At 72.9% G+C, this 115,343-nt stretch carries 87 protein-coding genes and 1 pseudogene (2 of these 88 running past the window's edge); 43 read left to right on the plus strand and 45 right to left on the minus strand.

Features of this window, described 5'->3' with window-relative positions; all coding sequences use genetic code 11:
* The 4 genes from DEJ51_RS04180 to DEJ51_RS04190 form a co-directional block, all read left to right on the plus strand.
* Positions 1-80, plus strand: partial view of a 6-phosphofructokinase gene (locus tag DEJ51_RS04180; RefSeq protein ID WP_150256334.1) — the 3' end only. The gene continues 946 nt to the left of window position 1, outside the view; 80 of the gene's 1,026 nt are visible here — the last part of the coding sequence; the start codon falls outside the window, past its left edge; its stop codon occupies positions 78-80.
* Between the two features lie 103 nt (positions 81-183).
* Entirely contained in the window at positions 184-1,146 is a 963-nt protein-coding gene (locus tag DEJ51_RS04185; RefSeq protein ID WP_150256335.1) for a cytochrome c oxidase assembly protein, read from the plus strand.
* 32 nt (positions 1,147-1,178) lie between these two features.
* Positions 1,179-1,337, plus strand: a complete 159-nt coding sequence (locus DEJ51_RS34370; protein ID WP_030010293.1) for a hypothetical protein — start codon at positions 1,179-1,181, stop codon at positions 1,335-1,337.
* An 84-nt stretch (positions 1,338-1,421) separates the two neighbouring features.
* Entirely contained in the window at positions 1,422-2,132 is a 711-nt protein-coding gene (locus tag DEJ51_RS04190; protein WP_150256336.1) for a lysophospholipid acyltransferase family protein, read from the plus strand.
* Positions 2,133-2,168: 36 nt separating this feature from the next.
* On the opposite strand, the gene DEJ51_RS04195 is transcribed toward DEJ51_RS04190, so the two are convergent.
* The 7 genes from DEJ51_RS04195 to DEJ51_RS04225 form a co-directional block, all read right to left on the minus strand.
* Positions 2,169-3,842, minus strand: coding sequence for an alpha/beta hydrolase (locus tag DEJ51_RS04195; protein WP_150256337.1), 1,674 nt, complete (start codon positions 3,840-3,842; stop codon positions 2,169-2,171).
* A 182-nt stretch (positions 3,843-4,024) separates the two neighbouring features.
* Entirely contained in the window at positions 4,025-4,810 is a 786-nt protein-coding gene (locus DEJ51_RS04200; RefSeq protein WP_223835658.1) for an urease accessory protein UreD, read from the minus strand.
* Entirely contained in the window at positions 4,807-5,502 is a 696-nt protein-coding gene (gene ureG / locus DEJ51_RS04205; protein WP_150256339.1) for an urease accessory protein UreG, read from the minus strand. Before ureG ends, DEJ51_RS04200 begins: the two co-directional genes overlap by 4 nt.
* A 17-nt stretch (positions 5,503-5,519) precedes the next feature.
* Positions 5,520-6,194: an urease accessory protein UreF gene (locus DEJ51_RS04210; protein WP_150256340.1), complete on the minus strand. Its 675-nt coding sequence runs from the start codon at positions 6,192-6,194 to the stop codon at positions 5,520-5,522.
* A 16-nt stretch (positions 6,195-6,210) separates the two neighbouring features.
* Positions 6,211-7,932 (minus strand): urease subunit alpha, encoded by a 1,722-nt coding sequence (locus DEJ51_RS04215; RefSeq protein WP_150256341.1) that lies wholly within the window; start codon positions 7,930-7,932, stop codon positions 6,211-6,213.
* The gene (locus DEJ51_RS04220) at positions 7,925-8,236 is read right to left on the minus strand and encodes an urease subunit beta (RefSeq protein WP_150256342.1); all 312 of its coding nucleotides are present in this window, start codon (positions 8,234-8,236) and stop codon (positions 7,925-7,927) included. The genes DEJ51_RS04215 and DEJ51_RS04220 overlap by 8 nt, the downstream gene beginning before the upstream one ends.
* Before the next feature lie 15 nt (positions 8,237-8,251).
* The gene (locus DEJ51_RS04225; protein ID WP_030011137.1) at positions 8,252-8,554 is read right to left on the minus strand and encodes an urease subunit gamma; all 303 of its coding nucleotides are present in this window, start codon (positions 8,552-8,554) and stop codon (positions 8,252-8,254) included.
* A gap of 315 nt (positions 8,555-8,869) precedes the next feature.
* Here DEJ51_RS04225 and DEJ51_RS04230 point away from each other — a divergent pair, with 315 nt between their 5' ends.
* A complete protein-coding gene (locus DEJ51_RS04230; RefSeq protein ID WP_150256343.1) occupies positions 8,870-9,262 on the plus strand; it encodes a VOC family protein in 393 nt (130 codons plus the stop codon).
* 14 nt (positions 9,263-9,276) lie between these two features.
* Here the strand turns inward: DEJ51_RS04230 and DEJ51_RS04235 are convergent, their stop codons facing one another.
* Positions 9,277-9,726: an ATP-binding protein gene (locus DEJ51_RS04235; RefSeq protein ID WP_150256344.1), complete on the minus strand. Its 450-nt coding sequence runs from the start codon at positions 9,724-9,726 to the stop codon at positions 9,277-9,279.
* Positions 9,727-9,922: 196 nt separating this feature from the next.
* Here DEJ51_RS04235 and DEJ51_RS04240 point away from each other — a divergent pair, with 196 nt between their 5' ends.
* Both DEJ51_RS04240 and DEJ51_RS04245 read left to right on the plus strand, forming a co-directional pair.
* Positions 9,923-10,807: a helix-turn-helix domain-containing protein gene (locus DEJ51_RS04240; RefSeq protein ID WP_150256345.1), complete on the plus strand. Its 885-nt coding sequence runs from the start codon at positions 9,923-9,925 to the stop codon at positions 10,805-10,807.
* A 12-nt stretch (positions 10,808-10,819) separates the two neighbouring features.
* Positions 10,820-11,041, plus strand: coding sequence for a DUF397 domain-containing protein (locus DEJ51_RS04245; protein ID WP_150256346.1), 222 nt, complete (start codon positions 10,820-10,822; stop codon positions 11,039-11,041).
* A 65-nt stretch (positions 11,042-11,106) separates the two neighbouring features.
* Here the strand turns inward: DEJ51_RS04245 and DEJ51_RS04250 are convergent, their stop codons facing one another.
* A complete protein-coding gene (locus DEJ51_RS04250) occupies positions 11,107-12,288 on the minus strand; it encodes an 8-amino-7-oxononanoate synthase (protein WP_150256347.1) in 1,182 nt (393 codons plus the stop codon).
* Positions 12,289-12,445: 157 nt separating this feature from the next.
* On the opposite strand from DEJ51_RS04250, the gene bioB reads away from it, so the two are divergent.
* The 3 genes from bioB to bioD are packed head-to-tail and all read left to right on the plus strand — an operon-like array spanning position 12,446 to position 15,765.
* Positions 12,446-13,696, plus strand: a complete 1,251-nt coding sequence (gene bioB, locus DEJ51_RS04255) for a biotin synthase BioB (RefSeq protein ID WP_150256348.1) — start codon at positions 12,446-12,448, stop codon at positions 13,694-13,696.
* Positions 13,689-15,011 (plus strand): adenosylmethionine--8-amino-7-oxononanoate transaminase, encoded by a 1,323-nt coding sequence (locus DEJ51_RS04260; RefSeq protein WP_150256349.1) that lies wholly within the window; start codon positions 13,689-13,691, stop codon positions 15,009-15,011. Before bioB ends, DEJ51_RS04260 begins: the two co-directional genes overlap by 8 nt.
* Position 15,012: 1 nt before the next feature.
* Positions 15,013-15,765 carry a dethiobiotin synthase gene (gene bioD / locus DEJ51_RS04265; protein WP_150256350.1) on the plus strand — a complete coding sequence of 251 codons (753 nt, stop codon included), beginning with the start codon at positions 15,013-15,015 and terminating at the stop codon, positions 15,763-15,765.
* A 289-nt stretch (positions 15,766-16,054) separates the two neighbouring features.
* Here the strand turns inward: bioD and DEJ51_RS04270 are convergent, their stop codons facing one another.
* Entirely contained in the window at positions 16,055-16,477 is a 423-nt protein-coding gene (locus DEJ51_RS04270) for a GNAT family N-acetyltransferase (RefSeq protein WP_150256351.1), read from the minus strand.
* 206 nt (positions 16,478-16,683) lie between these two features.
* On the opposite strand from DEJ51_RS04270, the gene DEJ51_RS04275 reads away from it, so the two are divergent.
* From DEJ51_RS04275 to mug, 5 genes are all read left to right on the plus strand, one after another.
* Complete coding sequence (locus tag DEJ51_RS04275) at positions 16,684-18,018, plus strand: hemolysin family protein (protein ID WP_150256352.1); 1,335 nt, start codon at positions 16,684-16,686, stop codon at positions 18,016-18,018.
* Positions 18,015-19,040 carry a hemolysin family protein gene (locus DEJ51_RS04280; protein WP_150256353.1) on the plus strand — a complete coding sequence of 342 codons (1,026 nt, stop codon included), beginning with the start codon at positions 18,015-18,017 and terminating at the stop codon, positions 19,038-19,040. Before DEJ51_RS04275 ends, DEJ51_RS04280 begins: the two co-directional genes overlap by 4 nt.
* Before the next feature lie 65 nt (positions 19,041-19,105).
* Positions 19,106-19,888, plus strand: coding sequence for an SGNH/GDSL hydrolase family protein (locus DEJ51_RS04285; protein WP_150256354.1), 783 nt, complete (start codon positions 19,106-19,108; stop codon positions 19,886-19,888).
* A gap of 71 nt (positions 19,889-19,959) precedes the next feature.
* Positions 19,960-21,393: an adenylosuccinate lyase gene (gene purB / locus DEJ51_RS04290; protein ID WP_030008636.1), complete on the plus strand. Its 1,434-nt coding sequence runs from the start codon at positions 19,960-19,962 to the stop codon at positions 21,391-21,393.
* Complete coding sequence (mug, locus tag DEJ51_RS04295) at positions 21,390-21,965, plus strand: G/U mismatch-specific DNA glycosylase (RefSeq protein ID WP_150256355.1); 576 nt, start codon at positions 21,390-21,392, stop codon at positions 21,963-21,965. Before purB ends, mug begins: the two co-directional genes overlap by 4 nt.
* A gap of 119 nt (positions 21,966-22,084) precedes the next feature.
* Here mug and DEJ51_RS04300 read toward each other — a convergent pair whose 3' ends face one another.
* From DEJ51_RS04300 to DEJ51_RS04310, 3 genes are read right to left on the minus strand one after another with little or no spacing between them, the layout of a single operon-like run.
* Entirely contained in the window at positions 22,085-22,522 is a 438-nt protein-coding gene (locus DEJ51_RS04300) for a hypothetical protein (protein ID WP_150256356.1), read from the minus strand.
* A gap of 40 nt (positions 22,523-22,562) precedes the next feature.
* Positions 22,563-23,312: an ABC transporter permease gene (locus DEJ51_RS04305; RefSeq protein ID WP_150256357.1), complete on the minus strand. Its 750-nt coding sequence runs from the start codon at positions 23,310-23,312 to the stop codon at positions 22,563-22,565.
* A 37-nt stretch (positions 23,313-23,349) separates the two neighbouring features.
* Positions 23,350-24,261 carry an ABC transporter ATP-binding protein gene (locus DEJ51_RS04310; RefSeq protein WP_150256358.1) on the minus strand — a complete coding sequence of 304 codons (912 nt, stop codon included), beginning with the start codon at positions 24,259-24,261 and terminating at the stop codon, positions 23,350-23,352.
* Positions 24,262-24,369: 108 nt separating this feature from the next.
* On the opposite strand from DEJ51_RS04310, the gene DEJ51_RS04315 reads away from it, so the two are divergent.
* The 3 genes from DEJ51_RS04315 to DEJ51_RS04325 all read left to right on the plus strand — a co-directional run bounded on the left by DEJ51_RS04315 (position 24,370) and on the right by DEJ51_RS04325 (position 27,454).
* Positions 24,370-25,545 carry a sensor histidine kinase gene (locus DEJ51_RS04315; protein ID WP_150256359.1) on the plus strand — a complete coding sequence of 392 codons (1,176 nt, stop codon included), beginning with the start codon at positions 24,370-24,372 and terminating at the stop codon, positions 25,543-25,545.
* Between the two features lie 4 nt (positions 25,546-25,549).
* Entirely contained in the window at positions 25,550-26,200 is a 651-nt protein-coding gene (locus tag DEJ51_RS04320; RefSeq protein WP_150256360.1) for a response regulator transcription factor, read from the plus strand.
* A 99-nt stretch (positions 26,201-26,299) separates the two neighbouring features.
* On the plus strand, positions 26,300-27,454 hold the full coding sequence (locus DEJ51_RS04325; protein ID WP_150256361.1) for an ROK family transcriptional regulator: 1,155 nt from the start codon (positions 26,300-26,302) through the stop codon (positions 27,452-27,454).
* A gap of 130 nt (positions 27,455-27,584) precedes the next feature.
* On the opposite strand, the gene DEJ51_RS04330 is transcribed toward DEJ51_RS04325, so the two are convergent.
* Complete coding sequence (locus DEJ51_RS04330) at positions 27,585-28,355, minus strand: GntR family transcriptional regulator (protein ID WP_150256362.1); 771 nt, start codon at positions 28,353-28,355, stop codon at positions 27,585-27,587.
* 288 nt (positions 28,356-28,643) lie between these two features.
* Here DEJ51_RS04330 and DEJ51_RS04335 point away from each other — a divergent pair, with 288 nt between their 5' ends.
* The 4 genes from DEJ51_RS04335 (at position 28,644) to DEJ51_RS04350 (ending at position 34,885) form a co-directional block, all read left to right on the plus strand.
* A complete protein-coding gene (locus tag DEJ51_RS04335; protein ID WP_150256363.1) occupies positions 28,644-29,495 on the plus strand; it encodes an alpha/beta fold hydrolase in 852 nt (283 codons plus the stop codon).
* 289 nt (positions 29,496-29,784) lie between these two features.
* Positions 29,785-31,353 carry an alkaline phosphatase D family protein gene (locus DEJ51_RS04340; protein WP_190620200.1) on the plus strand — a complete coding sequence of 523 codons (1,569 nt, stop codon included), beginning with the start codon at positions 29,785-29,787 and terminating at the stop codon, positions 31,351-31,353.
* A gap of 126 nt (positions 31,354-31,479) precedes the next feature.
* Entirely contained in the window at positions 31,480-32,955 is a 1,476-nt protein-coding gene (locus tag DEJ51_RS04345; RefSeq protein ID WP_150256364.1) for a GNAT family N-acetyltransferase, read from the plus strand.
* A gap of 226 nt (positions 32,956-33,181) precedes the next feature.
* Entirely contained in the window at positions 33,182-34,885 is a 1,704-nt protein-coding gene (locus tag DEJ51_RS04350) for a DUF885 domain-containing protein (protein ID WP_150256365.1), read from the plus strand.
* A gap of 192 nt (positions 34,886-35,077) precedes the next feature.
* Here DEJ51_RS04350 and DEJ51_RS04355 read toward each other — a convergent pair whose 3' ends face one another.
* Positions 35,078-35,635: a rhodanese-like domain-containing protein gene (locus DEJ51_RS04355; protein ID WP_150256366.1), complete on the minus strand. Its 558-nt coding sequence runs from the start codon at positions 35,633-35,635 to the stop codon at positions 35,078-35,080.
* Between the two features lie 94 nt (positions 35,636-35,729).
* Here DEJ51_RS04355 and DEJ51_RS04360 point away from each other — a divergent pair, with 94 nt between their 5' ends.
* On the plus strand, positions 35,730-36,176 hold the full coding sequence (locus DEJ51_RS04360) for an Lrp/AsnC family transcriptional regulator (protein WP_150256367.1): 447 nt from the start codon (positions 35,730-35,732) through the stop codon (positions 36,174-36,176).
* On the opposite strand, the gene DEJ51_RS04365 is transcribed toward DEJ51_RS04360, so the two are convergent.
* From DEJ51_RS04365 to DEJ51_RS04375, 3 genes are all read right to left on the minus strand, one after another.
* Entirely contained in the window at positions 36,166-39,177 is a 3,012-nt protein-coding gene (locus DEJ51_RS04365; protein ID WP_150256368.1) for an AAA family ATPase, read from the minus strand. The two genes, DEJ51_RS04360 and DEJ51_RS04365, sit on opposite strands and share 11 nt — an antisense overlap.
* Positions 39,174-40,343, minus strand: a complete 1,170-nt coding sequence (locus DEJ51_RS04370; protein WP_150256369.1) for an exonuclease SbcCD subunit D — start codon at positions 40,341-40,343, stop codon at positions 39,174-39,176. Before DEJ51_RS04370 ends, DEJ51_RS04365 begins: the two co-directional genes overlap by 4 nt.
* Positions 40,344-40,427: 84 nt before the next feature.
* The gene (locus DEJ51_RS04375; RefSeq protein WP_150256370.1) at positions 40,428-41,054 is read right to left on the minus strand and encodes a YigZ family protein; all 627 of its coding nucleotides are present in this window, start codon (positions 41,052-41,054) and stop codon (positions 40,428-40,430) included.
* 70 nt (positions 41,055-41,124) lie between these two features.
* On the opposite strand from DEJ51_RS04375, the gene DEJ51_RS04380 reads away from it, so the two are divergent.
* Positions 41,125-41,652, plus strand: a complete 528-nt coding sequence (locus tag DEJ51_RS04380) for a hypothetical protein (RefSeq protein WP_150256371.1) — start codon at positions 41,125-41,127, stop codon at positions 41,650-41,652.
* Here the strand turns inward: DEJ51_RS04380 and DEJ51_RS04385 are convergent.
* The gene (locus DEJ51_RS04385) at positions 41,641-42,195 is read right to left on the minus strand and encodes a hypothetical protein (protein ID WP_150256372.1); all 555 of its coding nucleotides are present in this window, start codon (positions 42,193-42,195) and stop codon (positions 41,641-41,643) included. The two genes, DEJ51_RS04380 and DEJ51_RS04385, sit on opposite strands and share 12 nt — an antisense overlap.
* A 172-nt stretch (positions 42,196-42,367) precedes the next feature.
* Between DEJ51_RS04385 and DEJ51_RS04390 the strand changes: the two genes are divergently transcribed.
* Positions 42,368-42,772 carry a CoA-binding protein gene (locus DEJ51_RS04390; protein WP_150256373.1) on the plus strand — a complete coding sequence of 135 codons (405 nt, stop codon included), beginning with the start codon at positions 42,368-42,370 and terminating at the stop codon, positions 42,770-42,772.
* Between the two features lie 95 nt (positions 42,773-42,867).
* Here the strand turns inward: DEJ51_RS04390 and DEJ51_RS04395 are convergent.
* Positions 42,868-43,434 (minus strand): annotated as a pseudogene (locus DEJ51_RS04395) (helix-turn-helix domain-containing protein); the annotation flags it as partial.
* Positions 43,435-43,539: 105 nt separating this feature from the next.
* Here DEJ51_RS04395 and DEJ51_RS04400 point away from each other — a divergent pair.
* Positions 43,540-44,406: a DMT family transporter gene (locus DEJ51_RS04400; RefSeq protein ID WP_150256374.1), complete on the plus strand. Its 867-nt coding sequence runs from the start codon at positions 43,540-43,542 to the stop codon at positions 44,404-44,406.
* Between the two features lie 51 nt (positions 44,407-44,457).
* On the opposite strand, the gene DEJ51_RS04405 is transcribed toward DEJ51_RS04400, so the two are convergent.
* On the minus strand, positions 44,458-45,264 hold the full coding sequence (locus tag DEJ51_RS04405) for an acyltransferase (RefSeq protein WP_150256375.1): 807 nt from the start codon (positions 45,262-45,264) through the stop codon (positions 44,458-44,460).
* 138 nt (positions 45,265-45,402) lie between these two features.
* Here DEJ51_RS04405 and DEJ51_RS04410 point away from each other — a divergent pair, with 138 nt between their 5' ends.
* Complete coding sequence (locus DEJ51_RS04410) at positions 45,403-45,948, plus strand: gamma carbonic anhydrase family protein (RefSeq protein WP_150256376.1); 546 nt, start codon at positions 45,403-45,405, stop codon at positions 45,946-45,948.
* Here the strand turns inward: DEJ51_RS04410 and DEJ51_RS04415 are convergent.
* The 5 genes from DEJ51_RS04415 to DEJ51_RS04430 all read right to left on the minus strand — a co-directional run bounded on the left by DEJ51_RS04415 (position 45,945) and on the right by DEJ51_RS04430 (position 50,698).
* A complete protein-coding gene (locus DEJ51_RS04415; protein ID WP_150256377.1) occupies positions 45,945-46,634 on the minus strand; it encodes an ankyrin repeat domain-containing protein in 690 nt (229 codons plus the stop codon). The two genes, DEJ51_RS04410 and DEJ51_RS04415, sit on opposite strands and share 4 nt — an antisense overlap.
* On the minus strand, positions 46,631-47,305 hold the full coding sequence (locus DEJ51_RS04420) for a DedA family protein (RefSeq protein ID WP_150256378.1): 675 nt from the start codon (positions 47,303-47,305) through the stop codon (positions 46,631-46,633). Before DEJ51_RS04420 ends, DEJ51_RS04415 begins: the two co-directional genes overlap by 4 nt.
* Before the next feature lie 58 nt (positions 47,306-47,363).
* Positions 47,364-49,874: a glycoside hydrolase family 3 protein gene (locus tag DEJ51_RS04425; RefSeq protein WP_150256379.1), complete on the minus strand. Its 2,511-nt coding sequence runs from the start codon at positions 49,872-49,874 to the stop codon at positions 47,364-47,366.
* A 115-nt stretch (positions 49,875-49,989) separates the two neighbouring features.
* Complete coding sequence (locus tag DEJ51_RS34375) at positions 49,990-50,148, minus strand: hypothetical protein (protein WP_190620202.1); 159 nt, start codon at positions 50,146-50,148, stop codon at positions 49,990-49,992.
* A 97-nt stretch (positions 50,149-50,245) separates the two neighbouring features.
* Complete coding sequence (locus DEJ51_RS04430; RefSeq protein WP_189973593.1) at positions 50,246-50,698, minus strand: DUF4442 domain-containing protein; 453 nt, start codon at positions 50,696-50,698, stop codon at positions 50,246-50,248.
* Positions 50,699-50,794: 96 nt separating this feature from the next.
* On the opposite strand from DEJ51_RS04430, the gene DEJ51_RS04435 reads away from it, so the two are divergent.
* Together DEJ51_RS04435 and DEJ51_RS04440 are read left to right on the plus strand one after the other, a co-directional pair.
* Positions 50,795-51,826 carry a hypothetical protein gene (locus DEJ51_RS04435; RefSeq protein WP_150256380.1) on the plus strand — a complete coding sequence of 344 codons (1,032 nt, stop codon included), beginning with the start codon at positions 50,795-50,797 and terminating at the stop codon, positions 51,824-51,826.
* Between the two features lie 66 nt (positions 51,827-51,892).
* Positions 51,893-53,209, plus strand: coding sequence for an MFS transporter (locus DEJ51_RS04440; protein ID WP_411757282.1), 1,317 nt, complete (start codon positions 51,893-51,895; stop codon positions 53,207-53,209).
* Positions 53,210-53,320: 111 nt separating this feature from the next.
* On the opposite strand, the gene DEJ51_RS04445 is transcribed toward DEJ51_RS04440, so the two are convergent.
* The 4 genes from DEJ51_RS04445 to DEJ51_RS04460 form a co-directional block, all read right to left on the minus strand.
* Positions 53,321-54,112 (minus strand): spermidine synthase, encoded by a 792-nt coding sequence (locus DEJ51_RS04445; RefSeq protein ID WP_150261688.1) that lies wholly within the window; start codon positions 54,110-54,112, stop codon positions 53,321-53,323.
* Positions 54,113-54,212: 100 nt separating this feature from the next.
* Positions 54,213-55,067: a patatin-like phospholipase family protein gene (locus DEJ51_RS04450; RefSeq protein WP_150256381.1), complete on the minus strand. Its 855-nt coding sequence runs from the start codon at positions 55,065-55,067 to the stop codon at positions 54,213-54,215.
* Between the two features lie 93 nt (positions 55,068-55,160).
* Entirely contained in the window at positions 55,161-56,342 is a 1,182-nt protein-coding gene (gene tuf, locus DEJ51_RS04455; RefSeq protein ID WP_150256382.1) for an elongation factor Tu, read from the minus strand.
* A 276-nt stretch (positions 56,343-56,618) separates the two neighbouring features.
* A complete protein-coding gene (locus DEJ51_RS04460) occupies positions 56,619-57,335 on the minus strand; it encodes a DNA alkylation repair protein (protein ID WP_150256383.1) in 717 nt (238 codons plus the stop codon).
* 49 nt (positions 57,336-57,384) lie between these two features.
* Between DEJ51_RS04460 and DEJ51_RS04465 the strand changes: the two genes are divergently transcribed.
* The 5 genes from DEJ51_RS04465 to lnt all read left to right on the plus strand — a co-directional run bounded on the left by DEJ51_RS04465 (position 57,385) and on the right by lnt (position 61,523).
* Positions 57,385-58,113 carry a TVP38/TMEM64 family protein gene (locus tag DEJ51_RS04465; RefSeq protein ID WP_150256384.1) on the plus strand — a complete coding sequence of 243 codons (729 nt, stop codon included), beginning with the start codon at positions 57,385-57,387 and terminating at the stop codon, positions 58,111-58,113.
* Between the two features lie 48 nt (positions 58,114-58,161).
* Complete coding sequence (locus tag DEJ51_RS04470) at positions 58,162-59,040, plus strand: undecaprenyl-diphosphate phosphatase (RefSeq protein WP_150256385.1); 879 nt, start codon at positions 58,162-58,164, stop codon at positions 59,038-59,040.
* Between the two features lie 113 nt (positions 59,041-59,153).
* Positions 59,154-59,330 carry a hypothetical protein gene (locus DEJ51_RS34380; RefSeq protein ID WP_167745548.1) on the plus strand — a complete coding sequence of 59 codons (177 nt, stop codon included), beginning with the start codon at positions 59,154-59,156 and terminating at the stop codon, positions 59,328-59,330.
* Between the two features lie 69 nt (positions 59,331-59,399).
* Positions 59,400-59,867 carry a nuclear transport factor 2 family protein gene (locus DEJ51_RS04475; RefSeq protein ID WP_150256387.1) on the plus strand — a complete coding sequence of 156 codons (468 nt, stop codon included), beginning with the start codon at positions 59,400-59,402 and terminating at the stop codon, positions 59,865-59,867.
* Between the two features lie 66 nt (positions 59,868-59,933).
* On the plus strand, positions 59,934-61,523 hold the full coding sequence (gene lnt / locus DEJ51_RS04480; protein WP_223835659.1) for an apolipoprotein N-acyltransferase: 1,590 nt from the start codon (positions 59,934-59,936) through the stop codon (positions 61,521-61,523).
* Here the strand turns inward: lnt and DEJ51_RS04485 are convergent.
* A complete protein-coding gene (locus DEJ51_RS04485; protein ID WP_150256388.1) occupies positions 61,447-62,352 on the minus strand; it encodes a Gfo/Idh/MocA family protein in 906 nt (301 codons plus the stop codon). The two genes, lnt and DEJ51_RS04485, sit on opposite strands and share 77 nt — an antisense overlap.
* Before the next feature lie 83 nt (positions 62,353-62,435).
* Here DEJ51_RS04485 and DEJ51_RS04490 point away from each other — a divergent pair, with 83 nt between their 5' ends.
* Together DEJ51_RS04490 and DEJ51_RS04495 are read left to right on the plus strand one after the other, a co-directional pair.
* Positions 62,436-62,960, plus strand: a complete 525-nt coding sequence (locus DEJ51_RS04490; RefSeq protein ID WP_150256390.1) for a DinB family protein — start codon at positions 62,436-62,438, stop codon at positions 62,958-62,960.
* A 159-nt stretch (positions 62,961-63,119) separates the two neighbouring features.
* Positions 63,120-63,659, plus strand: coding sequence for a hypothetical protein (locus DEJ51_RS04495; protein ID WP_150256392.1), 540 nt, complete (start codon positions 63,120-63,122; stop codon positions 63,657-63,659).
* Positions 63,660-63,722: 63 nt separating this feature from the next.
* On the opposite strand, the gene DEJ51_RS04500 is transcribed toward DEJ51_RS04495, so the two are convergent.
* From DEJ51_RS04500 to DEJ51_RS04545, 9 genes are all read right to left on the minus strand, one after another.
* Positions 63,723-64,301, minus strand: coding sequence for a hypothetical protein (locus DEJ51_RS04500; RefSeq protein ID WP_150261690.1), 579 nt, complete (start codon positions 64,299-64,301; stop codon positions 63,723-63,725).
* 95 nt (positions 64,302-64,396) lie between these two features.
* Positions 64,397-65,065 (minus strand): uracil-DNA glycosylase, encoded by a 669-nt coding sequence (locus DEJ51_RS04505; protein WP_150261691.1) that lies wholly within the window; start codon positions 65,063-65,065, stop codon positions 64,397-64,399.
* A 123-nt stretch (positions 65,066-65,188) separates the two neighbouring features.
* Positions 65,189-66,772, minus strand: coding sequence for an ABC transporter substrate-binding protein (locus DEJ51_RS04510; protein WP_150256394.1), 1,584 nt, complete (start codon positions 66,770-66,772; stop codon positions 65,189-65,191).
* A gap of 152 nt (positions 66,773-66,924) precedes the next feature.
* Positions 66,925-67,686: an SDR family oxidoreductase gene (locus DEJ51_RS04515; RefSeq protein WP_030770413.1), complete on the minus strand. Its 762-nt coding sequence runs from the start codon at positions 67,684-67,686 to the stop codon at positions 66,925-66,927.
* A 40-nt stretch (positions 67,687-67,726) separates the two neighbouring features.
* On the minus strand, positions 67,727-68,488 hold the full coding sequence (fabG, locus tag DEJ51_RS04520; RefSeq protein ID WP_150256395.1) for a 3-oxoacyl-ACP reductase FabG: 762 nt from the start codon (positions 68,486-68,488) through the stop codon (positions 67,727-67,729).
* Between the two features lie 198 nt (positions 68,489-68,686).
* Positions 68,687-69,070, minus strand: a complete 384-nt coding sequence (locus tag DEJ51_RS04525; protein WP_150256397.1) for a DUF3037 domain-containing protein — start codon at positions 69,068-69,070, stop codon at positions 68,687-68,689.
* A complete protein-coding gene (locus tag DEJ51_RS04530) occupies positions 69,067-69,915 on the minus strand; it encodes a HipA family kinase (protein WP_190620205.1) in 849 nt (282 codons plus the stop codon). Before DEJ51_RS04530 ends, DEJ51_RS04525 begins: the two co-directional genes overlap by 4 nt.
* Before the next feature lie 300 nt (positions 69,916-70,215).
* Complete coding sequence (gene speB, locus DEJ51_RS04540) at positions 70,216-71,202, minus strand: agmatinase (RefSeq protein WP_223835660.1); 987 nt, start codon at positions 71,200-71,202, stop codon at positions 70,216-70,218.
* 31 nt (positions 71,203-71,233) lie between these two features.
* Positions 71,234-72,790, minus strand: a complete 1,557-nt coding sequence (locus DEJ51_RS04545) for an acyl-CoA carboxylase subunit beta (protein ID WP_150256401.1) — start codon at positions 72,788-72,790, stop codon at positions 71,234-71,236.
* A 398-nt stretch (positions 72,791-73,188) separates the two neighbouring features.
* Here DEJ51_RS04545 and DEJ51_RS04550 point away from each other — a divergent pair, with 398 nt between their 5' ends.
* The 4 genes from DEJ51_RS04550 to DEJ51_RS04565 all read left to right on the plus strand — a co-directional run bounded on the left by DEJ51_RS04550 (position 73,189) and on the right by DEJ51_RS04565 (position 79,503).
* Positions 73,189-76,065, plus strand: a complete 2,877-nt coding sequence (locus DEJ51_RS04550; RefSeq protein ID WP_223835661.1) for a LuxR family transcriptional regulator — start codon at positions 73,189-73,191, stop codon at positions 76,063-76,065.
* On the plus strand, positions 76,046-76,942 hold the full coding sequence (locus DEJ51_RS04555) for a metallophosphoesterase family protein (protein ID WP_150256404.1): 897 nt from the start codon (positions 76,046-76,048) through the stop codon (positions 76,940-76,942). The genes DEJ51_RS04550 and DEJ51_RS04555 overlap by 20 nt, the downstream gene beginning before the upstream one ends.
* Entirely contained in the window at positions 76,939-77,637 is a 699-nt protein-coding gene (locus DEJ51_RS04560) for a 4'-phosphopantetheinyl transferase (protein ID WP_150256406.1), read from the plus strand. Before DEJ51_RS04555 ends, DEJ51_RS04560 begins: the two co-directional genes overlap by 4 nt.
* Before the next feature lie 192 nt (positions 77,638-77,829).
* Positions 77,830-79,503 (plus strand): flavin monoamine oxidase family protein, encoded by a 1,674-nt coding sequence (locus DEJ51_RS04565; RefSeq protein ID WP_150256408.1) that lies wholly within the window; start codon positions 77,830-77,832, stop codon positions 79,501-79,503.
* A gap of 109 nt (positions 79,504-79,612) precedes the next feature.
* Here the strand turns inward: DEJ51_RS04565 and DEJ51_RS04570 are convergent, their stop codons facing one another.
* The 3 genes from DEJ51_RS04570 to DEJ51_RS04580 form a co-directional block, all read right to left on the minus strand.
* A complete protein-coding gene (locus tag DEJ51_RS04570; RefSeq protein ID WP_150256409.1) occupies positions 79,613-81,025 on the minus strand; it encodes a class I adenylate-forming enzyme family protein in 1,413 nt (470 codons plus the stop codon).
* Positions 81,026-81,331: 306 nt separating this feature from the next.
* Entirely contained in the window at positions 81,332-81,976 is a 645-nt protein-coding gene (locus DEJ51_RS04575; RefSeq protein WP_223835662.1) for a thioesterase II family protein, read from the minus strand.
* A gap of 80 nt (positions 81,977-82,056) precedes the next feature.
* Complete coding sequence (locus tag DEJ51_RS04580) at positions 82,057-82,575, minus strand: hypothetical protein (protein WP_150256412.1); 519 nt, start codon at positions 82,573-82,575, stop codon at positions 82,057-82,059.
* Positions 82,576-82,825: 250 nt separating this feature from the next.
* Here DEJ51_RS04580 and DEJ51_RS04585 point away from each other — a divergent pair, with 250 nt between their 5' ends.
* The 3 genes from DEJ51_RS04585 to DEJ51_RS04595 all read left to right on the plus strand — a co-directional run bounded on the left by DEJ51_RS04585 (position 82,826) and on the right by DEJ51_RS04595 (position 85,773).
* A complete protein-coding gene (locus tag DEJ51_RS04585; RefSeq protein ID WP_150256414.1) occupies positions 82,826-83,806 on the plus strand; it encodes an ABC transporter ATP-binding protein in 981 nt (326 codons plus the stop codon).
* Positions 83,803-84,657: an ABC transporter permease gene (locus DEJ51_RS04590; protein WP_223835663.1), complete on the plus strand. Its 855-nt coding sequence runs from the start codon at positions 83,803-83,805 to the stop codon at positions 84,655-84,657. Before DEJ51_RS04585 ends, DEJ51_RS04590 begins: the two co-directional genes overlap by 4 nt.
* 120 nt (positions 84,658-84,777) lie before the next feature.
* Positions 84,778-85,773 carry an ACP S-malonyltransferase gene (locus DEJ51_RS04595; protein ID WP_150256416.1) on the plus strand — a complete coding sequence of 332 codons (996 nt, stop codon included), beginning with the start codon at positions 84,778-84,780 and terminating at the stop codon, positions 85,771-85,773.
* Between the two features lie 81 nt (positions 85,774-85,854).
* On the opposite strand, the gene DEJ51_RS04600 is transcribed toward DEJ51_RS04595, so the two are convergent.
* Together DEJ51_RS04600 and DEJ51_RS04605 are read right to left on the minus strand one after the other, a co-directional pair.
* Positions 85,855-102,702 carry a type I polyketide synthase gene (locus DEJ51_RS04600; protein ID WP_150256418.1) on the minus strand — a complete coding sequence of 5,616 codons (16,848 nt, stop codon included), beginning with the start codon at positions 102,700-102,702 and terminating at the stop codon, positions 85,855-85,857.
* A gap of 67 nt (positions 102,703-102,769) precedes the next feature.
* A protein-coding gene (locus DEJ51_RS04605; RefSeq protein WP_411757283.1) for an SDR family NAD(P)-dependent oxidoreductase crosses the window boundary here: on the minus strand, positions 102,770-115,343 show its 3' portion. Its footprint extends 10,088 nt past the window's final position; the window shows 12,574 of its 22,662 coding nt (coding positions 10,089-22,662); the start codon falls outside the window, past its right edge; the stop codon is at positions 102,770-102,772.

Below are 115,343 nucleotides of genomic sequence, written 5' to 3' on the forward strand. Positions count from 1 at the left end.
TGGTGCCGCTCTCCGAGGCGACCTCGACCCTCAAGACGGTCCCGGCCGACCGGTACGACGAGGCGCAGACGGTCCTGTAACGTCCCTTTTGTACGTCCCTTTTGCCCTGGGCCGCCCCCGCGCGCACGAGCGCTCGGGGGCGGCACTACTGTGGTGGGGCAGCACGGTCGAGGGAGTGAACAGATGGATCACAGCGGGCACGGCATGGACATGCACATGGACATGGACCTGCCGCCGTTCACTCTCGGGCGCGGGCTGGAGTTCTCGTTCGACGCCTTCTTCCTGATCGGCTCACTGGCGGCGCTCGCCCTGTACGGGTGGGGCGTGCTGCGCCTGCGCCGGCGCGGGGACGACTGGCCGCTGGGCCGCACCATCGCCTTCACCGTGGGCGTGCTGACCGTGGTCCTCGTGATGTGCACCAAGCTGAACGACTACGGCATGGTCATGTTCAGCGTGCACATGGTCCAGCACATGGTGATCAGCATGGTCACCCCGATCCTGGTGCTGCTGGGCGCCCCGGTGACGCTGGCGCTGCGCGCGCTGCCGCCGGCCGCCCGCGGTCGCAAGGGGCCGCGCGAGCTGCTGCTGATGCTGCTGCACAGCCGGTACATGAAGGTGATCACCCACCCGGCCTTCACGATCCCGATGTTCATCGCGAGCCTCTACGCCCTGTACTTCACCCCGCTCTTCGACTTCCTGATGGAGAGCCGGACCGGGCACATCGCGATGATGGTCCACTTCCTCGCGGTCGGCCTGATCTTCTTCTGGCCGATCATGGGCATCGACCCGGGCCCGCACCGGCCGGGCTACGTGATGCGGATGCTGGAGCTCTTCGCGGGCATGCCCTTCCACGCCTTCTTCGGCATCGCCCTGATGATGGCGAGCCAGCCGATGATCAAGACGTACGCGAACCCGCCGGCGTCGCTGGGCATCGACCCCCTGCTCGACCAGCAGTGGGGCGGCGGCATCGCCTGGGCCTTCAGCGAGATCCCCTCGGTGCTGGTCCTGATCGCCCTCGTCTACCAGTGGTACCACTCCGAGCAGCGGGCCGCGCGGCGGTCCGACCGGGCCGAGGACCGCAGCGGTGACAAGGAGCTGGCGGCCTACAACGCGTATCTCGCCTCGCTCCAAGCGCGTGGCCAGTAGCGCGACACCCGCTTCGCGCGCCACCATGGGGCATGACCGGATCCGTTAAGGCGATGGCTGTGATGACCTTCGCCGCCCTGGTGGCCGTCGCCACGTATTCCGTGGCCCTCGGCAGCAACGGCTGGCTGTGGTTCGGCTGGGTGGTGCTGGGGCTGCTGACCGCCGGGATGGCCGCGACGCGCAATGTCTGAGTAAGGTCCTCCCCCGCCCCTGCAACCCGCGGCTCACCGTTCGTAAAATGGCGGTGACAACGGGATATCGACGGGAGCGGCCTGGTGTTCTACCACTTGCTCAAGCACGTGTTGCTCGGCCCTCTGCTGCGGCTGCTGTTCAGACCTCGGATCGAGGGTCTGGAGAACATCCCCGAGGAAGGGGCCGCCATCGTCGCGGGCAATCACCTGTCCTTCTCCGACCATTTCCTGATGCCCGCCATCCTGAAGCGGCGGATCACGTTCCTGGCGAAGGCCGAGTACTTCACGGGCCCCGGGGTCAAGGGCCGGCTCACCGCGTTCTTCTTCCGCAGCGCCGGGCAGATCCCCGTGGACCGCTCCGGCAAGAACGCCGGACAGGCGGCCCTGCGCGAAGGTCTGGGCGTGCTGGCCAAGGACGAGCTGCTCGGGATCTACCCGGAGGGGACGCGCTCGCACGACGGCCGGCTCTACAAGGGCAAGGTGGGGGTCGCGGCGATGGCACTGGGCGCCGGGGTGCCGGTGATCCCCTGCGCGATGGTCGGCACCTTCGAGATCCAGCCGCCCGGGAAGAAGCTCCCGAAGATCCGGCGGGTGACGATCCGCTTCGGTGAGCCGATGGAGTTCTCCCGGTACGCCGGGATGGAGGGCGAGCGCGCCGTCCTGCGGGCGGTCACCGACGAGATCATGTACGCGATCCTCGGGCTCTCCGGCCAGGAGTACGTCGACCGGTACGCGGCCGAGGTCAAGGCCGAGGAGGAGGAAGAACGGAAGAAGGCCCGGCGCACCGCGCGCTGAGCCTCCTCCCGCTCGTCCGTCCGCTACCGCCGGTCCTTACCGGACGGCGGGGAGCTCCTCCGGCGCCGGGAGGACCGGGGACTCGGCCGGGGCGTCGGACGACAGGGACTTCGCCGCGGCCGGGGCCGGGGCCACGGGGGTGGCGTGCGGGTCGCACGTCACGTCCTTGGCGTCGACCTTGCCGGTGAGCAGGTAGCTGTCCACCCGCGTGTTGATGCAGGGGTTCAGCAGGCTGGTCACACCGTGCGAGCCCGCGCCCTTCTCGGTGATCAGCCGCGAGCCGGCGAGGCGGCGGTGCAGCTCGACCGCGCCCTTGTACGGGGTGGCCGCGTCCCGCTCGGACTGGACGATCAGTACGGGCGGCAGCCCGTGCTTGGCGCCGACCGCGATCGGGGTGCTCTGCTTGGCCTTCCAGGTCGCGCAGGGGAGGTTCATCCACGCGTTGGACCAGGTCAGGAACGGGTACTTCTGGTGCAGCTTGGTGTTGTCCCGGTCCCACTTGGACCAGCTGGTGGGCCACTTGGCGTCGGCGCACTCGACGGCGGTGTACACGGCGTTGCTGTTCTCGGAGGCCGCGTTGCCCTTGACGTCCGTCATGTCCGGGGCGATGGCGTCGACGAGCGCCTGCTCGTCACCGGCCTCGTACGCCGCCCAGGTCTGGGCGACGGGCACCCAGGAGGAGTCGTAGTACGGGGCGCCCTGGAAGAAGCCGATGAGCTCGGCCGGGCCGACGATCCCGCCGAGCGGGGCGGCCTTGGCCTTGGCGCGCAGCTTCTGGTAGCGGGCCTCGACCTTGGCGCGGGTGTCGCCGAGGTGGAAGACGGCGTCGTTCTTGGCGACCCAGTCCTGCCAGTCGTTCCAGCGCATCTGGAAGGCGACGTCCTGGCCGAGGTTGGCCTCGTACCAGATGTTGTCCTGCGACGGGTCCACCACGCTGTCGACGATCATGCGGCGCACGTGGGTCGGGAAGAGGGTCGCGTAGACCCCGCCCAGGTAGGTGCCGTAGGAGACGCCGAGGTAGTTCAGCTTCTTCTCGCCGAGGCCGGCCCGGATCACGTCGAGGTCGCGCGCGGTGTTCGGCGTGGTCATGTGCGGCAGCATCTCGCCGCTGCGCTCCTTGCAGCCGTCCGCGTACTCGGCGGCGAGCTTGCGCTGGGCGCGCTTGTCGGCCTCGGAGTCCGGGACCGGGTCCGCCTTGGGGGCCTTGACGAACTCCTGCGGGTCGATGCAGGAGATCGGCGCCGAGTGGCCGACGCCGCGGGGGTCGAAGCCGACGAAGTCGTAGGCCTTGGAGGTGTTGACCCACAGCGGGCTCTTGGTGGTGACGCGGCGCGGGAAGCGCATGCCGGAACCGCCGGGGCCGCCGGGGTTGTAGACGAGCGCGCCCTGGCGCTCCTCCTTGGTACCGGTGCTGCCGATCCGGTCGACGGCGATGTCGATGGTCTTGCCGAACGGCTTGGCGTAGTCGAGCGGGACCTTCACCCAGCCGCACTGGATGGGCTTCTCGAAGCCCCAGTCGGCCGGGCAGTCCTTCCAGTCGATCCCGGCGCGGGCGGCGCGGGCGGCGGCGATCTGGACGCCCAGCGCCTCCGGCAGCCTGCCGTCACTGCCGGCGGAGGCCGCAGCGGCCGGCGGAGCCAGCAGCAGGCTCGCCGCGAGTGTGCCGGTGATCAGTGTGGCGGCGCTCCCCAGCGCCGCGTTGCGTATCACGTGGTTGTTCCCCCTGCATCAGGTGCCGCCGTGGGCGGCCGGGTTGGTCGGGTTCGGTCGTCGGCGTGCAGGGGGATCCTGTCGTCTGACCGGGACCCGGCGACAGGGCCGGATCGACTTCTTTGCCAACCCGATAACCGGCGAGGCGTGTACCGCTCAGCGGTGCCTGTTGCGTCCCGCTTTCACCACCCGTAGGTCCGGCAGGCGGCGTCGAGCAACTCGCGCACCAGCAGGGCGTTCTCGGCCAGGGCCGTGACCAGGACGGCCGGGCCGGCCAGCGGCGTCACCGCGGCGGACTCCCCCAGGACCGCCGCGGCGGGCGGATCCGCGCTGAAGGCCGGGTCGACGACGAGGAGTTGGCCGAGCGCCCGGTACCCCGCCAGGCCCGCGGGCCCGTCCCAGCCTCCGGGGGCGCCGGGACCACAGGCGAGCTCCTGGTCCAGCAGCGGGCGGCCCCCGCTCTCGACGGTGAGGCGGCTGCGCAGCAGGCCCGGAACCTCCCCGGTGCGGCCCAGCACCTGCTCCTCGCGCAGCACCAGCCGTGCCGTGGGGGCGAGCCGGATCCGGGTGCGCACCCGCAGGTCGCTGCCGCGCACCGAGACCAGTGGCTCGGGCAGCCACCGCAGGGAGGCCCCGTCCTCCAGGGTGAGGTGTACGTCGTAGCGCGCGGGCTCGCCGGACCGGCCGGGCAGGGCCAGGGTGGCCGCCGCCGAGCCGAGGGCGAGGTGCGCGCCGGGCCCGGCGGTGGCCTCGACGGTGAGGTGGTCCCCGCCGAGCGGGGCGCTCATCGCGCCGACCAGCATGACCCCGGCCTCGCCCGCCGTCGAACGGGTGCGGCGCAGCGCGAGCGGCCCTTCCCCGGCGAGCAGCGGCAGGGCGGTGCCGCCCCGCCCGTCGGCCACGGCGTGGACACGGGCGGTGGCCCGCACCCCCGCCGGGGCGGGGGTGACGGGGGGTGCGCTGGTCACCGTACGGCCCAGGCGGCGATCCGCTCGCGCACCCAGGCGGCCACCGGGCCGACTCCCTCGGCGCCGCGCAGCGACTGGAAGGCGACGGGGAGTTCGCCGCGCTGGGCGGCGGCGTCACGTGCCATCCGGTCGAGGTCGGAACCGACGTAAGGGGCGAGGTCGGTCTTGTTGACGACGAGGAGGTCCGCGGTGGTGACGCCGGGGCCGCCCTTGCGGGGGATGTCGTCCCCGCCGGCCACGTCGATGACGAAGATCTGGGCGTCGACGAGGCCGCGGGAGAAGGTGGCGGTGAGGTTGTCCCCGCCGGATTCGACGAGGATCAGGTCCAGCCTTCCGTGCTCCTGGAAGGCGTCCTCCAGTTCCTCCACGGCCTCCAGGTTGGCGGAGATGTCGTCGCGGATGGCGGTGTGCGGGCAGGCCCCGGTCTCGACGGCGGTGATCCGCTCGGGTGGCAGGACGGCCTCACGGAGCAGGAACTCGGCGTCCTCGCGGGTGTAGATGTCGTTGGTGACGACGGCCATGGACAGTTCGGTGCGCAGGGCGCGGCACAGGGCGGCGACGGTCGCGGTCTTGCCGGAACCGACGGGGCCGCCGAGTCCGATGCGCAGGGCGCGCCGGGTGCCGTCGGGCCGCAGGGGATCGGCGCTGTGGGTGTGCCGGTGGGGATAGGTCACGGCGTGGTCGAGGTGCATGGAGGTGTCCTTCGGGGTCAGGAGGCGAAGAGGCGTACCGGCCAGCCGGCATGGACCTCCGCCGAGATGTCCAGCAGCGGCGAGGAGGCCGCGGGCAGTGCGTCCGGGCCCTGCGAGCGGGACCGCAGCGCGGCCCGCTCCGCCCGGGCCGCGACCGCGTCGAGTTCGGGGGCGAGGCGGGCCAGTACCCCGCTCGCCTCGAAGGGGTCCAGGCCCAGCAGCCGTACGGTCGCGGTGGCGGGCCCGCCGACGCTCTCGTACGCCGCCACGTGCGCGGCGTCCCCGGGCCCGAGTCCGGCGGCCCGGGCGGTGACGCCCAGCACCACGGGCTGGTGGGCCCCGCGCGGGAACGCCGCGGCCAGGGCCTCCAGTTCCGGGGCGGGCCAGGTGGCCCGGGCGGCGCGCATCAGCTGCCGCCCGAGCCGCCGGGCCGCGGTGCGCAGGGCCGGCGAGGGGGTCCGGGCGTCGGCGGCGGCGTCGAGGACGGCCGGGTCGAGCCCGAGGGCGGCGGCAGCGGCGAGCGCGGCGGCGGTGAGGCCGGTGGTGTGCAGCCGGCCCCGGCAGAAGTCCTCCAGGGTGGCGGCGTCGTGGATCCGGCCCGCCTTGCAGGCGGCCTCGGCCCCGCCGGAGTGGGCGTGTCCCCCGGCGGGGAAGCGGCCGTCGGCGAGGACGAGCAGCGCGGCGCGGCTCATCGGCAAGGACCTCTTCTCAGAACAGGAAGTAGCGCTGGGCCATGGGCAGTTCCGCCGCGGGTGCCGGTTCGACCGCCTCCCCGTCGATGGAGACGGTGAAGGTGTCGGCGTCGACCTCGACCCTCGGCATGGCGTCGTTGTTACGCATGTCCGCCTTGGTCACCTTGCGGGTGCTCTCGATGGCGACGAACCGCTTGCCCAGCGCGAGGCGTTCGGGCAGTGCGTCGTCGAGCGCGGCCTGGGCGGTGAAGTTCAGGGAGTTGAGGCCGGGTGCGCGGCCGTGGCTGCCGAACATGGGCCGGGGCAGGACGGGCTGCGGCGTGGGGATGGAGGCGTTGGCGTCGCCCATCTGCGCGTAGGCGATCTGGCCGCCCTTGATGACGAGTTCGGGCTTGACCCCGAAGAAGGCCGGGTTCCACAGCACCAGGTCCGCGAGTTTCCCGGTCTCGACCGAGCCGATCTCGCGGGCGAGCCCCTGGGCCACCGCGGGGTTGATCGTGTACTTGGCGACGTAGCGGCGGGCCCGGTGGTTGTCGGCAGGTCCGTCGCCGGGGAGGAAGCCGCGCCGCTTCTTCATCACGTGGGCGGTCTGCCACGTGCGCAGCACGACCTCGCCGACCCGGCCCATGGCCTGGGAGTCGGAGGAGATGATGGAGATGGCTCCGAGGTCGTGGAGGACGTCCTCGGCGGCGATGGTCGACGGCCGGATCCTCGACTCGGCGAAGGCGAGGTCCTCGGGGACGGCCGGGTTGAGGTGGTGGCAGACCATCAGCATGTCGAGGTGTTCCTCGACGGTGTTGACGGTGTGCGGCCGGGTGGGGTTGGTGGAGCTGGGCAGTATGTTCGGCTCGGAAACCACCGTGATGATGTCGGGTGCGTGCCCGCCGCCGGCGCCCTCGGTGTGGTACGAGTGGATGGTCCGTCCGGCGATGGCGGCGAGGGTGTCGGCGACGAATCCGGCCTCGTTGAGCGTGTCGGTGTGGATGGCGACCTGGGCGCCGGTCTCCTCGCACACCGAGAGGCAGGCGTCGATGACGGCGGGGGTGGCCCCCCAGTCCTCGTGGATCTTGAAGCCGAGGGCGCCGCCGCGCAGCTGGGAGTGCATCCCCTCGCGGGACATGGTGTTGCCCTTGCCGAGCAGGCCGATGTTGACCGGGTAGGCCTCCAGCGCCGCGAACATCCGGGCCAGGTGCCAGGGGCCGGGGGTGACGGTGGTGGCCTTGCTGCCTTCGGCCGGTCCGGTCCCGCCGCCGACGAGGGTGGTGATCCCGGAGGCGAGCGCCTCCTCGATGACCGTCGGGGAGATGAAGTGCACGTGGGCGTCGATGGCACCGGCGGTGACGATCTTCCCGTTGCCGGCGATGATCTCGGTCTCGGGACCGATGACCAGGGCGGGGTCGACACCGTCCATGGTGTCGGGGTTGCCGGCCTTGCCGATGCCGCAGATCCGGCCGTCGCGGATGCCGAGGTCGGCCTTGACGATGCCCCAGTGGTCGAGGACGACGACCCCGGTGATCACCGTGTCGGGGGCGCCCTCGGCCCGGGTGGTGCGGGCCTGGCCCATGGATTCGCGGATCACCTTGCCGCCGCCGAAGACGGCCTCGTCGCCGGCCCGGCCGGGGCCGCCGCTGAGGTCCTGCTCGATCTCCACGAAGAGGTCGGTGTCGGCGAGCCGGATCCGGTCACCGGCGGTCGGCCCGAAGAGGTCGGCGTACACCTGGCGGGAGAGCTCAGCCATCGAGCGGTCCTCCGGTCTCGCCGCGCAGCCCGGGTACGGTGCGCGAGCCCGCCAGCGGTACGAGTTCCACCGCGACCGGGATGCCCGGCTCGAAGCGGACGGCCGTGCCGGCGGCGACGTTGAGCCGGAGCCCGCGGGCGGCCGAGCGGTCGAAATCGAGGCCGGGATTGGCCTCGGCGAAGTGGTAGTGGGAGCCGACCTGGACCGGCCGGTCGGCGGCGTTGAGCACGGTGAGACGGGTGACGGGACGGCCCTCGTTGAGGGGTACCGGGCCGTCCCCGAAGGCGATTTCGCCGGGGATCATGCGGGGCACTCCGTTTCAGACGATCGGGTCGTGGACCGTGACGAGTTTGGTGCCGTCCGGGAAGGTCGCCTCGACCTGGACGTCGTGGATCATCTCGGGGATGCCCTCCATGACCTCTTCGCGGGTCAGGACGGTGCGGCCGGAGGCCATCAGCTCGGCCACGGTCCGGCCGTCGCGGGCGCCTTCCAGGAGGTGCGACGTGATCAGCGCGATCGCCTCCGGATGGTTGAGGCGGACCCCGCGCGCCCTTCGCTTCTCGGCCACGTCGGCGGCCACGTGGATGAGCAGTCTCTCCTGCTCGTGCGGTGTCAGTTGCACTCGTATCACCAAGCTTCCGGGACAAGATCGACAAGGGGCGGGGCGACCCTACCGGCCTTCAACACTCTGTTGACCTGCGCGTATCCGAACCAAGCGTCTCTTGCCCAACGCGGGGAAAGGCTTTCCGCCCCGACCACCACCGCTTTACCGGATCATGGGTGATCATTGGCGGTCGGACGTGGCCGCCACGCTAAACGCTGCGCTTTTCGTCTGAGTTAACCCACGTTTCGGGCAGGTACCCGGTTCGATGCCGGTGCCCCACGCGCCCGACTTCCGTATACGGCTCCGCAACCGGATCCGACATCGAGGAGAGAGATGTTCGTCAACCCCGTCCGGCACATCACCTTCGACGCCCTGGACCCCTACCGGGTCGCCGAGTTCTGGTCCGCCGTGACCGGCTTCACCATGCATCCCGACGACGTCGAGGGGGACGACGAGGTCCTGCTGGAGCCCGGCCGGCCCGGCGTACCGGGCCTGCTGTTCATCCGGGTCCCGGACGCCAAGTCCGTGAAGAACCGGGTCCACTTGGACATCCAGCCGCCCACCGGCACCCGGGACGAGACGGTCGAGCGCCTGATCGGGCTCGGCGCGAAGCTCGTGGACGACCGCCGCGACGCGGACGGCGTCATGGGCTGGGTCGTCCTCGCCGACCCCGAGGGCAACGAGCTGTGCATCGAGCGGAGCTCGGGCGAACGCGGCCTCGCCTGAGCCGGATGAGGCAGTCAGTAACCGGTGCAGCTGCGCGCCGGGGCCCCGACGCTCCAGGGCAGCGCGATCCACACCGTCTTGCCGCCGTCCTCGGTCGGAGTGACCGAGAGCCGGCCGCCCGCCTCCGCGGTCAGCCAGCGGATGATGACCATGCCCCGGCCGTTGTCCTGCTGGACGGCGGCCGGCAGCCGCCTGGGCCAGCGCGGGTGGCTGTCGGTCACCCCGACGCGCAGCCACTCCTGGCGCTCCAGCCGGACGTCGACGGTGAAGGTGGGCGACTGACCGAACGTGTGCTGCACGGCGTTGGTGGCGAGCTCCGAGACGATCAGCCGGACGCTGTCGGCGGTCTCGGCGTCATCGGGGAGACCCCACTCGCTCAGCACCTCCGCGACGTAGCGGCGGGCGGTGGCGACCGAGGCGGGATCGCTCGGCAGAGTGACGGATGCTTCCTGGTGATCTGCCATGGCGACGGTCCCTTTCCCACCCGGGGCAAATGCCCCGGATCTGTGCTGGACGCCAGAGTGCCACTGATAGTGCCGTCACATCTGCCTTTCCCCCAAGATATGCATATATCTGTCGCTCGATGCGGTGAACTCTGCTACGGAAGAGCGTATTTGGACGGCAGACTGGTGCGAGCTGTGCCGGTGGAAGGAGGCGGGTGTGCAGCACGGTCCCGCGGTGCGCCGACGCAAGCTCGGCGAGGAACTGCGTGCCCTGCGCGACCGGTCCGGACTCACCAGTGGTGAGGCGGCCCGGATCATGGGATGGCACCAGTCGAAGATCAGCCGTATCGAGACGGGCCGCAGCGGCGTGAAACCGGAGGACATCCGGCTGCTCCTCGACGCCTACGGGGAGATCGTCAGCCCCGAGCAGCGCGCGTTGCTGGAGGCGCTGTCGGCCTCGGCCGCCGGCCCCGGTCCGGCGGGCGACACCGGGCGCGGCCGCCAGTGGTGGCACGACTACCGGGGTCTGCTGCCGCAGGAGTACCGGGACTTCATCAGCCTGGAGGCGGGTGCCAGGTCGGCCCGCACCGTGGAACTGTCCGTCGTGCCCGGGCTGCTGCAGACCCCGGGATACGCGCGGGCCGTGACCCGGGCGGCGCTGGGCGGGCTGCCGGAGCCGAAGGTGGACGCGCTGGTCGAGGTACGGCTGGCCCGGCAGTCGGTGCTGCGGGCCGATCCCCCGCTGGAGCTGAGCGCCGTACTGGACGAGGCGGTGCTGCGCCGGCAGATCGGCGGGCCCGGGGTGATGGCCGAGCAGTTGCGGCACCTGGCGGAGGTGTCGAAGCTGCCCCAAGTACGCCTGCAAGTACTCCCGTTCAGCGTCGGAGGGCATCTCGGCCTGACCGGACCCTTCGTTATTTTTTCATTTCCGGACATCGCTGATCTGGATGTGGTGGTACTCGACCATTTGACGAGTAGCCTCTATCTGGAGCGGAAGGAAGACCTTGAGGCGTACGGCGCCGCGTTCCGCACCATCCAGGCGCACGCCCTCCCGCCCCAGGACTCGTCGGAACTCATCAGCTCACTCGCTGACGACGCGTAAGGAGGCACCCCCGTGTCCGCAACCCCCTTATCCAGCAGCGGACTTCTGATCAGCGCGCGGTGGCGGCGGAGCAGCCGTAGCACCGGAATGAACAACTGCGTGGAAGCGGCCGCCCTGAACGGCGGTCTGCTGGCCGTCCGTGACTCCAAGCGGACGGACGGCCCGGCCGTGCTCTTCACCGGGCCCGCCTGGACCGGCTTCCTCGCCTCGGTACGGGCCGACGTGCACGCGTAGCCCCGTCCGGGACCACCCGGGAACGCCCTGTACCCGGGAGCGCCCAGGACCCGGGCCGATACGGCCTACCGGCCCTGGCCGTCCGCGGCTCCCGCGGGCGCGGTCGCCAGGATCGTGGCGACCGCCCGATCGATCTCGTCCCCCGTGAGATCGGCCCGGGCGGTCAGCCGCAGCCGGGAGATGCCGTCCGGCACCGACGGCGGACGGAAACACCCCACGAACAGACCCGCCTCGCGGCAGTCGGCGGCCCAGCGCAGTGCCGCCGACGCCGACGGGGCCCGTACCGACACCACGGCCGCGTCCGGCCGGGCCGCGGTCAGGCCGGCCGCGGTGAGTCGCCCGTACAGCTGGGCGGCCACCTCGCGGGCCCGGTCCGCCCGCTCCGGCTCGCGCTGGAGCAGGCGCAGGCTCGCCAGCGCCGCCCCGACGGCGGCCGGGGCCAGTCCGGTGTCGAAGATGAAGGTGCGTGCGGTGTTGACCAGGTGCCTGATCACCCTGGCCGGGCCGAGCACGGCTCCGCCCTGGCTGCCCAGGGACTTGGAGAGGGTCAGGGTGGCGACCACGTACGGTGCGCCCGCGAGCCCGGCGGCGTGCAGCGCGCCGCGGCCGCCCTCGCCCAGCACCCCCAGACCGTGTGCGTCGTCGACGACGAGGGCGGCGCCCTCGTCCCGGCAGGCCGCCGCGTACCCGGCCAGCGGGGCGGCGTCCCCGTCCACGGAGAACACCGAGTCGCTGACCAGCAGCGCCCGGCCCTCGTGCGCCGCGAGCGTCTTGCGCGCGGTGTCCGGGTCGGCGTGCGGGACCACGGCGGTCTCGGCGCGCGAGAGCCGGCAGCCGTCGACGATCGAGGCGTGGTTCCCGGCGTCGGACACGACCAGCGTGCCCCGGCCGCTGAGCGCGGTGACGGCGGCGAGATTGGCCGCGTAACCGGAGGACAGCACGAGGGCCGCCTCGAAACCGCAGTAGGCGGCGAGTTCCCGCTCCAGCTCGGTGTGCAGCTCGGTCGTACCCGTCACCAGCCGCGAACCGGTGGCTCCGGCTCCCCAGCGCTCGGCCGCCTCCTGCGCTCCCCGGACGGTCCCGGGGTGCCGGGACAGGCCGAGGTAGTCATTGCTCGCGAGGTCCAGCAGCGGCGACACCGGCGGCCGGGGGCGCAGTGTCCGGACGAGGCCGGCCTCCTCCCGCGCGCGCTCCGCGTCGTCGATCCACGCGAAGACGTCCACCGGATCGGGAGTGAGCTCGGGCATCGGCACGTCCTCGTGTTTTGTCGGCAGTCCACAGACCTTCCCCGACCCTAGCTCGCGCGGCCGCCGCGCCAGGTGTGGTGATACACACACACCCATCCGGCCATGTTGTGCGATCTCTCCTTGGCCGGGAGCGGGGGTGTGGTCCAGGATCGGGTTCATGGACCTGCTGAACACCCTGGTGGACAAGGGGCTGCGGCGAGAGCTGCCGACCCGCGAAGAAGCACTCGCCGTACTGGCGACTTCTGACGACGAACTGCTCGACGTGGTGGCCGCGGCCGGCAAGGTGCGCCGCCAGTGGTTCGGGCGTCGGGTCAAGCTGAACTACCTGGTCAACCTGAAGTCGGGCCTGTGCCCGGAGGACTGCTCCTACTGTTCCCAGCGCCTGGGGTCGACGGCCGGAATCCTCAAGTACACGTGGCTGAAGCCCGAGGAGGCCTCCCAGGCCGCCGCCGCCGGTGTCGCGGGCGGCGCGAAGCGGGTCTGCCTCGTCGCGAGCGGCCGCGGGCCGACGGACCGGGACGTGGACCGCGTCGGCAAGACGATCGCGGCGATCAAGGAGCAGAACGAGGGCGTCGAAGTCTGCGCATGCCTCGGCCTGCTGTCGGACGGCCAGGCGGAGCGGCTGCGGGACGCGGGCGCGGACGCCTACAACCACAACCTCAACACCTCCGAGGCGACGTACGGGCAGATCACCAAGACCCACACCTACGCGGACCGCGTCGACACCGTGCAGAAGGCGCACGGCGCCGGCCTGTCCGCGTGCTCCGGTCTGATCGCGGGCATGGGTGAGAGCGACGAGGACCTGGTCGACGTCGTCTTCTCGCTGCGCGAGCTGGACGCGGACTCGGTGCCCGTCAACTTCCTGATCCCGTTCGAGGGCACGCCCCTGGCCAAGGAATGGAACCTCACCCCGCAGCGCTGCCTGCGCATCCTGGCGATGGCGCGGTTCGTCTGCCCCGACGTCGAGGTCCGCCTCGCCGGCGGCCGCGAGGTGCACCTGCGCTCGATGCAGCCGCTGGCCCTGCACATCGTGAACTCGATCTTCCTCGGTGACTACCTGACCAGTGAGGGCCAGGCCGGTCAGGCCGACCTCGACATGATCGCGGACGCCGGGTTCGAGGTGGAGGGCGCCGGTACGTCGACCCTTCCCGCGCACCGCTCCGACGCCCTGGCCGCCGCCACCGGCGGGGGCTGCGGTTCGAACGGCGGCGCCTCGCTGTGCGGTTCGGGCGCGCCCGCCGAGGGCGACGAGGCCGCGGGCTGCGGCTCGGCGTGCGGCGGCTGCTCCGGCCACGCGCCGGCGGCCCGGACGCCCGCACCGGTCCAGGCCGAGGCCGGCGAGGTCCGCCCCGAGCTGGTGGCGGTCCGCCGGCGCGGCGCGGGGACGGACGTCGCGCCCAATGCCTGACCAGGATGCGCCGCTGTCGGCCGGCGCGGAACTGCTCGCGCTGGACCGGCAGCACGTCTGGCACCCGTACGGCCCGATGCCCGGGCGGCAGGAGCCGCTGATCATCGCCTCCGCCTCGGGTGTGCGGCTGCGGCTCGCCGACCCGTCCCAGGGACAGGGTCACGAGGAGCTGGTCGACGGCATGTCCTCCTGGTGGTCGGCCATCCACGGCTACAACCACCCGGTGCTCAACGAGGCCGCCACCGCGCAGCTCGGCCTGATGTCGCACGTGATGTTCGGCGGGCTCACCCATGAGCCCGCCGTCCGGCTGGCCGCGAAGCTCGTCGAGATCACCCCGGCGGGGCTGGAGCACGTCTTCCTCTCCGACTCCGGCTCGGTGTCCGTCGAGGTCGCGGTCAAGATGTGCCTGCAGTACTGGCGTTCGCTGGGGCACACGGGCAAGACCCGGCTGCTGACCTGGCGCGGCGGCTACCACGGGGACACCTGGCAGCCGATGGCGGTCTGCGACCCCGACGGCGGGATGCACGAGCTGTGGCAGGGTCACCTGCCGCGGCAGGTCTTCGCGGACGCGCCGCCCGCCGGTTTCGACACGCCGGTGGATCCGGCGTACGCCGACCACCTGCGCGCCACGGTCTCCGCGCACGCCGACGAACTGGCCGCGGTCATCGTGGAGCCGGTGGTGCAGGGCGCGGGCGGCATGCGCTTCCACCACCCCGGCTACCTCCGGGTGCTGCGCGAGCTGTGCGACGAGTACGGGGTCCTCCTGATCCTGGACGAGATCGCCACGGGCTTCGGCCGTACGGGTGCGCTCTTCGCGGCCGACCATGCGGGGATCACCCCGGATGTGATGTGCCTGGGCAAGTCCCTGACCGGTGGTTACCTCACGCTCGCGGCGACCCTGTGCACGGAGCGGGTGGCGAGCGGCATCTCCCAGGGCGAGGTCCCGGTGCTGGCGCACGGGCCGACCTTCATGGGCAACCCGCTGGCCACGGCCGTGGCGCTGGCCTCCGTCGACCTGCTGCTCGGCCAGGACTGGGCGACGGACGTCAAGCGGATCGAGGCGGGGCTGCGCGAGGGCCTGGCGGCGGCGTCGGACATCCCCGGGGTGAAGGACGTACGTGTCCTGGGCGCCATCGGCGTGGTCCAGCTCGACCACGAGATCGACGTGGTGGCGGCCACCCGGGCGGCGGTGCGGGAGGGCGTGTGGGTGCGCCCGTTCCGGGACCTGATCTACGTCATGCCGCCGTTCGTCACCGGTGACGAGGACGTGGCCCGTATCTGCCGTGCGGTGTGCGCGGCCGCGCAGGAAGGCTGAGATGTCCGTACTGATGGTGTCCGGAACGGGTACCGAGATCGGCAAGACGGTGGTCACGTCGGCGATCGCGGCCGCCGCGGTGGCCGCCGGCCGTTCGGTGGCGGTGCTCAAGCCCGCGCAGACGGGTGTCGGCCCGCAGGAGCCGGGGGACGCCGCGGAGGCGGTCCGGCTGGCCGGCCCCTCCGTCACGGCGGTGGAACTGGCCCGCTACCCGGAGCCCTTGGCCCCGGACACGGCGGCCCGCCGCTCGGGATTGCCGACGCTGTCCCCGGCGCAGATCGCGGACGCGGCGGAACGGCTTTCGCTGGACCACGACCTGGTCCTGGTGGAGGGGGCCGGCGGGCTGCTCGTCCGCTTCGACGAGGCGGGGAACACGCTGGCCGACGCGGCCCGCCTGCTCGGCGCGCCGACGCTGCTCGTCGCCCAGCCGGGTCTCGGCACGCTCAGCTCCACCACCCTCGCGGCGGAGGCCCTGCGGGTCCGGGAGCTCACCGGGCTGGGTGTGGTGGTGGGCAGCTGGCCGCAGAGCCCGGACCTCGCCGAGCGCTGCAACCTGGCGGACCTCACGAGGTCCTCGGGCCTGCCGCTGCTGGGCGCGGTCCCGGAGGGCTCCGGGGGCCTCGCGCCGGATCGTTTCCGCGCGGCGGCCCCGACCTGGCTGGCCCCGTCCCTGTCGGGCACCTGGTCGGCGGAGTCCTTCCTCACCGCCTGGCCGCCACCCCCTTTCACCACCCGCAGCCCCGCCGACGTCTGAGGCGCGGGGCCCGGGGCCCGGGGCCGAGCCCCGCCACCCCGAGCCCCGCCCGGCCAACCAGAGCCCCGCCCGGCCAACCCCAGCCCCGCCGGCATTTGAGGCGCGGGGTCTGGGGGCGGAGCCCCAGATCCGTAAGCCGCACCACCCGGCACCCGCCCGGCAATCCCAACCCCGCCCGGCCAACCCCAGCCCCGCCGGCGTTTGAGGCGCGGGGTCCGGGGCGGAGCCCCAGATCCGTAAGCCGCACCACCCGGCACCGCACCCGCACCCACACCCGCAGGGCCGGCGGCTAGCCGAACGGCTTCACCCACCGCGTCCACTGCTCCTCCGGCCGGTACCCGACCGCCCCCCACACCCGGTGCGCCCGCTCGTTGCGATCGAGCACCATCGCGTCCCCCCGCCGCCCGCCGAGCGCCACGAACCGTTCCTCGGCGGCGGCCAGCAGCGCGCCCCCGATGCCCCGCCTCCGGTACCCGGGGTGCACGGCGAGCCGGTAGAGGTGACACCGCCACCCGTCGAACCCGGCGATCACCGTGCCGACGAGTTCCCCGTCGAGCCGGGCGAGCAGCAGCGCCTCGGGGTCGCGCTCGTGCAACCGCTCGACCCCGGCGAGGTCGTCGCTGATGCTCGTTCCCTCCGCGGCGGTCTTCCAGAAGGCCAGGACCGCGCCCAGGTCTGCGGCCGACGCGGAGCCGATATGAAGATCAGTCATGGCCGAATCCCATCATCCGGCCGCACTGCGCCAAAAGAATGATCCGTTCGCTTTGCCCGTCCTTTACCATGTGGTGAAAGGTCCCTCCTGAGTGAAAGGTGTGAGCGTCCGCCCATGGGCGAGCCTCCCAGTCCACGACACACGCGTTCCCGACATCGCGCGGTACCCCTCCTCCTGGCCGACCATGGGACGGAGGTGATCGACCGATGACCGAGGTGCTCCTGCTCGTCGTGGCACTGCTGCTCTGCCTTGCCTGCGGAGTCTTCGTCGCGGCCGAGTTCTCGCTCACGACCGTCGAGCGCAGCGAACTCGAACGGGCCGTCGAACGCGGCGAGCGCGGGGCCGACAGCGCCCTGTCCGCCGTCCGTACCCTGACGTTCCAGCTCTCCGGCGCCCAGCTCGGCATCACCGTGACCGGCCTGGTCATCGGCATGATCTCCAAGCCTTCGATCTCGGCCCTGCTGCAGGGCCCCTTCGAGGCCATGGGCCTGTCGGCCGGCACGGCCGCCTCCGCCGCCCTGATCCTCGGCACGGCGGTCTCGACCGTCGTCCTGATGGTCGTCGGCGAGCTGGTGCCCAAGAACTGGGCGATCTCCTCCCCGCTGGCGATCGCCAAGCGCGTGGCGACCACGCAGCGGGTCTTCAGCCGGGCATTCAAGCCCCTGATCAGCCACCTCAACACCACCGCGAACCATCTGGTGCGCCGTTTCGGCATGGAGCCGGCCGAGGAGCTGGCTTCCGCACGCACCCCGCAGGAGCTGGTCGCCCTCGCACGCCATTCCGCGAAGGCGGGCGCGCTGGAGAAGGACACGGCCGAGCTCTTCGTCCGGACCCTGAACCTCGCCGACCTGACCGCGGAGAACGTGATGACCCCGCGCGTGCAGGTGACCGCCCTCGACGTGCAGACCACCGCCGAGGACGTGGCGAACGCGACGCTGGCCACCGGCCTGTCCCGCTTCCCGGTGTACCGGGGCAGCCTCGACACGGTCGTCGGGATCGTCCACATCAAGGACGTCCTGGCCCTGCCGGCCGCGGAACGGCGCCGGCGTCCCGTTTCGCAGCTGCTGCGCGAGCCGCTCCTCGTACCGGAGTCGCTGACCGTGGACCGGCTGCTCGACCGGCTGTCCGGCAAGCAGACGATGGCCGTGGTCATCGACGAGTACGGCGGCACGGCCGGTGTGGCCACGCTGGAGGACATCGTCGAGGAGGTCGTGGGCGAGGTCCGCGACGAGCACGACCCGCACGAGACCCCGGACCTGGCCCCGGCCGGTACGGACGACTCCGGGCGCCTGCTCTACTCCGCAGACGGTGCCGCGCGCACCGACCAGCTCCAGCGGATCGGGCTGCGCGTGCCGGACGGCCCCTACGAGACCCTGGCCGGCCTGATAGCGACCGAGCTCGGCCGGATCCCGGAGGTCGGCGACCGCATGGAACTGAACGGCTGGCAGCTGGACGTGGTGGACGCCGGCGGGCGACGGGCCGCGCGCGTGCTGCTGCACGCCCCGGCCGAGCCCACCGCGGGAACGGAGGAGGCCCGATGACCGTCATCCAGCTGTTGATCGGCCTGGCGACCCTGGTCGTCAACGCCTTCTTCGTCGGCGCGGAGTTCGCGCTGATCTCGGTCCGGCGCAGCCAGATCGAACCGTACGCCGAGCAGGGCGACCGGCGGGCCCGGGCCGTCCTGTGGGGCCTGGAGCACGTGTCGGCGCTGATGGCGGCGGCCCAGCTGGGCATCACGCTGTGCACCCTGGTGCTGGGCGTGGTGGCCGAGCCGACCATCGCGCACCTGCTGACCCCGCTGTTCGACCTGGTCGGGGTACCGGCGGGGCTGACCCACGCGATCTCCTTCGTGGTGGCGCTGACGCTGGCGACGTACCTGCACATGCTCTTCGGCGAGATGCTGCCGAAGAACGTGGCGCTGTCCGAGCCCGTGCGCACCGCGCTGCTGCTGGGGCCGCCACTGGTGACCCTCACCCAGGTGCTGCGGCCGGTGATCTTCGCGATCAACGCCTTCGCCAACGCCCTGCTGCGGCTGCTGCGGGTGGAGGTGAAGGACGAGGTGGCGGCGACCTTCTCGGACGACGAGCTGGCGCGGATGGTCAAGGACTCCAGTGACGCGGGACTCCTCGACGACCGGGCGAGCGAGCGCCTGCACGACGCCCTGGAACTGGGCCGGCGGCCCGTGACCGATGTGGTGCTGCCCGCGGACCAGGTGGTGCCGGCCCGCGAGGGCATCAGTCCGGCCGGGCTGGAGCTGCTGTCGGCCGAGTCCGGGTACTCCCGGTTCCCGGTGATCGACGCGCAGCACAAGATCCTGGGCTACCTGCACGTGAAGGACGCCCTGGACGCGGACGACGAGGAACGGGACGAACCCTTCCCGGTGGCGTCGCTGCGGCCGATCGCCCAGGTACGGGCGGAGACCCCGCTGGACGACGTGCTGACCGCCATGCGGCGCAGCCGTACGCACCTGGCGGCGGTCCTCGGGGCGGACGGCGCCATGACGGGCCTGGTGACGATGGAGGACGTACTGCGGGAGCTGTTCGGCAGGCCCGCGTCCGCGTGATCCTCCGAGGCGTGCGGTCCCCGGCCCTGCGGGGTCGGGGTACCGCGCGGTAACATCACTCCGCCATGGAGATGAATGCCTCTTACACCAGTTTTGTCGCGATCGGTGACTCCTTCACCGAGGGCATGTCCGACCTGCTTCCGGACGGCTCCTACCGCGGCTGGGCCGATCTGCTGGCCGCCCGCCTCGCCGCCCGGGAGCCCGGCTTCCGCTACGCGAACCTCGCGGTCCGCGGCAAGCTGATCGGCCAGATCGCCGGGGACCAGGTCCCGGCGGCGGCGGCGATGGGCGCCGACGTGGTGACCCTGGTGGGCGGGCTCAACGACGCCCTGCGCCCCAAGGTGGACATGGGCCTGGTCCGCGGCCACCTGGAGTCGGCAGTGGAGCTCCTCGCCCCCTCCTGCAAGCGCCTCGTCCTGATGCGCTCCCCGGGGCGCAACGGGCCGGTGATGGAACGCTTCCGGCCGCGCATGGAGGAGCTCTTCGCCGTCATCGAGGAGCTCGCCGCCCGGCACGGCGCCGTGGTGGTGGACCTGTACGGGGCGCCCGCGCTCGCGGACCCCCGGATGTGGGACGTCGACCGGCTGCACCTGACCGCCGAGGGCCACCGCCGGGTGGCCGAGGCCGTCTGGCAGGCCCTGGGCCTGCCCGCCGAACTGGACTGGCGCACCGAACTGCCGGCCACCGCCCCCCCGGGCTGGGCCGTACGCCGGGCCCAGGACCTGAGCTTCGCCCGGCAGCACCTGCTCCCCTGGATCGGCCGCCGCCTGACCGGACGCTCCTCCGGGGACGGCCGCCCGGCCAAGCGCCCCGAGCTGCTGCCGTACGGGGACGCACCGCTCTCGTAGCAAGGCACAATCCCAAGCGGTGGCCCTACCTGCGTAAACACACAGCCGTGACCCAAGTAGAATCCCTCCACGTGACTGCCAAGCCCCGCATCCCCAATGTCCTGGCCGGCCGCTACGCCTCCGCGGAGCTCGCCGTCCTGTGGTCCCCCGAGTACAAGGTGACGCTGGAGCGGCGGCTGTGGCTCGCCGTGCTGCGCGCCCAGAAGGACCTCGGTATCGAGGTCCCGGACGAGGCCCTCGCCGACTACGAGCGTGTCCTGGAGACCGTCGACCTCGCCTCGATCGCCGAGCGCGAGAAGGTCACCCGGCACGACGTGAAGGCCCGCATCGAGGAGTTCAACGCCCTCGCCGGTCACGAGCACGTCCACAAGGGCATGACCTCCCGCGACCTGACCGAGAACGTCGAGCAGCTGCAGATCCGGCTCTCGCTGGAGCTCGCCCGGGACCGCACGGTCGCCGTCCTCGCCCGCCTCGGCAAGCTGGCCGGCGAACACGCCGAGCTGGTCATGGCCGGTCGCTCCCACAACGTGGCCGCGCAGGCCACCACCCTCGGCAAGCGCTTCGCGACCGCGGCCGACGAGCTGCTGGTGGCCTACGACCGCCTCGAGGACCTGCTGGGCCGCTACCCGCTGCGCGGGATCAAGGGCCCGGTCGGCACCGCTCAGGACATGCTCGACCTGCTGGGCGGCGACGCCGCGAAGCTGGCCGACCTGGAGCAGCGGATCGCCGCCCACCTCGGCTTCGCCCAGGCCTTCACCTCGGTCGGCCAGGTCTACCCGCGCTCGCTCGACTACGACGTGGTCACCGCGCTGGTGCAGCTGGCCGCGGCCCCGTCGTCGATCGCCAAGACGATCCGCCTGATGGCCGGCCACGAGCTGGTGACCGAGGGCTTCAAGCCCGGCCAGGTCGGCTCCTCCGCGATGCCGCACAAGATGAACACCCGCTCCTGCGAGCGCGTGAACGGCCTGATGGTCATCCTGCGCGGCTACGCCTCGATGACCGGTGAGCTGGCCGGCGACCAGTGGAACGAGGGCGACGTGTCCTGCTCCGTGGTCCGCCGCGTGGCCCTGCCGGACGCCTTCTTCGCCTTCGACGGCCTGCTGGAGACCTTCCTGACGGTCCTCGACGAGTTCGGCGCCTTCCCGGCGGTCGTCGCCCGCGAGCTCGACCGCTACCTGCCCTTCCTCGCGACCACCAAGGTCCTGATGGGCGCGGTGCGGGCCGGCGTGGGCCGCGAGGCCGCCCACGAGGTCATCAAGGAGCACGCGGTGGCCTCCGCGCTCGCCATGCGCGAGCAGGGCGCCGAGCGCAACGAGCTGCTGGACAAGCTGGCCGCCGACGAGCGGATGCCGCTGGACCGGGCACAGCTCGACGCCCTGATGGCTGACAAGCTGTCCTTCACCGGCGCCGCGGGCGACCAGGTCGCGGTGGTGGTCTCCCGGATCGAGGCGATCGCCAAGCAGCACCCGGAGGCCGCCGGATACGCGCCGGGGTCGATCCTCTGACCCCCGACGAGCTGAACGCCGCCCGCGACCGCGTCCTCCCGGACGTGGTCGCGGGCGGTCTGCGTGTGCTGTTCTGCGGGATCAACCCCGGACTCCTCTCCGCCGCGACGGGCCACCACTTCGCCCGTCCCGGCAACCGTTTCTGGCCCGTCCTGCACCTGTCGGGCTTCACCCCGCGCCGCCTCGCCCCCGCGGAGCAGGAAGAACTCCTGACCTACCGCCTCGGCATCACCAACGTCGTGGCCCGGGCCACGGCCCGCGCCGACGAGCTGAGCGCCGAGGAGTTCCGTGAGGGGGGCCGCATCCTGACGGCCAAGGTGGAACTGCTGCGCCCCCAGTGGCTGGCGGTCGTCGGTGTCACGGCCTACCGCACCGCCTTCGGCGAGAAGAAGGCTCAGATCGGGCCCCAGGAGCGGACGATCGGCTCCACCCGCGTGTGGGCCCTCCCCAATCCCAGCGGACTGAACGCCCACTGGACCGCCGAGTCCATGGCCCAGGAGTACGCCCGCCTCCGCACCGCCGCCGAGGCGGACGAGGACCAGGACGGGTCCGGCGGCCACCCCGCCACCTGACCGGGCCGCTCCCGGGGCCGGCGGACACCGGATCCGCTCGACGGCTGGACCGCGGCGTCCTGCGCGCCGCCCCTCCGGGGCCCCGACCACGCCGGTCGGGCAGAACCCGCGGAGACGGTCTACGGCGGGTCGGTGACCGTGACCCCTGCCATCAGCTGGTAGGGGTCCTCCTCGGCCCACTGGGCCACGTAGACCACCAGCCAGTGGGTGCCTACTCGCCACAGGTGCACGTGGTCGGTGCTGCCGGCCGGCTCGTCCCACGGCTGCGGTATGTCCTCCCCGGCGAAGCCTCGGTCCCTCAGCGTTGACAGGCCGAACACCTGCGGTTCCCCCCACCGGTCGGTCGCGGCCTGGACCAACGCCCCGTACTCGGCAGCGATCTGGTCGGCTGCCTCGATCCGGCCCGAACCGTCGTCGTCCCAGAAGCCCGGAGTCCGAACGAGCTGCACCAGGTGGAATCCCGGGCCGCTGCTGTTTCCTCCGGTCCGGACCGGCTCGGGCGGGAACTTCCCCGCCATGAGCCGGTCGATCGTGTCGAGGTGCTCTGCCGTGGTCATGCCGTCAGTATCCCGAGGGCCACTGACAACTGGCCCGGCGTCACGCGTCCCGGCGGCGTACGGCGAGCCAGCCGGCCAGCACCGCGGCCAGCGCCCACAGCGCCAGCACTCCCAGCCCGGCCCACGGACCGAGGTCGCCGTACTGCTGGCTGCGCATCATCGCCTGCCCTGCCCGGTCCGGCATGAACTGCCCCACCCCGGTGGCCGCCGCGCCCACGACGAAGGACACCATGACGACGAAGGGTATGAGGATGCTCAGGACGGCCACCCCGCTGCGCAGCACCGCGGTCAGCCCGGCCGCGAACAGCGTCATCAGCGTCAGGTAGAGGCCGCAGCCGACTACGGCCCGCACCGTGCCGGGGTCGCCCAGCTCCAGCGCGTCGTGCCCCCTGAACGATTGTCCGGCCAGGAAGGTGAGCAGTCCCGTGAGCTGACCTGCCGCGAGCATGAGCACGCCCAGCATCGCGATCTTCGAGAAGTAGAACCGAGTGCGGTCGGGCACCGCGGTGAGGCTGGTGCGCAGGGCTCCGTTGTGGAACTCGGTGGAGAAGGCGGTGACTCCGAATGCGATGGCCGCTATCTGGCCGAAGTTCAGTCCGTAGAAGCCCCCGAGGAGCGGGTCGTCCCCCAGACCGCCCTCCTCGGCCGGCTCCAGGGCCGCAGCCGCCAACGCCTGGATGCCCGCGGTGAGGACGAGGACTGATATCAGCGACCAGAAGCTGCCCCGAAGAGATCTGATCTTGATCCATTCCGAGTGCAGTACGGGGGTTGCGGGCAGTGCGGCGCTCATGGCGAAGCCTCCTGAGGGTGAGGGAACGGGTGGACGGTCAGTGGGCCGCGCTGAACTGCGCGTGATCGGCGGTGAGGTCGAGATAGGCCTGCTCCAGCGAGGCGCGCTCGTCGGACAGTTCCAGCAGGGGAACCCCCTCACGGGCGGCCAGGCAGCCGAGCTGCTCGGCACGTATGCCCTCGACGGTCCAGCGCCCGCCGTCCGCGGCGGCCAGCTCGAAACCGTCCCGGGCCAGTGCGACCCGCAAGCGGACCGGGTCGGAGGTCCGCAGGCGCGCTCTCGGGGCGCTGCGCGCGTCGATGAACGCCTCCATGGAGGTGTCGGCCAGCAGCTTGCCCTTGCCGAGCACGATCAGGTGGTCGGCCAGCGCCGAGGTCTCCGACATCAGATGGCTGGAGACCAGGACGGCTCGTCCTTCGGCGGCGAGGGAGCGCATCAGCCCGCGGATCCAGATGATGCCCTCGGGGTCGAGGCCGTTGGTGGGCTCGTCGAGCAGGAGCACTCCGGGGTCGCCGAGGAGAGCGGCGGCGATACCGAGGCGTTGGCGCATCCCGAGCGAGAAGGACTTGATCCGCCGCTTCGCGACGGAGGCCATGCCGGTCCGCTCCAGGACCTCGGCGACCCGGCGCATCGGGAGGCGGCCCGCCGCGGCGAGCAGGCGCAGGTGGTCGTGGGCGGTGCGTCCGCCGTGGGCTGCCTGGGCGTCGAGGAGGGCCCCGACCCGGTGCAGCGGGTCCGTCAGCTCCCGGTAGTGCAGGCCGCCGATCGTGGCCGTGCCGGACGTGGGCCGGTCCAGGCCCAGCAGCAGGCGCATCGTGGTGGACTTCCCGGCGCCGTTGGGGCCCAGGAAACCGGTCACGCGACCGGGCAGGACATCGAAGGTGAGGCCGTCCACCGCACGGTGGGTGCCGTATCGCTTGGTGAGTTCTCGGATCTCGATGCTGTTCATGGCTCAAGGCTCGCCCCCGGCTCCACCCCCTTCCCTCCCCCATGCGAGGGTGGCGTCTCCCCCACGTGGGGGAGACGCCCGCGACCAGGGCGCTGCCACCATGGAGTCATGAACCGACTGCTGCGCGCCCCGTTCCAACCAGTGACCTACTCACGCTGGTTGCACCTCTGCGTGCCGCTGTTGCTGCTGGCGGTATGGATGTTCATCATGCCCCGGTGGCCCTGGGTGCCGCTGCTGCTCGTCCTGCCGTTCGGGCTGGTGCCCTGGGTGCGCCTGGCGGAAGGTCTGCAGGCGCAGTTCCTGCTCACCCCGTCCGACCGCGACTCCTCCGACAGCGCGATAAGCCTCGCACCGTCCGCCCACTGGGGGGACCGCTGGCGCACCGTGCTGTGGCTGGAGACGCGGATGGTCGTCGCGGTGGGTGCGTTCGGCGCCACGGTCTGGCTGTCGGCCATGGCCGTGGAGCTCATCGCCATAGCGATCGGGCATCCTCTGGGGCCGGACCACTTCCTGCCGTTCGTGCCCGGACGTTGGGCCGCCGCAGTGCTCGTGCCCGTGCCGCTGGTCGTGCTGATCGCCATCGTGGCCCTGCTCGGCGAGTTGATCACCGCGGCCGCCACCCGCCTGCTCAGCCCCTCCGCCGCCGAACGGCTGACCGCGCTCGAGGCCCGAACGGAGCAGCTGCTGGAGCGCACCCGCATCGCGCGGGAACTGCACGACTCCATCGGGCACGCGCTGACCGTGGCCGTCGTGCAGGCGGGGGCGGCGCGTGCCGCGGGCGATCCCGCTTTCACCGATCGGGCACTGTGCGCGATCGAGGAGACGGGGCGGGCCGCGCTGGAGGACCTGGAGCGGGTGCTGGGGGTGCTGCGGGAGCCGGGACAGCCGCCGTCGCAGTGGCCGACGCTGGCGGAGGCGGACCGGCTCCTGGACTCGGCCCGGGCCTCCGGTTCCGTGGTGGACGCGCAACTGACGGGTCCACTGGAGACGTTGCCGGATCCGGTCACGCGGGAGGGTTACCGGATCCTGCAGGAGGCGCTGACCAACGTACTGCGCCATTGCGGCCCGGTGCCGGTGCGCATTCGGGTGGAGATGACGACGAGCCGGCTGGACCTGGAGGTGACGAATCCGCTGCCGGAACGGCCGAGTGTCACGGTCGGCGGCGGCAGCGGCCTGCGCGGGATCCGGGAGCGGGCCGCCCTGCTCGGCGGGCAGGCCGAAACCGGGCTGTACGAGGGCGGTTGGAGAGTGCGCGCCCGACTGCCTCTGGAGCGAATACGCTGACCGGATGCCGGTTACCGTACTGCTCGTCGACGACGAACCCCTGGTGCGTGCGGGTCTGCGCGCCGTCCTGGACGCCCAGCCCGACATCGAGGTGGTGGGTGAGGCGGCCGACGGGGCCTCCGTGATCCCTCTGGTGCGGCAGTTGCGGCCGGACGTGGTGGCGATGGACGTGCGGATGCCGCTCCTGGACGGGATCGAGGCGACGCGTGCGGTGCTCCGGACGGTGGACTCGCCGCCGAAGATCCTCGTGGTGACCACGTTCGAGAACGACGAGTACGTCTACCAGGCGCTGCGGGCGGGGGCCGACGGGTTCCTGCTGAAGCGGGCCAGGCCTTCGGAGATCGTGCACGCGGTACGGCTGGTCGCGGAGGGCGAGACGCTGCTCTTCCCGGCGGCGGTGCGGGCGCTGGCCGCCGAGTACGGGAACCGGCAGGCCCGGGCGGCGCTGGAGCGGGCCGCGCTGACCGAGCGGGAGGAGGCGGTGCTGCGGCTGATGGCGCGGGGGCTCACCAACGTGGAGATCGCCGCCGAGCTGATCATCGGCACGGAGACGGTCAAGTCCCACGTCAGCGCGATCCTGGCGAAGTTGGGGGCGCGGGACCGGACACAAGCGGTGATCACGGCGTACGAGTCGGGGTTCGTCTCTCCCGCATGAGGGAAGGTCTGCTTCCGGCTGATGGGGGGCTGCTTCTCGCCGACGCGCCGAGCGGGCAGTACGATCCGGCTACAAGCTCGCTACCTGGGAGGACACACGTTGGGGCAGCTGACCGGCGGGGACCCCTCTCTGCTCCGGCGCATCAATTCCGCCGTGGTGCTGCGCGCACTGCGGACGGCCGGTTCGCCGACCCTCACCGACCTCACGCGGCTGACGGGGCTCTCCCGGCCGACCGTCGAGGGTGTCGTGGAGGGGCTGATCACGGCCGGGCTCGTCGTCGAGGCGGACGCGGAGGAGGGCGCGCGGCGGCAGGGCCGCCCGGCCAGGCGGTTCCGCTTCCGGACCGAGGCGGGGCACCTGCTGGGCATCGAGATCGGCTCGCACCGGATCGCGGTGCTGCTGTCCGGGCTGGACGGCCGCGTCATCGGGGCCGGTACCAAGGACGTCGCGGAGTCGGCCTCCGCCGATGAGCGGCTGGAGCGGGTGCGGGCGGCTGTCGCGGATCTGCTGCGCCGCGCCGGGGTGCCCCGGGACTCGCTGCGGGCGGTAGGCGTCGGCAGCCCCGGGATCGTGGAGGCGGACGGCACGGTCCGCCTCGGCACCGCGCTGCCCGGCTGGACCGGGCTGCCGCTCGGGGAGCGGCTGCGGCGCTCGTTCCGCTGCCCTGTCCAGGTGGAGAACGACGCCAACGCGGCAGCGGTCGCCGAGCACTGGAAGGGCGCCGCCCGGGACACCGGCGACATGGTGTTCGTGATGGCCGGGCTCAGCCCGGGCGCCGGCTCGCTGATCGGCGGCAGGCTGCACCGGGGCTTCGGCGGGGCGGCCGGCGAGATCGGCGCACTGCACCTGCTGGGGCGGGAGGTCACGCCCGAGCGGCTGCTTTCGACCACCGGCGAGCCGCTGCACCCGCTCGACGAGGCTGCCGTCGCCGAGGTCTTCGCGATGGCCAGGCGGGGTGACGAGCGGGCGGTGGCCGCGGTGGAGCGCTTCCTGCAGCGGCTGGTGCACGACGTGGCGGCGCTGGTCCTGGCGATGGATCCGGAGCTGGTGGTCGTCGGCGGCTGGGCGGCCGGCCTGGACGGGGTCCTGGAGCCCCTACGCCAGGAGCTGGAGCGCTACTGCCTGCGCCCGCCGAGGGTGGCCCAGTCCATGCTGGGCGAGGCCGCGGTGGCGACGGGTGCGCTGCGGCTCGCGCTGGACCATGTCGAGGAGGAGCTCTTCGCGGTGGAGAAGACGGTCACGGCCCGCCGCTGACCGGCCCCCGGCCGCGTGCCGTCCCGTACGAACGCGGCTACGGTCCGGCCCCAGCCGTGGCTGGGGCCGGACCGTAGCCGCGTGAGCGCGCTCAGGAGGACCGGGAAACCGGAGCCGGCCCCCGTCAGCGTCAGGAGGCGACGCGCGGCTCGTGGGTGATCTCGACGTTGCCCGAGTCGCCGAAGGTGAGACGGCAGGTGTCCGCACGGTAGGTGGCCACGGAGACCGCCGCCGTGCCCGCTGCGGTGAAGTAACGCGTGGTGACCAGGAGCACCGGGGCGCCGGGCAGGCGGTCCAGTTCCTTGGCGTCGTCGGCGCGGGCGGATCCGAGCTCCACCGAGCGGTCCTGGCCGTCGAGCACCAGCCGCTGCAGCTCACGCAGGACGGCGCGGGCGCGGGCCGGTCCGGCCGGAGCCTCGATGGCGGGCAGTCCGGGTACCGACGCGGCGGGGACGTAGAGCAGTTCGGCGGCGACGGCCTGGCCGTGGGTGACGCGGGTCCGGCGCACCGTGTGCACCGGCTGGTCGGCGGCGAAGGCGCCCCCGGTGCCGAGGAGTTTCAGCACCGCGGCCGTCGGCAGGGTCTCGGCCGCGTCGACCGGCTCCCAGCCGTCGACGCCCTCGCCGGGCCAGCTGTGCTGCGCGCTGCCCACGGCGACACCGACGCGCGGCGGGGCGACGGTCGTACCCACGCCACGGCGGCGCTGCAACCGGCCTTCGAGCTCCAGCTGCTCCAGCGCCTGACGGAGCGTCGCGCGGGCGACACCGAAACGGGCCGCGAGCTCACGCTCGTTGGGCAGCACCTCACCGACGGCGAAGTCCTGGTCGAGCGCCTCGCTGAGGACGGTCTTGAGGTGCCAGTACTTCGGCTCCGGTGCCGTTTCGAGCTGCGTGGTCCCCACCCTGACTCCTCCTGCCATCGCTGCACTCGCCGTGTGTTCCAGCGGCAGTTCCGCGCCCTTGTTTATTAAAGGTTCCTGCACTATCCCTGCGACGATAGGACGGCGCACCCCCTTGGTCAAGACCAATGCTCATACCTTTGCCGGGCAGAACGGGCATACGTATCAAGCCGTTCATAGGATGTTCTCGTGGGGCCGGAAGGCTTGTAGTCAAGGGCTACCGGACGGTAATCATGGCGGTAGGCACTACTGACATCCTGTCTCGCACGCGTCCTACCGACGAGGAGCAGCATGACCGCCACGGTCTCCTTCACGATCGATTCGCCGCTCGGCCCCAGCCCCACCACCGTCGCCTACGAGCGCAAAGGTGCCGGCGAACCGCTTCTCCTGCTGCACGGCATAGGCCATCACCTCCAGGCCTGGCACCCGGTGATCGACATCCTGGCCGCCGAGCACGACGTGATCGCCGTCGACCTGCCCGGCTTCGGCGCCTCGGAGCCCCTGCCCCAGGGCGTTCCGTACTCCCTGGGAACCGTGGCTCCGGCCCTCGGGGCGCTCTGCGCGGCCCTCGGCGTGGAGCGCCCGCACGTGGCCGGCAATTCGCTCGGCGGTCTGCTCGCCCTCGAAATGGGCCGGAGCAACCTCGTCCGCTCCGTCACCGCCCTCTCCCCCGCCGGGTTCTGGACCGAGGCCGAGCGCCGCTACGCCTTCGCCACCCTCCTCGCGATGCGCGCCGGCGCCAAGGCACTGCCCCTGCCCGCCGTGCGACGCCTCGCGCGCACCGCCGCCGGCCGCGCCGCGCTCACCGGCACCATCTACGCCCGCCCCTCCCGCCGCCCGGCCGAGGCGGTCGTCGCCGAGACCCTCGCCCTGCGCGACGCCACCGGATTCGAGGACACGCTGGCCGCGGGCGGCTCCGTACGGTTCACCGACGACGTGCCCGGCCTGCCGGTCACCATCGCCTGGGGCACGCGCGACCGGCTGCTGCTGCGCCGCCAGGGCGTCCGCGCCAAGCACACCGTCCCCGGCGCCCGCCTGGTCAGGCTCCCCGGCTGCGGACACGTCCCCATGAACGACGATCCGGCCCTCGTGTCCCGGGTGGTGCTGGACACGGCCCGCAGTGTGCGGCTCCTGGCCGCCTGAAGGACCTGCCGCCTGATCGGCCCCGGGCGCGGCAGCCGGGCCGGGCGCGGCAGCCGGGCCGGGCGCGGCAGCCGGGCCGGGCGCGGCGAGCGGGCTGGGCCCGGCGGCCGGGCGGCCAGGCGGGTCTGTCCGGTCCGGCGCCGCGGCCGAATCGGCCGCACACCCGGGCAGAGGGACGAACGAGCTGCTGACGGCTGTTCATCCGCGGTTCGCGTGGGCGACGCGGCCGGGCCGGTGTGCGACGGCACGCTGGTCCGACCCGTCCTCGCCGGCCCCAGGAGACGTACCGATGGCATCGATCCCGCACACCCGACGGTCCCTCATCGGCGGTTCCCTCGCCCTGTCCTCCGCGCTGATCGCCTCCCCGGCGCTCGCCGTCCCCGCCTTCGCCCGCTCCGGCCGGCCGGGTGCGCTCTGGGGCGTACAGTCCGGCGAGATCACCGCCCACTCGGCCACCGTGTGGACCCGTTCCGACCGTCTGGCGCGGATGTACGTCGAGACCTCCCCGAGCGAGGCGTTCCGCTACGCCGTACGGCGCCACCGCGGCCCACTGCTCGGCCCGGCGAGCGATTTCACCGGCACCACCGTGCTGCGCGACCTGCCGCCCGGCCGGCAGGTCCACTACCGGGTCGTCCTGACCGATCCGGACGACCCCCGCCGCAGCTCCGCGCCGGTCCACGGCACCTTCCGCACGACCCCCGTCTCCCGCCGCCACGACGTGCGCTTCCTGTGGTCCGGCGACCTGGCGGGCCAGGGCTGGGGCATCAACCCCGACATCGGCGGCTACCGCGTCTTCGAGGAGATGCGGCTGCGCAACCCCGACTTCTTCCTCTTCAGCGGGGACACGATCTACGCCGACGGGCCGATCAACGCCACCGCCCCGCTGCGCGACGGCAGCCTCTGGCGCAACGTCACCACCGAGGAGAAGGCGAAGGTCGCCGAGACGCTCGCCGAGTTCCGCGGGAACTTCCGCTACAACCTGCTCGACCGCAACCTGCTCGGCTTCAACGCCCAGGTCCCCGTCCTCGCCCAGTGGGACGACCACGAGGTGCGCAACAACTGGTACCCCGGCCAGCTCATCGACGACCCCCGGTACACGGTCAAGGAGGCCGACACCCTCGCCGCCCGCGCCCGCCAGGCCTTCGGGGAGTACTTCCCCGTCACCGACCTGCGCGGAGGGCGCGCCGAGGGCCGGATGTACCGGGTGATGCGCTACGGTCCGCTGCTCGACGTCTTCGTGCTCGACATGCGCACCTACCGGAACGCCAACTCCCCCGGCACCCAGGCCGAGGACCCCATCGGCATCCTCGGCCCCGAGCAGCTGGCCTGGATCAAGCGCGAGCTGTCCCGCTCCCGCGCCACCTGGAAGGTCATCGCCGCCGACATGCCGCTGGGCATCGTCGTCCCGGACGGGGCCGCGAACTTCGAAGCCGTCGCCCAGGGCGACCCGGGTGCACCCCTGGGCCGCGAGCTGCAGATCGCCGAACTCCTGCGGCACATCAAGCACCAGCGCATCACGGGCACCCTGTGGGTCACGGCCGACGTCCACTACACCGCCGCGAACCACTACGCGCCCGAGCGCGCGGCCTTCACCGACTTCGCACCGTTCTGGGAGTTCGTGTCCGGGCCGATCGGCGCCGGCGGCTTCCCTGCAGGGCGGCTCGACGCCACCTTCGGCCCGGAGACGGCCTTCGTGCAGTCGGCCCCCTTCGCCAACATGTCACCGTCCGAGAACCCTCCCTACTACGGCGAGGTCGACATCGACGGCGACAGCGGGGAACTCACCGTCCGGCTGCGCCGTCAGGGAGGTGACGTGCTCTTCACCCGGACGCTCCAGCCCGGGCGCGTCGGCCAGTGACACGAACCGCGACCTGCGATCCGGAAATGGCCCCGAAAACTGGGTGAAATCGGCCAGATGGACACTTAACCCGCCGGTCACAGATCGTTCGTGATCACGCAACACCCCTGCGCCACAGTGGTGTGCATGACTGACCGTAACCCCACCCCCGCCCACCGTGCCCACCGTCACCACTGGCGCCGCGACGTCGTCGAACTCGCCGCGATGTTCTGCGCCGTCGCGGTCGCCGACGCCATCGCCAATCTCGTCGTGCACGGCCCGAGGGGCCCGGTGCTGCTCGTGGCCTCGGCCGTCGCACTCCTGGTGACGGCCGCCTTCCACACCTGGTGGGCACGCCGCCACAGCCATGCGCCCCCGCCGGGGAGCACAGCCCCGACCGGTCCGGAGCCGTCCCCGCCGAAGGGCTCCGGCGCCACGGCGGCCACGACCGCGGCGGCCACGACAGCTCCCGTCAGCAGCACCACCCTCTGGCGGATGCGCACGACCGTGCGGGACGAGCCGGGCTCCCTCGCCGTCCTCTGCACCGCCCTCGCCCGCAACGGCGCCGACATCCTCACCCTCCAGACGCACCCGCTCCCCGAGGGCGGCACGGTCGACGAGTTCCTGCTGCGCGCCCCGCAGGAACTGCCCTCCGCCGAGCTCACCCGCGCGATCTCCCGGGCCGGCGGCCACAGCACCTGGATCGAGCGCGCCGACGCCCACGACCTGGTGGACACCCCGACGCGGGTCCTCGGCCTCGCCACCCGCACCGCCCTGGACGCCGCCGAGCTGCCGCTCGCCCTGCGCCAGCTGCTCGGCCGCTGCACGATCCACTCGATCCCGGCGACCACCCTCTCCGGCCGCCCCAACGCCGGCGCGGACGCGCCGGTCGAGGGCGTCCTGGAGGCCACGGTCATGCGGCTGCGCGACCCCTCGGGCGGTGCGATCACCGTGGAGCGGCCCTACCTTCCCTTCACTCCGACCGAGTTCGCCCGGGCCCGCGCCCTCGTCGAGCTCGACGCCCGGCTCGGCCCGCGCGTCCCGCGCAGTCAGGACGTACTGACCCTGCCCGAGGGCAACGAGATCACCGTGCGCCGCGCCGACGGCTCCGACCAGGCCGCGGCCCTCGCCATGCACGACCGCTGCTCCGAGCGCACCCTGTCGCTGCGCTACCACGGCCCGGTCCACGACGCCGACCGCTACCTCGGCCACCTGCTGAGCCCGCGCTTCGGCCGCACGCTCGCCGCGACCACCGCCTCCGGGAAGCTCGTCGCCCTCGGCCACCTGCTGTGGGACGGCGACGAGACCGAGGTCGCCCTGCTCATCGAGGACGACTGGCAGCGCCGCGGCATCGGTTCCGAGCTGCTGCGCCGGCTCCTCGCGATGGCCGTCGAGGCCGGCTGCGACAGCGTGTACGCCGTCACCCAGGCCTCCAACACCGGCATGGTCGCCGCCATGCGCGGCCTCGGCCTCCCCCTCGACTACCAGATCGAGGAGGGCACCCTGGTGATCACGGCCAGGCTGGACGCGGCCCCGGCCGGCTCCCGGCTGCCCTACGAACTTCCCCGCGTGCTCCCGCAGGAGTTCCCGCACGAGCAGCCGGCCCCGCGGCACCGCCGTTGACGAACCGTCCGGACCGGGCCCTCACCGGGCCCCGGCTCCGGCGGGATTCGGCCAAGCTAGGAGCGCCGGGCCCTCGGTGACTCAGGCCCGGCCGAAGTGAACTCGCTTGTAAATCAAGGTTGTTGAAGATTCCTCGCACGTATTACCGGCCCTGACCCGGCCCGCGTCAGCAGTGCGGCGGCATTCGGTGATGACGGGAACCCGTCCCGCGTACGAAGATGTCCGCATGTCAGAGACCCTCCACAACGGCAGTGCAACCCGGCTGCCCCGCCAGGTGGCCGACGCGTACGTCGACGGCCTCATCGCCCTCGACCCGATCACGGGCACCTACCTCGGTGTCGCCGCGAGTTCGAGCAAGCTCCCGGACTTCTCCCCGGCGGGCCGTGCAGCCCTGGCCGAGCTGATCCGCGAGACCCTCACGCACCTCGACTCCGCAGAGTCGGCGCCCGGCGCCGACAGCGACGCCGAACGCCGCTGCGCCCGGCTGCTGCGCGAGCGCCTCACGGCCGAGCTCGCCGTGATCGAGGCCGACGAGGACCTCTGCGCGGTCAGCAACATCCACAGCCCCGCGCACTCCGTCCGTGAGATCTTCTCCCTGACCCCGGCCGACACCGACGAGGACTGGACGGCGATCGCGGAGCGCCTGCGCGCCGTGCCCGCCGCCTTCGACGGCTACCGCGAGAGCCTCGGACTCGGCCTGGAGCGCGGCCTGTACGGTGGCCCCCGCGCCACCACCACCATGATCGGCCAGCTCACCACCTGGGCCGGCCAGGACGGATCCGAGGCGCCCTTCTTCGAGGGCTTCGTCGCCGCCGGTCCGGACGCCCTGCGCACCGAACTGGACGCCGCGGCCGCCGCCGCGACCGCCGCCGTCGTCGCACTGCGCGACTGGATGGCCGCGGTGTACGCCCCGGCCGTCGAGGGCAAGCCCGACACCGTGGGCCGTGAGCGCTACGCCCGCTGGGCGCGTTTCTTCAACGGCACCGACCTGGACCTGGAAGAGGCGTACGCCTACGGCTGGTCGGAGTACCACCGCCTGCTCGCCGAGATGAAGTCCGAGGCGGCCAGGATCCTGCCGGGCGCCGGCCCCTGGGAGGTGCTCAAGCACCTGGACGAGCACGGCACCCACATCGAGGGCGTGGACGAGGTCCAGGCCTGGCTGCAGGGCCTGATGGACGAGGCCATCGAGAACCTCGACGGCACGCACTTCGAACTGGCCGAGCGCGTCCGCGAGGTGGAGTCCCGCATCGCCCCGCCGGGCGGCCCCGCGGCCCCATACTACACCTCCCCCTCCGAGGACTTCTCCCGCCCGGGCCGGACCTGGCTGCCCACGATGGGCCTGACCCGCTTCCCCGTGTACGACCTGGTGTCCACCTGGTACCACGAGGGTGTGCCCGGCCACCACCTGCAGCTGGCCCAGTGGACGCATGTGGCGGACCAGCTCTCCCGCTACCAGGCCACCGTCGGCATGGTCAGTGCCAATGCCGAGGGCTGGGCGCTGTACGCGGAGCGGCTGATGGACGAGCTGGGCTACCTCAAGGACGCCGAGCAGCGCCTGGGATACCTGGACTGCCAGATGATGCGTGCGGCGCGGGTCATCGTGGACATCGGCATGCACGTGGGCCTGGAGATCCCGGCGGACTCGCCGTTCCACCCGGGCGAGAAGTGGACGGTCGACCTGGCGCAGGAGTTCTTCGGCCTGCACAGTGGCCGGCCGGCCGACTTCGTCGAGAGCGAGCTGACCCGCTACCTGTCGATGCCGGGACAGGCGATCGGCTACAAGCTGGGTGAGCGGGCCTGGCTCCTGGGCCGGGACAACGCGCGTGCCGCGCACGGCGACTCCTTCGACCTGAAGGCCTGGCACATGGCGGCGCTGTCGCAGGGTTCCCTGGGACTGGACGATCTGGTGGACGAGCTGTCGAAGCTCTGACGGCCAGGCCCGGGCCGGCCGCGAACGACGGACGGGCCACGAACGACGGACGGGCCGCTCGTCCCCCGGGGGATGGGCGGCCCGTCCGCGTGGTCCGCGCACGGCCTGGGTCCCGTACCGGCACCCGGCCCCGCAAGGCCCGTAAGACCCGCAAGGCCCCGCAAGGCACGTGAGACCCGTAAAGCACCCACCTCAGCAGCCGCAGTCGTCCGAGTCCGTCGGCGCGGTCAGCGGGTCGGCCTCGGCCCGCTGCTGGCTGCCCTGCCAGGTCTCCACCTCGAAGCCCTCGCGGATCCAGTACTCGATGCCGCCGAGCATCTCCTTGACGTGGAAGCCGAGTTCGGCCAGGGCGAGGGCGGAGCGGGTGCCTCCGTTGCAGCCCGGGCCCCAGCAGTAGGTCACCACGGGGATGTTCCTGTCCAGGAGCCGCTCGGCCTGCTCGGGGATGAGCGCGGTGGGCAGGTGGACGGCGCCGGGCACATGGGCCTGGTCCCAGGACGGGGTGGAACGGGAGTCGACCAGCTGGAAGCCGAGCTCGGCGCCCTGTTCGCGGTGGGCCTTGAAGGCGGCGGCGACGTCCGACACGTCCGCGTGGAAGGCCAGGCTCGCGGCGAAGTACGCGGCGGCCGCGGCCGGGGCGGCCGGAGGCACCCGGAGCACCGGGTTGATGGCGGCGGCTGCGGCAGGAGCGGCGGGGGTGGCAGGAGTGGCGGAGCCCGGCTGGTTCGTGTGTGTCTGCGTCGTCGTCATGGCCAAAAATCTACGATCCGTTGATCACTGCCGGAAGTGGACTTCCCCGGCCTTTTCCTTGTCTGACCGGGGAATCCCCTGCTAGACCTGCCCCATGACCGACTATTCCCCCGACGCCACGGACTGGCGCATCCTCGAAGCCCTGCAACGCGACGGCCGCGCCAGTTTCACCGAGCTCGCCCGGGCCGTGTCCATGTCCGCGAGCGCCGTCACCGAGCGGGTCCGCCGGCTGGAGGAGACCGGCATCATCACCGGCTACACGGCGGTGGTGGACCCGGAGCGGCTCGGCAAGTCGATCCTCGCCCTGGTCCGGCTGCGCTACCCGCACGGCAACTACAAGCCCTTCCACGACCTCCTGGAGGTCACCCCGGAGATCCTGGAAGCCCACCACGTCACGGGCGACGACTGCTTCGTCCTCAAGGTCGCGACCCGCTCGATGCCGCACCTGGAGGAGGTCACGGGCCGGATCGCGGGGCTCGGTTCGGTGACGACGAGCGTCGTCTACTCCTCTCCGCTGCCCCGCAGGCCGCTCAGTCCGTGAGCGCCGCCGTCCGGTGGCGCACCACGGAGCCGCCGCGCTGCTTGACGATCTCCAGCTGGGCCTGGACCCGGGTCCGCAGATCGGCGACGTGGCTGACGATGCCGACGCTCCGGTCCCGCTCGCGCAGCGAGTCCAGGACGTCGAGCACCTCGTCCAGCGCCTGGTCGTCGAGGCTGCCGAAGCCCTCGTCGATGAAGAGGGTGTCGAGGCGCATCCCGCCCGCCTCGTCGGTGACCACGTCCGCGAGGCCCAGTGCCAGGGCGAGCGAGGCGAAGAAGGTCTCGCCGCCGGACAGGGTGGCGGTGTCCCGCTCGCTGCCGGTCCACGCGTCGACCACGTGCAGGCCGAGGCCGGAGCGCCCCCGTCCGCCCGCTCGCGCGTCGGAGTGGACCAGGGTGTAGCGGCCGCCGGACATGCGCAGCAGCCGTACCGTCGCGGCGGCGGCCACCTGCTCCAGGCGGGCGGCCAGGACGTAGGCCTCCAGGCGCATCTTGCGCTCGTTGTCGGCGGAGGTGCCGGCGGTGAGTCCGGCCAGCCGGGCGACCCGGTCGTAGGCCTCCCGCAGCGGCCCGAGGGCGCGCAGTTCCTGCTCGGCCTGCCGGGAGAGCCGGTCGAGCTCCGTGCAGCGCACCCGGGCCGCGTCGGCCGCCGACCCCGCCGTACGAAGCTTCGCCGCGGCCGTGGCCGCGTACGCCTCGGCCGCGTCCGGTGCGGCCGGGGGCAGGGCTGCCGCTTCGGCGGCGCCGGTCTCGCCACGGCGGTCCGCCAGCAGGGCCTCTTCCGTCTGCCAGGCGTCCAGCCGGTGTTGGAGCGCGGTGCGTTCGTACTCGGGGAGCACCGCGTCGGCGGCGGCCGCGATGGTGTCGAAGCCCGCCTTGAACGCGGCGTCGGCGAGCTGGTCGTCGGCCTCCTTCAGCCGGGCCGCGGTGGTCTCGGCCCGGCGCAGCGAGACGGCCGCGCCGGAGACCATCCGGACCCGGTCCTCCAGGGTGCGGGCGCGGGCCGCGACGCTGGGCGCGCCGTCCCGTACGAGGGCGAGTTCGGCCTCCAGTCCGGCCTGTTCGCGGTCCAGGGCCTCGCGCCGGGAGGACCGGGCGGCGGCCCGGGTCTCGGCGCCCTGCCGGTCGGCGCTGCGCGCGGCGTGCTCCCGCTCGGCGCGGGCCAGCTGCTCACGGGCGGCGTGCAGGCCGGCGGCCGCGGCGTGGGCGGCGGCATGGCGGGCGCTCAGGTCGGCGGTCAGGGCCAGGAGTTCGGCGGTGGTGGCCTCCCCGGCGGCGGCCGCGGCTTCGGCGCGTGCCTCCCGTGCGGCGGCGAGCCGGCGTTCGGCGGTGGCCCGGGCCTGCTCGGCCCGTTCGAAGTACGCGTGGGCCGCGTCCTCGGCGGCGCGGTCCACGTGGCCGGGGGCCGGACGGGCCGGAGCCGGGTGTTCCGCGGACCCGCACACGGTGCAGGCCTCTCCGGCCACGAGTGCTTCGGCGAGCTCGGCGGCGATCCCGCGCAGGCGGGCCTCCTTGAGCTCCAGCCAGCGCTCCCGGGCGGCGGCCGACTCCTCGCGCAGGGTGAGCAGTTCGTCCGCGGCGCGCGTCGCTTCGGCGTCGAGCTCGTCCCGACGGCGCGCGGCGTTCAGCTGCATGCGGGCGGGTTCCAGCCGGCCGGCGAGCTGCTCGGCCAGGGTGGCGGCCTGCTGGGCGGCGTCCGCACGCTCCTGCAGCGCCGTCCGGGTCGCCTCCCAGCGCTCCAGCCACTCGGCGGACTCCTGGTGCTGCTCCTCGGCGGCCCGGGACTCCCTTTCCAGGTCGGCGCGTTCACGGCCGATCTCGGCGCTGCGCTGTTCCGCCCGCTGGGCCGCGCCGAGCGCGCCGAGGGCCTCGCGCAGCCGCTGCTCGACGTCGGCCAGCTGTTCGACGCCCGCCTCCTTCAGTGTGGGCGGGAGCTGCGCCCGGGCGGAGGTCTCGGCGTGCGCGGCGGCGAGGTGCGCGGCGGAGGCGGCGCCGCGCAGTTCCAGGGCGGGGGCCACCAGGGCGCCGCGCCGGGCCCGGTCCAGCAGCCCGCGCACCCGGTCCCGCTCGGGCGCGGCCTCGGCGAGCAGGACGGCCCGGCGCAGGGTCTCGGCGTGCCGGCGTTGCAGCCGGTCGAGCTCCCGCGCGTCCTCGGCGGCGTGCCGGGCGGCGGCGTGCCGGCTCTCGACGGCGGCCAGTGCGTACTCGGCGACGTCGAGGCGCTCGCGGGCCGCGCACCGGGCGACGGCCGCCCAGGCCCGGACGGCCTCGGCGAGGCCGGGGTCGCCGGGCTGGTGTCCGGGCATGGGCCAGGCCCGCAGGTCGGCGCTGTCCCCGGCGGCCTGGGCCAGTCGCTGGGCGGTGTGGAGCACCTTCTCGTCGCCGGCCCGGACCCTGGCCTCGGCGGCCCGGCGGCGCTCGCCGAGCAGGGCCTCGACGGCGGCGAAGCGGCGGGTGTCGAAGAGCCGGCCGAGCAGCCGGCCGCGGGCCGCCTCGTCGGCGCGCAGGAAGCGTGCGAACTCCCCCTGGGGCAGCAGTACGACCTGGCAGAACTGCTCGCGGCTCATGCCGAGCAGCTGCTCGATCTCCTCGCCGATCTCCTGGTGCGAGCGGCTGAGCGGCTCCCAGCCCTCGCCGGTGTGCTCGCGCAGCCAGCTCTGGGCCTTGTCCTTGGTGGTGCCCGTGCCGCGCTTCTTGGGGCGCTCCTGTTCGGGCCGCCGGGTGATCTCCAGGCGGCGGCCGCCCGCGGTGAGTTCGAGGGTGACCTCGGTCGGGGTGTGCGCGGCGGCGTGGTCGCTGCGCAGGCTGGTGCCGGGGGCCTGACGGGGGCCGGGCACGGAACCGTAGAGCGCGTAGCAGACGGCGTCGAGCACGGAGGTCTTCCCCGCACCGGTGGGTCCGTGGAGGAGGAAGATGCCGGCGCCGGACAGGGCGTCGAAGTCGATCTGCTGGGGCTCGGCGAACGGTCCGAAGGCGGTCACGGCCAGCCGGTGCAGCCTCATCGGTGGGTCTCCCGGTGGCTGTCGTCGGCCCGTACGTCGTCGAAGGCCGTCTGGAGGACGGCCCGTTCGGCCTCGTCCGCCTGGCCGCCGCCGCGGACGTGGGCGACGAAGTCCTCGGCGATCTCCTGGTCGCTGCGGCCCTTGAGCCGCTGGGCGTAGGAGGCGCCGGTGTCGTCCTGGCGGCCCTCGGGTTCGAAGGCGAGGGCGAGGGTGTGCGGGAAGCGTGCGGCGAGCCGGGCCATGGGGTCGTCGGGGCGGACCGGGTCGGTGAGGGTGGCCTCCACCCAGGCGTCCTCGTGGACCTGGTGCGCCGGGTCGCCCAGCAGGTCCTCCAGCCGTCCCCGGAGCCGTGCGAGGGTGCGCGGGACGGGGGTGCCGATCCGCTCGGCCGTGGCGATCTCGCCCCGCGCACCGAGTTCGATCAGCCACATCGTCTTGCGGTGGTCCGCCTCGGAGAAGGAGTAGGCGAGCGGGGAACCGGAGTAGCGGACCCGTTCGTTGATCGTCTGGCTGCCGTGGAGGTGGCCCAGGGCGGCGTAGTCCACGCCGTCGAAGACGGAGGCCGGCACGGCTTCGACCCCGCCGACGGTGATGTCGCGTTCGCTGTCGCTGGCCTGTCCGCCCGTGACGAAGGCGTGCGCGAGGACGATCGAACGGGTACCGGGCGGGCGGGACGCGAGGTCGGCGCGGATCCGGTCCATGGCGGCGCCGAGGACGGCCTCGTGGCTCACCCTGTCCGTGCCGAACTGGTCCTTGACCAGGGCGGGCTCCAGGTACGGCAGTCCGTACAGCGCCACGTCACCGTGTACGTCGGCCAGGACGACGGGGTCGGCGCAGCCGGCCGGGTCGGTACGCAGGTGGATCCCGGCCCGGCCGATCAGCCCGGCGCCGACGCCGAGCCGGCGCGCGGAGTCGTGGTTGCCGGAGATCATCACGGTGGGGACGCCCAGGTCGGCGAGGCGGTGCAGGGCCCGGTCGTAGAGCTCGACGGCGGGCAGCGGGGGCACGGCCCGGTCGTAGACGTCACCGGCGACGAGGACGGCGTCGACCTCGTGCTCGCGGACGGTCTCGATCAGGTGGTCGACGAAGACCGCCTGGGCACCGAGCAGGTTGACCCGGTGGAAGGCCCGGCCGAGGTGCCAGTCGGAGGTGTGCAGGAACTTCACTCGCCGGCCCCGCCGCGCATGCCGTCTCCCCCTGGTCGTGTCCCGGTCCTGAACCCCTCTACGCTAACCCGTCCCCGGGGGCACTCAGGGCGCGTACGTCTCTCCGCCGAGGGTGAGACCGGCGCTGCCCGCGGTGGTGTCGGCGAGCCAGGCCTCGAAGGCGGGCAGGTCCGCCTCCGGGAGGGCCACCTCGATCTCGACTTCTGCCCCGTAGCGCAGGTCCACCACGGTCCGGCCGGTGGAGCGCAGATCGTTCTGGATCTTGCCGGCCCGCTGGTGGTCGACCGTGACGGTGGCCAGCCGGTAGCGGCGCCGGGTGACGGTGCCGAGCTCGTCGAGGGCCTCGCCGACGACCCCGCCGTAGGCCCTGATCAGGCCGCCGGCACCGAGCTTCACGCCGCCGTAGTAGCGGGTGACGACGGCGACCGCGTAGCGGATGTCACGGCGCATGAGCATCTGCAGCATGGGCACCCCGGCGGTGCCGCCGGGCTCGCCGTCGTCGCTGGCCTTCTGGACGGACGCGTCGGCACCGACGACGTAGGCGAAGCAGTTGTGCGTGGCGGCGGGGTGCTCCTTGCGGATGCGCGCGACGAAGTCCTGGGCCTCCTGCTCGGTCGCGGCGGGTGCGAGCGAGCACAGGAAGCGCGAACGGTTGATCTCGGACTCGTGCGCGCCCTCCCGGGCCACCGTCACGTACTGGTCTGCCTTCACCTCACCACCCTAAGCGGTGCGCAGCGGGCCCCCGCCCGCCCGTCGCGGGGGCGGGAGTAGGTTGGCGGACATGGATCTGCGGGGGTGGAACTACCGGTACGTGGGGCCGGCAGAGCTGTGTGGGCTCGTCCGGCCCGAGCACGAGGGCCGGCGCATCCGCTCGGCCGCGGAGTTCGGGGAATGGGCCTCGGGCCCGGCGGCGGCCGACCTGTCCGAGCCGGTCACGTTCGTCGTGGACCGCGGCGGCGTGCTGCGACTCGCGCCGCGCCGCAGCGAGCACGTGGTCTGCGCCGGCGGTGACACGGTGCTGAGCGCCGGGGAGATCGCCTTCGGGCGGGAGGCCGGGCGGTGGGCGGTCCGTGCGGTGAGCAACCAGTCGACCGGATACTGCCCGGACCCCGTCTCGTGGCGGGCCGTCGCGGACGCCCTGGACGCGGCCGGACTCGCGCCGCGCCCGGGCGGTTTCACCCACGAGGTGGTCTTCCGCCGCTGCCCGTCCTGCGCGCAGCTGAACATCGTCCGGGACGAGTACTTCGTCTGCGTCTTCTGCGACGCGTCCCTGCCACCGTCCTGGAACGTGGACCCGTCAGCGGGGTAGGCGGCCCACCGCGGCCCGCAGCCTCTCGCGCCCCGACGCGACGCTCGCTTCCCACAGGCCCGCCACGTCACCGCTCAGCGAGCGCTTCTGCAGCGCTTCCTCCTCGGCCCGGAAGACGGAGCCCCCGGGAAGGCTCTGGTCCAGCAGGCCCACCGCGGTGAGCGCGGCGTGACCGCAGGAGAGCGCGTGGCCGGCCTCCGCCGAGGCGTTGGCCAGCAACGCGTACCGCAGGACGAGGACGCCGAAGAAGGCGTAGGTCCCGGCGACATCGGTGATGGCCCCTTCGCGCGGCCGCAGTTCCGGGAAACCCTCCAGTGCGCGCACGCGCTCGGCGGCGTCGGGCAGCGCCCGGTCCGCGCACCAGAGGCCCTGCAGGGACTCCACGCAGAGGTCCAGGTCGGCCTGGCGGTCCGGTGCGCCCGCCCGCATGCCGAGGAACAGCGGCACGGTGCGTTCGGCGCAGGCCGCCACGTACAGGCGGACCTCTTCGTCACCACCCGTGCGCAGGGTCTCCGCGACGGCCGCCTCGACCAGTGTGTCCACGCCCCGCCCCCCGCACCGTTCGAACGAACCGGCAGACTACCGTGCGGTTCCGCGACCGGAGCCGGGGAATCGCGCCGGGCGGTTTTCGGTTGACGCGGCTGAGCGCCGGTCCGACGCGGTGAACGAGCAGCGGACGGACCGGCGGGGACAAGAGCACCAGGAGGCGGCACACGTGTACGGCGATCCGGCAACCATCCGCAAGATCCTCACCGAGCTGGGCGACACCTGGGCCGTGGTGGGACTCTCGAACAACCAGGACCGCGCGGCCTACGGGGTGGCGCGGGTGCTCCAGCGGTTCGGCAAGCGCGTGATCCCCGTGCATCCCAAGGCCGAGACCGTGCACGGTGAGCCCGGGTACGCCTCGCTGGCGGACATCCCGTTCAAGGTGGACGTGGTGGACGTGTTCGTGAACAGCGAGCTGGCCGGTCCCGTGGCCGACCAGGCCGCCGCCGTCGGCGCCGAGGCCGTCTGGTTCCAGCTCGGCGTGATCGACGAGGCGGCCTACGCCCGGACCCGCGGGGCGGGGCTGGAGATGGTCATGGACCGCTGCCCCGCGATCGAGATCCCGGCGCTCTAGGTGGTGTCCGGCAGCTCGTGGCCGGCGGCCGCGCCGGTACCGGTGCCGGTGCCCCCGTGCGCATGTGCGGGGGCATGCGCGGGAGCCGGCGCCGAGACCGGCGGGACCGACACCGCGAGGGTCATCTCCATCGGCACCGAGCCGTCGTTGCGGTAGGAGTGCGCGAGATTCGCCTCGAAGGTGGCCGCGGCCCCGGCGGGGACGCGGAACTCCTCCTCGCCGACGACCAGCGTCAGCTCCCCCGCCGTGACGTGCAGCATCTCGATGGTGCCGGACGGGTGCGGGACGGAGTCCGTCCCCTCGCCCGGCACCAGGTGCCAGGTCCACAGCTCCATCGGCCCGCGCTCGTCGGTGCCGATCAGCATGGTCGTCGAACTGCCCGCCTCGCTCGACCAGATCCGCACCACCTGGTCCGGCGGGACGACGCGGACCTGCGGGCCCCGGTCGTGGTCGAGGAGGGCGGAGATGCTGACGCCGAGGGCGTCGGCCAGCCGCACCGTGGTGCCCACGCTGGGGTTCGTACGGGCCTGCTCGATCTGGATGATCATCCCGCGGCTCACTCCCGCGCGGGCCGCCAGGGAGTCCAGGGTGAAGCCGCGCTCGCCGCGCCACCGCTTGAGGTTCCGGGCGAGCGCCTGGGTGAGCTGTTCGAGATCCGACACCATTCCGTCCAATATTCTGGATGACACAGTCCAACAGAGTGCACTATCGTGTGCTGTATTCGATGCTGCACTCCAGCGTTCACTGCACTGTACTGCGAGGCCCCCATGACCGCCCTCTTCGCCCTGGCCACAGCCGTGCTGTGGGGGCTCGCCGACTTCGGCGGCGGGCTGCTGACCCGCCGGATCCCGGCGCTCACGGTGGTCGTGGTCTCGCAGGTCGTCGCCGTGGTGGTGCTCGGCGCGGTGGTCCTCGGCACCGGCGCCTGGCAGGAGGCCGGTCCGCAGCTGTGGTTCGCGGTCGGCGCGGGCCTGGTCGGGCCGGTCGCCATGCTCAGCTTCTACAAGGCGCTGGCCCTCGGCCCGATGGGCGTGGTCTCACCGCTGGGCTCCCTCGGCGTGGTCGTGCCCGTCACCGTGGGGCTGATACTCGGCGAGCGGCCCGGCCTCGGCCAGTTCGCGGGGATCGCCGTGGCGGTCGTCGGCATCGTCCTGGCGGGCGGTCCGGAGCTGCGCGGCGCGCCCGTCCAGCGGCAGGCCGTCATCCTCACCCTGGTCGCGGCCTTCGGCTTCGGCGCGGTGATGGCCCTGATCTCGGAGGCCTCCAGCAGCATCACCGGACTGTTCCTCGCGCTGTTCGTGCAGCGGGTCACCAATGTCGCCGTGGGTGGCGCCGCCCTGTGGGCGCAGACCCGGCGCGGCATACCCGCGCTTCCGGCCGGTTCCGGCCCGAAGCTCCTGTGGAGCCTGCTGCCCGCCCTGGCCTTCGTCGGCCTCGCGGACGTCGCGGCGAACGGCACGTATTCCATAGCCGCGCAGAACGGCCCGGTCACCATGGCCGCCGTGCTGTCCTCGCTCTACCCGGTGATCACCGCGCTCGCCGCCTTCGCCGTGCTCAAGGAACGGCTGCGTACGGTCCAGGCCGCGGGCGCCGGCCTGGCCCTCGCCGGAACGGTTCTCCTGGCCGCGGGCTGAGCGACCCCACACCGGGCGGTCCCACGCCGAGCGGCTCTACGCCGGGCAGCCCTACGAGCGCTCGGCCTCCGCCAGCTCTGTCTCCGCGAGCTCGGCTTCCGCGAGCTCGGCTTCGGCGAGTTCTGCCTCCGTGAGCTCTGCCAGACCGCGCAGCTGCTCCGACGTCATCCCGTCCGGGATCGGTACCGGCGCCGGCGTGCGCAGCGGCGGCTGCCAGCCCGTCTCCGGCTGCCAGCGCCGTACGATCCGCGCCGGCGCCCCCGCCACCACGGCGTGGTCGGGGACCTCTCCCCGTACGACCGCGCCCGCTGCCACCACCACGTTGCGGCCGAGGCGCGCGCCCGGCAGGATCACCGATCCGGTGCCGAGCCAGCACCCGGGCCCGATCTCCACGGGTGTGCTGCGCGGCCACTGCCGGCCGACGGGCTCGTGCGGGTCGTCGTAGCTGTGGTTGGTGGACGTGATGTAGACGTCCGGGCCGCAGAAGGTGTTCGACCCGATGGTGATCCGGGCGTCGGCGATGACATGGCTGTTGCGGCCGATGACCACCCCGTCGCCGAGCACCAGCATCGGCTCGGACCCCAGGTCGAGGTCCGGCATCATCCCGGCGGTGAGCGTCACCTGCTCGCCGATGATGCAGTGCCCGCCGAGCCGGATCCACCGCTCGCCGAAGACGGTGCCCTGCGGGAAGGCGAGCCGGGTTCCGTCCCCGATCGCACCGAACCTGAGCCGCCCCGGGGTCTGCGCGGTGACCGCGCCGGCCTGCTGCATCCAGCGCCAGCCGGTGTGGACCACGCGGCTCGCCAGCCGGCGGCGCGCGGCCGTCAGAGATGAGAACGTGTTCTGTTTCTTCGGCACCCGGCCACGGTAGTGCGCCGGATGCCGCTCGCCCCGGTCACGCTCCTGTGATCTTCACCCCATCGCCGGTGCGGCGGCCCGCGTGGCCTACGGTGCCACTAGCGCGGCAACCGGACGACGGACGCAGAGGAAGAGAACATGACGCACCAGGCGGCCCAGGCACTCGTGGCGGGTGTCGGCGGCAGGAACCCGGACATCGACCCGACGGCCTTCACGGCTCCGACCTCGGTCGTGGTCGGCGACGTCACCCTCGCCGCGGGCGCGAGCATCTGGTACTCGGCGGTGCTGCGCGCCGACTGCGGCCCGATCACGCTCGGCGCCGACAGCAACGTGCAGGACAACTGCACGGTGCACGTGGACCCCGGCTTCCCGGTCTCGATCGGCGAGCGCGTGTCCATCGGGCACAACGCCGTCGTACACGGCTGCACCGTCGAGGACGACTGCCTGATCGGCATGGGCGCGACCGTCCTGAACGGCGCCGTGATCGGCGCCGGTTCGCTGGTGGCGGCGCAGGCCCTGGTCCCGCAGGGCATGGTCGTGCCGCCCGGCTCCCTCGTCGCCGGCGTGCCTGCCAAGGTCCGCCGTGAGCTGACCGACGAGGAACGCGAGGGCATCAAGGTCAACGCCCTGATGTACGTGGAACTGGCCAAGCAGCACCGGGCGTCGGTGACTCCGGACGCCTAACGGCTGTCCCACGCGGCCGCGAGCAGGGCCCTGACGGCCCTGTAGTCGTCGTGTCGCGTTCCGGGGCCCGGCGTCGCGCTGCCGGTGGCCTCCTGCCCCGCGACCCCTTCCCGGACGGTCCGCTCGGTGAGGGCGGCGCCCCGCTCCAGGAGCCGTGCCACCGAGGCCGGGCACCCGAAGCGGGCCGCCCAGTCGAGCGGGGTGCGGTCCCGCCTCGTCTCCTCGATGTCGGCGCCCCGGTCCAGCAGCAGGTCCACCGTCTCCGGGTCCCCCTTCTGCAGCGCGACGGCCGCCAGGATCAGCGGCACGTAGCCCGCCCGGCCCGCGGGGCCGCCCGGTGGGGCCCCGGCGTCGAGCAGGGCCCGGGCCACCTCCGTGTGCCCGAGCATCGCGGCCATGGCCATCGGCGTCGCCTCGCCGTAGGGGCCCGCCTCGACCCGGGGGTCCGCGCCCGCCGCGAGGAGCAGCCGGACGACCTCCGCGTGGCCGGCGCACACGGCCAGGTCCAGCGCCCGCCGGCCGCCGAGGACCCAGGCGTCGGCCTCCGCTCCCCCGGCCAGCAACAACCGCACGGCGGCCGTGTCGCCCGCCTCGGCGGCACGGCCGAGCCCGTTCACCAACGGGTGGTAGTGGTCCTCCCGGCCCTCGGCCGACCAGTGCGGCTCCGCTCGCGCCGTCGCCGTCATTCGCCGACGGTGGCCCGGGCCGCCTGCTGCGAGGGGATCTCCGCTTCGGCGGCCGTGCCGGCGGCTGCGGCCGCCTTCTTCATCCGGCTGCGCACCACGAGCGTGACCGCGAGCCCGAACAGCACGGCGAGTCCCAGGGCCAGCCAGGAGAACCGCTTCAGCCACGGCTCGGCGACGATCCCGACCGAGTAGATGACGGCCGTGGTGCCGCCGGCCCAGAGGATGCCGCCGAGGACGTTGGCGACCAGGAACCGCCAGTAGGGCATGTGCAGCACGCCCGCGAGCGGCCCCGCGAAGATCCGCAGCAGTGCGACGAACCGTCCGAAGAAGACGGCCCACATGCCCCACTTCTCGAACGAGCGCTCCGCCAGCGCCACCTGCTGGGGTCCGAAGTGCTTCGGGAAGCGCCGCCCCAGCCGCTCCAGCAGCGGCTTGCCGCCGCGGCGGCCGATCGCGTAGCCGATCGAGTCGCCGACGATCGCTCCGGTGATCGCGCAGAGTCCCAGGATCACGGGGTCGATCTCCCCGTGCTGCGAGGCCAGCAGCGCCGAGCTGACCAGGATGATCTCTCCGGGCAGCGGGATGCCGAGGCTCTCCAGGCCGATGACCAGACCCACCAGGAGATAGATGCTGACCGCCGGAATCGTCTCCAGCCATTCCTGGATGTGCACCGGTACGTCCTCCCGTGTCGTCCTCGGCGCGCCCCCTGTGACACGTCGAACGGGCAGCCTATCGGCTCGTCACGACCGCCTTGGACCTCAGCGGCAGTTCACGGGACGAACGGCCCACGAACACCTGCCGTCGGCCGGAACCGAGCACCCACGCGTGCCGCTCGGGATCCCATGACGACAGCGCCCGCTCGGTGATGTCGACGGTGACCCGCTCCGCCTCGCCCGGCGCCAGGACCAGTCGCCGGTAGCCGGCCAGTGCGCGCACCGGCTGGTCGAGCTCCAGCTCCGCGGACGGGCCGACGTACACCTGGGCCACCTCGGTGCCCTTGCGGCGTCCGGTGTTGCGGACGGTGAACTCCACGCGCAGCCCGCCCCGCTCCGGCCGGACGGTGAGCTTCTCGTACTGCCAGGTGGTGTACGAGAGCCCGTGCCCGAAGGGGAACAGCGGGGTCACGCGCTGGGCGTCGTACCAGCGGTGGCCGATGTGGATGCCCTCGGAGTACTCCTGGCGGCCGCCCACGCCCGGGTAGCGCAGCGGGTCGCCGCCGACCGGGGTGGCCTGTTCGTCGGCCGGGAAGGTCTGGGTGAGGCGGCCTCCGGGGTCCACGTCGCCGAAGAGCAGGTCGGCGGTGGCTCCGGCGCCCTCCTGGCCCGGGTAGTACATCTGGAGGACGGCACCGGTACGGGAGAGCCACGGCATCGTCGTACTGGAGGAGGTGTTGAGCACGACGGTCGTACGGGGGTTGGCTGCGGCCACGGCGTCGATCAGCCGCTCCTGCCCGCCCGGGAGGGCCAGGGTGGTCCGGTCCCGGCCCTCGGTGGCGTCCTCGTAGGCGAACAGCACGACGCTGCGGACCGACTTCGCGGTCTTCACGGCCTCGGCGAGGTCTGCGGCGCGGATCGCCCCGGTGGTGTGCCGGAGCCGGAACCGCTGGCCCTTGTCCCCGCCCTCGGCGGTCACGGCGAGCCGGTGGGTGCCCGCCTTGAGGGCGAGGGTGGTGCGGCGGACGCTCATCCCGTCGGGTGCGGAGCCGAGCAGTCCGCCGGCGAAGTACTCGGCCACACCCTGCCGGACCGGGAACAGCTCCTCCCCGTCCAGGCGTACGACGGGCCGCTTCCCGGTGTAGTGGACGAGCAGGGTCCACTCGTCGTCGGCCGCGAGGCGGAACTCGCCCTCGTGGCTCCAGACGTGCCCGGGGTCCACGGCCCGCCCGTCCAGGTCGGCGGCCGGGGTCAGCAGCTTCGGCGGGAGCGGCCGCCCGTACAGGTCCTCTCCGAGGGCGTGCCGGACGGTCGAACCGTTGCCCGCCCGGCGCCGGATGGCGGTGAGCGGTGCGTCCGCCCCGTCGGGGACCACGTGCGCGCTCCCGCCGCCGCTGACGAAGGGCACCTGGCCGGTCGGTCCGATCACCGCGATCGAGCGGGCTGCGGCGCCGGTCAGGGGCAGGGTGCCGTGCTCGTTGCGCAGCAGCACCGCTCCCGCGGTGGCCACCTTGCGGGCGGTCCGCGCCCCGGCGGCGCCGTCGCGCCGGGGCCGTGCGGCGGGGGGAGCCGCGAGCAGCCCGAAGCGGTCCATGGTGGTCAGGATCCGGTGGACGGCGAGGTCGACGGCGTCCTCGGGTACGGAGCCCGCGCGCACGGCCTCGCGCAGCGGTGCGCCGAAGTGGGTGCCGCCGGGCATCTCCATGTCGAGGCCGGCGCCGATGGCGGCGACGGTGCTGTGGGTGGCGTCCCAGTCGGACATCACCCAGCCGTCGAAGCCCCAGCTGCCGCGCAGCAGTTCGTCGAGGAGGGGCTTGTTCTCGCAGGCGTGGACGCCGTTGACCTTGTTGTAGGCCCCCATGACGGCGCCCGCGCCGGCCGCCACGGCGGCCTCAAAGCCCCGTAGCTCGGTCTCGTGGAGGGTCTGCTCGGCGGCGATCACGTCGACGGTGTCGCGGCCGTGCTCCTGGTTGTTGAGGGCGAAGTGCTTGACGGTGGCGATGAGGCCCTCGTCCTGGATGCCGCGGATCATCTCGCCGACGAGGTCCGCGGTCAGGCGCGGGTCCTCGGCGAAAGTCTCGAAGTTCCGGCCCGCGTACGGGGTGCGGATGAGGTTGACCATGGGTGACAGCAGCACGTCCTGGCCGAGCGCCCGGCCCTCCCGGCCGATGACGCGGCCGTACTCGCGGGCCAGTGCCGGGTCGAAGGCGGAGGCGAGCAGGACCGGCGCGGGCAGTGCCGTCGCGGGTCGGGCGACCCGCACCCCGGCGGGCCCGTCGGCGAGGCGCAGTGCCGGGATGCCCAGGCGCGGTACGCCGGGCACGTAGCCCGCCTGGCCGAGCGGGGCGGGGTCGGGGGCTCCGTGCAGCAGGGCGGTCTTCTCGTCGAGGGTGAGCCGCTCCAGCAGGGCGTCGACCCGGGCGGCGCCCTTGGCCTCGGCTGCGGCCGGTGCGGCGGGAGGCGCCTGGCGGGCTCCCGTACCCGGCGGCATCCCGGGCGCGCAGGCACCCGTTCCGAGGGCCGCGCCCGCCGTGCCCGCCGCCGCGAGCAGTCGCATCGCGGAACGTCTGGACACGGCCTCGCTCATGGGCGCTCCCTGCGGCGTGGGTCGGCGGGAGCGGCCCGCGCCGGACCGCTCCCGCGCCCACTGTGCGCCGCACGCCCGCCGGGCCGCCCGGGACGCGCCACCGCGGCGCCGAGGTTCAGCCCTCCGGCAGCGGCGGCGCGCTGTCGGCGGCGCGCCGGGACTCGAAATCCCGGCGCCGCACCCGTGCCCCGGAGCGGTGGCCGCGCGTGACGTGGTCCCGTAGGAAGGCCTCCACCGCGGGCTCGGCGTGGGGGCTGAGGTCGGTCCTGGCCACGGGCGTCCCCTCCGCCCCCCTGCGTCGTCGTGCGACGGAGCGCGGCAGTGCCTCGCCTGGCCGGCCCGGGGACGCCGTGGTGGGCGTACGTCCGTCGTCAGGCGTTGGGACGCAGGGTCCAGACGACCGTCATCTCGCCGGTCACGGCCTCGTCCTCGCGCTGGATGGCGATGGTGACCGGGAACTCGGGGCGGCCGCCCGCGTCGAGTTCGGCGACGACCTCGGCGGCCGGGCGGCCGAGGGTGGCGGTGGCGGTCACGACGCCCTTGGCGAGCTTCTTGTAGCCGATCTCGGCCTTCACGGCGAGCGGGACGGCGCGCGAGAGCTGGTCGCCGAAGGCGGCCAGGACGATCGCGCCGCTCGCGGACTCGGCGAGGGTGAACATCGCGCCGGCGTGCGGGCCGCCGACGTGGTTGTGGTAGTCGGGCTGGTCCGGGAGCCGGACGACCGCACGCTCGGGGGTGGTCTCCAGGAACTGGAGGTTCAGGGTCCGGGCCATGGGTACGGTCGCGGCGAGCAGTTCGCCCACGTTCATCTGGTCTGCGCTCATGGAACGCGATGTTACCCGCGAGTAGTCCCCGTTGGCCAGAGTTCCCAAGGGGGCGGCCGTGGCTCCGCACCACCACGGCCACTATCGTTACCGGCCATGTGGCCAGGACAGCAGCAGCCGCCCGGGGGCGAGCAGAACCCTCAGGACGCGCAACAGAACCCGTACCAGCAGCAGCCGGGACAGCCGGGGCAGCCGAACCCGTACCAGCAGCAGCCCGGTTACGGCTACCCGCAGCAGCCGGGTTACCAGCCCCCGACTGTTCCCGGCCAGCAGTGGGGCCAGCCCCAACTGCCTCAGCAGCCCCAGCCCGCCGCCACCGGCGGCGGCGGGAGTCCGTACTCGACCAAGACCGTGGCGATCATCGCCGCGACCGCCGTCGTCGTGGCGGCCGCCGCGACCGGCGCGTTCGTCCTGACCCGGGACGACAAGAAGACCGAGGCCGACGGCAAGCCGGCCGCCAGCCCCTCGGCGCCGGTCTCCGAGGCACCCGCCCCGGCCGGCAGCAGCCCGAACCCGCGGGCCGGCGGCAACGCCCAGCCCGTCATCCCGGGCTGGAAGGTCGTCGTCAACACCAAGTACGGCGTCAGCTACGACGTGCCTCCCGAGTGGAACGTCAACGACTCCGGCGTGAGCCTCTCCTTCCACGACGAGGTCAAGAACGACGGCAGCCCGATCATCACGATGAGCGGCACCGCCACCCTCAAGGAGGAGTGGTGCACGGTCGACAAGGACGCGGACGGCAGGGTCGAGAAGTTCTCGCTCGCGGACACCGGCATCAAGGGCGCCCAGGGCGCCAAGGACACCGCGCAGGTGGCGACCGACAACACCAGCGCCTGGGCCTGGGCGGCCTTCGCCCAGAAGGAGCCCAAGGGGACGGTCAAGGTGGCCGCCGCCAAGGAGTACACGACCACCTCCGGGGTCAAGGGCCACATCGTGGTGGCGACCGCCCCGAACCTGAAGAAGGAGCACAAGTGCTCCACTGACGGCAAGACGGTCGGCTTCGGCTTCAAGAACGCCGTCGGTGACTTCGCCAGCTTCGTGCTCATCAGCGCGGCCGGTGTGAAGGACGAGGTTCCGAACGACGTCTCCGACAAGATCATCAGTTCCATCCGGCTCACCACCCCGTGATCCGCGTCCCCGTCCCGTGCGGTCTATCCGTTTGGATTCTCGGCCCGGGGCGGGGATAGTCCGGGGGTGAGCTCTCCCCGCACCGAAATACCCCGTACGCCCGCGAACCGCCGTCGGCCCGAGTGGGCCGGCCGCAACTACAGCCTGCTGACGGGCGCGGCGATCATCACGAACCTGGGGAGCCACGGAGCGCACATCGCGGCCGCCTTCGCGGTCATGCAGTCCGGCGGATCCGTCGGCGACGTCGGCCTGATCGCGGCCGCCCGCACCCTGCCGCTCGTCCTCTTCCTGCTCATCGGCGGCGCCATCGCCGACCGGCTGCCCCGGCACCGCGTGATGGTCGCGGCCAACGTCCTGAACTGCCTCTCGCAGGCCGCCTTCGCCGCCCTCGTCCTCGCGGGCGAACCGCAGCTGTGGCAGATGATGCTGCTGACCGCGCTGTGCGGCACCGGTACGGCCTTCTTCAACCCCGCGGCCGAGGGCATGCTGCTCTCCACCGTCTCCGGCGAACACTCCAACCGGGCCTTCGCGCTCTTCCGCATGGCGATCAACGGCGCCGGCATCGGGGGCGCGGCCCTCGGCGGAGCGATGATCGCCGCGGTGGGCCCGGGCTGGGTGCTGGCCGCCGACGCGGCGGCCTTCGCCGTCGCCGGCGCCCTGCGCACCTTCCTCGACGTCAGCCACGTACCCGACCGCGCCCCCGGCGGGGGTCTGCTGGCCGATCTGCGCGAGGGCTGGGTGGAGGTCCGGACCCGCCCCTGGCTGTGGAGCATCGTGCTCCAGTTCTCCGTCGTGGTGGCCGTCGTCGGCGCCGCCGACGCGGTCTACGGACCGCTGGTCGCCCGGGACCAGCTGGGCGGGCCCGCGCCCTGGGGCGTGGCCCTGGCCTTCTTCGGTGTCGGCACCATCGCCGGGGCCGTCCTGATGATGGCGTGGAAACCGCGCCGTCTGCTGCTCGTCGGCACGCTGTGCGTGTTCCCGCTGGCGCTGCCCTCGGCGGGACTCGCCGTGCCGCTGCCCGTGTGGGGACTGTGCGTGGTGATGTTCGTGAGCGGCGCCGCGATCGAGGTCTTCGGCGTGAACTGGATGACCGCGATGCACCAGGAGATCCCGGAGGAGAAGTTCTCCCGGGTCACCGCCTACGACTGGTTCGGCTCGGTGTCGATGCTGCCGGTGGCCACCGCGCTGGCCGGGCCCGCCGAAGCGGCTTTCGGGCGCACCGAGGCCCTGTGGGGCTGCGCGGTCCTGGTCGTCGTGCCCACCGCCCTGGTCCTCCTGGTCCCGGACGTCCGCCGTATGACCCGCAGGGCGCACGGCAAGACGGTCGCCGGGGCGGCCCCCGCCCCGGCCGAGCAGAGGCCCACCGAGGCCGTCGGCCACTGACGCGTGGCCGGTCCCGGGGGTGCGGCCCGGACGGCTCGGCCCAGGCGCTCACGCTCCGGGCGACGCACGCTCCGGGCGACGCATGCTCCGGGCGACGCACCCCCCGGCCGCTCACCCCAGGCTGAACGCACCCTCCGGGGGCGCCGGGGACGGTGCCGCGTCCGCGTCGGCCACCGGCGCCGCGCCCTTCCTGAACCGGGCCAGCCCGTCCCCGTACTCCACCCGGGCGGGAAAGGCGTCGGCCGCGCACCGGCGGGCCAGCGCGCCCACCTCCAGCGGGGCGTCGGAGGCCAGCAGTACGGCGTTCCCGAACCGCCTCCCCCGCAGCACCGCCGGCTCGGCGATCAGCGCCAGCTCCGCGAACGCCTCGGCGAAGTTCGCCACCTGCGCCCGCAGGAAGTCGAAGGGCGCCCCGTCGGCCAGGTTCGCCGCGTACAGCCCGCCGGGCCTCAGCACCCGCGCGGCGGCCCGGGCGTACTCCACCGACGTCAGCTGCGCCGGCACCCGTGAGCCGCCGAACACGTCGGCCACCACCACGTCCACGCCGGCCGCGGGCGCCGCCTCCAGCCAGGCGCGGGCGTCGGCGGTGTGCACGCTGACCCCCGAGCCCGGCGCGAGCGGCAGGTGCTCGGCCACCAGGCCGACCAGGCCCGCGTCGAACTCGACGACCGTCTGCCGGGAGCCGGCCCGGGTCGCCGCGGCGTAGCGCGGCAGGGTGAGCGCGCCGCCGCCGAGGTGCAGCAGGTCCAGCGCGCGCCCCGGCTCGGCGGCGCAGTCCAGGACGTGTGCGAGGCGGCGTACGTACTCGAACTCCAGGTGCTGCGGATCGTCCAGGTCCACGTACGACTGCGGGGCCCCGTCGACGGTCAGCAGCCAGGCCCGGTCCCGGTCCACGTCCGGCATCAGCTTGGCGGTGCCCTGGCCCACGTCCCGGACGACCGGGATCTGTTCGTCGCTCACCGCTCCATTGTCCGGCAGCGGCCGAGCGGCTTTCGGACGGTCCTCAGGCGGCCCCGGCCGACCAGACCGCCGCCGCCTCCTCCACGTGCTCCGCGGCCTGCGCCAGGCCCGCCCGTGCCGCCGGGTCCCGCCGTGCCGGATCCAGCACGTTGCGCCCGAAGGCCTTGCGTGCGGCCGCCGACGGGGTGATCAGCAGGACCCGCGCCCCGGCCTCCCGCAGCCGCGCGGCCTGTGCCGACGGCGAGGGGACCAGCTTGGAGCCGAGCGAGATGGGGGCGATGATCACCACGCGCGCATGGCCGACGGCCAGGTCGGCATTGGTGGCGGAGCGGATCCCGCCGTCGATGAAACGGCGCCCGCCGACCGTCACCGGCGGCCACACCCCCGGCACGGCGCAGCTCGCCGACACCGCGTCGACGAGTCCGCTGCCGCTCCCCCGCTCGAAGGCTTCGAGTTCACCGCTCTGCGCGTCCACCGCCGTGACGACGAGCCGCCGTTCGGGCCACTCCCGGGAGACCAGCCGGGAGGCCAGGACGTCCCGCCGCTCCTTCTCCCCCACGGTGTGGGCGGCCAGTGCCAGGGCGCCGACCCGCTGCCGGTAGGCCGTCGCGGTGCGCGAGCGCGCCATGGCGACGGCGTACCGGGCGAGGAGGCCCGCCCCCAGTCTCGCCGCGACCTCGCCCTCGGCTCCCCCGAGCTGGCGCTCGTAGAGCTCTTGCGGGGTGAGCAGTCCGGAGGTGAGCTGGGCCCCGACCACCGAACCGGCCGAGGTGCCGACGACGAGGCCGGCGTTCGTGAGGTCCACGCCCGCGCGGGCGAGGCCGTACAGGATCCCGCACTCCCAGCCGATTCCGGTCAGTCCGCCGCCGCCGAGCACCAGCGCCGTGTCCGTGCTCATCTCCGCCCGCCCCTCCGCCGTGTCCGTGGTGACGGCAGGCAGTCTCGCCCAGCCTGCCCGCCGTCACCAGAGCGGGTCCGGATCAGGCCCGGTTCACCCCAGTACGGCCGTCACCGTCCCCGCGCCGACGGTCCGCCCGCCCTCGCGGATCGCGAAGCCGAGCCCCGACTCCAGCGGGACGTCCCGGCCGAGCTCGACGGTCATCGTGACCGTCTCCCCGGGCCGGGCCACGCCGGCCTCACCCAGGTCCACGTCCCCCACCACGTCGGCGGTGCGGATGTAGAACTGCGGCCGGTAGCCGCTGGCGACCGGTGTCGTACGGCCGCCCTCGCGCCCGGAGAGCACGTACACCTGCGCGGTGAAACGGCGCTGCGGCGTCACGCTGCCGGGCGCGGCCACCACGTGCCCGCGCCGCACGCCGTCGCGCGGCACGCCGCGCAGCAGCAACGCGACGTTGTCCCCGGCCTCGGCGGACTCCATCGGCTTCCCGAAGGTCTCCAGCCCGGTGACGACGGTCTCGGCCGGCTCTCCGTCGCCGCCGAGGACCGCCACGCGGTCCCCGAGGCGTACGGTGCCGCGCTCGACGGCGCCGGTCACGACGGTCCCGCGCCCGGTGATGGTCAGGACGTTCTCCACCGGCAGCAGGAACGGGGCGTCGGTGTAGCGCACCGGGGTCGGCACGTAGGTGTCCACCGCGTCCAGGAGCGCCTGGATCGCCTCCGTCCACCGCGGGTCGCCCTCCAGCGCCCCGAGTCCGGAGACCCGTACGACCGGCGCGCCGTCACCGCCGTATCCGTGCGCGGTGAGCAGCTCGCGGACCTCCAGCTCGACCAGGTCGGTGAGCTCGGGGTCCCCGGCGTCGGCCTTGTTGAGCGCCACCACGATGTGGTCGACGCCGACCTGCCGGGCCAGGAGCACGTGCTCGGCCGTCTGTGGCATGACCCCGTCGAGCGCGGAGACGACGAGGATCGCGCCGTCGAGTTGGGCGGCGCCCGTGACCATGTTCTTGATGTAGTCGGCGTGACCGGGCATGTCCACGTGGGCGTAGTGCCGGGTGTCGGTCTCGTACTCGACGTGCGTGAGGTTGATGGTGATGCCGCGCCGGGACTCCTCGGGGGCCCGGTCGATGCGGTCGAAGGGCACGAAGGAGGCGCCGCCGTGCTCGGCGAGGACCTTGGTGATGGCAGCGGTGAGGGTGGTCTTGCCGTGGTCGACGTGACCCATGGTGCCGATGTTGAGGTGCGGCTTGGTGCGCACGAAGGCCGTCTTGGCCATGGTTGATTCCCGTGTCTGGAAGCTGGAACGGGACCCCGAGAGCGAGCCGACCCTCCCCCTGCGGGGTCCGCCGGACGATCCGGGAAGGGTCAGCTTCGTGCGCCGTCGAATGCGGCGGAGAACGGTGCGTGTGCAGGTGCGTCCGCCGGTGCGCCCGGGAACACGGCAGCCTTCGGCGCGTCCGCGACTGCGGACCGCGCTGCGAGGAAGGCGTACCGGTTCATGCCCCTGATCCTGCCGGACCGTGCGGGGTACGTCGAACGAATTACGGCGTGGTCATAGGTTCTTGAGCGCCTCGCGCACGGACAGCGGGGCCAGGGAGCCGCGTTCGGCCTCGACGAAGGCGCGTACCGCTTCGGGGTCCGTCTTCGCGTACTCGCGCAGGGCCCAGCCGATGGCCTTGCGCACGAAGAAGTCCGGGTGGCCGGCCCGGAGCCGGCAGTAGGCGAAGAGCCGTCCGCCGTCCGTCGCGGACTTGAAGCGGAGCTGGTGGAGGAGCGCGGTGCGGGCGAGCCAGAGGTTCTCGTCCTCGATCCACTCGTCCATCACGGCGGCCAGTTCCGGGTCGGCGGCCACGAGCGGTCCGACCGTGTGCGCGGCGAGCAGGTCGACCGTGTCCCACCAGGGGACGGTGACGATCAGGTGGCGGACCACGGGCAGGAAGCCGGAGGAGCAGCGGGCGGCGTGCCGGCGCAGGTAGTCCACCGCGAAGTACTGGTACTCGCGCTCCGGAAGCAGCCAGCAGCGCAGCGCGAGCGCCGCGCAGTCGGTCTCGGCCGGTTCGGGAGTGTTCTTGGTCACGGTTTTCGACAGTTCCCGGCGCAGCGGGGTGGGGATGCCGAGGAAGGGCGCGACGTCCTTCATGTACGCGGCCATGGCCCGTGCGCGTACGGGATCGGCGGCCGCCGCGTACGCCGTGGGGAGCCGCTCCAGCAGGGTGTCCGCGAGGGCGCTGCGGGGAACTCGCGGGGGTCGCCGGGCGTTCGACAGCATGAGGCCCAGATTACGGCGCCCCGCCGTATACGTGGGCTAGTCTCCCGGGATGTCCCTCCTCCTCGCGCCGCGGACCCGGCTGTCGGTGCTCGTCGTGCTGCTCGTCGCGGCCGGCGTGTGCGTGCTGCTGTTCGAGCCGCAGCGCATCCTCTCGGAGGGCTGGCCCCCGGGGCTCCCGGTGGGCACGGCGGTCCTGTTGTTCGCAGCCGCGTACGGTGTGTGCACGGCCGCTTTCGTGCCGCGCCCCTTGCTCAATCTGGCCGCGGGAGCCGTCTTCGGCGCCCAGTTCGGCCTTGTCGCGGCGGTCGGCGGCACGGTGCTGGGCGCCGGGATCTCCTTCGGGCTGGGCCGGGTCATGGGCCAGGAGGCTTTGCGGCCGTTCCTGCGCGGACGCTGGCTCCAGGCCGCCGACGGGCAGCTCAGCCGGCACGGCTTCCGCTCGATGCTGGCGGTCCGGATCTTCCCCGGGGTGCCGTTCGTGGTGGCCAACTACTGTGCCGCGGTGTCGCGCTGCGGCTGGGGCCCGTTCCTGCTCGCCACGGCGGTCGGGGTCGTCCCGAACACCGCCGCGTACGTGGTCGCGGGCGCCAGCGCCTCCTCGCCCGGATCGCCCGCTTTCCTCGTGTCGTTCGGTTTCATCGCCGTCTCGCTCGTGGGTGCGGGAGTCGTCGCCTGGCGCAAGCGACACCGTCTGACACCCCCTCGAACCGGGGATCGGGTGCCCGAACCGGCACCCCAGCACCCCCCTGTGGTCAGCGCCGCTTCACACGGGCCCTAGCATCGGACGCGAACTGCCCGACGATCACAAGGACGAGCGCACCCCGACATGAGCTGGTTCGAATCCCTAATCCTCGGTCTCGTCCAGGGGCTTACGGAGTTCCTCCCGATCTCCTCCAGCGCCCACCTGCGGCTGACCGCGGCGTTCGCCGGCTGGCACGACCCAGGAGCGGCCTTCACCGCGATCACCCAGATCGGCACCGAGGCCGCCGTGCTGATCTACTTCCGCAAGGACATCGCGCGGATCGTCTCCACCTGGTTCCGCTCCCTGTTCGACAAGGGGCTGCGCTCCGAGCAGGACGCGAAGATGGGCTGGCTGGTGATCGTCGGCTCGATCCCGATCGGCGTCCTCGGTCTGGTCTTCAAGGACGCGATCGTGGGCCCCGCCCGCGACCTGCGCCTGACGGCCACCACCCTGATCCTGATGGGCATCGTGCTCGGCGTCGCCGACCGCCTGGCGGCCCGCGACGAGGAAGGCGGCCGGCACCGCGCCATCCGCGAGCGCAAGACGCTGCAGCAGCTGGGCGTCAAGGACGGTCTGATCTTCGGCCTGTGCCAGGCGATGGCCCTGATCCCCGGTGTCTCCCGTTCCGGCGCGACGATCTCCGGCGGTCTGCTGCTCGGCTTCACCCGCGAGGCCGCGGCGCGCTACTCCTTCCTCCTCGCGATCCCGGCCGTGCTGGCCTCCGGGGCGTTCGAGATCAAGGACGTCGTGGAGAACCCGGGTCACATCTCCTGGGGTCCGACGATCTTCGCGACGGCGATCGCCTTCTTCGTGGGCTACGCCGTGATCGCCTGGTTCATGAAGTTCATCTCGACCAAGAGCTTCATGCCCTTCGTGATCTACCGGATCCTCCTCGGCATCCTGCTGTTCGTGCTGATCGGCACGGACGTGCTGAGCCCGCACGCGGGCGAGTCCGGCTCCTGACGGGGTCCGCACCACCTCTTCGCGTGAACCGCAGGCCGTTCGGGAACGTTCCCGGGCGGCCTGCGCGTCGTTGTGCCTGAAGAGACCGGAAGGCAAGCAACAGGGGGTGTCCCATGGGTCGAGTGGTGCTGGAGCGGTTTCCTGCCGGAAGTCCGCGGGGAAGCTGGCCCGCCGAGGAGTATGCGGCGCAGCGGATGCGCGAGGGCGTGCAGGCGGAGGTGGTCATGGACCTGGACAGCGACGCGTTCCTCGTCGTGGTCCGGCAACGGGAGTCCCGTTCCGGTCACTGACGGCCCGCGGGAAGATCCGGTGGGCGCACGGCCCTTGGCCTCGCGCCCGCGCAGCCCCACACTGACCCGATGACTCAGCGTGTGGACCTCGCGACGGTGATGGACAGGCTGGCGATCGACGACGTGGTCTCGGGCTACGCGGTGGCCGTCGACGACGGTGACTGGGCCGCGTACCGGGCCCTGTTCACGGCCTCCGGAAGGGTCGACTACCGCTCGGCCGGCGGGATCGAGGGCTCGGTGGCGGAGGTCGCGGACTGGCTGGCGGAGACGATGACGCTCTTCCCCGTCCGCCAGCACCTGATCGTGAACCGGGTGATCCGGCTGGAGGACCTGGGCGGCTCTCCCGGGGACAGCGCCGAGGTGCGGGCGGACTTCCTCAATCCGATGCGGCTGGCGGGGCCGGACTCCGACGCCTCGGTCACCTCCCCGAACCTCGTCGCCGCCGGGCGCTACGGCTTCGCGCTGGCCCGTACCCACGACGGCTGGCGGCTCACCCGGGTCACCGTGCACGAAAAATGGCGGCACATGTCCGCGTGAGCCGGGGCGGACCCGCTCGACTCGCCGGAAGGCCGGGCACTGCCACACTGGAAGCGGAGGCACGCCATGATCACGATGCGCACGCGGTGGTGGTCCCCCCGATGGCGTGCGCCCGCCGCCGTGGCCGCCGGGGCGCTGCCCGCCCTCGCCTTCCCGGCCCCCGCGCTCTGGTGGTTCGCCTACGCCGCCCTCGTGCCCTGGATGCTGCTGCTGAGGTCGTCCCCGACGGGGCGGCGGGCCGCGGTGGAGGGCTGGCTGGGCGGTGCGGGGTTCATCCTGGCCGTCCACCACTGGCTGCTCCCCAGCCTGCACGTGTTCCTGATACCGGTGGCGGCGCTGCTCGGGCTGCTGTGGATCCCCTGGGCCCTGCTGGTGCGGGCGCTCCTCGGCGGGACCCCGTCGGCGGGCAGGGCCTGCTGCGCGCTCGTCCTCGTGCCGGCGGGGTGGCTGCTGTCCGAGCTGGCCCGGTCCTGGCAGGGGCTGGGCGGGCCGTGGGGGCTGCTGGGCGCGAGCCAGTGGCAGGTGGCGCCCGCACTGCGGCTGGCGTCGGTGGGCGGGGTGTGGCTGGTGAGCCTGCTGGTGGTGGCGGTGAACTGTGCGCTGGTGCTGCTGGTCGCGGTGCCGGGAGCGCGGATCCCCGCGGTGGCCGGGATGACCGGCTGCGCGGTGCTGACGGGGGCGGTGTGGGTGTGGGCGGCCCGGCCCGAGGAATCGGGCCGGCTGCGGGTGGCCGTCGTACAGCCCGGGCCGGTGCCGGACGGCCCGGACAGCGCGGAGCGGCGGTTCGACGCCGGTGAGCGGCTGACGCGGCCGCTGGCGGGGCAGCGGGTCGATCTGGTGGTGTGGGGCGAGAGCAGCGTGGGCGCGGACCTGACGGCCCGCCCGGACCTGGGCCGGCGGCTGGCCGCGCTGTCGGCGGAGGTCGGGGCCCCGCTGCTGGTGAACGTGGACGCGCGCCGGGCGGACCGTCCCGGGATCTACAAGAGCGCGGTCCTCGTGGGCCCCCAGGGCCCCACCGGCGACCGGTACGACAAGATGCGGCTCGTCCCGTTCGGTGAGTACGTGCCGGCCCGTGCGCTGTTCGGCTGGGCCACCTCGGTCGGCAAGGCGGCGGGTGAGGACCGGGTGCGCGGCGCCACCCCGGTGGTCATGGACCTGCCCGGACGGCCGGAGGGGCCCGGCGCCGTCCGCCTCGGCCCGCTGGTGTGCTTCGAGTCGGCCTTCCCGGACATGAGCCGGCGCCTCACCCGGGACGGGGCCTCCCTGCTCGTCGCCCAGTCGGCGACCTCCTCGTTCCAGGAGAGCTGGGCCCCCGCCCAGCACGCCTCGCTGGCGGCGCTGCGGGCGGCCGAGAACGGCCGCCCGGTGGTCCACGCCACCCTCACGGGCATCAGCGTCGTGAACGGCCCCTCCGGCGCGCGGGTGGGCGCCGCCCTGCCCACCTCCGCGAGCACGGCGGCCGTGTACGAGGTCCCGCTCGCCCACGGCACGACCCTCTACGTCCGCTTCGGGGACTGGCCGGTGGCCGCCGCCCTCGCCGCGCTGGCGGCGTACTGCACGGTGGCCGGCAGCCGTTCGCTCAGGAGGCCTGCTCCAGAGCCGAGCCCACCACCCGCTCGCACAGCTCGTGGGTTCGCAGGGCGTCGCGGGCGCTGAGCGTGGTGCCCGCCGCGACCGCCTCCAGGAAGTGGTCGACGACCTGCTCGATGCCGCGCTGGCGGGCGACGGAGACCCAGTCCCCGCGGCGCCGCACGGTCGGCTGGCCCTTGTGGTCGATGACCTCGGCGAGGTTGACGACCTGCCGTTTGGTGTCGCGGCCGGACACCTCCAGGATCTCCTCGGTGGAGCCGGAGAGCCGGTTCATGATGCCGAGGGCGGTGAAGCCGTCACCGGACAGCTGGAGCACCACCTGGTGCATCAGCCCCTCGCGCACCACCGCCCGGACGTCGAAGTGCTCGGCCTCGCCGGGCAGCAGGAACCGCAGGGTGTCGACGACGTGGATGAAGTCGTCCAGCACCAGCGTGCGCGGGTCCTCGGGCAGCCCGACCCGGTTCTTCTGCATGACGATCAGCTCGCGGGCGTGGTCGGCGCACTGCGCGTAGGCGGGCGCGAAGCGGCGGTTGAAGCCGACGGCCAGGGAGACCCCGAGCTGCTCGGCCCGTTCCACGAGCTGCCGCGAGTGGGCGAGTTCGTAGGCGAGCGGCTTGTCCACGTACGTGGGCACGCCCGCCTCCAGCAGCCGGGTGACGATCTCGGGGTGGGCCACGGTGGCGGCGTGCACGAAGGCCGCGTCGAGCCCCTCGGCGAGCAGCGAGCCGAGATCGGCGTGCCGGCGCGCGGCCGGCACGTGGTGGGTGTCGCCGACCCGCTCCAGGACGTCGGGGTTTCGGGTCTGCAGGTGCAGCTCGATGCCCGGGCGGGTGGTGAGGACGGGCAGGTACGCCTTCTGCGCGATGTCGCCGAGTCCGATGCAGCCGACCTTCACCGGGGCCTCCAGGTTCGTTCCTTGTGGGATTCCCGCAGCATAATCCCTGGTGGCGGGGGCGCTGTTCGCCCAGAATGAGCCCCATGACGACCAGTTCCGGATCACATCGCGACGAACCCGCCACCACCGCCGACGAGCGGGAGATGCTCGACGGCTGGCTCGACTACCACCGTGCCACCCTCATGTGGAAGTGCGAGGGACTGGGGGACGAGGAACTGCGCAGGACTCCGCTCGCCCCCTCCGAATTGAGCCTCCTCGGCCTCGTACGGCACATGGCGGAGGTGGAACGGTACTGGTTCCGGGAGGTCATGCTGGGTGAGGACCTGCCTGAGATGTACATCACGGAGCAGGACCGGGACGGCGACTTCCACCTCACCGAGGCGGCCACCTGGGCCGAGACCGAGCCGGTGTGGCGGGCGGAGGTCGAGCTGGCGCGCCGGGCCGCTGCGGGCCGCCCGCTGGACCTGGTGTCGAAGGCCGAGAACCACCGCCGCGGCGAGGTGTTCAGCCTGCGCTGGGTGTACACCCACATGATCGAGGAGTACGCGCGCCACAACGGCCACGCCGATCTGCTGCGGGAGCACATAGACGGCGCCACCGGCGAGTAGGCCGTCCGTCCCGGGGCCGTTCCTTCCCGGGGCCGTTCCTTCCCGGGGCGGTCCGAACCGTCCCGGGGCCCTGTCCGGCGGGTGCCTCCGTCACCCGTGCGGGGTGAATATCGGCTCCGGGTTTTCGCACCGGGGTCCTCGCACAGCAGAGTTGCGCGGGTGCATCCAACCCGAACCACGACAACGCTGCTGCTCGGAGTCGCCTGCGCCGTCTCGGCGGTGTCCGGCTGCGTGAGCGTGAGCCCCGGACCCGTACGGCCCGCGGCGGCCCCCGCCGCCGGGGTACCGCCCCGGCACGAGCCGCGCGGCGGGCCCGGGACCGCTCCCGTGGCCGTCCGGGCCCCCGCCCTGGAGGCGCTGGAGGCGGCCCCGGCCGCCCCGGAGCGGCCCGCGGCCCCGGCGGGCCCGGCACCCGCCCAGCGGTCCGCACAGCGGCCCGTACCGGGCGGCTCCGGCGCTCCCCTGCGGGAGGCTCCGCCGGTCCCGGACATCCCGGAACCCCGGCGGGCCGCCGAGCCCGTCTCCGGGCACCCGGGGGGCCGTCCACGGCGCCCCCGGTCCGATGCCGAGGCGGAGCGTGAGCTGGTCCGGAAGCTGCCGGTGCGGCCGGCCGACGTGTGCGCGCTGGGCCGCAGGCACGGCCACTGGCATCCCGACAGCCCGGAGGCCCGGATCTGCTCGGGCGTCCACGGGGACTGACCGACCCCGGGGTCACCGCACGGGACACCGCGGGCTCGGCCGGCACGATCCGGACGGGACGGTCTAGGGGGACTGCTCGGGGAACGGCCCGGGCCCAGGTCCCGGGCCGGTTCCCGGCTCCGCGGCCAGGCGTCGCTCCAGCCGGGCGATGGCGGCCCGTACGCCGTTCCCGTACCCGTCGTCGGACAGTGCCCCGGTGGCCGCGCGGGCCCGGGCCAGGTGGACCCGGGCCGCCTCCGGCCGCTGCAGTTTCACGTAGTCGGCGGCCAGGTTCAGGTGCAGCGACGGGTAGAACACGCGCATCGCCGGATGCGGCTCCCACCGTACGGGCCGCCCGTCCCGGGTCGGCCCGGTCCCGGGACCGTCGTCCGGGAGCCCGCCCGGCGGGTCCCCCGGTACGTCGGCGGCGGCGGTCAGGGCCCGCAGGTCCCAGGCCAGCTCGTCGGCCGGATCGTCCTGGGCGTCGGCCATGTAGTGGGCCAGGGTGCACCTGTGGAGGGAGTCGCCCTCCTCGCCGATCTCGGACCAGATCTCCCCGAGCCGGTTGCGGGCCTCCTCGCGGTCCCCGGCGTGCAGCAGGATGACGGCCTGGCCGATCCTGGTCATGACGGCGTCCTCCGACGCCTCCTGCTGCTCCGTCACGGCGGCCTCCGGCTTGCTCTGCCAGACCTGCTCCGGTCTGATCATCTAGAAGCTAGCCGGAGGTACCGGCAATGGCGCCGAGGCGCGGGGGGACGTCAGCCGAGGTCCGGGATCCGCCAGTCGATCGGCTCATGGCCCTGGGCGGCGATGGCCTCGTTGATCTGCGTGAAGGGCCGGGATCCGAAGAACTTCTTGGCGGACAGCGGGGAGGGGTGGGCGCCCTTGACGACCACGTGCCGCTCCTCGTCGATCAGCGGGAGCTTCTTCTGGGCGTAGGCGCCCCACAGGACGAAGACGGCCGGGTCGGGCCGCTCGGACACCGCGCGGATCACGGCGTCGGTGAACTTCTCCCAGCCCTTGCCCTTGTGCGAGTTGGGCTCGGCCTCCCGGACGGTGAGCACCGCGTTGAGCAGCAGGACGCCCTGCTCGGCCCACGGCATCAGGTACCCGTTGTCCGGGACCGGCAGGTCGAGCTCCTCCTTCATCTCCTTGTAGATGTTGCGCAGCGAGGGCGGGGTCTTGACCCCGGGCTGCACGGAGAAGCAGAGGCCGTGGCCCTGGCCGGCGCCGTGGTACGGGTCCTGGCCGAGGACGAGGACCTTCACCTTGTCGAAGGGGGTGGCCTCCAGGGCAGCGAAGACCTGCTCTCGGGGCGGGTAGACCGGCCCGTTCGCCCGTTCCTTCTCGACGAACTCGGTGAGCTCTTTGAAGTAGGGCTGGTCCAGCTCCCCGCCGAGGACGGGGAGCCAGGACTCGGGCAGCATCTGGGTCACGGCGACAACCTCCGGTACAAGTTCGTGCAACTGCTCGTGCAACTGCTCCAGAACCTACCGGGGCCCACTGACAACGCGTCGGCCGCCCGGGGCGGCCGACGCACCACGGCGGTGCTACCAGCTGGTCTTGCGGTAGAACTCCCACATCTGCATGACGGTCTGCGGGTCCAGCGCGCGCTCGGCGCCCGCGATGTCCTCACGGGCCGCGACGTACAGCTTGCCCTGCCACAGGGGCAGCAGCCGGACGTCGTCCGCGAAGATCTTCTGGGCCTGCTCGAACTCCTGGACGCCGGCCGAGCGGTCGCCCTCGCGGCGGGTCTTGGGCAGCAGGTCGTTCAGGATCTCGGCGGGCTCGTACGGGGTGCCGACCGCGTTCTCCTTGCCGACGAACGGCGCGATGAAGTTGTCCGGGTCCGGGAAGTCGGGGAACCAGCCGCGGCCGAAGATCGGGTACTCGCCGGTCTTGTAGCCGGTCTGGAAGGTCTTCCACGGCTGGCTGCGCAGCGTGATCCGGAACAGCTGGCTCTCGTCCAGCTGCCGCTTCAGCTCGGTGAACTCGTCGGCGGTCGAGGAGCCGTAGCGGTCGGTGGTGTACCAGAAGGTCAGGTCCACCGGCTGGGTGATCCCGGCGTCCCTGAGGATCTTCTTGGCCTTGGCGACGTCCGCGGCGCCGTACTTGTCGTAGAAGGGCGTCTTGTGGCCGACGACCCCCTTGGGGACCATCGAGTACAGCGGCTCGGCGGTGCCCTGGTAGACCTTGGAGACGAGCGCGCCGCGGTCGACGATCTGGGCGATGGCCTGGCGGACCGGGAGCTTGGCGACCTGGGGGTCCTTCGGGTTGAAGACCAGGTACCGGATCTCGGCGCCGACGTTCTCGACGACCTGGACGCCCAGGGCGTGCGACGCGGGGGTCTGCAGGTCGGTGATCTCCGGGGCCGACAGGCCTCGGTAGGTGGCGTCGATCTCCTTCGCCTTCAGCGCCGCGATCATCTTCGGCGAATCGGCGAAGTAGCGGATGGTCACCGCCTTGTTCTTGCGGTTGGCGAAACCGGTGTAGTTCGTGTTCCCGGTGAGCACCGCCTCTGCGCCGTCCTTGTACGAGTCGAGCACGTACGGGCCCGAACCGGTGACCTTGTCGCCCTCGCGGATCTTGTCGGCCGGGTAGTCCTTGGGCGCGACGATCGAGGCGGCGGGCGAGCCGAGGACGTACGGGAAGGTGGCGTCCGAGCTGTTCAGGTGGAAGACGACCGTCAGCGCGTCCGGCGTCTCGATCTTGTCGAGGGTGCCGAAGAGGCCCTTGGGGCCGACGTTCGAGCCGATGGTCTTGATCCGGTCGAGGGAGTGCTTGACCGCCTTGGCGTCGAGCGGCTCGCCGTTGGAGAACTTCAGGCCCTTGCGCAGGGTGCACCGGTAGGCCTGGCTCGCCGCGTCGGTGAACTCGCAGCTCTGCGCCGCGTCGGGCTGGGGCTTGCTGGAGCCCGTCGGGAAGGCCAGCAGGGTCTGGTAGACGTTCCGGTACAGCTCCCAGGAACCGTCCCACGCGGCTGCGGGATCGAGGGTGGTCGGTGCGCTCGTGGTACCGACGACGATCCTCTTCATCTCGTCGCCGTCGTCCTCCGACAGCAGGCCGCATCCGGCGAGCAGGGATATGGACGCAAGGGCCGCAGTGATCTGCAGGCATCTGGTCCGGTTGAACACGTGCACGCTCCTCGATCAGCCAGGGGTGCGGCAGACCCTACCGCAGTGCCTCACGAATCCAATGGGTTGGTTTCGTGAGGCACTTGACCGGTTCCGTGCGCATTCGGTACGCATTTACCTCTCTTTCGGAGGCAAATCCGTCCGATTATCGGTTAGTGCACCCCGGCATTGAGGAACATCCCACCGTCGACGACGAGAGTTTGCCCGGTGATCCATTCCGCTTGTGCAGATGTGAGGAAGGCCGCCGCCCCGCCGATGTCCTCCGGCAGCCCGAGCCGGCCGAGCGGATAGGCCGCCGCGGCCTCCTGCTCCCGGCCCTCGTAGAGCGCCTGCGCGAACTTCGTCTTGACCACCGCGGGGGCGATCGCGTTGACCCGGACCCCGGGTGCCATCTCGTGCGCGAGCTGGAGGGTGAGGTTGACCATGGCGGCCTTGCTCATCCCGTACGCGCCGATGAAGGGCGAGGCGGAGACCCCGGCGATGGAAGCGATGTTCACGATCGCACCGCCGTTGTCCTTCTGCCAGGCGTGCCAGGTCCGCTGGGCGAAGCCGAGCGCGGAGATCACGTTGGTCTCGAAGACCTTCCGCGCGACCCCGAGGTCCAGGTCCGCGATCGGGCCGAAGACGGGATTGGTGCCCGCGTTGTTCACCAGGAAGTCGACGCGGCCGAAGGCCTCCATGGTGCGCTCGACGGCGACGGCCTGGTGGGCCTCGTCGTGCGCCTTGCCCGCGACACCGATCACCCGGTCCGCGCCGAGCCGCTCGACGGCCTCCTTGAGGGCCTCCTCGTTGCGGCCCGTGATGCAGAGCCGGTCGCCGCGGGCGACCAGCGCCTCGGCGACGCCGTATCCGATGCCCCGGCTCGCTCCGGTGATCAGCGCGACCTTGCCGCTGTCGATACCGCTGTACGTCATGTCGTTCGCCCTGTCTCTCGTGCTGTCTCTCGTGGAACCGTCAGCTGAGCGGGCCGCCGGCCACGTACATGACCTGGCCCGAGACGAAGCCCGCGGCCTCCCCCGTGAAGAAGGCGATGGCGTTGGCGATGTCGTCCGGGCGGCCGACGCGCTGGACCGGGATCTGGGTGGCGGCGGCGGCCTGGAACTCCTCGAAGCCCATGCCGACGCGGGCGGCCGTCTGGGCGGTCATCTCGGTGACGATGAAGCCGGGGGCGACGGCGTTGGCGGTGACGCCGAACTTGCCGAGCTCGATGGCCAGGGTCTTGGTGAAGCCCTGCAGGCCGGCCTTGGCGGCGGAGTAGTTGACCTGGCCGCGGTTGCCGAGCGCCGAGCTGCTGGAGAGGTTCACGATGCGGCCGAACTTGGCGTCCACCATGTACTTCTGACAGGCCTTCGACATCAGGAAGGCCCCGCGCAGGTGCACGTTCATGACCGTGTCCCAGTCGGTCTCGGTCATCTTGAACAGCAGGTTGTCGCGCAGCACACCCGCGTTGTTGACCAGGATGGTCGGGGCGCCGAGCTCGCCGGCGACCCGCGCGACGGCCGCCTCCACCTGTGCGCCGTCGGAGACGTCGCAGCCGACCGCGAGGGCCTTGCCGCCCGCCGCCGTGATGGCCTCCACGGTGTCCTTGCAGGCCGCCTCGTCGAGGTCGAGTACGGCGACGGCCCGGCCCTCGGCGGCCAGGCGTACGGCGGTGGCGGCGCCGATGCCCCGGGCCGCCCCGGTCACGATCGCGACGCGCTGCTCGGTGGTGGACATGCTGGATCTCCTCGCCCTTGAGAGGCGGCCGCCCAGAGGTGAGCAACCGCTTAGTAGCTTCAGCTGAGGAGACGCTAGGAGCCCTGGCACCCGGTGTCAACGCCACCGGATCCGGCCCCGCCGGCATTCGGGGACCGGGGGGGCCGGGAGGGGCAGGGGCGCGGCGCGGGCGGAACCGCCGCAACGGCGCCGCGCCCGTCAGCGGACCAGCAGGTCCAGCAGCCGCTCCACCTCCGCCGCCGGATCGGCCGTCAGGCCGGTGTGCACCGGCCCCGGCTGCACGACGGTGCTCCGCGGGGCGATGAGCCAGCGGAACCGCCGCCCCGCGTCGTCACCGGCCGCCTGCCCCGCCGCTTCTCCGCCGCCGCACACGCCCTCGACCCCGCGCAGGGCGGCCCGTACCCCGGCCACATCGGCCCCGGGGTCCAGTGCGAGGAGCTTCGCCTCGTCGAGGTGGGTGCGCGCGGCGACGAAGGTGTGCGCCCGGCAGTAGACGATCACGCCGGCGTTGAAGCACTCGCCCCGTTCCATCCGGGGCACCACGCGCACCAGCGCGTACTCGAACACGTCCCGCTTGGTCACTCGCTGTCGCTCTTCTTCTTGTGGGTCTTGTGGGGCCATTCCGGCAGGTGGTCGGTGAGCCAGCCGGGAGGTCCCGCAGGCGTCTTCACCTCGGCCTCCAGCGAGATCCTCTCGTGGATCGTGGCCGCGCGCGGCAGCAGCGCCTCCACGTAGGCGCGGCGCAGCGCGTCGGTGGAGTCGAAGCCCGGCTCGTCGACCAGCCACTCGTCGGGGACGTCGGCCGCGACCTCCGTGAGCAGTTCCTCGGTGACCAGGGGCGCGAGCGCGGCGGCCGCGCCGGCGATGTCCGGGCCCACGGGGGCCAGTACGTGGTCGGAGGCGTTGTAGGGCTTGGCGGCCGCGGCAGCGGCGGTGGGCCAGTTGTGGTGCCAGATCATGGTGGCGCCGTGGTCGATGAGCCAGAGGTCCCCGTGCCAGACCAGCATGTTCGGGTTGCGCCAGGAACGGTCGACGTTGTTGACGAGGGCGTCGAACCAGACCACACGGCCCGCCTCGACCGGGTCCACCTGGTACGCGAGCGGGTCGAAGCCGATCGAGCCGGGCAGGTAGTCCATGCCGAGGTTGAGCCCGCCGCTGGCCTTGAGCAGCTCCTGGACCTCCTGGTCGGGCTCGCCGAGCCCGATGACGGGGTCGAGCTGCATCTGGACCAGCCTCGGGACCCTCAGGCCCAGCCGCTGTGCCAGGCGGCCGCAGACGACCTCGGCGACCAGGGTCTTACGCCCTTGGCCGGCTCCGGTGAACTTCATGACGTAGGTACCGAGGTCGTCGGCTTCGACGATCCCCGGGAGCGAGCCGCCCTCACGCAGGGGCGTGACATAGCGTGTCGCTACCAGCTCTTCCAGCACTTTCCCAGGCTACCCATCTGTTCAGCCTTGCAATCCACGGACGTTCATTTCGGGGCGCAGGGACGTCGTCACCACTCGACGGCGCTGGGGAGCATCCGGGGAGTCCCGGCCGGCACGCCGGGGACACCGCTCCCCAGGAGACCGTCGAGGGTGCCGGGCCCTTTGCCGGCTTCCGGCATGAAGTGAGCATAGTAACCGCGGGTGATCACCGGGGAGGAGCGCCCGAGCCGCTGAGACCGTGTTCGAGATCCGGGCGGACCAGGGGGTGCGGGCGTGGCCGGCGCCTTCACACCACGCCGGCTATGCCATCCCCCATCGGACCGGGGCGATCTGCTTGGACATGATCGTGATCAGTTCGTAGGCGGCGTGCGAGGCCGCCACCGAGGTGATGCCGGCGTGGTCGTAGGCCGGCGCGACCTCCACGATGTCGGCGGAGACCAACTGGCAGTCGGCCAGACCCCGCAGGATCTCCAGCAGTTCGCGGGAGGTCATGCCACCGGCCTCCGGGGTGCCGGTGCCGGGGGCGTGCGCCGGGTCCAGCACGTCGATGTCGATGGATACGTAGAGCGGCCGGTCGCCCACGCGCTCGCGCAGCTGCTGGGCGATCTCGTCGACCCCGCGCCGCATCACATCGGCCGAGGTGACGATGCCGAAACCGAGCTTGGCGTCCTCGTCGAGGTCCTTCTTGCCGTAGATCGGACCCCGGGTGCCCACGTGGCAGAGGGCCGAGGTGTCGATGACGCCCTCCTCCACGGCCCGGCGGAAGGGCATCCCGTGGGTGTACTGCTGGCCGAAGTAGTCGTCCCAGGTGTCCAGGTGCGCGTCGAAGTGCAGGACCGCGACCGGGCCGTGCTTCTTGGCGACCGAGCGCAGCAGCGGCAGGGCGATGGTGTGGTCACCGCCGAGCGTCATCAGCCGGGCCCCGCCGGAGAGCAGTTCGTCGGCGGCGGCCTCGATGGTCTCCACCGCCTCGGCCGCGTTGAAGGGGTTGGCGCTGATGTCCCCTGCGTCCGCGACCTGGCTGTAGTGGAAGGGGTAGACGTCCTGCGCCGGGTTGTAGGGGCGCAGGGTGCGGGAGGCCTCGCGGATGGCGTTGCCGCCGAAGCGGGCGCCCGGGCGATAGGTGACGCCCCCGTCGAAGGGAACTCCGACCACGGCGATGTCCGCCTTGTCCACCTGGTCGAGGCGGGGGATGCGGCCGAAGGTGGCCTGACCGGCGAAGTGCAGGGTCCGGTCGGTCTCCGTCGGCGGCACGGGCGGAGTCACGTCGTTGGGTTGCGCGATCATGATGTGTTCTGCGGCCTTTCGGGGGCTCGTGTCATTGCGGGGGGTTGCCGTGTTTGCGGGACGGCAGGTCGGCGTGCTTGTTGCGGAGCATGGCGAGGGCGCTGACGAGGACTTCGCGGGTTTCGGCGGGGTCGATGACGTCGTCGACGAGGCCGCGTTCGGCCGCGTAGTACGGGTGCATCAGTTCGGCCTTGTACTCCTTGACCATCCGCGTGCGCATGGCCTCGGGGTCCTCGGCGTCGGCGATCTGCTTGCGGAAGATGACGTTGGCCGCGCCCTCGGCGCCCATCACGGCGATCTCGTTGGTCGGCCAGGCGTAGGTGAGGTCCGCGCCGATGGACTGGGAGTCCATGACGATGTACGCGCCGCCGTAGGCCTTGCGGAGGATCAGGCTGATCCGCGGGACGGTGGCGTTGCAGTACGCATACAGGAGCTTCGCGCCGTGGCGGATGATGCCGCCGTGTTCCTGGTCGACGCCGGGCAGGAAGCCGGGGACGTCGAGCAGGGTGATGATCGGGATGTTGAACGCGTCGCACATCTGGACGAAACGTGCGGCCTTCTCGGAGGCCTCGATGTCCAGGACACCGGCGAGGTGGCCGGGCTGGTTCGCGACGATCCCGACGACCTGGCCGTCCATCCGGGCCAGCGCGCAGATGATGTTGCGGGCCCACCGCTCGTGGACCTCCAGCACGTCGCCCTCGTCGACGAGCTCCTCGATGACCTTGAGCATGTCGTAGGGGCGGTTGCCGTCGACGGGAACGAGCGAGAGCAGTTCCTCGCAGCGACGGCCGGCCGGGTCGGACGTGGGGAAGTGCGGCGGGTTCTCGCGGTTGTTGGAGGGCAGCATCGAGATGAGGTAGCGGACCTCAAAGATGCAGGTCTCCTCGTCGTCGTACGCGAAGTGCGCGACACCGGAGGTCTCGGCGTGCACGTCCGCGCCGCCGAGCCCGTTCTGGGTGATCTCCTCGCCGGTCACCGCGCGGACCACGTCCGGGCCGGTGATGAACATCTGCGAGGTCTCCCGGACCATGAACACGAAGTCGGTGAGGGCCGGGGAGTAGGCGGCGCCGCCCGCGCACGGGCCCAGCATCACGGAGATCTGCGGGATGACACCCGAGGCCCGCGTGTTGCGCTGGAAGATCCCGCCGTAACCGGCCAGCGCCGAAACACCCTCCTGGATACGGGCACCGGCACCGTCGTTCAGGGACACCAGCGGCGCACCCGCCGCGATCGCCATGTCCATGATCTTGTGGATCTTCGTGGCATGGGCCTCACCCAGCGCACCGCCGAAGATCCGGAAGTCGTGCGCGTAGACGAAGACCGTCCGGCCCTCGACCGTCCCCCAGCCCGTGATCACACCATCGGTGTAGGGCTTCTTGCTCTCCAGGCCGAACCCGGTCGCCCGGTGCCGGCGCAACTGCTCGACCTCCCGGAACGAACCCTCGTCGAGGAGCAGGGCGATGCGCTCGCGCGCGGTCAGCTTGCCCTTCGCGTGCTGGGCCTCAGTCGCGCGCTCACTCGGTCCACGCCGCGCCTGCTCCCGCAGAGAGCGCAGCTCGGCCACCTTCCCAGTCAGGTTCGTCGTCACGCCTCCATTGAACGAACTGCGGACGACGCTCCTCCACTGCCGTGGACCCCTATCCTCCGCCCGGCCACCCCTAGACCGAGACCGGAATCCGGAGCCCGCGGCTACCTTGAGACTTCCCGTCGTGACGAACCAGTTCTGCCGCCGACGGGCCGAACCGGAAGCGGCCGGCGCCACGTTAATTTCGAACGCACGCAGCAGGGCGCCCTCTCGGAAGTTGGTACTGTGCAATCAGACCTGACGAACAGGAGGCCTGCCGCTTGACCAGCGGCAAGCGCTGAATTCCATGCGCTCATCGGGCAACTGCCTTCCTGCGCGCGTGCGAACGCATCATGAATAGCCATGTCTGCCGTGAGAAAGACATGCGACGATTCACAGCTCATTGGGGGGCGTCCACAGCCATGTTGGTGGAGCGGGATGAACAGATCGCCAGACTGACCTCCTGGGTGACCGGCGCCGCCCGCGGCCCGAGGTCTGCGGGTGCTCAGGGTGTAGGCGCGCCCGACGGCCCCGCCGCATCCGGCCCCCTGGCCGTGATCGGAGGTCCGGTCGCCGCGGGCAAGACGGCCCTGCTCCATCGTGTGCAGGAGCGGACCGCCGAATGGGGGGTACGGCTGCTGAGCGCCGCCACCTCCGCCGCAGAACAGGACATTCCGTTCGGTGTGGTCGAGGAGTTGCTGCGCGACACGCCCGACGCGCCCAGTCCGATTCCGCTCCACGCGCCCCTCGACGGCGGGGACTTCGTCCCCACGTCGACCCTCATGGCGGTCCACGCCCGGCTCGCGGGTCTCGCGGCGCGCCGCCCCGTCCTGATCGCCGTCGACGACGTGCAGTACGCCGATCCGCAGTCCCTGCACTGCCTGCTGTACGCCCTGGGCCGGGCGCGGTCCACCGGTCAGGGGCTCTCCCTCGTCGTCACGCGGGGCCCCGACGCGGGCGCGACTCCCGCGGCCGTGCTGGAGGACCTGCTGCGTCAGGTCGCCGGACCCCGGCTGCGGCTGGGGCCGCTCAGCGCCCGGGGCGTGGCGGACCTGCTGGCACAGCGGGCCCCGGAAACGTCTCCTGCGGGCTCCGCCGCGGCCGGCGTCCCGAGCGCCGCGACCCTGCATGCGGCCACCGGCGGCAACCCCCTGCTGGTGCACAGCCTCCTGGACGACCAGGCCCCCCGGCAGCGGGCCGAGGGGGCGCTCCCCGCGGGTGAGCAGTTCCTGCAGAACGCCCTGATCTGCGTGCACCGTACGGGCGCGGACGGCCTGCGCGTCGCCCAGGGCATCGCCCTGCTCGGCGACGCCGGATCGCTGCCGCTGCTGGCCCGTCTGGTGACCGCCGGCGAACGGACCGTGGAGGAGGTGGTCGCCGCGCTCCGTGACGCGGGCATCCTCCAGGGCGCCCGTTTCCGCCACGGCGCGGTCCGGTCGGCGGTGCTGGAGAGCCTGGCCGACGACGCCGTGGCCCGGCTCCGCCGCCGCGCGGCGCGGCTGCTGTACGAGGCGGGGGCGGCGCCGATGGCCGTCGCCGCGCACCTGCTGGGGCACGGGCCGCACTCCCTGGACGAGGAGTGGGTGCCCGGGGTGCTGAGCGACGCCGCGCACACGGCGCTCGCCGCGCAGCGCGTCGGCTTCGCGCTCCGCTGCCTGCGACTGGCCGAGCAGTGCTCCCAGGACGAGCGGGAGCGGCTGCAACTGCGGGCGAGCACGGCCAAGTTCATCTGGCGGGTCAAGCCGTCCGCGTGGGCGCAAGCACTCCAGCCGCTGAGCGCCGCCCTGCACCGGGGCATCCTCCCGGTGACCGAATCCCTGCGGCTGGTGGGCAGCCTGCTGTGGAACGGCTGGATCGACGACGGCGCCTTGGCCATCGAGCGCGCCCTGGAGGGCGTGCAGGGCCGCCCGGACGCCGCGCTCGCCGCCGAGCTGCACGGTGTCCGGCTGGTACTGGTGACCACGTTCCCCACTCTGCTCGGCCGGATGGACAGCGCCCTCGGCCCCGACTGGGACCCCGTCGAGCCGCTCGCGGACCCCTCGGACGACGGTGTCATGACGGCGATGGGGCTGCTCCAGGGCGTCCTGGGCTCCACCCCGGGTCCGCGCGACCGGGCGGAGGTGGACGAGGCGCTGACCGGGCGGGCCGAGCGGATCCTGGCCGGGACGCGTCTCACGGAGGAGAGCCACGTCACCGTACGGGCGTGCCTGCTGGCCCTGATGTACGCGGACCGGCTCGGCGCGGCCGCCCTGTGGACGGACCGGCACCTGGAGGAGGCGGCCGAGCGCGGTGCGCCCGGCTGGACCGCGGTGATGCAGGCGATGCGCGCGCACATGGCGCTGCGCCGCGGTGAACTGGCGCAGGCCCGCCGACTGGCGGAGCAGGCGCTGGAGGAACTCCCCCCGCACGGCTGGGGCGTGGGCATCGGCATGCCGCTCTCTGCGCTCATCGAGGCCCGGACGGCGATGGCCGACCACGAGGCGGCCGCGGCGCTGGTGGACCACCCCGTACCCGAGCAGATGCTCCAGACCCGCTACGGCCTCCACTACATCTACGCGCGTGGAAGACATCAGCTCGCCACCGGACGCCACCATGCGGCGCTCACGGACTTCATGGCCTGCGGCAGGCTGATGCGGGAGTGGGACATGGACCGGGCGGGGCTGGCGCCCTGGCGGGTGGGGGTCGCGGAGGCCTCGCTGGCCCTGGGCAACCGCGAGCAGGCCGAGCGGTTCGCCCGGGAGCAGCTCGCCGAAGAGACCGGGCCGCGGGTGCGTGGTCTGGCCCTGCGCGTGCTCGCGGGCGCCCGCCCGCTGCGCGAACGGCCCCCGCTGCTGGAACGGGCCGTGACCCTGCTCCAGGACGAGGGGGATTCACACGAGCTGGCCCGGGCCCTGACCGAGCTGGGCACCGCCTACGAGCGGCTCGGGGACCCCGCCCAGGGCAAGACGTGCGCCCGCCGGGCCTGGCGCATCGCCGAGGCCAGCGGTTCCCGTGAGCCCGGCCAGGGCGCACCGGCAGAGGCGGCCGTGCCGAGCGCGCCGCCGCGCGCCGTGGCCGCGGCTCCCGAACCGGTTCCCGTCCGGTCCGCTCCGGCGACGGCGTCCGCGCTCACTGACGCCGAGCGCCGGGTGGCCTCACTGGCCGCGCACGGCTACACGAACCGGGAGATCTCGGCCAAGCTCTTCATCACGGTCAGTACCGTCGAACAGCACCTCACCCGGGTCTACCGCAAGATCAACATCACTCGCCGCCAAGACCTTCCCGTGAGTTGGGACAACGATGTCGCACACACTGCCTGACCCCTCCGACCATGCCGCCACCACGGCCGCAGGACCCCGGCTGCTCGCGGTCAGCGACCTGCACATCGGGATGGCCGACAACCGGCCGATCACCGAATCGCTGCGGCCGCGGCACCCGGACGACTGGCTGATCGTCGCGGGCGACGTCGGCGAGATGACCGAGGACATCGAGTGGGCGCTGGGCCTGCTCGCCGGACGCTTCGCCACGGTGGTGTGGGCGCCGGGCAACCACGAGCTGTGGACGCCGCGCGAGGACAAGGTCCAGGCTCGCGGCGAGGAACGCTACCGCCACCTCGTGGAGATGTGCCGCCGGCTCGGGGTCCACACCCCCGAGGACCCCTGGCCGGTGTGGCGGGGGCCCGACGGCCCCGTCGCCGTCGCCCCGCTGTTCCTGCTGTACGACTACACCTTCCGCGTCCCGGGCGTCGCCACGAAGGAGGAGTCGCTGGAGCGGGCGCACGAGGCCGGCATCGTCTGCACGGACGAGTACCTGCTGCACCCCGACCCGTACCCGAGCCGGGACGCCTGGTGCCGTGCCCGGGTCGAACTGACCCGGCGGCGGCTGGAGGCCCACGACCCGGCGGTCCCCCTGGTGCTGGTCAACCACTTCCCGCTGGTCCGCGAACCCACGGAGGTGCTGTGGCACCCGGAGTTCGCCCAGTGGTGCGGCACCGTCCTCACCGCCGACTGGCACCGCCGGTTCCGTACGGCCGCCGTGGTCTACGGACACCTGCACATCCCCCGGACCACCTGGTACGACGGGGTGCGCTTCGAGGAGGTGTCGATCGGCTACCCGCGCGAATGGCGCCGCCGCGGCCACCCCAAGGGCCTGCTGCGGCAGATCCTGCCCCACCCCGAGCGAGAGGCCGGCACGTGATAGAGGTCCTGCTGCCCGAAGGGGCCCGCGCGCGCGAGGCGTTCGGGCCGGACGGCTCCGCGGTGCTGTACCCCGGGGAAGCCGCCCTGGTGGCCACGGCGCCGCAGGAGCGGCGCGAGGAGTTCACCACCGTACGGGGCTGCGCCCGCAGGGCGATGGCGGACCTCGGCCTGCCCCCGGCCCCGGTCCTGAACGGCCGGCGCAACGTTCCGCAGTGGCCCGCCGGGGTGGTGGGCAGCATGACCCACTGCGCGGGCTACCGGGCCGCGGTCCTGGCCCGGGACACCGATCTGGTGGCGATCGGCATCGATGCCGAGCCCGACATGCCGCTGCGGCCGGGGATCCTGGAATCCATCGCCCTGCCCGGCGAACTGGCCTGGGCGCGCACCCCGGTGACGGGGGCGGGGCGGGTCTGCCGCGACCGCCTCCTGTTCAGCGCCAAGGAGGCCGTGTACAAGACCTGGTTCCCGCTGGTCGGCACCGAGCTGGACTTCGACGACGCGCGGCTGTCCTTCCGTACCGATGCCGACAGTCCGCGGCGGGGCACCTTCCGCGCCGTGGTCCTGCGGCCGGGCACCGGGTCCGACGGACGGCCGGTGACCGGCTTCGCCGGCCGCTGGCTCGCGGACCGGGGTCTGGTCGTCACCGCCATCGCGGTACCCGCGCCGGACGGGGCCGGGCACCCGGACCGGTAGGGGTTGTCCGGGGTTGTCCGGGGCCGGGCGCGCTGCGTAGCGTGCGAGGACCGGACCGACTGCGCACGGCGGACGGCGTGCGGTCATCCCGCCGTCCGGGCCCGCCGCGATGCCGCGTTCCCGGCCTCCGCGCCCGGCTCGCTCCGGTCCTCCCCTGGAAGCGCTGCCGAACCGGCCCGAGAGGTACGCCAGATGACATCAGCACCCCCGGACTCCACCTCGTACACGACCAGCATGCTCGTGCCGGACTTCCCGTTCTCCTACGACGCCTGGCTGAACCACCCGGCGGGCCTGGGCTCCCTCCCGCCCGAGCGCGCCGGGACCCCGGTCGCCGTGGTCGGCGGCGGAATGGCGGGGCTGACCGCCGCCTACGAGCTGATGCGGCTGGGCCTGCGCCCGGTCGTATACGAGGCGGAACAGCTCGGCGGCCGCATGCGGTCGGTCCCGTTCCCGGGACGGCCGGAGCACGTGGCCGAGATGGGCGCGATGCGCTTTCCGCTGTCGGCCCGCGCCCTGTTCCACTACATCGACCTGCTGGGGCTGGCCACCAGCCCCTTCCCCAACCCCCTGTCCGAGCACACCCCGAGCACGCTCATCGACCTCGGCGGGGTGCGCCACGTCGCGCGCGGGACGCAGGACCTGCCCGAGCTGTACCAGGAGGTGGCCGCCGCCTGGGAGAAGGCGCTCCAGGAGCGGGCGGAGCTGGCCACGATGCGCGACGCGGTCCGGCGGCGCGACGTCGAGACCCTCAAGCACGTGTGGGACCGGCTGGTCCGGGAGTTCGACGACCAGTCCTTCCACGGTTTCCTCGCCACCAGTTCGGCGTTCCGCTCGTTCCGGCACCGGGAGGTCTTCGGCCAGGTCGGGTTCGGTACCGGCGGCTGGGACACCGATTTCCCGAACTCGCTGCTGGAGATCCTCCGCGTGGTCTACACCGAGGCCGACGAGCACCAGAGGGCCGTCCTCGGGGGTTCCCAGCAGATACCGCGGGGGCTGTGGGAGCACCGGCCGGACGACTGCGCGCACTGGCCGGCGGGCACCTCGCTGGCGTCGCTGCACGGCGGGGTGCCGCGGCCGGGCGTGCGGGCCGTGCGGCGCGCCGGGACGGGCTTCGCGGTCACCGGCGCCGACGGGCAGGAGCAGCACTACCCGGCCGTGGTGTACACCCCGCACGTGTGGACTCTGCTGAACCGGGTGGAGGCCGATCCGGGGCTGCTGAGCACGCCGGTGTGGACGGCGGTGGAACGGACCCACTACATGGGCTCGTCGAAGGTGTTCGTCCTGACCGACCGGCCCTTCTGGCACGACCGGGATCCCGGGACCGGGCTGCCGGTGATGAGCATGACGCTCACCGACCGGATGCCGCGCGGGGTCTACCTCTTCGACGACGGTCCGGACCGGCCGGGCGTGCTGTGCCTGTCGTACACGTGGAACGACGACTCGCTGAAGATGGCGACGCTGAGCCCGCAGGAGCGCCTGGAGGTGCTGCTGGGCAAGCTCGCGGAGATCTATCCCGGGGTGGACATCCGCTCGCACGTGATCGGGGAGCCGCTGACCATCACATGGGAGACCGAACCGCACTTCATGGGCGCGTTCAAGGCCAACCTTCCGGGCCAGTACCGCTACCAGCGGCGGCTGTTCACCCAGTTCATGCAGCACGGGCTGCCCCGGGGACAGCGCGGGTTCTTTCTGTGCGGCGACGACGTCTCCTGGACCGGTGGCTTCGCCGAGGGCGCCGTCACCACGGCGCTGAACGCGGTCTGGGGCGTGGTGGACCACCTGGGCGGATCGGCTCATCCGGACAACCCCGGCCCCGGTGACCTCTTCGAGGCGCTCGCACCCGTCGAACTGCCCTACGAGAGCTGAACCGTGAAGGGGCGCCCCCGCAGCCGGCGGGGGCGCCCTCCGGTGTGCGGGCCGGGGCCCCGGTCCCCCGGCCGCGGTGGGCGGGCCGGGGGCCGGGGCCGTCAGGTCCTCAGGCCTGGGCGGCGGCCAGTACGGCGAGGGCCTTCTTGTCGGGCTTGCCGTTGCGGTTGAGCGGGAACCGCTCCAGCACCACGACCTTGTTGGGCTGTTCGAAGGCGGGCAGGAGGCTGCACAGCCGCTCCCGCCAGTGGGCGGCGTCCCGCTGCTCCTCGTCCTCGACGAAGAACACCAGCTGGGAGCCGCGGAGTTCGTCGGGCAGCGGCACGATCCGGGTGGAGCAGCCGTGACCGGCGACCTTCCGCTCGATCAGCTCGGGGTAGAGGGTGTAGCCCATGCGGTGAACGGCGAACTTGCGGCCCAGGACGTAGAGGTTGCCGTCCGCGTCGAGGTGGCCGAGGTCGCCGGTGGGCTGCCAGCCCGTGGCATGGGCGGGGACGACGGCGCCGTCCTCGGACACCTGGCCCAGCAGGGCGTCGGGGGTGTCGACCTGGATCTCCCCGGTCTCCCCCGGGGCCAGCTCGCGGCCGTCCTCGTCGACGATCCGCAGCCCGATGCCCTCCATGGCCCGGCCGCAGGCGACCGGGTTGTCGAGGGTGGCGAAGGAGATGTTGCCGAGCTCCGTGGAGCCGTAGCTGTCGAGGAGCGGCAGCCCGAACTCGGTGACGTAGCTCTCCACCAGCGGCGCGTCGAGGGGTGCCGCGCCGACGCAGAACATGCGCACGTCCCGCAGGTGGGAACGCAGCGCCGGCTTGCGGGTGATCAGGCCGAGGATGCTGCGGTAGCTGGAGGGGGTGGCGTCGATGACGGTGACCCCGGCGTCGCGGCCCATGCGCAGGGCGCGGTCCAGACGCCGGTAGGGGGCGATCACCAGGGAGCAGCGGGCCAGGTAGGCGATGAGGACCATCGACAGGCCGTACTGGTGGGCGAAGGGCAGGAGCGGCATCAGTACGTCGTCGGCGCGGTGGCCGACCTGGTCGGCGTTGCGCCGGAGGTTGCGCAGGAAGGAGGCCCCGGACTTCACGACGCCCTTGGGGGAGCCGGTGGAGCCGGAGGTCCACATGATGAGGCCGTCGGAGAGATCGCCCCAGTCCTCGAAGGACAGCTCGGGGCCTGCGGGTTCGTGGTCGGCGACGGCGACCATGAGTTCGTAGAGGTGGATGGGGTCGGCGTCGGCGTAGATCGGGGTCTCGTCGTCGACGAAGGTGACCTTCACACCGGTGCGCACGGCGATGCGCCGGGTCTCCTCGGGGTGCTCCTGCTGGTCGACGAGGACGATCGAGGCGCCGACGTGCATGAGCGCGTACAGCACGCACACGTAGGCCGCCGAGTTGCCGGCCTTGAGCATCACCCGGTCGCCGAGGCCGACTCCGCGTTCGCGGATCGCCGAGGCCACCCGGAGGGCGTCCTGTTCGAACTCTTCGACGGTCCGTACCGAGTCGGCTGCCAATATCTTCGCGGTCATCGGTCGCACTATGTCCTTCCTCTGGGCCGTGCCACGGCCGCTCGGCGTGCGGTACGCCGGGCCGGCGGCGGGCCGGGCCCGTTCACGGGGTGGATCGCGGATTCGCGGGGTTCACGGGATTCGTGGGCTTCACGAGGGAGGGAATCGTGGCCGTGCCGGGCGCCGGCCGGGCCGTGCGCGTCGGGTCCGGACACGGGTCTCCACCGACGCACGCTAGGCAGGGGGAGGTGGTCCGGGTACCCCTGAACGACCCCTGGGGACCCCTCAGTTCAACGATCCCCGGGAGACCGTCGGTCCGGCGGGCGGTCATTCCGGGTCCGCTCCGCCGAGCGAGATCAGCTGGTCGTGGACGATGTTGACCACTTCCCGGCGGTAGGTCTTCAGGTACCCCTGGGCGCCGGGGAAGGTCTCCAGGTCGAACCAGCCGCAGGTGCACCGGCGCCAGCCCCGTACCCCCGACAGCGTGGCGCGCGGGTCGTGCTGTGCGGTCAGGGCGACGATCCGGCAGTTCAGGGCGGGCGGGCCGAGGCTGCCGCGGTGGCCGGGCGCGGTCCGTCCGGACACGAAGAGGGTCAGCGGCGCGCTGTGGTTCTCCCGCTCCAGCCTGCAGGCCACCTCGTAGGCCAGGTCGGCGCCCAGGCGGTGCCCGAACAGCGCGAAGGGGCGGTCGACCCAGTCGCGGACCGCCTCGTAGACCTGGTCGGCCAGTAAGGCGCACTCGGCCGGGTCGAGGTCGTCGTCGGTGCGCATCGGCGGGTACTGCACGACGAGCAGTTCCACGGTGGGCAGCAGCAGTTCCGCCATCGCGAGGTAGCAGAGCGGGGAGTTGCGCGCGCTCGGGAAGCAGATCAGGCGGTAGCTGCTCGGGTGAGCGGGCTGCCGGATCTGGATCAGGCCGACCTCGTCTGGGAGGGTCTCCCCCGTGGAGGGCCGGCTGTCGGCATGGGTCATGCTCCGTGGAACTCCACCTCGGGTGGTGCCTCTGACGCGTGGTCGGGCAGGCGGCCGGGCACCTCCGGGGTGGAGGGCCCTCATGGACGGATCGGTGCCGGGTCGGCCGGGGCGGCGGAGACGACCTCCAGGCCCTGGTCGGCGAGCCATCGCAGCAGGTCGGTGATCTCCGGTCCACCGGATGCGGCGGCCTGGACGGCGTCGACGGCACGGTGCACGGCGTCCGTGAAGAAGTACACCCCGGCCGGCCCGGGGACGACCTGCGCCGCCGGACGGCGGGTGCGGAACGCCTCCACCTGCTCGCCGATTCCGCCCGGGACCAGGACGTCCTCGGGATACGTGACGAAGTCGTCGTCGCCGAGCCAGTCCCGCGCCATGTGCACGGCCGCCCCCGGTCCCGGTCTGCGGCTCCGGGGAAGGTAGGTGACGCCGACGCCGAAACGGGTGCCGTCACCGACTGCCTCCCGGACCGCGTCGGCCGCGCCCCCGAGGACGATTCCGACGTCGGTGATGCCCACATCGGCGATCTGCTCCAGGACCCGGAAGAAGACGGACCGGTCGGCCCCGGGGGATCTCCCCGTCAGGACGAGTGCTTTCACGGGGGTCTCCTCGCGAGAATGCGGTGAACGGTCGGGGACGGCCCGGGGTGATTACCGGCGATGCCAGGACCATGCTTCCCGGGACCACAACACACAATCACCCCTAGGCCCCCCTAACGGTTTCTGCATTTCCCCCTAGCAATCGGTCCGGCGGACCATGGCGCGTTCCCGCATGCTAGACATGGCGCGCAACCCTTCTGTGTCCGATTCCCCTATCGACTCGCAGGCATAAATGAAATCTGAACGATCCGTGGATTCCGCTGTCGTGGTCGAAAAACTGGTCAAGAAGTACAAGGACCGCGACCAGCCCGCGGTGGACGGCTTGAGTTTCTCGGTCCGCCGGGGCGAGGTCTTCGGATTCCTCGGTCCGAACGGGGCCGGGAAGACCACCACCATCGGCATCCTCACGACCCGGGTGGCACCCACCGCGGGGCGCGCGTTCGTGCAGGGGGTCGACGTCGTCGCCCACCCCGCACAGGCCCGCCGCGCCTTCGCCGTCGTCCCCCAGCGCAACAACCTCGACCAGTCGCTCACGCTGCGCCAGAACCTCACCTTCCACGCCGGGTACCACGGCGTGGGCCGCGCCGAGCGCAACCGGCGCGCCGACGAGTGCCTGGAGTGGGTCGGCCTCGCCGACCGCGGCGACTCCCGCGGCGACAAGCTCTCCGGCGGCCAGGCCCAGCGCGTGATGATCGCCCGGGCCCTGATGCACCGGCCCGACGTGCTCTTCCTCGACGAGCCGGCCAACGGCCTCGACCCGCAGGCCCGGCTGTTCATCCACGAGCGGGTGGCCGAGCTGCGCGGACGCGGCGTGACCACCGTGCTCACCACCCACGACATGGACGAGGCCGCCCGGCTGTGCGACCGCGTCGGCATCGTCGACCACGGCCGGCTGCTCGCCCTGGACACCCCGCAGGCCCTGATGGAGAGCCTGAGCGGCACCGCCCTGACCCTCACCGTCCGGCCTCCCGCTTCCGGGCCGGAGGACGTGATCCGCCTGCTGGAGAAGGCCGACGCGGTCACCCGCGTGGAGAGGACCGACCAGGCCGCCGGGGACGACGCCGACGCGCCCGTGCGGCTGCGTCTGTACAGCGACGCGCCGCCCGGCGCGATGCTTCCGGCCGCCGTCACCATCCTGACGGCGGCGCACTGCGACATCAAGGACATCAAGGTGGGCACCGCGACCCTGGAGGACGTCTTCATCTCCCTGACCGGCCGGGAGCTGCGGTGAGCGCCACCGCCGCGACCGCGGCCGACCCGGCGGCCGGCTTCCCCGAGGAGCTGCGTCCCGCGCCCACCGGCGTCCGCTCGGTGACCCGTACGTTCTGCTTCATCCTGTGGCGGGACCTCTTCGTCACCGGCCGCGAACTGGGCACGTTCCTCGCACAGATCCTCGTCGAGCCGTTCTTCATCCTGTTCGTCTTCGGCAAGGTCCTCGGCGAACTCGGCTACACCGGCGGCGCCTTCCAGTCGGTGCTGCTGCCCGGTGTCGTGGCGCTCAACGCGTTCCTGGTCAGCCTGCAGAACACCGCACTGCCCATGATCATCGACTTCTCCTTCAGCAAGGAGATCGAGGACCGGCTGCTCGCGCCGATACCGATCACGCTGGTGGCCGTCGAGAAGCTGGTCTTCGGCACGCTGCGCGGCATCGTCGCCTCGCTGCTGATGATCCCGATGGGTTTCCTCGTCCTCGATCACGCCACCTGGCCCATGGACCGGTTCCCGGCCACGCTGGGTGTGCTGCTGCTGGGCGCCCTGGCCGGCAGCACGGTCGGCCTGACCATCGGCACGCTGGCCCCGCCGCGGTACATCGGTGTCGTCTTCGCGGTGGTGCTGACCCCGCTCATGTTCACGGGCTGCACCCAGTTCCCCTGGCACGGTCTGGCGGACATCCGCTGGTTCCAGGTGCTGTGCGCCCTCAACCCGCTGACCTACGTCACCGAGGGCATCCGCGACCTGCTGCTGCCCCCCGGCGGCCCCCGTTCGATCTCCCTGTGGGTGGACCTGGCGGCGCTGGCCGCCTCGATCCTGCTCTTCGGGGCGATCAGCATCAAGGGCTTCCACCGCAGGGCCCAGGACTGATCCCCCACGCCCCCACGTCCCGTCTCCGGCCTCGTGCCCGGACCGGCGCATCCGCGCCGCCCGGGTGCGGGGCCTCTTTCTCGTCCCGCACCATCCCGGAAGCAAAGGTATTCACCGATCATGACCCATTCCTCCGACGCCCGGACCGGAACCGCGATCGTGTTCCCCGGCATGGGCCCCGCCTCCTTCGCCGAGGTCGGCCGTTTCCTCCTGCTCGACCCGTACGCGCGACGTCGTCTGGCAGAGGCCGACGAGGTGCTCGGATATTCCGTGTTCGACCGTTTCCGGAACTCCGAAGAGGATTATTCGGTCGATTTCCAGATCGCTTTCCTGGTGAACTCGATGGCCCTGGCCGACCGGGCGGTGGACGTGCTCGGCGTCTCCCCCACCGTCTGCGCGGGCCCCAGCTTCGGCCAGAAGGCGACCGCCGCCTTCGTGGGCTCCCTCCCCTTCTCCGAGGTCGTCCGCCTGACCGCGGAACTCGCGCGCTGCGAGGAGGAGTACTTCTCCACCGCCTACGAGGACGTGGTCACCCACTGCTTCGTCCGCACCCCCCAGGACCGCCTGGACGAGATCCTCGCCGCGTTCGACGACCGCGGCGCCTGGTACGACCTCTCCGGCCGGCTCGACGCCGGGTTCCACATGCTCTCCGTACGGGAGAAGGAACTCGACGCCCTGAACACCGCCATCAGCGCGGCCGGCGGCTATTCCATGTACTCGATGCGGCCGCCCGTCCACGCGGCGGCCTTCTCCGCGCTGCGCCGCAAGGCGGAGGAGGAGGTCTTCGGCACCTACGAGATCGCCGACCCCTCCCTCCCCGTGGTCTGCGACCACGACGGCACGGTCGTCCGGGACGCCGCCGGGATGCGGGAGATGATGCTGGACACCTTCGACCGGCCGATCCACTGGCCCGCCATGGTGGAGTCCCTCCAGGGGCTCGGCGTGGGCACCCTGTACGTCACCGGCCCGGACAACCTCTTCCACCGGCTCGACGTCACCAAGGACGGCTTCGATGTCGTCCCGGTGGGCCTGCCCAGGAAGCGGACCCGCGAGCGCGAGCGGCAGCAGGCCCTTGAGCGCTCCCGCGCGGACCGCGCCCGGCACGCCACCCCCTGAGGAGCACGCGGGCGACCGGAAGGGGTCGGGCCCCACCCCCCCCCGGGAGGGGTGGGGCCCGACCCCTTCGTGTCACCGCCCTCAGATCCGGCGGCCCAGCCACTCCTCGACGGCGCCCGAGGTGGTCCCCGCGTGCTGTTCCATCATCGTGAAGTGGTTGCCGGGCACATCCACCGCGGTGTGCTCCATGTCCCAGTAGGAACGCCAGTCGCCGTTCTCCGCACGGGTCCAGTCGAAGAACTGCTCCTGCGCCCGGACCAGCAGCGTCGGTGCCTTCACGGCCTCCGGCTTCCAGCCGCCGAAGAGACGGAAGTAGGCGCCCATCGCCAGCAGCCGGCTGTCGTCGACGGGGACGTGGCTGCCCTGCCGCTCGTCGACGCCCTGTGCCAGCCCCGGCTGGATGCCGAGGATGGCGTCGTCGTCGTGCGAGTAGATGTCGACGAGGATTACAGCCTCCGGGAAGACCCCGGCGTCCTCCAGCCGGCCCGCCACCGCGTGGGCGAGCATGCCGCCCGAGGAGTGGCCGAGCAGGACGAACGGCGCGCCGTCCGCGTGCCGCAGGACGGCCTCCGCCTGTGCCTCGACGACCGCCTCCGTCGTCGTGGGGAGCTGCTCGCCCCGCAGGAAGCCCGGGGCGGCCATCGCGTGGACGTCGCGCCGCCCGCGGAAGGCGGACGCGAAGCGGGCGTACTGGTGCGGGCCGGAGATCGACAGGATCGACGAGAAGCAGATCAGCCCCGGACCGTCCGCGCCGCGGGCGAGCCGCACCAGGCTCGGCGCCTTGCGCAGCTCCGCCGCCGAGGAGAACGACGGACGGAACCGCGACGCCTGCATGAGCAGTTCCATGAACGGACCGGACTCGCCCTGCGCCCCGGCCTCCTGGAGCATCGCGCCGAACACCCCGTCGGTGTCCTCCGCGTCCGCCGCGGTGCCGCCGGATCCGGCGGCACCGCCCTGCGTCCCGGCCAGCTCGGCGCGGAGCCGGGCGGCGATCAGCAGCGGCGTCGGGTGGTCGAACAGCAGCGTGGCCGGGAGCCGCAGCCCCGTCGCCGCGTTCAGCTGGTTGCGCAGCTCCACCGCGGTCAGCGAGTCCAGGCCCAGCTCCAGGAAGGGCTGGGACTCGCCCACCGCGTCGGCGGAGGGGTAGGCGAGGACCGCGGCGGTCTGCTCGCGCACGACCTCCAGCAGCAGCCGCTCCTGCTCCTCCTCCGGCAGCCCGGCCAGCCCTGCGAGCCGTCGCGCGGCCGCGGACGCCGCCGCGTCGGCGGCGCCTGCGGCGGCCCGGCGCAGGCCGCCGCGGACCAGGCCCCGGAAGAGCGGCGGGAGGCCGCCCGCGTCCGCCTGGGCCTTCAGCGGTCCGGTGTCCAGCCGCATGGCGACGAACACCGCGCTGCCGGGCTCCTGGACGGCGGCCGCGTCCGGGACGGCCACGGCCAGCGAGCAGGCCGTGTCGAAGAGGGCCAGGCCCGCCTCGGAGGACAGCGGAGCCAGCCCGGCCCGCGCCATCCGCTGGACGTCGGCGTCCGTGAGGTCGCCGGTCATCTCGCTGCGCTGCTCCCACAGGCCCCAGGCCAGCGACACCGCGGGCAGGCCCGCCGCACGCCGCTGCTGGGCCAGGGCGTCGAGGAAGGCGTTGGCCGCCGCGTAGTTGGCCTGCCCGGGGCTGCCGAGCGTGCCGGCCGCGGAGGAGAACAGCACGAACGCCGCCAGGTCCAGCTCCCGGGTCAGCTCGTCGAGGTGCAGGGCCGCGTCGACCTTCGGCCGCAGCACCGCGTCGATCCGCTCGGGGGTCAGCGACGGTACCAGGCCGTCGTCGAGGTGGCCCGCGGTGTGGACGACCGCGGTCAGCGGGTGCTCCTGCGGGATCCGCGCCAGCAGCGCCGCCAGGGCCTCCCGGTCGGCGGCGTCACAGGCGACGACCGCCGCCTCGGCGCCCAGCGCGGCAAGGTCCGCGACCAGCTCCGCGGCGCCGGGGGCACCGGGTCCGCGACGGCTCGTCAGCAGCAGGTGCCGCACCCCGTGCCCGGTCACCAGGTGCCGGGCGAGGAGACCGCCGAGGACACCGGTGCCGCCGGTGATGAGGACGGTGCCCTCCGGGTCGAGCCCGCCGGCCGGTACGAGCGCCCCGGACGGGGTGCCCTCCGCGGAGTCGGCGCCGGTCTCCTGCGGCTGCGGGTGGACCGCGGCAACCCGCGCCAGCCGGGCCGCGTGCAGGGATCCGGCACGGAGCGCGAGCTGGGGCTCCCCGCTCGCCGCGGCGGCCGCGAGCAGCTCGCCGAGGGCGCGGCCGTCCGCGCCGTCGGGGTCGAGGTCGAGGACGGTGAACCGGCCGGGGTTCTCCGACTGGGCGGAGCGCAGCAGGCCCCACACGGTCGCGTGCGCGGGGTCCGGGACGCCGTCGCCGGGCCGTACCTCGACCGCGCCCCGGGTGACGACCGCCAGGCGGGCCCCGGAGAGGTGCTCCTCGGCCAGCCAGGCCTGCACCAGCTCCAGCACTCCGTGGGCGGCGCTCCGGGCGACGCCTGCGGTGTCGCTCGCGGAGTCGCCCGCGGTGTCGCCCGCATCCGGACCGGCCGGGTCGGCGTACGACACCAGGACCGTGTCCGGCAGCGGCTTCCCGGCGAGCACCACGCCCGCGAGGACGTCCAGGTCGGTGTACGCGTCGACGGCGGCACCCGCGGCGGCCAGCGCGTCTTCGAGGCCGAGCGGGTCTGCGCCGATCACGGCCCACCGGCCGTCGGCGGCGGCCCGGTTGCCGCCGACCGCGGGCCACTCCAGCCGGAACAGCGACTCGTGGAAGGCGGGCGCGGACGCGCTCAGCCGGGACGTGTCGAGCTCCCGCAGCAGCAGCGACTCCACCGACACGACCGGCTCGCCGCTCTCGTCGAACGCCGCGAGGGACACCGCGCCGGACCCCGCCGGAGTGAGGCGCACCCGCAGGGCGCCCGGGCCGACGGCGTGCAGGCCCACCCCCGTGAAGGAGAACGGCAGCCGCATCCGGCCGCTGCCGTCCCCGGCTTCGTCGCCGCCGAGGAAGGAACCGAGCGCGAGACCGTGCAGGCCCGCGTCCAGCAGCGCCGGGTGCACGCCGAAGTCGGCGGCTTCGGCCACGGGGCCCTCGGACAGGGCGAGCTCGGCGAAGAGCTCCTCGCCGAGGCGCCAGGCCGCCCGCAGGTTGCGGAAGACCGGGCCGTACGTGTACCCGCCGGCCGCGAACAGTTCGTACAGGTCGGACACGTCGACCGGTTCGGCCCCGGCCGGCGGCCAGACCTCCGGCCCTGGCGCGGCCTGAGCCGCGGTCACCGCGTCGGGTGCGCCGAGGACACCGCCGGCGTGGCGCGTCCACGGCACGTCCTGCCCGAGACCGAGTGCGTCCCCGGCGGGGGCCTCCGGACGCGAGTGGACGTGGATCGCGCGCCGCCCGGCTTCGTCGGGCCCGGCCACGGAGAGCCGGAGCTGGAGGGCGCCCTGCTCGGGCAGCACCAGCGGGGCCTCCAGGTTCAGTTCCTCGACGAAGGCGGTACCGACCCGCCGGCCCGCGTGCAGGGCGAGCTCGACGAAGGCGGTGCCGGGCAGCAGCACGGCACCCGCGGCCCGGTGGTCGGCCAGCCAGGGGTGGCTCTGCAGGGACAGCCGCCCGGTGAACAGGAACCCGTCCGAGTCGGGCAGCTCGACGGCGGCCCCGAGCAGCGGGTGCTCGGCGGCACCGAGCCCGGCGGAGGCGACGTCGCCGACCCGGGACACGGGTACGTCGATCCAGTAGCGGTCGCGCTGGAAGGCGTAGGTGGGCAGGTCGACCCGACGGGCCCCCGTCCCCGCGAACACCGCCTCCCAGTCCACAGCAACACCACGGACATACGCCTCACCGACCGACAGCCAGAACCGCTCCAGGCCACCCTCGTTGCGGCGCAGCGACCCGAGGACGGCCGCCTCGCGACCGCTGCCCTCCACGGTCTCCTGCATACCGACGGTCAGCACCGGGTGCGGGCTCGACTCGACGAAAACACCGAAGCCCCGGTCCAGGAGAGTGCGGGTGGCCTGCTCCAGTTCGACGGTCTGGCGCAGGTTGCGGAACCAGTACCCGGCATCCAGCTCCGGCCCCTTGACCCACTCCCCCGTCACCGTCGACAAGAACGGCACCTCCGCCTCGCGCGGGCCGACCGAAGCCAACAGCTCGGACAGCTCCTCCCGCAGCAGGTCCACCTGCGCGGAATGCGACGCGTAGTCCACCGCGATCCGCCTCGCCCGGATGCCGTCCGCCTCACAGGAAGCGAGCAGCTCCTCCAGCGCCTGAACCTCACCCGAGACGACCACCGAGGAAGGACCGTTGACCGCGGCAACAGAAATCCGTGCCTCACCCCAAGGCGCGATGCGTTCCCGGACCTCGGCAGCCGGCAGCGGCACGGACACCATGCCACCCAGCCCCGCCAGCACCCGACCGATCGCCTGACTGCGCAACGCCACCACACGGGCCGCATCGTCGAGGGAGAGAATGCCCGCCACACACGCTGCCGCGATCTCGCCCTGCGAGTGACCGATCACCGCACCCGGACGGACACCAACCGAACGCCACACCTCCGCGAGCGACACCATCACCGCGAACAACGCCGGCTGCACCACATCCACCCGGTCCAGGGAAGGAGCACCCTCCACACCGCGCAGGACCTCGACCAACGACCAGTCGGTGAAGGGCTCCAGCGCCTTCGCACACTCTTCGATACGAGCCGCGAACACCGGCGAGGAGTCCAGCAGTTCCGCAGCCATGCCCACCCACTGCGAGCCCTGACCCGGGAACACGAACACCGTCTTCCCGGTGCCCACGGACCCCCGGACCAGGCCGGCAGCGGCCGCCTCGCTCTCCACGGCAGTGAGACCGCGCAGCAGCTCCTCACGGTCCCCCGCCACGACCACCGCGCGGTGGTCGAAGGCGGCACGTGTGGTGACGAGCGAGTAGGCGACGTCGGCGTCGGCCGTCTCGGGCGCCTCCTCCAGGCGGGCACGTAGCCCGGCCGCCTGGTCGCGCAGCGCGTCCGCCGACTTCGCCGACAGGACGTACGGCAGGACCGGCAGGTCGGCGCCCCCGGCCGTGACCGGCTCGGTGTCGTCCTCCGGGGCCTGCTCGATGATGGTGTGCGCGTTGGTACCACCGATACCGAAGGAAGACACCGCGGCGCGGCGGGGACGGCCGGTCTCGGGCCAGGAGACGGCCGATTCGAGGAGGGAGACGGCGCCCTCGGACCAGTCGACGTGCGGGGTGGGCTCGTCGACGTGCAGGGTCTTGGGCAGCACGCCGTGGCGGATCGACTCGACCATCTTGATGATGCCCGCCACACCGGCGGCGGCCTGCGTGTGGCCGACATTGGACTTGATCGAGCCGAGCCAGAGGGGCTGCTCGGCCGTGTGCTCCTGGCCGTACGTGGCCAGCAGGGCCTGGGCTTCGATGGGGTCGCCCAGGGTCGTACCGGTGCCGTGCGCCTCGACCACGTCCACCTCGGCCGCCGACAGACCGGCGTTGGCCAGGGCCTGACGGATGACGCGCTGCTGCGAGGGACCGTTCGGGGCGGTCAGACCGTTGGAGGCACCGTCCTGGTTGACGGCCGAGCCGCGGACCACCGCGAGGACGGGGTGGCCGTTGCGGCGGGCGTCCGACAGGCGCTCGACGAGCAGCATGCCGACGCCCTCGCCCCACGCCGTACCGTCCGCGGCGGCCGCGAAGGGCTTGCAGCGGCCGTCGGTCGCCAGCCCCCGCTGCACGCTGAAGGCGATGAACGTCCCCGGGGTGGCCATCACGGTCACACCGCCCGCGAGCGCGAGGTCGCACTCGCCGTTGCGCAGGGCCTGTACGGCGAGGTGCAGGGTGACCAGCGAGGAGGAGCAGGCCGTGTCGACCGTGACGGCCGGGCCTTCGAGGCCGAAGGTGTACGAGACGCGGCCCGAGACGACACTGCCGGAGCTGGCCGTGCCCATGTACCCCTCCAGGCCTTCGGGGGCCTGGTGGAGGAGGGTTCCGTAGTCGTTGTACATGACGCCCGCGAAGACGCCGGTGCGGCTGCCCCGCATGGTCGCGGGGTCGATGCCCGCCCGCTCGAAGGCCTCCCAGGTGGTCTCCAGGAGGAGACGCTGCTGGGGGTCGGTGGCGAGGGCCTCGCGGGGCGAGATCCCGAAGAAGGTCGGGTCGAAGTGGTGGGCGTCGTGCAGGAAGCCACCGGTGGTGGCGTAGCTGCTGCCCGGGCGGTCGGGGTCGGTGAGGTTCTCGATGTCCCAGCCACGGTCGTCGGGCATGGCCGAGATGGCGTCCCGGCCCTCGTGGACGAGGCCCCACAGGTCCTCGGGCGAGCGGACACCGCCGGGGAAACGGCAGGCCATGGCGACGATCGCGATGGGCTCGTCGTCGTGGGCCGTGGCGGCGACGGTGGTTTCGGCCGCCGTCTCCTGGCTGTCGAGCAGCTCGGCGAGCAGGTACTCCGCCAGGACGGCCGGGTTCGGGTAGTCGAAGACGAGGGTCGCGGGCAGGCGGACACCGGTGGCGGCGCCAAGCCGGTTGCGCAGTTCGACCGCGGTCAGGGAGTCGAAGCCGACCTCGCTGAACGACCGCGCCGGATCCACCGCTTCGGCACCGGCGAAGCCGAGCACCGCCGCGACCTGACCCCGTACGAGATCCAGCACGGCCCCGGCCCGCTCGCCCTCGGCCAGCGAGGCGATCTGACGCGCGAAGGCACCGCCCGTCACGGCGCCACTACGCGCCCGGCGGGCAGGCGCACGGACGAGGCCGGTGAGCAGCGGCGGGATCATGCCGGTGCCCGCCTGGGCACGCAGGGCGGCCAGGTCCAGCTTCACCGGTACCAGCAGCGGCTGTTCGCCGGCCATCGCGGCGTCGAACAGTGCCACACCCTCGGCGGCCGTCAGCGCCTCGACACCGCCACGGCCGAGGCGGGAGACCTCCTCGGCCTCCAACGTGCCGCCCATGCCGCCGACCTCGGCCCACAGACCCCAGGCCAGGGAGGTCGCAGCCAGACCCTCGGCCCGGCGGTGGGCCGCCAGCGCGTCCAGGAAGACGTTGCCCGCAGCGTAGTTGGCCTGACCTGCGCCGCCGAAGACACCGGCAGCGGAGGAGAACAGCACGAACGCCGACAGGTCCATCTCACGAGTCAGCTCGTGCAGGTTCCAGGCCGCGTCCACCTTCGGACGCAACACCGCAGACAACCGCTCGGCCGTCAGCGAGCCGACCACGCCGTCATCGAGCACACCAGCCGTATGGACGACGGCCGTCAACGGGTGCGTCTCCGGAATTCCGGCCAACACCCCAGCCAGGGACGCCCGGTCGGCCACGTCGCAGGCCGCCCAGACCACCTCGGCACCCAGCCCCGCCAGCTCTGCCGACAGGTCGGCAGCACCCTCGGCCGCCTCGCCCCGCCGGCTCACCAGCAGCAGACGGCGCACACCCCGCTCCGCGACCAGGTGCCGGGCAAAGAGCCCGCCCAGCGAACCACTCGCACCCGTCACCAGCACCGTGCCCCCGGCACTCCACGGAACAGGCTCACCCACAGGCGCGGCTGCCCGGGCCAGACGCGGCACCAGCAGGGCTCCCCCGCGCACCGCCACCTCGGGCTCGCCCGAAGCCAGCGCGGCCGACACACCCTCGCGCAGGTCACCATCCGCGTCGACGTCGACCAGGACGATCCGGCCCGGATTCTCCGACTGCGCCGAACGCACCAGACCCCGCACCGCAGCATGCACCAGGTCCGCAACGCCCTCACCCGGCACGGCATCCACCGCACCACGCGTCACGAACACCAGACGGGAACCAGCGAACCGCTCGTCCGCCAACCACTCCCTCAGCAACCCCAGCGCGCGAGCGGTCGACTCGTGCACCGCAGCCGCCACATCACCCCCGGGCAGCCCCGTGCACGACACCACCAGCGCCGCCGGAATCACACCACCCTCGGCGACCGGCAGGACGCCGTCCGCCATCGCCCAGTCGTCGGAGGTCCCGGCCGAGGCCACGGCCGTCCACTCCACCCGGAACAGGGAGTCTCCCCCTCCGGCCGCCCGGCCGAACTGCTCGGGCGAGAAGGCACGCAGGGCCAAGCTGTCGACGGAGGCGACCGGCTCGCCGTCGGCGTCGGCCATCTCCAGCCGTACGGCGTCGCGGCCGGCCCGGGAGAGCCGTACGCGCAGGGCGTCCGCACCCACCGAGTGGACGGACACGCCGGACCAGGAGAACGGAAGCCGTCCCTGACCGGTGTCCTCCACCAGCGAGCCGAGGCCGATGGCGTGCAGCACGGAGTCCAGCAGGGCCGGGTGGAGGGTGAACTGCTGGGCTTCCTGGGCGGCTTCGGCATCGAGGGCCACCTCGGCGAAGACCTCCTCACCGCGGCGCCACGCGGCCCGCAGGCCCTGGAACACCGGGCCGTATCCGAAGCCGGAGTCCGCGAGCACGTCGTACAGGCCTTCCACCTGCACCGCGTCGGCGCCCGCGGGCGGCCACTCCGTGAGGTGGAGGGAGGGGGCGACCCCGCCCTCGGTCAGTACTGCGGTCGCGTTCCGCACCCAGGGCTCGTCGTCCTCGGCGCGGTCGTCGCGGGAGTGGAAGGCCACGGAGCGGCGGCCCGAGGCGTCGGGGGCCGCGACCGTGATCTGGAGCTCTACGCCGCCCTCCTCGGGCAGCACGAGAGGGGCTTCGAGCGTGAGGTCGTCGACGAGGTCGCAGGCGACCTGCTCACCGGCCCGCAGCGCCAGCTCGACGAACGCCGTGCCGGGGAGCAGTGCCGAGCCCATGACGCGGTGGTCGGCCAGCCACGGGTGCGTGGCCAGGGACAGCCGGCCGGTCAGGAGCAGACCGTCGGCGTCGGCCAGGGTCAGGCAGGCGCCCAGCAGCGGATGGTCGGCGGACCGCAGGCCCACGCCAGAGGCGTCGGTGAAGGGGCCGACGGGCAGGTCGATCCAGAACCGCTCGCGCTGGAAGGCGTACGTCGGCAGGTCGACGGCGCGGGCGCCGGTCCCGGCGAAGTAGGCCTCCCAGTCGACGCGGGCGCCGTGTGCGTGGGCCCGGGCGAGCACCGTGGTGAGGGTCTCCGCCTCGGGTCGGCCCTTGCGGAGGGCGGCGGCGAATGCGGCGTCCTCGGGGGCGGCGGCGCAGTCCTGGGCGAGGGCGGACAGGACGCCGTCGGGGCCGAGTTCGAGGTACGTGGTCACGCCCGCGGCCTCCAGGGCCCGGACGCCGTCCAGGAAGCGGACGGCTTCGCGGACGTGCCGGACCCAGAAGTCCGCGGTACCCATCTCGTCGGTGACGGGGGCGCCGGTCAGGTTCGACACGACGGGGATGCGCGGCGCGGCATAGCTGATGCCCTCGGCGACCTTGCGGAAGGCGTCGAGCATCCCGTCCATGTGCGGCGAATGGAACGCGTGACTGACCGTCAGGTGCTTGGTCTTGCGGTCGCCGAGCGACTCCACCACGGCGAGCGCGGCGTCCTCGTCACCGGCGATGACCACCGACTGCGGGCCGTTGACGGCGGCGATGCCGACCCGGTCGTTCAGGTGCGGCAGGACCTCGTCCTCCGACGCCTGGACCGCGATCATCACACCGGCGGTCGGCAGCGCCTGCATCAGACGGCCACGAGCGGCCACCAGCAGGCAGGCGTCCTCCAGGGACAGGACTCCGGCGACGTACGCGACGGTGATCTCACCGATGGAGTGACCGGCGAGGAAGTCGGGCCGGATCCCCCAGCTCTCGACGAGCCGGTACAGGGCCACCTCGACGGCGAACAGCGCGGGCTGCGCGTACTCCGTACGGTCCAGGACGGCCACGTCGTCGCCGAACAGCACGTCCTTCAGGGGAACTTCGAGGTCCATCGCCGCGCAGACGGCGTCCAGAGCCTGCGCGAACACCGGGAACGCGTCGTACAGCTCACGCCCCATCCCGAGGCGCTGGCTGCCCTGGCCGGTGAACAGGAAGGCCAGCTTCCCGGCCCCGGCCGCACCCACCACGCCGCTCGTGACCCCGCCGGCCGCCGGGTCGCCGTCCGCGACGGCGGCCAGACCGCGCAGCAGCTCCTCCCGGTCACCGGCCACGACCACCGCACGGTGGTCGAAAACCGCACGCCGCGTCGCAAGCGAGTAGGCCACGTCAGCGGCCTTCAGGTCGGCCCCGTCCTCCAGGCGGGCCAGCAGACCGGCGGCCTGGCCGCTCAGGGCCTCCGCCGACTTCGCCGAGAGGACGTACGGCAGGACGGGCAGGTCGGCGCCCCCGGCCGTGACCGGCTCGGTGTCGTCCTCCGGGGCCTGCTCGATGATGGTGTGCGCGTTGGTACCGCTGATCCCGAAGGACGACACCGCTGCGCGGCGCGGGCGGCCGGTCTCCGGCCATGCGACCGAGTCCGTCAGGAGGGAGACGGCGCCCTCGGACCAGTCGACGTGCGGGGTCGGCTCGTCGACGTGCAGGGTCTTGGGCAGCACGCCGTGGCGGATCGACTCGACCATCTTGATGATGCCCGCGACGCCGGCGGCAGCCTGCGTGTGACCCATGTTCGACTTGATCGAGCCGAGCAGCAGGGGCCGGTCCTCGCTGTGCTCCCGGCCGTACGTGGCGAGCAGGGCCTGGGCTTCGATGGGGTCGCCCAGCGTCGTGCCGGTGCCGTGGGCTTCGACCACGTCCACCTCGGCCGCCGACAGGCCGGCGTTGGCGAGGGCCTGGCGGATGACGCGCTGCTGCGAGGGACCGTTCGGGGCGGTCAGACCGTTGGAGGCACCGTCCTGGTTGACGGCCGAGCCGCGGACCACCGCGAGGACGGGGTGACCGTTGCGGCGGGCGTCGGAGAGACGCTCGACGAGCAGCATGCCGACGCCCTCACCCCACGCCGTGCCGTCCGCGGCGGCCGCGAAGGGCTTGCAGCGGCCGTCGGTCGCGAGACCGCGCTGACGGCTGAAGGCGATGAACGTCCCCGGGGTGGCCATGACGGTCACACCGCCCGCGAGGGCGAGGTCGCACTCGCCGTTGCGGAGCGCCTGGGCGGCCAGGTGCAGGGTCACGAGCGACGACGAGCAGGCCGTGTCGACGGTGACCGCCGGGCCCTCCAGACCGAAGGTGTAGGACACTCGGCCCGAGGCGACGCTGCCGGAGCTGGAGGTGCCCATGTACCCCTCCAGGCCCTCGGAAGAGCGGTGGAGGAGCGTGCCGTAGTCGTTGTACATGACGCCCGCGAAGACGCCGGTCCGGCTGCCCCGCATGGTCGCGGGGTCGATGCCCGCCCGCTCGAAGGCCTCCCAGGTGGTCTCCAGGAGGAGACGCTGCTGGGGGTCGGTCGCGAGGGCCTCGCGGGGCGAGATACCGAAGAAGGCCGGGTCGAAGTGGTGGGCGTCGTACAGGAAGCCGCCCGCTGTGCTGTAGCTGGTGCCCTCGCGGTCGGGATCCGGGTCGAAGAGGCCCTGGATGTCCCAGCCACGGTCCTCCGGCATGCCGGAGATGGCGTCACGGCCGTCCCGCACGAGGCCCCACAGGTCCTCGGGCGAGCGGACACCACCGGGGAAACGGCAGGCCATGGCGACGATCGCGATCGGTTCGTCGTCGTGGGCGACGGCTGCCACGGGAGCGTTGGATTCCGAAGCGGCACGGCTGTCGAGCAGCTCGGCGAGCAGGTACTCCGCCAGGACGGCCGGGTTCGGGTAGTCGAAGACGAGGGTCGCGGGCAGGCGGACACCGGTGGCGGCGCCAAGCCGGTTGCGCAGTTCGACCGCGGTCAGGGAGTCGAAGCCGACCTCGCTGAACGACCGCGCCGGATCCACTGCTTCGGCACCGGCGAAGCCGAGCACCGCCGCGACCTGACCCCGTACGAGATCCAGCACGGCCCCGGCCCGCTCGCCCTCGGCCAGCGCGGCGATCTGACGCGCGAAAGCACCGCCCGCCGCGGCGCCGCTACGCGCCCGGCGGGCAGGCGCACGGACGAGGCCGGTGAGCAGCGGCGGGATCATGCCGGTGCCTGCCTGGGTGCGCAGGGCGGCCAGGTCCAGCTTGACCGGTACCAGCAGCGGCTGTTCGCCGGCCGTCGCGGCGTCGAACAGTGCCACGCCCTCGGCGGCCGTCAGCGCGTTGACGCCTCCACGGCCGAGCCGGGAGACCTCCTCGGCCTCCAACGCGTCCCCCATGCCGCCGACCTCAGCCCACAGACCCCAGGCCAGGGAGGTCGCAGCCAGACCCCGGGCCCGGCGGTGAGCCGCCAGCGCGTCCAGGAAGACGTTGCCCGCAGCATAGTTGGCCTGACCCGCGCCGCCGAAGACACCGGCAGCGGAGGAGAACAGCACGAACGCCGACAGATCGAGGCCCTCGGTCAGCTCGTGCAGGTTCCAGGCCGCGTCCACCTTCGGACGCAACACCGCCGACAACCGCTCGGCCGTCAGCGAGCCCACCACACCGTCATCGAGCACACCAGCCGTATGGACGACCGCGGTCAGCGGGTGCTCCGCCGGAACCCCGGCCAGGACAGCGACCAGAGCCTCACGGTCGGCCACGTCGCACGCCGCCCAGACCACCTCGGCACCCAACTCCGCCAACTCGGCAGACAGAGCCGGAACTTCACCCCGCCGGCTCACCAGCAGCAGACGGCGCACACCACGCTCCGCGACCAGGTGCCGGGCAAAGAGCCCGCCCAGCGAACCACTCGCACCCGTCACCAGCACCGTGCCCTCGGCACCCCACGGAACGGGCTCACCCACAGGCGCGGCTGCCCGGGCCAGACGCGGCACCAGCAGGGCTCCCCCGCGCACCGCCACCTCGGGCTCGCCCGAAGCCAGCGCGGCCGACACACCCTCGTGCAGGTCACCATCCGCGCCGACGTCGACCAGGACGATCCGGCCCGGATTCTCCGACTGCGCCGAACGCACCAGACCCCGCACCGCGGCATGCACCAGGTCCGCGACGCCCTCACCGGGTACGGCATCCACCGCACCACGCGTCACGAACACCAGACGGGAATCAGCGAACCGCTCATCCGCCAACCACCCCTTCAACAACCCCAGCGCGCGAGCGGTCTCCTCGTGCACCGCAGCCGCCACATCACCCTCAGGCAGCCCCGTGCACGGCACCACCAGCGCCGCCGGAATCACACCACCCTCGGCGACCGCAACACCCAGCCCGGCCAGGTCCGCGAACACCTGCGCACCCTCACCCAGCAGCAGCCAGTCGTCGAACGACCCGGCCCCGGACACCGCCGTCCACTCCACCCGGAACAGGGAGTCGTGGGCACCCGTGCCCTGCCCGAGCTGGTCGGGCGAGAAGGCACGGAGGGCCAGGCCGTCCACCGAGGCGACCGGCGCGCCGTCGGCGTCGGCCATCTCCAGCCGTACCGCGTCCCGCCCGGCCCGGGAGAGCCGTACGCGCAGGGCGTCCGCACCCGTGGAGCGGACGGACACGCCGGACCAGGAGAACGGCACCCGTCCCTGACCGGTGTCCTCCACCAGCGATCCGAGGTTGATGGCGTGCAGCGCGGCGTCCAGCAGGGCCGGGTGCAGCGTGAAGTAGGCAGCCTCCGGGGCGGACTCACCGTCGAGAGCGACTTCGGCGAAGACCTCCTCACCTCGGCGCCACGCGGCCCGCAGGCCTTGGAACACCGGGCCGTAGCCGAAGCCGGAGTCTGCGAGCGCGTCGTACAGACCGTCCACCTGCACGGCGTCGGCGCCCGCGGGCGGCCACTGCGTCAGGTCGAAGGCGCGCGGCTCGGTCTCCTCCTCGGACAGGACCGCGGTCGCGTTCCGCACCCAGGGCTCGTCGGCCGCCGCGCGGTCGTCGCGGGAGTGGAAGACCACGGAGCGGCGGCCCGAGGCGTCGGGTGCCGCGACGGTGATCTGGAGTTCGATGCCACCGTCCTCGGGGAGAATCAGCGGCGCGGCGAGCGTCAGGTCGTCTACGAGGTCGCAGCCGAGCTGCTCACCGGCCCGGAGCGCCAGCTCGACGAACGCCGTGCCGGGCAGGAGGACGGTTCCCATGACCGTGTGGTCGGCGAGCCAGGGGTGGGTGGCGACCGAGAGGCGACCGGTGAGGAGGAGGCCGTCGGCGTCGGCCAGGGTCACCGAGGCGCCGAGCAGCGGGTGGTCGGCGGACCTGAGGCCGACGGTGGTGACGTCGGCGCCGAGGGTGCCGGTGTCGAGCCAGTAGTGCTCGCGCTGGAAGGCGTAAGTCGGCAGGTCGACGCTCTCGGCTCCGGTACCGGAGTGGTAGGCGTGCCAGTCGACGGCGATGCCGCGGACGTGTGCGAGGGCGACGGCGGCGGTGACGGCCGCGGCCTCGGCCCGGCCCTTTCGGAGGGCGGGGGCGAAGGCGGCGCCCTCGCCGGAGACGCAGTCCTGGGCGAGGGCCGACAGGACACCGTCGGGCCCGAGTTCGAGATACGTCGTCACGCCCGCGGCCTCAAGCACCCGGACACCGTCCAGGAACCGCACGCCCTCGCGGACGTGCCGCACCCAGAAGTCGGCCGAACCCATCTCGTCGGAGACGAGTGCACCGGTCAGGTGGGAGACGACCGGGATGCCCGGAGCCGCGAACGACAGCCCCGCCACGACCTCACGGAAGTCGTCCAGCATGCCGTCCATGTGCGGCGAGTGGAACGCGTGACTGACCGTCAGCCGCTTGGTCTTCCGGTCGGCGAACGACGCCACCACAGCCAGCGCCGCATCCTCGTCACCCGCGATCACGACCGACTGAGGCCCGTTGACGGCGGCGATGCTCACGCGCTCGGTCAGCAGCGGCAGGACCTCGTCCTCCGAAGCCTGCACCGCGATCATCACACCACCCGACGGCAACGCCTGCATCAACCGGCCCCGAGCCACGACCAGCGTGCAGGCGTCCTCCAGCGAGAACACGCCGGCAACGTGCGCGGCAGCTATCTCGCCGATCGAGTGGCCGGCGAGGAAGTCCGGCCTGACGCCCCACGACTCCAATAGCCGGAACAGCGCCACCTCGACCGCGAACAGCGCGGGCTGCGCATACTCCGTACGGTCCAGAACAGCCGCATCAGCCCCGAACAGGACATCCCGCAGAGGAAGTTCGAGGCTCATCCCCGCACACACCGCGTCCAGCGCCTCCGCGAACACCGGGAAGGCGTCGTACAGCTCACGCCCCATCCCCAGCCGCTGACTGCCCTGACCGGTGAACAGGAAGGCCAGCTTGCCCCGGGTCCCGGCCACGCCCTCGCCCCGGACGATCCGCATCGAGGCGGTGTCGCCGGACGCCAGTGCTGCGAGGTCGGCCAGGGCCTCGCCGCGGTCGCCGGCCAGGACGACGGCGCGGTGTTCGAGGGCGGCGCGGCCGGTAGCCAGGGTGTGGCTGATGTCCTCGGAACGCTGGTCGGGGTGGGCCCGCAGGTGCATGAGCAGGCGCTCCGCCTGGGCCTGCAGGGCCTCCTCCGTACGGGCCGAGACGGGCCAGGCCAGGACGGGGGGTACGACGACGCGGCGCGGAGCGGCGGTCTCGCCGGGCTCGGCCTCGGTCTCGGTCTTGGTCTCGGCCCCGTCGGACTCGACGGGTGCGGCGCCCTCGGCGGGCTCCGCCGGCTCGGTGGCCGGGGCCTGCTCGATGATGGTGTGAGCGTTGGTGCCGCTGATGCCGAAGGAGGACACGGCTGCGCGGCGCGGGCGGCCGGTCTCCGGCCAGTCCACCGTCTCGCGCAGCAGCGACACCGCGCCCGCGGACCAGTCGACCTTGGTCGACGGCTGGTCCACGTGCAGGGTCTTCGGGATCCGCCCGTGCCGGATCGCCATCACCATCTTGATGATGCCCGCGACACCGGCGGCGGCCTGCGTGTGCCCGATGTTCGACTTGACGGAGCCGAGCCAGAGCGGCCGGTCCTCCGTGTGCTCCCGGCCGTACGTGGCCAGCAGCGCCTGCGCTTCGATCGGGTCGCCCAGCGTGGTGCCGGTGCCGTGGGCCTCGACGACGTCGACGTCGGCGGCGGTGAGCCGGGCGTCGGCCAGGGCCTGACGGATGACGCGCTGCTGGGAGGGCCCGTTGGGGGCGGTGAGGCCGTTGCTCGCACCGTCCTGGTTGACGGCCGACCCGCGGACCACGGCCAGCACCCGGTGGCCGTTGCGGCGGGCGTCGGAGAGCCGCTCCACGAGGAGCATGCCCGCGCCCTCGCCCCAGCCGGTGCCGTCCGCGGCGTCCGCGAACGACTTGCAGCGCCCGTCGAAGGACAGGCCGCGCTGGCGGCTGAACTCGGTGAAGGTGCCGGGGGTCGGCATGACCGTCACGCCGCCGGCGAGGGCGAGCGAGCACTCGCCCTTGCGCAGGGCCTGCATGGCGAGGTGCAGGGTGACGAGGGAGGAGGAGCAGGCGGTGTCGACGGTGAGCGCCGGGCCCTCCAGGCCGAAGGTGTACGAGACGCGGCCGGAGGCGATGCTGCTGGACGCTCCGGTGCCGAGGTAGCCCTCCACTTCCGGAGGTACGGCCCGCAGCCGGGACGCGTAGTCGTGGTACATGACGCCCGTGAAGACGCCGGTCCGGCTGCCGCGCATCGAGGTCGGGTCGATGCCCGCCCGCTCGAAGGCCTCCCACGAGGTTTCCAGCAGGAGCCGCTGCTGCGGGTCCATCGCCAGCGCCTCACGGGGCGAGATCCCGAAGAACTCGGGCTCGAACCGGTTGGCGGAGTGCAGGAAGCCGCCCTCCTGCACGTAGCTCGTGCCCCGCCCGTCGGGGTCCTCGTCGAAGAGGCGCCCGGTGTCCCAGCCCCGGTCCGTCGGGAAGGGCGAGACGGCGTCGGTCTCGCCGGAGACCAGCCGCCACAGGTCCTCGGGGGACTCGACGTCCCCCGGGTAGCGGCAGCTCATCCCGATGATCGCGATCGGCTCCTGCTCCTCCGACTCGACTTCCTGGAGGCGGCGGCGCGTCTCGTGGAGATCGGCCGTCACCCGCTTCAGGAAGTACCGGAGCTTTTCCTCGTTCATGCGTGCATCCCTCGTGCAGAAGCCGGACAGTCAGAGTGGTGGGAAGGGGCGGGGCGGAGCTGCCGGGTCATGAGATGCCGAACTCCTTGCCGATGAAGTCGAAGAGGTCGTCGTCCGTCGCGCTCTCCAAGGCCTCGGCCACGTCGGCTCCGTCGGAACCGGTGGCCAGGGCGCCGGCCTCGCTCCAGGCGGTCAGCAGGGCCTGGAGGCGTTCGGTGATGCGGTCGCGGCCCGCGTCGTCGGGCGACGACGTGACGAGGGTCTTCTCCAGCCGGTCCAGCTCGGCGAGGAGCGGGGGCACGGCTGCGGCGCCGTCCTGCCAGAGCTCGCCCCGCAGGTACTCCACGAGCGCCGTCGGCGTCGGGTAGTCGAAGACGAGGGTGGCGGGGAGACGGACTCCGGTGGCGGCGCCGAGCCGGTTGCGCAGCTCCACGGCGGTCAGGGAGTCGAAGCCGACCTCGCTGAACGACCGTACGGGGTCGACCGCTTCGGGTCCGGCGAAGCCGAGGACTCCGGCGACGTACGAGCAGACCAGCTCCAGTAGCGCTTCGTCCTGCGCGGCGGGTGCGAGGCCGGTGAGGCGCTCGCGCAGTTCCGCTCCGCCGTCCGTGCCCGTGGCGGCGGCCGCGGCGCGGCGGGCGGGTGTACGGACGAGGCCGGTGAGCAGCGGCGGGATCATGCCGGTACCCGCCTGGGTGCGCAGGGCGGCCAGGTCCAGCTTCACCGGCACCAGCAGCGGCTGTTCGCCGGCCGTCGCGGCGTCGAACAGTGCCACACCCTCGGCGGCCGTCAGCGCCTCTACACCGCCACGGTCGAGCCGGGAGACCTCCTCGGCCTCCAACGTGCCGCCCATGCCGCCGACCTCGGCCCACAGACCCCAGGCCAGGGAGGTCGCAGCCAGACCCTCGGCCCGACGGTGAGCCGCCAGCGCATCCAGGAAGACGTTGCCCGCGGCGTAGTTCGCCTGACCCGCGCCGCCGAAAACACCGGCAGCGGAGGAGAACAGCACGAACGCCGACAGATCGAGGCCCTCGGTCAGCTCGTGCAGGTTCCAGGCCGCGTCCACCTTCGGACGCAACACCGCAGACAACCGCTCGGCCGTCAGCGAGCCCACCACACCGTCATCGAGGACACCAGCCGTGTGGACGACGGCGGTCAGCGGGTGCTCCGCGGGAACCCCGGCCAGGACAGCGGCCAGTGCCTCACGGTCGGCCACGTCGCAGGCCGCCCAGACCACCTCGGCACCCAACTCCGCCAACTCAGCCGACAGAGCCGGAACTTCACCCCGCCGGCTCACCAGCAGCAGACGGCGCACACCCCGCTCCGCGACCAGGTGCCGGGCAAAGAGCCCGCCCAGCGAACCACTCGCCCCCGTCACCAGCACCGTGCCCCCGGTACCCCACTCCAGGGCCCCCCCGGCGGCAGCAGCCCGGGCCAGACGCGGCACAAGCACCGCGCCGTCCCGCACCGCCACCTCGGACTCACCCGAAGCCAGTACGGCGGGCAGTGCGCGGTAGGAGGCGTCGGAGCCGTCCAGGTCGGCCAGGACGATCCGGCCCGGGTTCTCCGACTGCGCCGAACGCACCAGACCCCGCACCGCGGCATGCGCCAGGTCCGACACACCCTCACCGGGCACGGCATCCACCGCACCCTGAGTCAGGAACACCAGACGGGAACCAGCGAACCGCTCGTCCGCCAACCACTCCTTCAACAACCCCAGCACCCGAGCGGTCTCCTCGTGCACCGCAGCCGCCACATCACCCCCGGGCAGCCCCGTCAGCGGGACGCACACGAGCTCCGCGGCCGCGGCCGTCGCCAGTGCGGCGTGGGCCGTGTAGCGCACGCCCACGGTGTCCAGTCCCGCGTGACCGTCCGCGAGCAGGGCCCAGGGGCGCTGTTCGGCCGGGGAGACCGGGGTCAGGGGCAGGGCCGTCCAGTCGACCTGGAACAGGGACTCCGGACGGCCGCCGCGTGACGCCGCGCCGATCTGCTCGGGCGAGACGGCCCGCAGGGCGAGCGACTCCACCGAGGCGACCGGTGCGCCCGCCGGGTCGGCGAGGTCCAGGGAGACCGCGTCGTGGCCGGCCGGGGCCAGGCGGACCCGGAGCGCGGAGGCTCCGGCCGCGTGCAGGCGGACGCCGCTCCAGGCGAACGGGAGCCGTCCCCGGCCGGTGTTCTCGACGAGTCCGCCGAGTCCGGCCGCGTGGAGGGTGGCGTCCAGCAGTGCCGGGTGGAGGCCGAACCAGTCGGCCGTCCGGGCGGTCTCCTCGTCCAGGGCGACCTCGGCGCACACCGCGTCGCCGTGCAGCCAGGCCGCGCGGAGGCCCTGGAAGGCAGGGCCGTAGTCGAACCCGGCCGCGGCGAGTCCCTCGTACAGGCCGTCGAGGTCGACGGCCTCGGCTCCGGCCGGAGGCCAGGCCGTGAGGTCGGCTGCGGGGTCCGGCGCGGGGTCCGGCGCGTCGGCGGTGGGGGCGAGGACACCCGCGGCGTGCCGGGTCCACGGCTCGTCGGCCGGGCTGTCCTCGTCACGGGAGTACAGCGACAAGGTGCGTCGGCCGGTGTCGTCGGCTCCGGGGACGGAGAGCCGCAGCTGGACCGCTCCGCGCTCGGGGAGGACGAGCGGGGCCTCCAGGGTCAGCTCCTCCAGGACGCCGCAGCCGACCTGGTCGCCGACGCGGACCGCCAGTTCCACGAAGGCCGTGCCGGGCAGCAGGACCGAACCGAGGACGGTGTGGTCGGCGAGCCACGGGTGGGTTGCGGTGGAGAGACGTCCGGTGAAGAGGAACCCGTCCGAGTCGGGGAGTTCGACGGCTGCCCCGAGCAGCGGGTGGTCCGTCGCGCCGAGGCCGAAGCCTGCGGCGTCGCCCGGGGTGTGGTGGTCGGTGCCCGCGGAGTCGAGCCAGTACCAGTCGCGCTGGAAGGCGTAGGTGGGCAGCTCGGCCGGGAGGGCGCCGGTCGGGGCGAAGTACGCCTCCCAGTCCACGGTGGCGCCGTGGGCGTGCGCGCCGGCGAGGGCGGTGAGGAGGGTGACGGGCTCGGGGCGGCCGGAGCGGAGGGCGGGCGCGAACCGGGCGCCGTCCTGGGTCAGGCAGTCCTGGGCCATGGCGGACAGGACGCCGTCGGGGCCGAGTTCGAGGTACGTGGTCACGCCCGCGGCCTCCAGGGCCCGGACGCCGTCCAGGAAGCGGACGGCTTCGCGGACGTGCCGGACCCAGAAGTCCGCGGTACCCATCTCGTCGGTGACGAGGGCGCCGGTCAGGTTCGACACGACGGGGATGCGCGGCGCGGCATAGCTGATGCCCTCGGCGACCTTGCGGAAGTCGGCCAGCATGCCGTCCATGTGCGGGGAGTGGAAGGCGTGGCTGACGGTGAGCTGCTTGGTCTTGCGGTCGGCGAACGCCGCCACCACGGCGAGCGCGGCGTCCTCGTCGCCCGCGATCACGACCGAGGTCGGCCCGTTGACCGCGGCGATGCTCACGCGGTCGGTCAGGAGCGGCAGGACCTCGTCCTCCGACGCCTGCACCGCGACCATCACACCACCCGACGGCAGTGCCTGCATCAGACGACCACGAGCCGCGACGAGCGTGCAGGCGTCCTCCAGCGAGAACACGCCGGCAACGTGCGCGGCGGCTATCTCACCGATCGAGTGGCCGGACAGGAAGTTCGGACGGACTCCCCAGCTCTCAACGAGCCGGTACAGGGCCACCTCGACCGCGAAGAGCGCGGGCTGGGTGAAGGCCGTCTGGTTCAGCAGGTCCGCGTCGGTCCCGAACAGGACTTCCTTCAGCGGGAGTTCGAGGTCGAGGCGCGCGCACACGGCGTCCAGTGCGGCCGCGAACACCGGGTGGGTGTCGTACAGCTCACGCCCCATCCCGAGGCGCTGGCTGCCCTGGCCGGTGAACAGGAAGGCCAGCTTCCCGGCCCCGGCCGCACCCACCACGCCGCTCGTGACCCCGGCGGCCGCCGGGTCGCCGTCCGCGACGGCGGCCAGACCGCGCAGCAGCTCCTCCCGGTCACCGGCCACGACCACCGCACGGTGGTCGAAAGCCGCACGCCGCGTCGCGAGCGAGTAGGCCACGTCGGCGGCCGGCGCGTCGGGCGTGTCCTCCAGGTGGCGGCGCAGGCGGGCGGCCTGGCCGCGGAGGGCGTCCGCCGACTTCGCGGAGACCGCGTACGGCAGGGCCGGCGGGATCCCGTCACCGGAGCCGGTGGCCTCGGCCACCTCGTCCGGGGCCTGCTCGATGATCGTGTGCGCGTTGGTGCCGCTGATGCCGAAGGAGGACACACCGGCCCTGCGCGGCCGGCCGGTCTTGGGCCACGGCACGGACTCCGTCAGCAGCGTGACGGCTCCGTCCTCCCAGTCCACGTGCGGGGTCGGCTCGTCGACGTGAAGGGTCTTCGGCAGGACACCGTGCCGCATCGCCATGATCATCTTGATCACGCCGGCGACACCCGCGGCGGCCTGCGTGTGGCCCATGTTCGACTTGATCGAGCCCAGCCACAGCGGTTCGTCCACCGCCCGCTCCCGGCCGTACGTGGCCAGCAGGGCCTGCGCCTCGATCGGGTCGCCCAGCGTCGTGCCGGTGCCGTGCGCCTCGACCACGTCTATCTGGTCGCTCGTCAGTCCGCCGGAGGCCAGGGCCCGGCGGATGACGCGCTGCTGGGACGGACCGTTCGGGGCGGTCAGACCATTGGAGGCACCGTCCTGGTTGATCGCCGACCCGCGGACCACCGCGAGGACCGGGTGGCCCTTGCGCCGGGCGTCGGACAGCCGCTCCACGAGCAGCATGCCCGCGCCTTCGGCCCAGCTGGTGCCGTCGGCGGCCGCGGCGAAGGACTTGATGCGGCCGTCGGCGGCCAGACCGCGCTGGCGGCTGAACTCGGTGAAGGTGCCCGGCGTCGACATGACCGTGACGCCACCGGCCAGTGCCATGTCGCACTCGCCGCCCCGCAGCGCCTGGATCGCCCAGTGCAGCGCGACGAGCGAGGAGGAGCAGGCCGTGTCGACGGTGACCGCGGGGCCTTCCAGACCGAAGGCGTACGAGACGCGGCCGGAGGCGATGCTGCCGGAGTTGCCGGTGCCGAGGTAGCCCTCGACGCCGTCCGGGACGGAGGTGATCCGGGTCGCGTAGTCGTGGTACATGATGCCGGCGAAGACACCGGTACGGCTGCCGCGCATGGTCGCCGGGTCGATGCCCGCCCGCTCGAAGGCCTCCCAGGAGGTCTCCAGCAGCAGACGCTGCTGCGGGTCCATCGCCACGGCCTCGCGCGGGGAGATCCCGAAGAAGGCGGGGTCGAAGCGGCCCGCGTCGTGCAGGAAGCCACCGGAGCGGGTGTAGCTGGTGCCCTTGCCGTCCGGGTCCGGGTCGTAGAGCGAGTCCAGGTCCCAGCCGCGGCCCTGCGGGAACTCCGAGATGGCGTCGATGCCGCCGGCCACCAGGCGCCACAGGTCTTCGGGGGTCTCGATCCCGCCGGGGTAGCGGCAGCTCATGCCGACGACGACGATCGGGTCGTCGCCGTGGACGGCGGTGGCGGGCGCGGAGCCGTGCCCGGCCGCGTCGGCCGTGTCCTCCTCCGGCGAGAGGCCGAGGACCTCGGCCCGCAGGTACGCGGCGAGGGCGTTCGGGTTCGGGTAGTCGAAGACGAGGGTGGCGGGCAGCCGGACACCGGTGGCGGCGCCGAGCCGGTTGCGGAGTTCGACGGCGGTCAGGGAGTCGAAGCCCAGCTCCTTGAAGGCCCGGTCGGCCGGAACCTCGTCCGTGGAGGTGTGGCCCAGTACGGCGGCCACCTCGGCGCGGACGGCGTCCAGCAGGGCCGCCTCACGCTCGGCGGCGGGGAGCGCCGCAAGCCGCGTACGGAGCGCGGAGGCATCGGCGGTTCCGCCCTGGCCCGCCGCCCGCCGGACCGGAACGCGGACGAGGCCGCGCAGCAGGTCGGGCACCATGCCGCTGCGCGCCTGGGCACGCAGGGCGGCCAGGTCGAGCGGGAGGGGCAGGAGCAGGGGTTCGGCGGTGCGGCCGGCCGCGTCGAACAGGGCGAGCCCGGTCTCCGGGGTCAAGACGCGGATACCGCCGCGGTTGATGCGGTCCCGGTCGCCCTCGGTGAGGTCACCGCCCATGCCGCCGACGCCGGTCCACAGACCCCAGGCCAGGGAGGTCGCAGCCAGACCCCGGGCCCGGCGGTGAGCCGCCAGCGCGTCCAGGAAGACGTTGCCCGCAGCGTAGTTCGCCTGACCCGCGCCGCCGAAGACACCGGCAGCGGAGGAGAACAGCACGAACGCCGACAGATCGAGGCCCTCGGTCAGCTCGTGCAGGTTCCAGGCCGCGTCCACCTTCGGACGCAACACCGCCGACAACCGCTCGGCCGTCAGCGAGCCCACCACACCGTCATCGAGCACACCAGCCGTATGGACAACCGCGGTCAGCGGGTGCTCCGCCGGAACCCCGGCCAGGACAGCGACCAGAGCCTCACGGTCGGCCACGTCGCACGCCGCCCAGACCACCTCGGCACCCAACTCCGCCAACTCGGCAGACAGAGCCGGAACTTCACCCCGCCGGCTCACCAGCAGCAGACGGCGCACACCACGCTCCGCGACCAGGTGCCGGGCAAAGAGCCCGCCCAGCGAACCACTCGCACCCGTCACCAGCACCGTGCCCTCGGCACCCCACGGAACGGGCTCACCCACAGGCGCGGCTGCCCGGGCCAGACGCGGCACCAGCAGGGCTCCCCCGCGCACCGCCACCTCGGGCTCGCCCGAAGCCAGCGCGGCCGACACACCCTCGTGCAGGTCACCATCCGCGCCGACGTCGACCAGGACGATCCGGCCCGGATTCTCCGACTGCGCCGAACGCACCAGACCCCGCACCGCAGCATGCACCAGGTCCGCGACGCCCTCACCCGGCACGGCATCCACCGCACCACGCGTCACGAACACCAGACGGGAATCAGCGAACCGCTCATCCGCCAACCACCCCTTCAACAACCCCAGCGCGCGAGCGGTCTCCTCGTGCACCGCAGCCGCCACATCACCCCCGGGCAGCCCCGTGCACGGCACCACCAGCGCCGCCGGAATCACACCGCCCTCGGCGACCGCAACACCCAGCCCGGCCAGGTCCGCGAACACCTGCGTACCCTCACCCAGCAGCAGCCAGTCATCGAACGACCCGGCCCCAGGCACCGCCGTCCACTCCACCCGGAACAAGGAGTCCCGGGTCAGGTCCGGCGCGGTGTCGAGCTGGTCCCGGCTCACGGCCCGAAGGGCCAGTCCGGCGACCGAGGCGACCGGTGCTCCGGCCGCGTCGGCCAGGGTGAGCGCGACCTCGCCGTTGCGGGCGGTGGTCAGGCGGACACGGAGCTCGGAGGCCCCCACCGCGTGCAGCGCGACACCGGTCCAGGAGAACGGGAGCCGTCCTTCCGCGCCTGCGGTGTCCGCGGCGCCGCCCAGTCCGAGGGCGTGCAGGGCGGCGTCGAGCAGGGCCGGGTGGAGGCCGAATCGGGCTGCGTCGTCCGCGGCGCCCTCGGGGAGGGCCACCTCGGCGTAGTAGGTGCCGTCCTGCGACCAGGCCGCGCGCAGGCCCTGGAACACCGGGCCGTAGCCGAAGCCGGAGTCCGCAAGGCCCTCGTACAGACCGTCCACCGGGACGGGATCCGCTCCCGTCGGCGGCCAGTCGGTCAGGCTCTGCGGGACGGTGTCGGTCCCGGTCGCGAGCGCGCCGACGGCGTGCCGCGTCCACGGGGTGTCCGGGTCCGCGTCCTCGGGGCGGGAGTGCAGGGCGAGGCTGCGGCGGCGGCCCGACGGGTCGGGCGCGCCGATGGAGAGCCGCAGCTGGACGGCGCCGTGCTCGGGGAGCACCAGCGGCGATTCCAGGGTGAGTTCGTCGACGAGGTCGCAGCCGACGTGCTCCGCGGCCTGGAGGGCCAGCTCGACGAACGCCGTGCCGGGCAGGAGCGCCACGCCCATGACCCGGTGGTCACCGAGCCAGGGGTGGGTGGACAGGGAGAGGCGGCCGGTGAACAGGTGGCCGTCGGAGTCGGGGAGCTGGACGGCGGCGCCGAGCAGCGGGTGGTGGGCGGCGCCGAGACCGGCAGCGGTGACGTCGCCGTCGGTGCGGCCGGCGTCGAGCCAGTAGACGGCGCGCTGGAAGGCGTACGTCGGCAGGTCCACTCGGGTGCCAGTGGCACCCAGCGGGGCGTAGTACGCCTGCCAGTCGACGGAGGTGCCGCGGACGTAAGCGGTGGCGAGTGCGGTGAGCAGGGTCTCGGCCTCGGTGCGGTCCCTGCGGAGGGCGGGGGCGAAGGCGGCGCCCTCGCCGGAGACGCAGTCCTGGGCGAGGGCCGACAGCACACCGTCGGGCCCGAGTTCGAGATACGTCGTCACGCCCGCGGCCTCAAGCACCCGCACCCCGTCCAGAAACCGCACGCCCTCGCGGACGTGCCGCACCCAGAAGTCGGCCGAACCCATCTCGTCGGAGACGAGGGCACCGGTCAGGTGGGAGACGACCGGGATCCGCGGAGCCGCGAACGACAGCCCCGCCATGACCTCACGGAAGGCGTCCAGCATGCCGTCCATGTGCGGCGAGTGGAAGGCGTGACTGACCGTCAGGCGCTTGGTCTTCCGGTCGGCGAACGACGCCACCACAGCCAGCGCCGCGTCCTCGTCACCCGCGATCACGACCGACTGAGGCCCGTTGACGGCCGCGATGCTCACACGGTCGGTCAGCAGCGGCAGGACCTCGTCCTCCGAAGCCTGCACCGCGATCATCACACCGCCCGACGGCAACGCCTGCATCAACCGGCCCCGAGCCACGACCAGCGTGCAGGCGTCCTCCAGCGAGAACACGCCGGCAACGTGCGCGGCGGCTATCTCGCCGATCGAGTGGCCGGCGAGGAAGTCCGGCCTGACGCCCCACGACTCCAGTAGCCGGAACAGCGCCACCTCGACCGCGAACAACGCGGGCTGCGCATACTCCGTACGATCCAGAACAGCCGCATCAGCCCCGAACAGGACATCCCGCAGAGGAAGTTCGAGGCTCATCCCCGCACACACCGCGTCCAGCGCCTCCGCGAACACCGGGAAGGCGTCGTACAGCTCACGCCCCATCCCCAGCCGCTGACTGCCCTGCCCGGTGAACAGGAAGGCCAGCTTCTCCCCCGTCGCCGGCTGCGTCCCCCGGACCAGTCCGGCCGCCTGACGGCCCTCCGCGAGGGCCGTCAGGCCGGTCCGGAAGCCGTCGAGGTCGGCGGCGACCACGGTCGCGCGGTGTTCGAAGACGGCACGGGTGGTGACGAGCGCGTGGCCGATGTCGGCGGGCTTCGCCTCCGGGTGCGCCTCCAGGTGGGCCAGGAGCCGCTCGCCCTGGGCACGCAGGGCTTCGGGCGTACGGGCGGACAGGTGCCAGGGCAGCGCCGCCGGGCCCGCGAGGGCCGGGGCAGGCGCGGCGGAACCGGCGTCGCCTGCGGCCTGGGTGCCGTCGGGCTCCGGGAGTTCGATGATGGCGTGGGCGTTGGTGCCGCTCATGCCGAAGGACGAGACGCCCGCACGGCGCGGCCGGCCGGTCTCCGGCCAGGCCGTCGGCTCCGTGAGCAGCGAGACCGCGCCCGCCGACCAGTCCACGTGCGGGGAGGGCGCGTCGACGTGGAGGGTGCGGGGCAGGAGGCCGTGGCGCATGGCCTCGACCATCTTGATGACGCCCGCGACACCGGCGGCGGCCTGCGTGTGGCCGAAGTTGGACTTGATGGACCCGAGCCACAGCGGGGTGTCCGCGGGGCGGTCCTGGCCGTACGTGGCCAGCAGGGCCTGGGCTTCGATCGGGTCACCGAGCCGTGTGCCGGTGCCGTGGGCCTCCACGGCGTCGACGTCGGCGGTGCTCAGGCCGGCGTTGGCCAGGGCCTGGCGGATGACCCGCTGCTGGGCGGGGCCGTTCGGCGCGGTCAGGCCGTTCGAGGCGCCGTCCTGGTTGACGGCGGTGCCGCGGACCACGGCCAGGACCTGGTGGCCGTTGCGGCGGGCGTCGGAGAGGCGTTCGACGAGGAGCATGCCGACGCCCTCGCCCCAGGCGGTGCCGTCGGCGGCGGCCGCGAAGGGCTTGCAGCGGCCGTCGGCGGCGAGGCCGCGCTGGCGGCTGAACTCGGTGAAGACGTCGGGGGTGGTGATGATCGTGACGCCGCCCGCGAGGGCGAGGGTGCACTCCCCGGCGCGCAGGGCCTGCGCGGCGAGGTGCAGGGCGACCAGGGAGGACGAGCAGGCGGTGTCGACGGTGACGGCGGGGCCCTCGAAGCCGAAGGTGTAGGAGACGCGGCCGGAGGCGATGCTGCTGGAGCCGCCGGTGCCGAGGTAGCCCTCGACGCCCTCGGGGACGGTGTTCAGGCGCGAGACGTAGTCGTTGTGCATCTGGCCGACGAACACGCCGACCTGCTGTCCGCGCAGGCCCGTCGGGTCGATCCCGGCGCGTTCGAAGGCCTCCCAGGAGGTCTCCAGCAGCAGGCGCTGCTGCGGGTCCATCGCGAGGGCCTCGCGGGGATTGATCCCGAAGAAGGCGGGGTCGAAGTGGTGGGCGTCGTAGAAGAAGCCGCCTTCGCGGGCGTAGGACGTGCCCGGGTTGTCGGGGTCGGGGTCGTACAGCGCCTCGGTGTCCCAGCCGCGGTCGGCGGGGAGGTGGGCGATGCCGTCGCGGCCCTCGGCGAGGAGTTCCCACAGCTCCTCGGGGCTGCGGACGTCGCCGGGGAAGCGGCAGCTCATCGCGACGATGGCGATGGGGTCGTCGGCGTCGGCGGCGGTGCCGGGCCCGGCGTGGTGGCGCGGGAGGGCGGCGGCCGCGGCCTCGGAGCCGAGCAGTTCGTCCCTGAGGTAGGCCGCCAGGACGGTCGGCGTGGGGTAGTCGAAGACGAGGGTGGCGGGCAGGCGGACACCGGCGGTGGCGCCGAGCCGGTTGCGGAACTCGACTGCGGTCAGGGAGTCGAAGCCGAGGTCCTTGAAGGCCCGGCCGGGTTCGACGGCGTCGGGGGTGGCGTGGCCGAGGACGGCGGCGACCTGGTCGCGTACGAGGTCCAGGAGGAGCGCGTCGCGTTCGCCGGCGGGGAGCCGTACGAGCTGCTCGACGAGCGGGGTTCCGGTGCCGGTGGCGGTGGCCTCGACGGTCCGGCGGGCCGTGGTGCGCACGAGGCCGCGCAGCAGGGCCGGGACCATGCTCGCGTCGGCCTGGCGCAGCGAGGCGAGGTCGAGCTGCATGGGGACGAGGTGGGCGTCGCCGGTGCGGTGGGCGGTGTCGAGGAGGGCGAGGCCCTCGTCGGAGGACAGGCCGAGGACGCCGGAGCGCGTCATGCGGTCCTTGTCGGCGGTGTCCAGTTCGCCGGTCATGCCGCTGGCGTCGGCCCACAGGCCCCAGGCGAGGGAGGTGGCGGGCAGGCCGTGCGCGTGGCGGTGGCGTGCGAGGGCGTCGAGGAAGACGTTCGCGGCGGCGTAGTTGGCCTGGCCGGCTCCGCCGAAGGTGCCGGCGGCGGAGGAGAAGAGGACGAAGTCGGCCAGGTCGAGGTGGCGGGTGAGTTCGTGGAGGTGGAGTGCGGCGTCGGCCTTGGGCCGCAGGACGGTGTCGAGCCGCTCGGGGGTGAGGGCGGTGGTGACGCCGTCGTCGAGGACGCCGGCGGTGTGGACGACGGCGGTGAGCGGGTGCTCGGCGGGGATGCCGGCGAGGAGGGCGGCGAGCGCGTCGCGGTCGGCGGCGTCGCAGGCGGCGACGGTGACGTCGGCGCCCAGCGCACGCAGTTCGGCGGCGAGTTCGGCGGCTCCGGCGGCGGCTTCGCCGCGGCGGCTGGTCAGGATGAGGCGGCGGGCGCCGCGGACGGTGACGGCGTGGCGGGCGACGAGGGCGCCGAGGGTGCCGGTGCCGCCGGTGACGAGGACGGTGCCGTCGGTGTTCCACTCGGCGGGCACGGTGAGGACGATCTTGCCGGTGTGGCGGGCCTGGCTGAGGTAGCGGAAGGCTTCGGGGGCCTGGCGCACGTCCCAGGAGGAGACCGGGATGGGGTGCAGGGCGCCGGATTCGAAGAGGCCGAGGAGGGCGGTGAGCATCTCCTGGATGCGGTCGAGGCCGGCCTCGGTGAGGTCGAAGGCCTGGTAGCTGACGCCGGGGTGGGCGGCGGCGACGTCCTGCGGGTCGCGGACGTCGGTCTTGCCCATCTCGACGAAGCGTCCGCCGCGCGGCAGCAGCCGCAGCGAGGCGTCGACGAACTCGCGGGCCAGGGAGTCCAGGACGACGTCGACGCCGCGGCCGCCGGTGGCGGTGCGGAAGGCGTCCTCGAAGTCGAGGGTGCGGGAGGAGGCGATCCGGTCGTCGGTCAGGCCGAGTCCGCGCAGGGTGTCCCACTTGGCGGGGCTCGCGGTGGCGTGGACGTCGGCGCCCCAGTGGCGGGCCAGCTGGACGGCGGCCATGCCGACGCCGCCGGCTGCGGCGTGCACGAGGAGGGACTCGCCCGCGCGGAGACCGGCAAGGTCGTGCAGGGCGTAGTAGGCCGTCATGAAGACGATCGGTACGGCCGCGGCGTCGGTGAAGGTCCAGCCCGCGGGCATCGGGGCGATCATGCGGCGGTCGACGACGGCGAGCGGGCCGAACGCGCCGGGCAGCATGCCCATGACGCGGTCGCCG

Source organism: Streptomyces venezuelae, assembly GCF_008642275.1.
GTDB lineage: Bacteria > Actinomycetota > Actinomycetes > Streptomycetales > Streptomycetaceae > Streptomyces > Streptomyces venezuelae_E.

Coding starts and splice junctions, on each gene's coding strand:
- DEJ51_RS04435 (WP_150256380.1), top strand. CDS start 50,795: ATGTGGCCAGGACAGCAGCAGCCGCCCGGGGGCGAGCAGAACCCTCAG.
- DEJ51_RS04465 (WP_150256384.1), top strand. CDS start 57,385: ATGTCCCTCCTCCTCGCGCCGCGGACCCGGCTGTCGGTGCTCGTCGTG.
- DEJ51_RS04360 (WP_150256367.1), top strand. CDS start 35,730: ATGACCGACTATTCCCCCGACGCCACGGACTGGCGCATCCTCGAAGCC.
- DEJ51_RS04215 (WP_150256341.1), bottom strand. CDS start 7,932: ATGGCTGAGCTCTCCCGCCAGGTGTACGCCGACCTCTTCGGGCCGACC.
- DEJ51_RS04220 (WP_150256342.1), bottom strand. CDS start 8,236: ATGATCCCCGGCGAAATCGCCTTCGGGGACGGCCCGGTACCCCTCAAC.
- bioD (WP_150256350.1), top strand. CDS start 15,013: ATGTCCGTACTGATGGTGTCCGGAACGGGTACCGAGATCGGCAAGACG.
- DEJ51_RS04415 (WP_150256377.1), bottom strand. CDS start 46,634: ATGACGGCGACGGCGCGAGCGGAGCCGCACTGGTCGGCCGAGGGCCGG.
- DEJ51_RS04345 (WP_150256364.1), top strand. CDS start 31,480: ATGACTGACCGTAACCCCACCCCCGCCCACCGTGCCCACCGTCACCAC.
- DEJ51_RS04310 (WP_150256358.1), bottom strand. CDS start 24,261: ATGAACAGCATCGAGATCCGAGAACTCACCAAGCGATACGGCACCCAC.
- DEJ51_RS04285 (WP_150256354.1), top strand. CDS start 19,106: ATGGAGATGAATGCCTCTTACACCAGTTTTGTCGCGATCGGTGACTCC.
- DEJ51_RS04300 (WP_150256356.1), bottom strand. CDS start 22,522: ATGACCACGGCAGAGCACCTCGACACGATCGACCGGCTCATGGCGGGG.
- DEJ51_RS04365 (WP_150256368.1), bottom strand. CDS start 39,177: ATGAGGCTGCACCGGCTGGCCGTGACCGCCTTCGGACCGTTCGCCGAG.
- DEJ51_RS04475 (WP_150256387.1), top strand. CDS start 59,400: ATGACTCAGCGTGTGGACCTCGCGACGGTGATGGACAGGCTGGCGATC.
- DEJ51_RS04570 (WP_150256409.1), bottom strand. CDS start 81,025: ATGACCGCGAAGATATTGGCAGCCGACTCGGTACGGACCGTCGAAGAG.
- DEJ51_RS04505 (WP_150261691.1), bottom strand. CDS start 65,065: ATGCTGCCCGAGTCCTGGCTCCCCGTCCTCGGCGGGGAGCTGGACCAG.
- DEJ51_RS04595 (WP_150256416.1), top strand. CDS start 84,778: ATGACCCATTCCTCCGACGCCCGGACCGGAACCGCGATCGTGTTCCCC.
- DEJ51_RS04575 (WP_223835662.1), bottom strand. CDS start 81,976: ATGACCCATGCCGACAGCCGGCCCTCCACGGGGGAGACCCTCCCAGAC.
- DEJ51_RS04235 (WP_150256344.1), bottom strand. CDS start 9,726: ATGGCAGATCACCAGGAAGCATCCGTCACTCTGCCGAGCGATCCCGCC.
- DEJ51_RS04470 (WP_150256385.1), top strand. CDS start 58,162: ATGAGCTGGTTCGAATCCCTAATCCTCGGTCTCGTCCAGGGGCTTACG.
- lnt (WP_223835659.1), top strand. CDS start 59,934: ATGATCACGATGCGCACGCGGTGGTGGTCCCCCCGATGGCGTGCGCCC.
- DEJ51_RS04305 (WP_150256357.1), bottom strand. CDS start 23,312: ATGAGCGCCGCACTGCCCGCAACCCCCGTACTGCACTCGGAATGGATC.
- DEJ51_RS04445 (WP_150261688.1), bottom strand. CDS start 54,112: ATGCCGGACGTGGACCGGGACCGGGCCTGGCTGCTGACCGTCGACGGG.
- DEJ51_RS04425 (WP_150256379.1), bottom strand. CDS start 49,874: ATGAGCGAGGCCGTGTCCAGACGTTCCGCGATGCGACTGCTCGCGGCG.
- DEJ51_RS34370 (WP_030010293.1), top strand. CDS start 1,179: ATGACCGGATCCGTTAAGGCGATGGCTGTGATGACCTTCGCCGCCCTG.
- DEJ51_RS04460 (WP_150256383.1), bottom strand. CDS start 57,335: ATGCTGTCGAACGCCCGGCGACCCCCGCGAGTTCCCCGCAGCGCCCTC.
- DEJ51_RS04430 (WP_189973593.1), bottom strand. CDS start 50,698: ATGAGCGCAGACCAGATGAACGTGGGCGAACTGCTCGCCGCGACCGTA.
- speB (WP_223835660.1), bottom strand. CDS start 71,202: ATGATCGCGCAACCCAACGACGTGACTCCGCCCGTGCCGCCGACGGAG.
- DEJ51_RS04250 (WP_150256347.1), bottom strand. CDS start 12,288: ATGCCCGAGCTCACTCCCGATCCGGTGGACGTCTTCGCGTGGATCGAC.
- DEJ51_RS04550 (WP_223835661.1), top strand. CDS start 73,189: ATGTTGGTGGAGCGGGATGAACAGATCGCCAGACTGACCTCCTGGGTG.
- DEJ51_RS04490 (WP_150256390.1), top strand. CDS start 62,436: ATGACGACCAGTTCCGGATCACATCGCGACGAACCCGCCACCACCGCC.
- DEJ51_RS04555 (WP_150256404.1), top strand. CDS start 76,046: ATGTCGCACACACTGCCTGACCCCTCCGACCATGCCGCCACCACGGCC.
- DEJ51_RS04380 (WP_150256371.1), top strand. CDS start 41,125: ATGGATCTGCGGGGGTGGAACTACCGGTACGTGGGGCCGGCAGAGCTG.
- DEJ51_RS04275 (WP_150256352.1), top strand. CDS start 16,684: ATGACCGAGGTGCTCCTGCTCGTCGTGGCACTGCTGCTCTGCCTTGCC.
- fabG (WP_150256395.1), bottom strand. CDS start 68,488: ATGTCCACCACCGAGCAGCGCGTCGCGATCGTGACCGGGGCGGCCCGG.
- bioB (WP_150256348.1), top strand. CDS start 12,446: ATGGACCTGCTGAACACCCTGGTGGACAAGGGGCTGCGGCGAGAGCTG.
- DEJ51_RS04355 (WP_150256366.1), bottom strand. CDS start 35,635: ATGACGACGACGCAGACACACACGAACCAGCCGGGCTCCGCCACTCCT.
- DEJ51_RS04450 (WP_150256381.1), bottom strand. CDS start 55,067: ATGAGCACGGACACGGCGCTGGTGCTCGGCGGCGGCGGACTGACCGGA.
- DEJ51_RS04320 (WP_150256360.1), top strand. CDS start 25,550: ATGCCGGTTACCGTACTGCTCGTCGACGACGAACCCCTGGTGCGTGCG.
- DEJ51_RS04280 (WP_150256353.1), top strand. CDS start 18,015: ATGACCGTCATCCAGCTGTTGATCGGCCTGGCGACCCTGGTCGTCAAC.
- DEJ51_RS34380 (WP_167745548.1), top strand. CDS start 59,154: ATGGGTCGAGTGGTGCTGGAGCGGTTTCCTGCCGGAAGTCCGCGGGGA.
- DEJ51_RS04340 (WP_190620200.1), top strand. CDS start 29,785: ATGGCATCGATCCCGCACACCCGACGGTCCCTCATCGGCGGTTCCCTC.
- DEJ51_RS04210 (WP_150256340.1), bottom strand. CDS start 6,194: ATGAGCCGCGCCGCGCTGCTCGTCCTCGCCGACGGCCGCTTCCCCGCC.
- tuf (WP_150256382.1), bottom strand. CDS start 56,342: ATGGCCAAGACGGCCTTCGTGCGCACCAAGCCGCACCTCAACATCGGC.
- DEJ51_RS04565 (WP_150256408.1), top strand. CDS start 77,830: ATGACATCAGCACCCCCGGACTCCACCTCGTACACGACCAGCATGCTC.
- DEJ51_RS04515 (WP_030770413.1), bottom strand. CDS start 67,686: ATGACGTACAGCGGTATCGACAGCGGCAAGGTCGCGCTGATCACCGGA.
- DEJ51_RS04185 (WP_150256335.1), top strand. CDS start 184: ATGGATCACAGCGGGCACGGCATGGACATGCACATGGACATGGACCTG.
- DEJ51_RS04230 (WP_150256343.1), top strand. CDS start 8,870: ATGTTCGTCAACCCCGTCCGGCACATCACCTTCGACGCCCTGGACCCC.
- DEJ51_RS04410 (WP_150256376.1), top strand. CDS start 45,403: ATGACGCACCAGGCGGCCCAGGCACTCGTGGCGGGTGTCGGCGGCAGG.
- DEJ51_RS04600 (WP_150256418.1), bottom strand. CDS start 102,702: ATGAACGAGGAAAAGCTCCGGTACTTCCTGAAGCGGGTGACGGCCGAT.
- DEJ51_RS04260 (WP_150256349.1), top strand. CDS start 13,689: ATGCCTGACCAGGATGCGCCGCTGTCGGCCGGCGCGGAACTGCTCGCG.
- ureG (WP_150256339.1), bottom strand. CDS start 5,502: ATGCACCTCGACCACGCCGTGACCTATCCCCACCGGCACACCCACAGC.
- DEJ51_RS04350 (WP_150256365.1), top strand. CDS start 33,182: ATGTCAGAGACCCTCCACAACGGCAGTGCAACCCGGCTGCCCCGCCAG.
- DEJ51_RS04335 (WP_150256363.1), top strand. CDS start 28,644: ATGACCGCCACGGTCTCCTTCACGATCGATTCGCCGCTCGGCCCCAGC.
- DEJ51_RS04315 (WP_150256359.1), top strand. CDS start 24,370: ATGAACCGACTGCTGCGCGCCCCGTTCCAACCAGTGACCTACTCACGC.
- DEJ51_RS04400 (WP_150256374.1), top strand. CDS start 43,540: ATGACCGCCCTCTTCGCCCTGGCCACAGCCGTGCTGTGGGGGCTCGCC.
- DEJ51_RS04270 (WP_150256351.1), bottom strand. CDS start 16,477: ATGACTGATCTTCATATCGGCTCCGCGTCGGCCGCAGACCTGGGCGCG.